General features: G+C 65.9%; 126 protein-coding genes and 2 tRNA genes (2 of these 128 cut by a window edge). 77 read left to right on the top strand and 51 right to left on the bottom strand.

Annotated features, from left to right (window positions below; all coding sequences use genetic code 11):
• Nucleotides 1-1,587, bottom strand: partial view of an acyl-CoA dehydrogenase gene (locus ACTIFP_RS13075; RefSeq protein WP_439569141.1) — the 5' portion only. It extends 156 nt beyond the left edge of the window; only the first 1,587 of its 1,743 coding nucleotides appear in the window; the start codon lies at nt 1,585-1,587; the stop codon falls past the left edge of the window.
• A gap of 51 nt (nt 1,588-1,638) precedes the next feature.
• Between ACTIFP_RS13075 and ACTIFP_RS13070 the strand changes: the two genes are divergently transcribed.
• Entirely contained in the window at nt 1,639-2,586 is a 948-nt protein-coding gene (locus tag ACTIFP_RS13070; protein ID WP_439569140.1) for an L-threonylcarbamoyladenylate synthase, read from the top strand.
• A 104-nt stretch (nt 2,587-2,690) separates the two neighbouring features.
• Here ACTIFP_RS13070 and ACTIFP_RS13065 read toward each other — a convergent pair whose 3' ends face one another.
• Nucleotides 2,691-3,593: a DMT family transporter gene (locus ACTIFP_RS13065; protein WP_439569139.1), complete on the bottom strand. Its 903-nt coding sequence runs from the start codon at nt 3,591-3,593 to the stop codon at nt 2,691-2,693.
• An 80-nt stretch (nt 3,594-3,673) separates the two neighbouring features.
• Between ACTIFP_RS13065 and ACTIFP_RS13060 the strand changes: the two genes are divergently transcribed.
• Nucleotides 3,674-4,180, top strand: coding sequence for a hypothetical protein (locus ACTIFP_RS13060; RefSeq protein ID WP_439569138.1), 507 nt, complete (start codon nt 3,674-3,676; stop codon nt 4,178-4,180).
• On the opposite strand, the gene ACTIFP_RS13055 is transcribed toward ACTIFP_RS13060, so the two are convergent.
• On the bottom strand, nt 4,177-4,956 hold the full coding sequence (locus tag ACTIFP_RS13055) for an SDR family NAD(P)-dependent oxidoreductase (RefSeq protein WP_439569137.1): 780 nt from the start codon (nt 4,954-4,956) through the stop codon (nt 4,177-4,179). The two genes, ACTIFP_RS13060 and ACTIFP_RS13055, sit on opposite strands and share 4 nt — an antisense overlap.
• Before the next feature lie 10 nt (nt 4,957-4,966).
• The gene (locus ACTIFP_RS13050) at nt 4,967-5,467 is read right to left on the bottom strand and encodes a thioredoxin family protein (protein ID WP_439569136.1); all 501 of its coding nucleotides are present in this window, start codon (nt 5,465-5,467) and stop codon (nt 4,967-4,969) included.
• Nucleotides 5,468-5,545: 78 nt separating this feature from the next.
• Between ACTIFP_RS13050 and ACTIFP_RS13045 the strand changes: the two genes are divergently transcribed.
• From ACTIFP_RS13045 to ACTIFP_RS13030, 4 genes are all read left to right on the top strand, one after another.
• Nucleotides 5,546-7,063 (top strand): acyl-CoA carboxylase subunit beta, encoded by a 1,518-nt coding sequence (locus ACTIFP_RS13045; protein ID WP_439569135.1) that lies wholly within the window; start codon nt 5,546-5,548, stop codon nt 7,061-7,063.
• A gap of 134 nt (nt 7,064-7,197) precedes the next feature.
• Nucleotides 7,198-8,346: an acyltransferase family protein gene (locus tag ACTIFP_RS13040; protein WP_439569134.1), complete on the top strand. Its 1,149-nt coding sequence runs from the start codon at nt 7,198-7,200 to the stop codon at nt 8,344-8,346.
• A 12-nt stretch (nt 8,347-8,358) separates the two neighbouring features.
• The gene (locus ACTIFP_RS13035) at nt 8,359-8,556 is read left to right on the top strand and encodes a hypothetical protein (protein ID WP_439569133.1); all 198 of its coding nucleotides are present in this window, start codon (nt 8,359-8,361) and stop codon (nt 8,554-8,556) included.
• A gap of 80 nt (nt 8,557-8,636) precedes the next feature.
• On the top strand, nt 8,637-9,749 hold the full coding sequence (locus ACTIFP_RS13030; protein ID WP_439569132.1) for a S41 family peptidase: 1,113 nt from the start codon (nt 8,637-8,639) through the stop codon (nt 9,747-9,749).
• A 7-nt stretch (nt 9,750-9,756) separates the two neighbouring features.
• Here the strand turns inward: ACTIFP_RS13030 and ACTIFP_RS13025 are convergent, their stop codons facing one another.
• The 4 genes from ACTIFP_RS13025 to fsa all read right to left on the bottom strand — a co-directional run bounded on the left by ACTIFP_RS13025 (nt 9,757) and on the right by fsa (nt 15,244).
• Complete coding sequence (locus ACTIFP_RS13025) at nt 9,757-11,886, bottom strand: beta-propeller domain-containing protein (RefSeq protein WP_439569131.1); 2,130 nt, start codon at nt 11,884-11,886, stop codon at nt 9,757-9,759.
• A 79-nt stretch (nt 11,887-11,965) separates the two neighbouring features.
• A complete protein-coding gene (locus tag ACTIFP_RS13020; RefSeq protein WP_439569130.1) occupies nt 11,966-13,462 on the bottom strand; it encodes an acetyl-CoA acetyltransferase in 1,497 nt (498 codons plus the stop codon).
• 167 nt (nt 13,463-13,629) lie between these two features.
• Nucleotides 13,630-14,424 carry a crotonase/enoyl-CoA hydratase family protein gene (locus ACTIFP_RS13015; protein WP_439569129.1) on the bottom strand — a complete coding sequence of 265 codons (795 nt, stop codon included), beginning with the start codon at nt 14,422-14,424 and terminating at the stop codon, nt 13,630-13,632.
• A gap of 169 nt (nt 14,425-14,593) precedes the next feature.
• Nucleotides 14,594-15,244: a fructose-6-phosphate aldolase gene (gene fsa / locus ACTIFP_RS13010; RefSeq protein ID WP_439569128.1), complete on the bottom strand. Its 651-nt coding sequence runs from the start codon at nt 15,242-15,244 to the stop codon at nt 14,594-14,596.
• 210 nt (nt 15,245-15,454) lie between these two features.
• On the opposite strand from fsa, the gene radA reads away from it, so the two are divergent.
• From radA to ACTIFP_RS12990, 4 genes are read left to right on the top strand one after another with little or no spacing between them, the layout of a single operon-like run.
• Nucleotides 15,455-16,816 carry a DNA repair protein RadA gene (radA, locus tag ACTIFP_RS13005; protein WP_439569127.1) on the top strand — a complete coding sequence of 454 codons (1,362 nt, stop codon included), beginning with the start codon at nt 15,455-15,457 and terminating at the stop codon, nt 16,814-16,816.
• A gap of 10 nt (nt 16,817-16,826) precedes the next feature.
• Nucleotides 16,827-17,363, top strand: coding sequence for a CvpA family protein (locus ACTIFP_RS13000; RefSeq protein ID WP_439569126.1), 537 nt, complete (start codon nt 16,827-16,829; stop codon nt 17,361-17,363).
• Nucleotides 17,360-17,788: an iron-sulfur cluster assembly scaffold protein gene (locus ACTIFP_RS12995; RefSeq protein ID WP_439569125.1), complete on the top strand. Its 429-nt coding sequence runs from the start codon at nt 17,360-17,362 to the stop codon at nt 17,786-17,788. The genes ACTIFP_RS13000 and ACTIFP_RS12995 overlap by 4 nt, the downstream gene beginning before the upstream one ends.
• Nucleotides 17,785-19,659: a cation:proton antiporter domain-containing protein gene (locus ACTIFP_RS12990; protein WP_439569124.1), complete on the top strand. Its 1,875-nt coding sequence runs from the start codon at nt 17,785-17,787 to the stop codon at nt 19,657-19,659. The genes ACTIFP_RS12995 and ACTIFP_RS12990 overlap by 4 nt, the downstream gene beginning before the upstream one ends.
• A 130-nt stretch (nt 19,660-19,789) precedes the next feature.
• Here ACTIFP_RS12990 and aroB read toward each other — a convergent pair whose 3' ends face one another.
• Nucleotides 19,790-20,893 (bottom strand): 3-dehydroquinate synthase, encoded by a 1,104-nt coding sequence (gene aroB, locus ACTIFP_RS12985; RefSeq protein WP_439569123.1) that lies wholly within the window; start codon nt 20,891-20,893, stop codon nt 19,790-19,792.
• Nucleotides 20,881-21,471: a shikimate kinase gene (locus tag ACTIFP_RS12980; RefSeq protein ID WP_439569122.1), complete on the bottom strand. Its 591-nt coding sequence runs from the start codon at nt 21,469-21,471 to the stop codon at nt 20,881-20,883. Before ACTIFP_RS12980 ends, aroB begins: the two co-directional genes overlap by 13 nt.
• Before the next feature lie 127 nt (nt 21,472-21,598).
• On the opposite strand from ACTIFP_RS12980, the gene ACTIFP_RS12975 reads away from it, so the two are divergent.
• From ACTIFP_RS12975 to ACTIFP_RS12960, 4 genes are all read left to right on the top strand, one after another.
• Entirely contained in the window at nt 21,599-23,416 is a 1,818-nt protein-coding gene (locus ACTIFP_RS12975) for a hypothetical protein (RefSeq protein WP_439569121.1), read from the top strand.
• A 57-nt stretch (nt 23,417-23,473) separates the two neighbouring features.
• Nucleotides 23,474-24,385: a tyrosine recombinase gene (locus ACTIFP_RS12970; RefSeq protein ID WP_439569120.1), complete on the top strand. Its 912-nt coding sequence runs from the start codon at nt 23,474-23,476 to the stop codon at nt 24,383-24,385.
• A gap of 11 nt (nt 24,386-24,396) precedes the next feature.
• Entirely contained in the window at nt 24,397-25,344 is a 948-nt protein-coding gene (locus ACTIFP_RS12965; RefSeq protein WP_439569119.1) for an acetyl-CoA carboxylase carboxyltransferase subunit alpha, read from the top strand.
• Nucleotides 25,345-25,484: 140 nt separating this feature from the next.
• Nucleotides 25,485-26,996, top strand: a complete 1,512-nt coding sequence (locus ACTIFP_RS12960; protein WP_439569118.1) for a M48 family metalloprotease — start codon at nt 25,485-25,487, stop codon at nt 26,994-26,996.
• Nucleotides 26,997-27,074: 78 nt separating this feature from the next.
• Here ACTIFP_RS12960 and ACTIFP_RS12955 read toward each other — a convergent pair whose 3' ends face one another.
• A complete protein-coding gene (locus ACTIFP_RS12955; RefSeq protein ID WP_439569117.1) occupies nt 27,075-27,239 on the bottom strand; it encodes a Flp family type IVb pilin in 165 nt (54 codons plus the stop codon).
• An 89-nt stretch (nt 27,240-27,328) separates the two neighbouring features.
• Between ACTIFP_RS12955 and ACTIFP_RS12950 the strand changes: the two genes are divergently transcribed.
• Both ACTIFP_RS12950 and ACTIFP_RS12945 read left to right on the top strand, forming a co-directional pair.
• Entirely contained in the window at nt 27,329-27,538 is a 210-nt protein-coding gene (locus ACTIFP_RS12950; RefSeq protein ID WP_439569116.1) for a hypothetical protein, read from the top strand.
• A 94-nt stretch (nt 27,539-27,632) separates the two neighbouring features.
• The gene (locus tag ACTIFP_RS12945) at nt 27,633-28,043 is read left to right on the top strand and encodes a (deoxy)nucleoside triphosphate pyrophosphohydrolase (protein ID WP_439569115.1); all 411 of its coding nucleotides are present in this window, start codon (nt 27,633-27,635) and stop codon (nt 28,041-28,043) included.
• Here the strand turns inward: ACTIFP_RS12945 and ACTIFP_RS12940 are convergent.
• Nucleotides 28,040-28,891, bottom strand: coding sequence for a methyltransferase domain-containing protein (locus ACTIFP_RS12940; protein WP_439569114.1), 852 nt, complete (start codon nt 28,889-28,891; stop codon nt 28,040-28,042). The genes ACTIFP_RS12945 and ACTIFP_RS12940 overlap by 4 nt on opposite strands.
• Before the next feature lie 42 nt (nt 28,892-28,933).
• Between ACTIFP_RS12940 and ACTIFP_RS12935 the strand changes: the two genes are divergently transcribed.
• The 4 genes from ACTIFP_RS12935 to ACTIFP_RS12920 all read left to right on the top strand — a co-directional run bounded on the left by ACTIFP_RS12935 (nt 28,934) and on the right by ACTIFP_RS12920 (nt 30,662).
• Nucleotides 28,934-29,788, top strand: coding sequence for a double zinc ribbon domain-containing protein (locus ACTIFP_RS12935; RefSeq protein ID WP_439569113.1), 855 nt, complete (start codon nt 28,934-28,936; stop codon nt 29,786-29,788).
• A gap of 12 nt (nt 29,789-29,800) precedes the next feature.
• Nucleotides 29,801-30,061: a glutaredoxin 3 gene (gene grxC / locus ACTIFP_RS12930; protein WP_439569112.1), complete on the top strand. Its 261-nt coding sequence runs from the start codon at nt 29,801-29,803 to the stop codon at nt 30,059-30,061.
• Nucleotides 30,062-30,063: 2 nt separating this feature from the next.
• Nucleotides 30,064-30,537, top strand: coding sequence for a DUF1178 family protein (locus ACTIFP_RS12925; RefSeq protein ID WP_439569111.1), 474 nt, complete (start codon nt 30,064-30,066; stop codon nt 30,535-30,537).
• Nucleotides 30,538-30,585: 48 nt separating this feature from the next.
• A tRNA-Arg gene (locus tag ACTIFP_RS12920) sits at nt 30,586-30,662 on the top strand.
• A gap of 100 nt (nt 30,663-30,762) precedes the next feature.
• Here ACTIFP_RS12920 and ACTIFP_RS12915 read toward each other — a convergent pair.
• From ACTIFP_RS12915 to ACTIFP_RS12905, 3 genes are read right to left on the bottom strand one after another with little or no spacing between them, the layout of a single operon-like run.
• Nucleotides 30,763-31,755: a tetratricopeptide repeat protein gene (locus ACTIFP_RS12915; protein ID WP_439569110.1), complete on the bottom strand. Its 993-nt coding sequence runs from the start codon at nt 31,753-31,755 to the stop codon at nt 30,763-30,765.
• Nucleotides 31,756-31,794: 39 nt separating this feature from the next.
• Entirely contained in the window at nt 31,795-33,369 is a 1,575-nt protein-coding gene (amaB, locus tag ACTIFP_RS12910) for an L-piperidine-6-carboxylate dehydrogenase (RefSeq protein ID WP_439569109.1), read from the bottom strand.
• Between the two features lie 46 nt (nt 33,370-33,415).
• A complete protein-coding gene (locus tag ACTIFP_RS12905; RefSeq protein ID WP_439569108.1) occupies nt 33,416-34,768 on the bottom strand; it encodes an amidohydrolase family protein in 1,353 nt (450 codons plus the stop codon).
• Between the two features lie 176 nt (nt 34,769-34,944).
• On the opposite strand from ACTIFP_RS12905, the gene ACTIFP_RS12900 reads away from it, so the two are divergent.
• The 5 genes from ACTIFP_RS12900 (at nt 34,945) to ACTIFP_RS12880 (ending at nt 41,415) form a co-directional block, all read left to right on the top strand.
• Nucleotides 34,945-37,386 carry a TonB-dependent receptor plug domain-containing protein gene (locus ACTIFP_RS12900; RefSeq protein WP_439569107.1) on the top strand — a complete coding sequence of 814 codons (2,442 nt, stop codon included), beginning with the start codon at nt 34,945-34,947 and terminating at the stop codon, nt 37,384-37,386.
• A 194-nt stretch (nt 37,387-37,580) separates the two neighbouring features.
• On the top strand, nt 37,581-38,204 hold the full coding sequence (locus ACTIFP_RS12895) for a helix-turn-helix domain-containing protein (RefSeq protein ID WP_439569106.1): 624 nt from the start codon (nt 37,581-37,583) through the stop codon (nt 38,202-38,204).
• A gap of 100 nt (nt 38,205-38,304) precedes the next feature.
• Entirely contained in the window at nt 38,305-39,369 is a 1,065-nt protein-coding gene (locus tag ACTIFP_RS12890) for a dipeptidase (protein ID WP_439569105.1), read from the top strand.
• On the top strand, nt 39,366-40,307 hold the full coding sequence (locus ACTIFP_RS12885; RefSeq protein WP_439569104.1) for a tetratricopeptide repeat protein: 942 nt from the start codon (nt 39,366-39,368) through the stop codon (nt 40,305-40,307). Before ACTIFP_RS12890 ends, ACTIFP_RS12885 begins: the two co-directional genes overlap by 4 nt.
• Nucleotides 40,308-40,377: 70 nt before the next feature.
• On the top strand, nt 40,378-41,415 hold the full coding sequence (locus ACTIFP_RS12880; RefSeq protein WP_439569103.1) for an acyl-CoA dehydrogenase family protein: 1,038 nt from the start codon (nt 40,378-40,380) through the stop codon (nt 41,413-41,415).
• On the opposite strand, the gene ACTIFP_RS12875 is transcribed toward ACTIFP_RS12880, so the two are convergent.
• From ACTIFP_RS12875 to ACTIFP_RS12860, 4 genes are read right to left on the bottom strand one after another with little or no spacing between them, the layout of a single operon-like run.
• Complete coding sequence (locus ACTIFP_RS12875; RefSeq protein ID WP_439569102.1) at nt 41,412-42,542, bottom strand: acyl-CoA dehydrogenase family protein; 1,131 nt, start codon at nt 42,540-42,542, stop codon at nt 41,412-41,414. The genes ACTIFP_RS12880 and ACTIFP_RS12875 overlap by 4 nt on opposite strands.
• 49 nt (nt 42,543-42,591) lie before the next feature.
• Nucleotides 42,592-43,341: a helix-turn-helix transcriptional regulator gene (locus ACTIFP_RS12870; protein WP_439569101.1), complete on the bottom strand. Its 750-nt coding sequence runs from the start codon at nt 43,339-43,341 to the stop codon at nt 42,592-42,594.
• A gap of 44 nt (nt 43,342-43,385) precedes the next feature.
• On the bottom strand, nt 43,386-44,219 hold the full coding sequence (locus tag ACTIFP_RS12865; protein ID WP_439569100.1) for an FAS1-like dehydratase domain-containing protein: 834 nt from the start codon (nt 44,217-44,219) through the stop codon (nt 43,386-43,388).
• 7 nt (nt 44,220-44,226) lie between these two features.
• Complete coding sequence (locus ACTIFP_RS12860; protein WP_439569099.1) at nt 44,227-45,390, bottom strand: acyl-CoA dehydrogenase family protein; 1,164 nt, start codon at nt 45,388-45,390, stop codon at nt 44,227-44,229.
• A 138-nt stretch (nt 45,391-45,528) separates the two neighbouring features.
• Here ACTIFP_RS12860 and ACTIFP_RS12855 point away from each other — a divergent pair, with 138 nt between their 5' ends.
• The 4 genes from ACTIFP_RS12855 to ACTIFP_RS12840 all read left to right on the top strand — a co-directional run bounded on the left by ACTIFP_RS12855 (nt 45,529) and on the right by ACTIFP_RS12840 (nt 48,748).
• A complete protein-coding gene (locus ACTIFP_RS12855; RefSeq protein ID WP_439569098.1) occupies nt 45,529-46,326 on the top strand; it encodes an autoinducer binding domain-containing protein in 798 nt (265 codons plus the stop codon).
• A gap of 55 nt (nt 46,327-46,381) precedes the next feature.
• Nucleotides 46,382-47,293 (top strand): alpha/beta fold hydrolase, encoded by a 912-nt coding sequence (locus ACTIFP_RS12850; protein ID WP_439569097.1) that lies wholly within the window; start codon nt 46,382-46,384, stop codon nt 47,291-47,293.
• 151 nt (nt 47,294-47,444) lie between these two features.
• Nucleotides 47,445-47,810 (top strand): YciI family protein, encoded by a 366-nt coding sequence (locus ACTIFP_RS12845; RefSeq protein ID WP_439569096.1) that lies wholly within the window; start codon nt 47,445-47,447, stop codon nt 47,808-47,810.
• Between the two features lie 65 nt (nt 47,811-47,875).
• Nucleotides 47,876-48,748: a DUF2268 domain-containing putative Zn-dependent protease gene (locus tag ACTIFP_RS12840; protein ID WP_439569095.1), complete on the top strand. Its 873-nt coding sequence runs from the start codon at nt 47,876-47,878 to the stop codon at nt 48,746-48,748.
• A 189-nt stretch (nt 48,749-48,937) separates the two neighbouring features.
• Here ACTIFP_RS12840 and ACTIFP_RS12835 read toward each other — a convergent pair whose 3' ends face one another.
• From ACTIFP_RS12835 to ACTIFP_RS12755, 17 genes are all read right to left on the bottom strand, one after another.
• The gene (locus ACTIFP_RS12835) at nt 48,938-49,162 is read right to left on the bottom strand and encodes a helix-turn-helix transcriptional regulator (protein WP_439569094.1); all 225 of its coding nucleotides are present in this window, start codon (nt 49,160-49,162) and stop codon (nt 48,938-48,940) included.
• Nucleotides 49,163-49,209: 47 nt separating this feature from the next.
• Nucleotides 49,210-49,794, bottom strand: coding sequence for a hypothetical protein (locus ACTIFP_RS12830; protein WP_439569093.1), 585 nt, complete (start codon nt 49,792-49,794; stop codon nt 49,210-49,212).
• Between the two features lie 4 nt (nt 49,795-49,798).
• The gene (locus ACTIFP_RS12825; RefSeq protein WP_439569092.1) at nt 49,799-50,287 is read right to left on the bottom strand and encodes a DUF4326 domain-containing protein; all 489 of its coding nucleotides are present in this window, start codon (nt 50,285-50,287) and stop codon (nt 49,799-49,801) included.
• On the bottom strand, nt 50,284-51,018 hold the full coding sequence (locus ACTIFP_RS12820; protein WP_439569091.1) for a hypothetical protein: 735 nt from the start codon (nt 51,016-51,018) through the stop codon (nt 50,284-50,286). The genes ACTIFP_RS12825 and ACTIFP_RS12820 overlap by 4 nt, the downstream gene beginning before the upstream one ends.
• Before the next feature lie 2 nt (nt 51,019-51,020).
• Complete coding sequence (locus ACTIFP_RS12815; RefSeq protein ID WP_439569090.1) at nt 51,021-51,551, bottom strand: hypothetical protein; 531 nt, start codon at nt 51,549-51,551, stop codon at nt 51,021-51,023.
• A 4-nt stretch (nt 51,552-51,555) separates the two neighbouring features.
• Complete coding sequence (locus tag ACTIFP_RS12810) at nt 51,556-52,488, bottom strand: DUF6551 family protein (RefSeq protein ID WP_439569089.1); 933 nt, start codon at nt 52,486-52,488, stop codon at nt 51,556-51,558.
• Complete coding sequence (locus ACTIFP_RS12805) at nt 52,488-52,649, bottom strand: hypothetical protein (RefSeq protein WP_439569088.1); 162 nt, start codon at nt 52,647-52,649, stop codon at nt 52,488-52,490. Before ACTIFP_RS12805 ends, ACTIFP_RS12810 begins: the two co-directional genes overlap by 1 nt.
• On the bottom strand, nt 52,646-52,900 hold the full coding sequence (locus tag ACTIFP_RS12800) for a hypothetical protein (RefSeq protein ID WP_439569087.1): 255 nt from the start codon (nt 52,898-52,900) through the stop codon (nt 52,646-52,648). The genes ACTIFP_RS12805 and ACTIFP_RS12800 overlap by 4 nt, the downstream gene beginning before the upstream one ends.
• Complete coding sequence (locus ACTIFP_RS12795) at nt 52,900-53,151, bottom strand: hypothetical protein (RefSeq protein ID WP_439569086.1); 252 nt, start codon at nt 53,149-53,151, stop codon at nt 52,900-52,902. Before ACTIFP_RS12795 ends, ACTIFP_RS12800 begins: the two co-directional genes overlap by 1 nt.
• A gap of 219 nt (nt 53,152-53,370) precedes the next feature.
• The gene (locus tag ACTIFP_RS12790) at nt 53,371-55,377 is read right to left on the bottom strand and encodes a ParB/RepB/Spo0J family partition protein (RefSeq protein ID WP_439569085.1); all 2,007 of its coding nucleotides are present in this window, start codon (nt 55,375-55,377) and stop codon (nt 53,371-53,373) included.
• Nucleotides 55,374-55,787, bottom strand: a complete 414-nt coding sequence (locus tag ACTIFP_RS12785) for a hypothetical protein (protein ID WP_439569084.1) — start codon at nt 55,785-55,787, stop codon at nt 55,374-55,376. The genes ACTIFP_RS12790 and ACTIFP_RS12785 overlap by 4 nt, the downstream gene beginning before the upstream one ends.
• The gene (locus ACTIFP_RS12780; RefSeq protein WP_439569083.1) at nt 55,787-56,029 is read right to left on the bottom strand and encodes a DUF2312 domain-containing protein; all 243 of its coding nucleotides are present in this window, start codon (nt 56,027-56,029) and stop codon (nt 55,787-55,789) included. The genes ACTIFP_RS12785 and ACTIFP_RS12780 overlap by 1 nt, the downstream gene beginning before the upstream one ends.
• Entirely contained in the window at nt 56,026-56,331 is a 306-nt protein-coding gene (locus tag ACTIFP_RS12775; RefSeq protein WP_439569082.1) for a hypothetical protein, read from the bottom strand. Before ACTIFP_RS12775 ends, ACTIFP_RS12780 begins: the two co-directional genes overlap by 4 nt.
• Nucleotides 56,328-56,792, bottom strand: coding sequence for a hypothetical protein (locus tag ACTIFP_RS12770; RefSeq protein ID WP_439569081.1), 465 nt, complete (start codon nt 56,790-56,792; stop codon nt 56,328-56,330). Before ACTIFP_RS12770 ends, ACTIFP_RS12775 begins: the two co-directional genes overlap by 4 nt.
• Before the next feature lie 151 nt (nt 56,793-56,943).
• A complete protein-coding gene (locus ACTIFP_RS12765) occupies nt 56,944-57,411 on the bottom strand; it encodes a hypothetical protein (RefSeq protein WP_439569080.1) in 468 nt (155 codons plus the stop codon).
• The gene (locus ACTIFP_RS12760; protein WP_439569079.1) at nt 57,408-57,548 is read right to left on the bottom strand and encodes a hypothetical protein; all 141 of its coding nucleotides are present in this window, start codon (nt 57,546-57,548) and stop codon (nt 57,408-57,410) included. Before ACTIFP_RS12760 ends, ACTIFP_RS12765 begins: the two co-directional genes overlap by 4 nt.
• Nucleotides 57,549-57,663: 115 nt before the next feature.
• On the bottom strand, nt 57,664-57,984 hold the full coding sequence (locus ACTIFP_RS12755) for a transcriptional regulator (protein WP_439569157.1): 321 nt from the start codon (nt 57,982-57,984) through the stop codon (nt 57,664-57,666).
• An 86-nt stretch (nt 57,985-58,070) separates the two neighbouring features.
• On the opposite strand from ACTIFP_RS12755, the gene ACTIFP_RS12750 reads away from it, so the two are divergent.
• The 4 genes from ACTIFP_RS12750 to ACTIFP_RS12735 all read left to right on the top strand — a co-directional run bounded on the left by ACTIFP_RS12750 (nt 58,071) and on the right by ACTIFP_RS12735 (nt 59,886).
• On the top strand, nt 58,071-58,475 hold the full coding sequence (locus ACTIFP_RS12750; RefSeq protein ID WP_439569078.1) for a helix-turn-helix domain-containing protein: 405 nt from the start codon (nt 58,071-58,073) through the stop codon (nt 58,473-58,475).
• A gap of 110 nt (nt 58,476-58,585) precedes the next feature.
• The gene (locus tag ACTIFP_RS12745) at nt 58,586-59,131 is read left to right on the top strand and encodes a hypothetical protein (RefSeq protein WP_439569077.1); all 546 of its coding nucleotides are present in this window, start codon (nt 58,586-58,588) and stop codon (nt 59,129-59,131) included.
• 57 nt (nt 59,132-59,188) lie between these two features.
• Nucleotides 59,189-59,554: a thermonuclease family protein gene (locus ACTIFP_RS12740; protein ID WP_439569076.1), complete on the top strand. Its 366-nt coding sequence runs from the start codon at nt 59,189-59,191 to the stop codon at nt 59,552-59,554.
• Nucleotides 59,512-59,886 (top strand): HIRAN domain-containing protein, encoded by a 375-nt coding sequence (locus ACTIFP_RS12735; protein WP_439569075.1) that lies wholly within the window; start codon nt 59,512-59,514, stop codon nt 59,884-59,886. The genes ACTIFP_RS12740 and ACTIFP_RS12735 overlap by 43 nt, the downstream gene beginning before the upstream one ends.
• A 49-nt stretch (nt 59,887-59,935) precedes the next feature.
• On the opposite strand, the gene ACTIFP_RS12730 is transcribed toward ACTIFP_RS12735, so the two are convergent.
• Nucleotides 59,936-60,166, bottom strand: coding sequence for a hypothetical protein (locus ACTIFP_RS12730; RefSeq protein ID WP_439569074.1), 231 nt, complete (start codon nt 60,164-60,166; stop codon nt 59,936-59,938).
• 89 nt (nt 60,167-60,255) lie between these two features.
• Here ACTIFP_RS12730 and ACTIFP_RS12725 point away from each other — a divergent pair, with 89 nt between their 5' ends.
• The 37 genes from ACTIFP_RS12725 to ACTIFP_RS12545 all read left to right on the top strand — a co-directional run bounded on the left by ACTIFP_RS12725 (nt 60,256) and on the right by ACTIFP_RS12545 (nt 85,208).
• The gene (locus tag ACTIFP_RS12725) at nt 60,256-60,672 is read left to right on the top strand and encodes a LexA family protein (protein WP_439569073.1); all 417 of its coding nucleotides are present in this window, start codon (nt 60,256-60,258) and stop codon (nt 60,670-60,672) included.
• Nucleotides 60,635-61,270 (top strand): hypothetical protein, encoded by a 636-nt coding sequence (locus ACTIFP_RS12720; protein WP_439569072.1) that lies wholly within the window; start codon nt 60,635-60,637, stop codon nt 61,268-61,270. The genes ACTIFP_RS12725 and ACTIFP_RS12720 overlap by 38 nt, the downstream gene beginning before the upstream one ends.
• A gap of 361 nt (nt 61,271-61,631) precedes the next feature.
• Nucleotides 61,632-61,853, top strand: a complete 222-nt coding sequence (locus tag ACTIFP_RS12715) for a hypothetical protein (protein WP_439569071.1) — start codon at nt 61,632-61,634, stop codon at nt 61,851-61,853.
• A 4-nt stretch (nt 61,854-61,857) separates the two neighbouring features.
• On the top strand, nt 61,858-62,019 hold the full coding sequence (locus tag ACTIFP_RS12710; protein WP_439569070.1) for a hypothetical protein: 162 nt from the start codon (nt 61,858-61,860) through the stop codon (nt 62,017-62,019).
• 4 nt (nt 62,020-62,023) lie between these two features.
• Entirely contained in the window at nt 62,024-62,344 is a 321-nt protein-coding gene (locus ACTIFP_RS12705; protein ID WP_439569069.1) for a hypothetical protein, read from the top strand.
• Between the two features lie 2 nt (nt 62,345-62,346).
• Nucleotides 62,347-62,871 carry a host-nuclease inhibitor Gam family protein gene (locus ACTIFP_RS12700; RefSeq protein WP_439569068.1) on the top strand — a complete coding sequence of 175 codons (525 nt, stop codon included), beginning with the start codon at nt 62,347-62,349 and terminating at the stop codon, nt 62,869-62,871.
• On the top strand, nt 62,871-63,188 hold the full coding sequence (locus ACTIFP_RS12695) for an HNH endonuclease signature motif containing protein (RefSeq protein WP_439569067.1): 318 nt from the start codon (nt 62,871-62,873) through the stop codon (nt 63,186-63,188). The genes ACTIFP_RS12700 and ACTIFP_RS12695 overlap by 1 nt, the downstream gene beginning before the upstream one ends.
• Before the next feature lie 77 nt (nt 63,189-63,265).
• A complete protein-coding gene (locus tag ACTIFP_RS12690) occupies nt 63,266-63,454 on the top strand; it encodes a hypothetical protein (protein WP_439569066.1) in 189 nt (62 codons plus the stop codon).
• A gap of 136 nt (nt 63,455-63,590) precedes the next feature.
• On the top strand, nt 63,591-63,950 hold the full coding sequence (locus tag ACTIFP_RS12685; RefSeq protein ID WP_439569065.1) for a P27 family phage terminase small subunit: 360 nt from the start codon (nt 63,591-63,593) through the stop codon (nt 63,948-63,950).
• Nucleotides 63,910-65,718 carry a terminase large subunit gene (locus tag ACTIFP_RS12680; RefSeq protein ID WP_439569064.1) on the top strand — a complete coding sequence of 603 codons (1,809 nt, stop codon included), beginning with the start codon at nt 63,910-63,912 and terminating at the stop codon, nt 65,716-65,718. Before ACTIFP_RS12685 ends, ACTIFP_RS12680 begins: the two co-directional genes overlap by 41 nt.
• Before the next feature lie 140 nt (nt 65,719-65,858).
• Nucleotides 65,859-67,010 carry a phage portal protein gene (locus ACTIFP_RS12675; RefSeq protein WP_439569063.1) on the top strand — a complete coding sequence of 384 codons (1,152 nt, stop codon included), beginning with the start codon at nt 65,859-65,861 and terminating at the stop codon, nt 67,008-67,010.
• A complete protein-coding gene (locus ACTIFP_RS12670) occupies nt 66,988-67,605 on the top strand; it encodes an HK97 family phage prohead protease (protein ID WP_439569062.1) in 618 nt (205 codons plus the stop codon). Before ACTIFP_RS12675 ends, ACTIFP_RS12670 begins: the two co-directional genes overlap by 23 nt.
• A 100-nt stretch (nt 67,606-67,705) precedes the next feature.
• On the top strand, nt 67,706-68,995 hold the full coding sequence (locus tag ACTIFP_RS12665; RefSeq protein WP_439569061.1) for a phage major capsid protein: 1,290 nt from the start codon (nt 67,706-67,708) through the stop codon (nt 68,993-68,995).
• Nucleotides 68,996-69,077: 82 nt separating this feature from the next.
• The gene (locus ACTIFP_RS12660; RefSeq protein ID WP_439569060.1) at nt 69,078-69,470 is read left to right on the top strand and encodes a hypothetical protein; all 393 of its coding nucleotides are present in this window, start codon (nt 69,078-69,080) and stop codon (nt 69,468-69,470) included.
• A gap of 5 nt (nt 69,471-69,475) precedes the next feature.
• Nucleotides 69,476-69,937 carry a hypothetical protein gene (locus ACTIFP_RS12655; RefSeq protein ID WP_439569059.1) on the top strand — a complete coding sequence of 154 codons (462 nt, stop codon included), beginning with the start codon at nt 69,476-69,478 and terminating at the stop codon, nt 69,935-69,937.
• A gap of 26 nt (nt 69,938-69,963) precedes the next feature.
• Complete coding sequence (locus ACTIFP_RS12650; RefSeq protein ID WP_439569058.1) at nt 69,964-71,841, top strand: hypothetical protein; 1,878 nt, start codon at nt 69,964-69,966, stop codon at nt 71,839-71,841.
• On the top strand, nt 71,838-72,404 hold the full coding sequence (locus ACTIFP_RS12645) for a head-tail connector protein (protein ID WP_439569057.1): 567 nt from the start codon (nt 71,838-71,840) through the stop codon (nt 72,402-72,404). The genes ACTIFP_RS12650 and ACTIFP_RS12645 overlap by 4 nt, the downstream gene beginning before the upstream one ends.
• Entirely contained in the window at nt 72,404-72,748 is a 345-nt protein-coding gene (locus tag ACTIFP_RS12640; RefSeq protein WP_439569056.1) for a phage head completion protein, read from the top strand. Before ACTIFP_RS12645 ends, ACTIFP_RS12640 begins: the two co-directional genes overlap by 1 nt.
• Nucleotides 72,745-73,227 (top strand): hypothetical protein, encoded by a 483-nt coding sequence (locus ACTIFP_RS12635; protein ID WP_439569055.1) that lies wholly within the window; start codon nt 72,745-72,747, stop codon nt 73,225-73,227. Before ACTIFP_RS12640 ends, ACTIFP_RS12635 begins: the two co-directional genes overlap by 4 nt.
• Nucleotides 73,228-73,230: 3 nt before the next feature.
• The gene (gp17, locus tag ACTIFP_RS12630; RefSeq protein WP_439569054.1) at nt 73,231-73,629 is read left to right on the top strand and encodes a tail completion protein gp17; all 399 of its coding nucleotides are present in this window, start codon (nt 73,231-73,233) and stop codon (nt 73,627-73,629) included.
• Nucleotides 73,630-73,644: 15 nt separating this feature from the next.
• On the top strand, nt 73,645-74,091 hold the full coding sequence (locus ACTIFP_RS12625) for a hypothetical protein (RefSeq protein WP_439569053.1): 447 nt from the start codon (nt 73,645-73,647) through the stop codon (nt 74,089-74,091).
• Between the two features lies 1 nt (nt 74,092).
• On the top strand, nt 74,093-74,587 hold the full coding sequence (locus tag ACTIFP_RS12620; RefSeq protein WP_439569052.1) for a hypothetical protein: 495 nt from the start codon (nt 74,093-74,095) through the stop codon (nt 74,585-74,587).
• Between the two features lie 65 nt (nt 74,588-74,652).
• Nucleotides 74,653-74,847 (top strand): hypothetical protein, encoded by a 195-nt coding sequence (locus ACTIFP_RS12615; protein ID WP_439569051.1) that lies wholly within the window; start codon nt 74,653-74,655, stop codon nt 74,845-74,847.
• Nucleotides 74,837-76,930: a hypothetical protein gene (locus tag ACTIFP_RS12610; protein ID WP_439569050.1), complete on the top strand. Its 2,094-nt coding sequence runs from the start codon at nt 74,837-74,839 to the stop codon at nt 76,928-76,930. Before ACTIFP_RS12615 ends, ACTIFP_RS12610 begins: the two co-directional genes overlap by 11 nt.
• A 7-nt stretch (nt 76,931-76,937) precedes the next feature.
• Nucleotides 76,938-77,531: a hypothetical protein gene (locus tag ACTIFP_RS12605; protein WP_439569049.1), complete on the top strand. Its 594-nt coding sequence runs from the start codon at nt 76,938-76,940 to the stop codon at nt 77,529-77,531.
• A 3-nt stretch (nt 77,532-77,534) separates the two neighbouring features.
• Nucleotides 77,535-78,167: a hypothetical protein gene (locus ACTIFP_RS12600; protein WP_439569048.1), complete on the top strand. Its 633-nt coding sequence runs from the start codon at nt 77,535-77,537 to the stop codon at nt 78,165-78,167.
• A complete protein-coding gene (locus ACTIFP_RS12595) occupies nt 78,164-78,598 on the top strand; it encodes a DUF6950 family protein (RefSeq protein WP_439569047.1) in 435 nt (144 codons plus the stop codon). The genes ACTIFP_RS12600 and ACTIFP_RS12595 overlap by 4 nt, the downstream gene beginning before the upstream one ends.
• Nucleotides 78,595-80,511: a hypothetical protein gene (locus ACTIFP_RS12590; protein ID WP_439569046.1), complete on the top strand. Its 1,917-nt coding sequence runs from the start codon at nt 78,595-78,597 to the stop codon at nt 80,509-80,511. The genes ACTIFP_RS12595 and ACTIFP_RS12590 overlap by 4 nt, the downstream gene beginning before the upstream one ends.
• A gap of 18 nt (nt 80,512-80,529) precedes the next feature.
• Nucleotides 80,530-80,919, top strand: coding sequence for a hypothetical protein (locus tag ACTIFP_RS12585; RefSeq protein WP_439569045.1), 390 nt, complete (start codon nt 80,530-80,532; stop codon nt 80,917-80,919).
• Nucleotides 80,916-81,950 carry a tail fiber domain-containing protein gene (locus tag ACTIFP_RS12580; protein ID WP_439569044.1) on the top strand — a complete coding sequence of 345 codons (1,035 nt, stop codon included), beginning with the start codon at nt 80,916-80,918 and terminating at the stop codon, nt 81,948-81,950. The genes ACTIFP_RS12585 and ACTIFP_RS12580 overlap by 4 nt, the downstream gene beginning before the upstream one ends.
• Entirely contained in the window at nt 81,947-82,090 is a 144-nt protein-coding gene (locus ACTIFP_RS12575) for a hypothetical protein (RefSeq protein ID WP_439569043.1), read from the top strand. The genes ACTIFP_RS12580 and ACTIFP_RS12575 overlap by 4 nt, the downstream gene beginning before the upstream one ends.
• A 22-nt stretch (nt 82,091-82,112) precedes the next feature.
• The gene (locus tag ACTIFP_RS12570; protein WP_439569042.1) at nt 82,113-82,277 is read left to right on the top strand and encodes a hypothetical protein; all 165 of its coding nucleotides are present in this window, start codon (nt 82,113-82,115) and stop codon (nt 82,275-82,277) included.
• A complete protein-coding gene (locus tag ACTIFP_RS12565; protein ID WP_439569041.1) occupies nt 82,277-82,483 on the top strand; it encodes a hypothetical protein in 207 nt (68 codons plus the stop codon). Before ACTIFP_RS12570 ends, ACTIFP_RS12565 begins: the two co-directional genes overlap by 1 nt.
• Entirely contained in the window at nt 82,467-83,042 is a 576-nt protein-coding gene (locus tag ACTIFP_RS12560; protein ID WP_439569040.1) for a lysozyme, read from the top strand. Before ACTIFP_RS12565 ends, ACTIFP_RS12560 begins: the two co-directional genes overlap by 17 nt.
• A 2-nt stretch (nt 83,043-83,044) precedes the next feature.
• A complete protein-coding gene (locus ACTIFP_RS12555) occupies nt 83,045-83,518 on the top strand; it encodes a hypothetical protein (protein WP_439569039.1) in 474 nt (157 codons plus the stop codon).
• The gene (locus ACTIFP_RS12550) at nt 83,518-83,784 is read left to right on the top strand and encodes a hypothetical protein (RefSeq protein WP_439569038.1); all 267 of its coding nucleotides are present in this window, start codon (nt 83,518-83,520) and stop codon (nt 83,782-83,784) included. The genes ACTIFP_RS12555 and ACTIFP_RS12550 overlap by 1 nt, the downstream gene beginning before the upstream one ends.
• A 224-nt stretch (nt 83,785-84,008) precedes the next feature.
• Complete coding sequence (locus ACTIFP_RS12545; RefSeq protein WP_439569037.1) at nt 84,009-85,208, top strand: tyrosine-type recombinase/integrase; 1,200 nt, start codon at nt 84,009-84,011, stop codon at nt 85,206-85,208.
• Nucleotides 85,209-85,601: 393 nt separating this feature from the next.
• Here ACTIFP_RS12545 and ACTIFP_RS12540 read toward each other — a convergent pair whose 3' ends face one another.
• From ACTIFP_RS12540 to moaA, 5 genes are all read right to left on the bottom strand, one after another.
• Complete coding sequence (locus tag ACTIFP_RS12540) at nt 85,602-86,360, bottom strand: replication protein A (protein ID WP_439569036.1); 759 nt, start codon at nt 86,358-86,360, stop codon at nt 85,602-85,604.
• A 25-nt stretch (nt 86,361-86,385) separates the two neighbouring features.
• On the bottom strand, nt 86,386-87,597 hold the full coding sequence (locus ACTIFP_RS12535; protein ID WP_439569035.1) for a tyrosine-type recombinase/integrase: 1,212 nt from the start codon (nt 87,595-87,597) through the stop codon (nt 86,386-86,388).
• 164 nt (nt 87,598-87,761) lie between these two features.
• Nucleotides 87,762-87,836 (bottom strand) — tRNA-Asn (locus ACTIFP_RS12530).
• Nucleotides 87,837-87,897: 61 nt separating this feature from the next.
• Nucleotides 87,898-88,668 (bottom strand): NAD kinase, encoded by a 771-nt coding sequence (locus tag ACTIFP_RS12525; protein WP_310085367.1) that lies wholly within the window; start codon nt 88,666-88,668, stop codon nt 87,898-87,900.
• 30 nt (nt 88,669-88,698) lie between these two features.
• A complete protein-coding gene (gene moaA, locus ACTIFP_RS12520; protein ID WP_439569034.1) occupies nt 88,699-89,715 on the bottom strand; it encodes a GTP 3',8-cyclase MoaA in 1,017 nt (338 codons plus the stop codon).
• Nucleotides 89,716-89,774: 59 nt separating this feature from the next.
• Between moaA and ACTIFP_RS12515 the strand changes: the two genes are divergently transcribed.
• A complete protein-coding gene (locus tag ACTIFP_RS12515; protein WP_439569033.1) occupies nt 89,775-90,974 on the top strand; it encodes a GGDEF domain-containing phosphodiesterase in 1,200 nt (399 codons plus the stop codon).
• Nucleotides 90,975-91,094: 120 nt separating this feature from the next.
• Here ACTIFP_RS12515 and mfd read toward each other — a convergent pair whose 3' ends face one another.
• Together mfd and ACTIFP_RS12505 are read right to left on the bottom strand one after the other, a co-directional pair.
• Complete coding sequence (gene mfd / locus ACTIFP_RS12510; protein WP_439569032.1) at nt 91,095-94,673, bottom strand: transcription-repair coupling factor; 3,579 nt, start codon at nt 94,671-94,673, stop codon at nt 91,095-91,097.
• Complete coding sequence (locus ACTIFP_RS12505; protein WP_439569031.1) at nt 94,670-94,930, bottom strand: succinate dehydrogenase assembly factor 2; 261 nt, start codon at nt 94,928-94,930, stop codon at nt 94,670-94,672. Before ACTIFP_RS12505 ends, mfd begins: the two co-directional genes overlap by 4 nt.
• Nucleotides 94,931-95,165: 235 nt before the next feature.
• On the opposite strand from ACTIFP_RS12505, the gene recG reads away from it, so the two are divergent.
• A complete protein-coding gene (recG, locus tag ACTIFP_RS12500; RefSeq protein WP_439569030.1) occupies nt 95,166-97,232 on the top strand; it encodes an ATP-dependent DNA helicase RecG in 2,067 nt (688 codons plus the stop codon).
• Here recG and ACTIFP_RS12495 read toward each other — a convergent pair.
• Nucleotides 97,229-97,570 carry a PilZ domain-containing protein gene (locus ACTIFP_RS12495; RefSeq protein WP_439569029.1) on the bottom strand — a complete coding sequence of 114 codons (342 nt, stop codon included), beginning with the start codon at nt 97,568-97,570 and terminating at the stop codon, nt 97,229-97,231. The genes recG and ACTIFP_RS12495 overlap by 4 nt on opposite strands.
• A 75-nt stretch (nt 97,571-97,645) precedes the next feature.
• Nucleotides 97,646-98,872, bottom strand: a complete 1,227-nt coding sequence (tyrS, locus tag ACTIFP_RS12490) for a tyrosine--tRNA ligase (protein ID WP_439569028.1) — start codon at nt 98,870-98,872, stop codon at nt 97,646-97,648.
• Between the two features lie 112 nt (nt 98,873-98,984).
• On the opposite strand from tyrS, the gene ACTIFP_RS12485 reads away from it, so the two are divergent.
• From ACTIFP_RS12485 to ACTIFP_RS12470, 4 genes are all read left to right on the top strand, one after another.
• Nucleotides 98,985-99,299, top strand: a complete 315-nt coding sequence (locus ACTIFP_RS12485; protein WP_439569027.1) for a GIY-YIG nuclease family protein — start codon at nt 98,985-98,987, stop codon at nt 99,297-99,299.
• A complete protein-coding gene (locus ACTIFP_RS12480; RefSeq protein WP_439569026.1) occupies nt 99,300-99,869 on the top strand; it encodes a DOMON-like domain-containing protein in 570 nt (189 codons plus the stop codon).
• 2 nt (nt 99,870-99,871) lie between these two features.
• The gene (locus tag ACTIFP_RS12475) at nt 99,872-101,074 is read left to right on the top strand and encodes an exo-beta-N-acetylmuramidase NamZ family protein (protein ID WP_439569156.1); all 1,203 of its coding nucleotides are present in this window, start codon (nt 99,872-99,874) and stop codon (nt 101,072-101,074) included.
• Nucleotides 101,075-101,197: 123 nt separating this feature from the next.
• A complete protein-coding gene (locus tag ACTIFP_RS12470) occupies nt 101,198-102,445 on the top strand; it encodes a M24 family metallopeptidase (RefSeq protein WP_439569025.1) in 1,248 nt (415 codons plus the stop codon).
• A gap of 111 nt (nt 102,446-102,556) precedes the next feature.
• Here the strand turns inward: ACTIFP_RS12470 and ACTIFP_RS12465 are convergent, their stop codons facing one another.
• The 3 genes from ACTIFP_RS12465 to ACTIFP_RS12455 all read right to left on the bottom strand — a co-directional run bounded on the left by ACTIFP_RS12465 (nt 102,557) and on the right by ACTIFP_RS12455 (nt 105,547).
• On the bottom strand, nt 102,557-103,414 hold the full coding sequence (locus ACTIFP_RS12465; protein ID WP_439569024.1) for a DUF817 domain-containing protein: 858 nt from the start codon (nt 103,412-103,414) through the stop codon (nt 102,557-102,559).
• A complete protein-coding gene (locus ACTIFP_RS12460; protein ID WP_439569023.1) occupies nt 103,407-104,213 on the bottom strand; it encodes a lipid II flippase Amj family protein in 807 nt (268 codons plus the stop codon). Before ACTIFP_RS12460 ends, ACTIFP_RS12465 begins: the two co-directional genes overlap by 8 nt.
• 155 nt (nt 104,214-104,368) lie before the next feature.
• Nucleotides 104,369-105,547: a vWA domain-containing protein gene (locus ACTIFP_RS12455; protein ID WP_137752165.1), complete on the bottom strand. Its 1,179-nt coding sequence runs from the start codon at nt 105,545-105,547 to the stop codon at nt 104,369-104,371.
• A gap of 908 nt (nt 105,548-106,455) precedes the next feature.
• Here ACTIFP_RS12455 and ACTIFP_RS12450 point away from each other — a divergent pair.
• Nucleotides 106,456-107,853, top strand: coding sequence for a methyl-accepting chemotaxis protein (locus ACTIFP_RS12450; RefSeq protein ID WP_439569022.1), 1,398 nt, complete (start codon nt 106,456-106,458; stop codon nt 107,851-107,853).
• Here the strand turns inward: ACTIFP_RS12450 and ACTIFP_RS12445 are convergent.
• The gene (locus ACTIFP_RS12445) at nt 107,844-108,257 is read right to left on the bottom strand and encodes a nuclear transport factor 2 family protein (RefSeq protein WP_439569021.1); all 414 of its coding nucleotides are present in this window, start codon (nt 108,255-108,257) and stop codon (nt 107,844-107,846) included. The genes ACTIFP_RS12450 and ACTIFP_RS12445 overlap by 10 nt on opposite strands.
• Nucleotides 108,258-108,260: 3 nt before the next feature.
• On the bottom strand, nt 108,261-109,031 hold the 3' portion of the coding sequence (locus tag ACTIFP_RS12440) for an AAA family ATPase (protein ID WP_137752167.1). The gene runs 75 nt beyond the window's last position; the window shows 771 of its 846 coding nt (coding positions 76-846); its start codon lies off the right edge, out of view; its stop codon occupies nt 108,261-108,263.

The following is a 109,031-nucleotide window of genomic DNA, read 5'->3' as shown; positions in this document are numbered from 1 at the left end:
AGCGCGTGCCGCCTGGTGCTGGATCGCCATCAGCCAGCCGCAGGTCGCGGTGGCGAGCATGGTGAGATAGGGGTAGCTGCCCGCGAGGCGGTCGGCAGTGTTCGCGCCGACCATCCAGTCGGTGACCGCGCGGCAGGCGTCGGCGAGTTGCTGGAGTTCGGGGAAACCCGCGGCGCCGCGCGCGATGTCGTCGATCAGGCCGCGGACCAGATCGCCCCCCGCCATGCCAAGCTTGCGCCCGACAAGGTCGGCGGCCTGAATGCCGTTGGTGCCTTCATAGATCGGCGCGATGCGCGCGTCGCGATAATGCTGCGCGGCGCCGGTTTCCTCGATGAACCCCATGCCGCCGTGGACCTGGACGCCAAGGCTGGCGACCTCGCAGCCGATGTCGGTCGCGTGCGCCTTGACCAGCGGGATGAGGATGTCGGCACGCATCGCGGCGGCTTCGTCGCCTAATTTACCGAAATCGATCTGCGCCGCGGCGTAATAAGTGAGCGCGCGCGCAGCCTCGGTCTGCGCGCGCATCCGCCACAGCATGCGGCGGACGTCGGGGTGCTGGTCGATCGTCACCGGGGCGCGGTCGGTGCCGCCCGCGAGCGCCGACTGGACGCGCTCGGCGGCGAAGCGCTGCGCCTGCTGCGTCGCGCGCTCGCCGATCTGGATGCCTTGGCAGCCGATCATCAGCCGCGCATTGTTCATCATCACGAACATCGCGCGCATCCCGCCCATTTCGGCGCCGACGATCTCGCCGAGGCAATCCTCGCCCTCGCCATAGACCATCACCGCGGTCGGCGAGCCATGGATGCCGAGCTTGTGCTCGATCGAGGCGCAATGGACGCCGTTCGAGTGCGCGGGCTTGCCGCCCGCATCGAGGCGATATTTGGGGACGAGAAAGAGCGAAATGCCGCGCGTTCCTTCGGGCGCCCCGGGTGTGCGCGCGAGGACGAGGTGGACGATATTGTCGGTGAGGTCGTGCTCGCCGAAGGTGATGAAGATTTTCTGGCCCTTGATCTTGTAGAGCCCGGCATGTTCGCCTTCGGTGATCTTTTCAGCGGTCGAGCGGAGCGCGCCGACGTCGCTGCCCGCGGCGGGCTCGGTCAGGTTCATCGTGCCGTTCCACTCGCCGGTGATCAGCTTGGGCAGCCAGGTCCGGCGCTGGTCCTCGGTGCCATAGGCCATCAGCGCGTGGATCGCGCCGGGGGTGAGGATGCTGCACAGCGAGAAGCCCATGTTCGCGCTGCCGAGCGCCTCGATCACCACCGTCGCGAGGGTGAAGGGCAGATCCTGCCCGCCATAGTCGCCGGGGCCGTCGATGCTGCCCCAGCCGGCGTCGACGAACTGTTTATAGGCTTCCTTGAAACCGGGCGGCATGGTGACCTTGCCGTCGTCCCATTTGGGATTGACCGTGTCGCCGACGCGATTGAGCGGGGCGTACACATCGGCGGCAAACTCGCCGATACCGGTGACGATCGCCTCGACCATGTCGGGGGTCGCGGCGGCGAATTTGTCATGGCTCGCCATCGCGTCGATGCGCGCGATATGGTCGAGGACGAAGAGCTGTTCGGTGGTGGGCGGCGTGTAGATCATGGGCTGGGCACTTTGCTGGTGAATATCGTTGCGCGGGCGCTATAGCGCGGCATGGCCGATGCCTCAAAGTCCACAATTGTTCGCCCGTTCGATAGCCAGACTATCACGGATGCGAAGACGTTGATCGCGGCGGGCGAGCCGGTCGCGGTGCCGACCGAGACGGTTTATGGGCTCGCCGCCGATGCGCGCAATGGCGCGGCGGTCGCGCGCATCTATGCCGCGAAGGGCCGACCCGATTTCAATCCGTTGATCGTGCATGTGCCTGACCTTGCGGCGGCTGAGCGGCTGGGCGTTTTTGGTGTGGTCGAGCGGGCGCTCGCGGCGCACTTCTGGCCGGGGCCGCTGACTCTGGTCGTACCGCGCGCGGTGGATTGTCCGGTAGCGAGCATCGCGACGGCGGGGCTCGATACGATCGCGCTGCGCGTGCCGGGCCACCGCGCGATGCAGGCTTTGCTGGCGGAAACGGGCGCGCCGCTCGCGGCGCCGAGCGCCAATGCGAGCGGGGGGGTGAGCCCGACGAAGGCGGCACATGTGCTGGCGACGCTGGACGGGCGGATCGCGCTGGTGATCGACGACGGGCCGACGACGGCAGGCGTGGAGTCGACGATCGCGCGGGTGACGGACGGCGCGGTCGAGGTGATGCGGCCGGGGCCGGTTACGGCGGATATGCTGGCAGCGGCCTGCGGGCTTGCAGTGTCGGGCGTCACGGGATCACAGATCGTCGCGCCGGGGATGCTGGCGAGCCATTATGCGCCGGGCAAGCCGGTGCGGCTGGGCGCGGCGGATTTCGCGGACGACGAATATGGGATCGGGTTCGGGGTGGTCGCAGGCGACTATAGCCTGAGCGTGGCGGGCGATCTGACCGAGGCAGCGGCACGATTGTTCGATGCGCTGCATGCCGGGGCGGCGAGCGCGAAGGCGCGGATTGCGGTGGCGGCGGTTCCAAGCAATGGGCTGGGTGCGGCGATCAATGATCGGTTGGCGAGGGCGGCGGTCTAATAAAGTCCGTTCGCATCGAGCGAAGTCGAGATGCCGCCCAGTTATGCACTGACGATGGGTGTCTCGACTTCGCTCGACACGAACGGAGATAGGAGGCCGCTAGGCTAAGCCGCCGCCGGCTCGATGGGATCAAGCTGCGGCGTTTTGCGTGCCACGATCAAACAGCCGACGACGATCAGCACCGCGCCGGCGATCGTCGGCCAGGTCACGGCCTCGTCGAAGAACATCCAGCCGAACAGCATCGCCCACAGAAAGCCGGTATATTCGGTGGTCGCCAGAATCTGTGCCTCGGCGCGGGCATAGGCCCAGCTGAGCAGCAGCAGCGAGGTGACCGCGAGGATTGCGGCGCCAAGGATGTGCGGGGCGTGCTCGCCGCCGGGGACGGCGAGGAACCATGGAGCGCCGAGCGCCAGGATCAGCGCGACGAAGCCGTTCTGGAAAAAGGCGATCTCCATCGGCTCGGCCATCTTTGCCTGCCGCCGCGCGAGGATGAGGTTATAGGCATAGAGCAGCGCCGAGCCGACGACCGCCGCGACCGCCCACAGCGCATCGGGCGCATAGTCGCCGCGCCCCAGCTTGCCGGCGACGATGACGATCACCCCGGCGATGCCGAGCAGCGAGGCGATGATCGAGCGCGGGCCGATGCGTTCGCCGAGGAAAATCGCCGCCATATAGAGCGTCGCCAGCGGCGCGATGAAGGCGATCGCGATCGCCTCGGCCATCGGCAGCCGCGCCAGCGCCCAGAAAAAGCTGACCGCCATCCCCGCCACGAACAGCGAGCGGACGGCGTGGATACGCAGCGTGGCGCGGTCGGGCATCGCAGGGCGCGACGCCAAATAGAGCGCACCGCTGAGGATCGTTCCGGCCCCGGTGCGCCACAGGACCGCGTTATACGCGCCGATGTCGATCGACAGCCCCTTCATCAGCACGTCCATCGCCGAAAAGGTCGCGATGCCCGCGCAGGCGATCAGGAACGGGATGACGGGAGAGGGCGAATCGGGGCGCATGGATGGCGCTGTAGCGGAGATTGTCCGATCCGGTAACGCATCCGCTTGCATGGCCCCAGCAGCGCATGTAACATCGTATCATGGGTTGGCGGGGCTTTCTTCATATCACGCTGTTGACGTTGGTTGTCGGCGGAGCTTTTCTTTTCTGGCTGGCGCCGAAGGATCCATTCAGTCCGGCGGAGACGGCGCTGTTCGACGGGCTGGACCAGCTCGTTTCCAAACGTAACCCGGCACCCGCTGACTTCGTTGATGCCTTTGGCCTGCCCGCTGAATGTCGATCCGGCGACTGCTACATTGAAAGATGGTCCAAGCCTGCCTTGGGCAATCCCCGTGTCCGACTGAGTCAGGAAGTGGGAGGCAGTATCTTCGAGATCGCACTCGACCGGGTTTGTGTCCGCACCGATCGGGTCACCGTGAAATATCGCGGTGGAAAGATCGAAAGCCTCTGCGACCATGGACCCTGCCCCAAATATGCCGTTTGGAGCGACTGGGGCATTATGGCGTTTGACTGGCCCCGAAAGCCGTCGAATTGCGTTGGGGATGTCGTCATCAACACCGGCCGATTGTTTCGCGATCGTGCACCCTAACGAAACGTCGCCTGTCCCGCGCCGTCGATGTTGAGTTTCTGGCCCGAGCAATAGCTGTTCGCGTCGCTGACAAACCACACCACCGCCGCCGCGACGTCGGCGGGGACAGCGACGCGGCCGAAGGGCATTTTGGCGGCGAGATGCTGGATGTCATCCTGGCCGGTGATCGCGCGCGACAGTTTTTCGCCCATGTCGCTGACGGTCAGCGCGGGGGCGACGATGTTGACGCGGACGCCGTTCGCCAGCTCTTCCTTGGCCAAGGCATAGGCCAGCGCTTCGCCCGCCGCCTTGGCCATCGTGTAGGGCGCGCCGTTGGGTGAGTGGGTGTAGGTCGCGATGCTGGAAATGACGATGATGTCGCTGCGGGCGTGGCTGCGGAGCTGGGGCAGCGCGAGGCGGCTGAGGCGGTGCGGGCCGGCGGCGTGGACCGCGAACAATTTGTCGACCTCTTCGGGGCTGGTGTCGGCGACCGATTGGCCGCGGCTCGCGATGCCGGCGTTGTTGACGAGGATCGACATCGGCCCGAAGTCGGCTTCGACCGCGGCGACCATCGCGGCGCAGGCGGCTTCGTCGGTGACCGACGCCTGATAGGCCTTTGCCTTGCGACCCAAGGCGGTGATCGCGGCGACGGTTTCGGCGGCTTCCTGCGCGCCGCGGGTGTAGTTGACCGCGACGTCGGCGCCCGCTTCGGCCAGCCCGATCGCGATCCCGCGCCCGATCCCGCGCGAGGCGCCGGTGACGAGCGCGACGCGGCCCGCAAGATTCATGTCGGCCATGCGTCTCTCCCTATTGCATCAGTTCGTTGTAAATCTCGTCGTCGCTGCGGCTGGCGGCGTTGCGCCACTTGGGCGCTGCCTTGCGGTTCAGGACGGTGCCGTCGGCGGTCAGGATCGCGACGGTCGGGGTGCCCTTGATCTTTTTGAACCCGAAGCGTTTCGGCACCGCGGGATTGCGGCCAAGCCCGCGCACATGCGGCATGCCGATGTCGGCATAAACGATCGCGTAGCGATCGCGGACGGGCGCGAAGCGGTCGGTGGCGATCAGGTTGGCGAGCCAGGCGCTGTCGTGGCAGCCGCCGGTGCCCATGACCAGCAGGACGCGCTTGTCCGCCCCTTTTGCTTCGGCAAGCGCGGCGTCGATGGTGGCCATCGGATCGGCAATGAAAGCGTCGGTCTTATACGCGTCTTCGATGCCGGGGAGGGTGCGCGGGGCGATGCCGTCCGCGGCCAGCGCGGGCGTCATCAGAAGCAGCGAAGCGGTGAGGGCGGCGAAGAATTTGCGGATCATCGCATGAGGATAGCAGCGGGATAGAGGTGGGCAAGGTTTTGCATGACGTTTCCGTCAACGTCAGTTAGCCTTTGCCCCATGAGCTGGAAAAAAGAAGTGGGCGAACTGGGCCAACGCCGCGCGATGGCCGAGAAGATGGGCGGCGAGGAAAAGGTCGCGCGGCAGCACAGCCGCGGCAAGATGGACGCGCGGGCGCGGCTCGCGGGGATCGTCGATGCGGGGAGCTTTCGCGAGATCGGCAAGATTGCGGGGCGCGGGCGCTATGGGGCCGATGGCGAACTCGAAGACCTCGCCGCGAGCAATTTCATCTTTGGCCGCGCCAATATCGACGGGCGCCCCGTGGTTGCCAGCGCCGACGATTTTACCGTGCGCGGCGGCGCGGCCGATGCCGCGCTGCACAGGAAGTTCGTCCAGTGCGAGGCGATGGCGCATGAATATCGCCTGCCGCTGATCCGCATGATCGACGGGACCGGCGGCGGCGGGTCGGTCAAGACGCTGGAGGATATGGGGTACACCTATATCCCGCACGTGCCCGGCTGGGACGAGATCATCGCGAACCTCGATACGGTGCCGGTGGTGGCATTGGCGCTGGGGCCGACCGCGGGGCTGGGCGCGGCGCGGGTGGTGGCGAGCCATTACAGCATCATGGTGCGCGGGCTGTCGCAGCTGTTCGCGGCGGGGCCCGCGGTTGCGGCGGCGATCGGCGATACGCTCGACCGCGAGGAGCTGGGCGGCAGCGACGTGCATACGCGCAACGGCGTCGTCGACGACGAGGTCGCGAGCGAGGCCGAGGCGTTCGCGGCGGCGCGGCGGTTCCTGTCCTATCTGCCGTCATCGATCCACGACCGCGCGCTGCGGACCGAATGCAATGATCCGGTCGACCGGCGCGACGAGAGCTTGCTGTCGGTCGTGCCGCGCGAGGCGAAGCAGGTCTATGCGATGCGGCGGATTTGCGACGCGGTGTTCGACCGCGGCAGCTTCTTCGAAATGGGTGCGCGCTGGGGGCGGGCGGTGATTACCGCGTTCGCGCGGCTCGACGGTTATCCGGTCGCGGTGCTGGCGAGCGACCCCTCCTACCTCGGCGGATCGTGGGATGCGAAGACGAGCGAGAAGGCCGAACGCTTCGTCAAGCTGGCCGACCAGTTCCGGCTGCCGATCGTGCATCTGGTCGACAACCCCGGCTTCATGATCGGCGGCGAGGCCGAGCGGACGGGGACGATCCGTTATGGGGTGCAGGCGATGAACGCGATCTACCGCGCGACGGTGCCGCTGGCGTCGGTGGTGGTGCGCCGCGCTTACGGAATCGCGGGCAGCGCGATGTCGAACGCCGAGCGTTTCCAGTATCGCTTTGCCTGGCCGTCGGGCGACTGGGGCAGCCTGCCGATCGAGGGCGGGGTCGAGGTGGCGTACAAGAGCGAGCTGGAGGCGGCGGCGGACCCGGCGGCGCATCTGGAGGCGATCCGCGAGCGGCTGAACAGGGTGCGCAGCCCGTTCCGCACCGCCGAGAAATTCGGGGTCGAGGATATTATCGATCCGCGCGATACACGCCCCTTGCTGTGCGAATTCGCTGATCTGGCGTGGCGGGCGCTGAAATAGGCGGAAGGTGACGCGGGACGTAGTTGCGGGGTGCCATAGGAGCGCTGAGACACTCCCCTGTTTCGTCATCCCGGCCTTCGCCGAGATAACGGATGGCGGGGTGGCAGAGAAATGACGACGAGAGGGGGCGGTTGGTGACCACGCAACGCCATTACGGCATGGACTGGCTGCGGATCGCAGCGTTTGCGCTGCTGATCCTCTATCATATCGGCATGTATTTCGTGCCGTGGGGTTGGCATGTGAAGATCGCGCAGCCGATCGACTGGGTGCAGATCCCGATGCTGGCGACCAACAGCTGGCGGCTCGCCCTGCTGTTCCTGGTGTCGGGCTATGCCAGCGCGGCGCTGTTCGCCAAGCTGGGCGGCAGCGCCAGTTTCGCGCGGTCGCGCAGCGCGCGGCTGCTGATCCCGCTGGTCTTTGGCATCATCATCATCATCCCGCCGCAGCCGTGGATCGAACTGGTGAGCCAGCATGGCTATGCCCGCGGCCTCGGCCATTTCTGGCTCCACGATTATTTCCGCTTTGGCGCGCTGGACGGGATCATCCTGCCGACGTGGCAGCATCTGTGGTTCGTCGTGTATCTGTGGGTCTATACGATGCTGGCCGCGGCCGTGCTGGCGTTGGTGCCCGGCGCGGTGCGCGCGCGGGTTGCCGATGCGGCGGCGCGGCTGCTTGGCGGATGGGGTCTGGGCGGATGGGGCCTGCTGATCTGGCCGCTGGCGGTGTGGTTGCTGATCTATGCCCTGTTTCCGGGCCATGACGAGACCCACGCGCTGTTCGACGACGGGCCGTCGCATCTTCATTATCTGACCCCCTTTTGCGTCGGCTGGCTGCTGCGCGTGCGCAGCGGGCTGTTCGATGCGGTCGCGCGCTGCTGGCGCGTCGCGCTGGGCATCGCGGCGGCGGCGCTGGCGGTCGTCACGGTCATCCTGTCGCTGTGGCTGAGCGGGGCGCAGCCGCCCGAATGGGGGCGGTCGGCGTTCGAGATTGCGCATCTGGTCCAGGGCTGGGCGGCGATCGTCGCGCTGCTGGGGATCGCCGATCGCTGGTGGAACCGCGACCATCCGCGGCGCGCGATGCTCGCCGAGGCGGTGTTCCCCTTTTACATCATCCACCAGACGATCATCGTCGTCGTCGGCTGGTATCTGCTCCGGGCACAGGTTACCGCGCTGCCGTCTTTCCTGGTCCTGCTCGCGGCGACGACGACGGGGTGCTGGCTTTTCTATTGGATCGCGCGCAGCATCGGCTGGCTGCGGCCGCTGATCGGATTGCAGCGCCAATAGGGGGAGATCATCATGGGTGCATTGAAGGGCGTTCTCGCGATCGTCGGGGTCGCGATGATTTTGGTCGGCGGGCTGTGGGCGTTGCAGGGGCTCGACATCATACGCTGGCCGGCGAGCAGCTTCATGCTGGGCGACACGGCCTGGACGCGCAATGGTGTCGTGCTCGCGGTGGTCGGCATCTTTCTGGTCTGGTTCGCGCGCAAGCGCTGAGTGTCAACGACTACAAACGTAGTTGATCTGTGTTGCCAATGCGATACACTCCCGGTCGGTCCAGGTTGAACGGGAGAGCGATGATGATTCGGACGACGCATATTGTGGCTGCCTTGCTGTTGGCGACCGGAACCGCGATGGCGCCGACGATGCTGTCGTCGCCGGCGCGGGCAGCCGACGAGGCGAGCGCCAATGCGATCGCCGAAAAATATGCCGCGCTGCTCGAACGCGATTATGTCTATCCCGAAACGGGCAAGCGTTATGCGGCGGCGATCCGCGCCGCGATCGCCTCGGGCCGCTATGCGCCGCTGGCGGGCGATGCGCTGGCGAGGGCGCTCGACGCCGCGGTGAATGGCGTGTCGCCCGACGGCCATCTGCGCGTCCGCCCGCCCGAAGGCAGCACGCCCGCCACGCCGCCCGCGGGGAGCAGTCCGCCGCGCGCCGCGCCGGTGACCCTGCCGCCGGTCGAGCAGCCCGGTTGGATCGCGCCGGGGATCGCCTATGTCCGTTTCAACCTGTTCCCGATGGACGCGGCGGTGACCGCGCAGGCGGCGAAGTTCATGGCCGATCATGCCGATGCCAAAGCAATCATCTTTGACATCCGCACCCATCGCGGCGGCGGGCTCGATCAGATGGACGTCATTTTTCCCTGGCTGTTCGCCAAGCCGACGCGGCTGGTGACGATGGCGACGCGCGCCTCGGTCGAAGCGGCGGGCGGCTCGCCGATCGACGGGCTGGCGTCGATGCGCAAGGTGGCGGGCGATGCCGCGATGGTGGCGCGCGAACATTGGGCGGCGCCCAACGGCGACACGCGGCTGCGCGATGCAAAAATCTATGTTCTGACATCGGGTGCAACCGGTTCGGCGGCCGAACATTTCGCGTTGGCGATGAAGCATACGGGTCGCGGCACGTTGGTCGGCAGCGCCACCGGGGGCGCCAATCATTTCGGGCGCGGCGAGGATCTGGGGGGCGGGTTCCAGGCGTTCATCCCGGTCGGGCGAACCTATGATCCCGTCACCGGCAAGGATTGGGAAAGCGACGGCGTCGCGCCCGACATCGCGGTGGCGCCCGCCGACGCGCTGGTGCGCGTGCTCACCGACCTTGGCGTCGCGGCGGGCGAGGCGAAGCGATTGTCCGACCTGCATCTGCCGAAAGCGCCGATGGAGCGGCGGCGCCCGCGCGCCGCGCGCTGATCGGCCTCTAACGCGGCGGCAGCGGCGTCGTCAGGTCGATGCGCGCGACTTCGCTGATCCGGCCCGCGTCGATGCGCGCCTCGACCAAGCTGGTGCCCATCAGGCCGAAGATGCGGCCCGCCAGGAACACCGGGCGCGAATTGCCGTACCAGTCGATGCACGACACCTCGCAATCATAATCGGGGTGCGTTTCGACATCGTCGGCAGGCACCGCGATCAATGCCCCGGCATCGGCGAGTTGGCCGGCGGGCGATTTGGTCAGGAAACTGAGGTCGGAGGTGTCCGACCGCCACCACCAGCGCCCCGATTCTTCGGTCCCCTTGACCGTCGGCACCCCGATGATGCCGTTGCCACCGGCGTCGACGACGCTGTTGAAGGCGTGGCTGCGGCCTTCGCTTTCGTAGCGGCGCGCGAGGAAGGTGGACGAGAGGATGCGCGCATCCTTGCCAAGCCCGATGAGGGTGAGGTTGAGCCCCTTGTCGTCGCGATAGCCGTTGACGATGATGTCGCCTCCGACGCGTTCGGTGCGCACGACATTGTGCGGGATGTCGATGACCACGGCGTTGCGGGGGCGTTTGACCGGAACTGCGACCGCTTTGCTCGACTGCGGACCGGCGTCGGCGTCGGGCGGATAACCGCGCCAGCTGTCACGGCCGCCGAACACCAGCCAGTCGTCCGCGAAACGGTTTTCGACGATCCGTTTGCCGGTCGAGGGAAGCGGGGTGAAATCATGGTCGGGAACAGGTTCGAAGATGGTGCCGAAGGCGCTCGTACGGATTTTCAGGAAGCTGTTTTCGGCCGGCGCGCGATAGGCGCCCTCGCAGCGAAAGGTGCGCCAGTCGACCAGCGCGCGAAACTCGCCGTCGCGCTCGTCCATCGACAGATGGTCATAGGGGACGCCCGATACTCCGGCGACGCTGGCGTCGCGCGCGCCGATCGGCAGGCGATAGAGCGCGCCGGGCGCGACGTCGCGCCGTGCCGCGCGCGGCAGCGCCGGATAGGGCTGGTCATAGCTCCAGTCCTTCACACATTCGGCAAGATCCCACATATCGATGTCGCTCGCCGACGAATTCCACAAATAGATGGTTTCGGGCGACACGAACATTTCGGCGGCGCGCGGGCCGACAAAGCCGGTGGTGCGGCAGTCGAGGCTGCGCTTGCGGTCGAAATCGCCCAGCGGGCACACTGAAATCGCGTGGATCGTCGGTTCGGCGGTACGCAGCACGGGTTTGTAGATCGACCGGACGTCGAGCAGCGGGCGGCCTTCGGCCTGCCGCTGCTTGCGTTCGGCCTCGGGCAGCCAGCGGCGGAGGACGGGGCGGTCGTCCAGATCTTCGAATTGTTCGAGCGAATAGGGGGTATAGACGACCAGCCGGTCGCCGACGATGCGCGTCGCATAATTGTCGACGTCGTAATAATCGTCGGAGGTAATCAGGAAGACGCCTTCGCTCGTCACCCGCCCGCTCGCCTGGTCGAGCTTGAAGATCGACATTTCGGTCGCATCGTCTTCATAACTATAGGCGGTGATGATGACATGGTCGCCCTGGACCAGCATTTCGTCATACCAGTCGGCGCCTTCGAAATCATCTTCCCACTTATATTTCTTGACCCGGTCGGCGGGCAGGCGGCGATAGACGTCGGCGCGATCGGTCAGCTGCATCGTCTTGATATTGATCGCAAAGATGCGGCCGTCCTGCAGCACCAGCAGATAGTCGCCGATCTGTTTGACGATGTCGCCCTCATCGACCCCCGCGGTCTGGACATTGGTGATCGAGGTCGGCGCCGCAACGCTCGTCCCGGTCACGACGACGCTGTCGGCGTTGCTCTCGTCGGGGCACATTTCGGGATCTTCGCAGACCGGTACCTCGTCCTGCGTGAACGCCGCGACGATGATCTGCCCCGTCGCACTGGTCCCCGCGTCGGCGCGCTTGGCGCGGTCCTGAATGCGGTCGAGACTTTTGAGGTAGCGGCGAAACTCGCCTTCGCCGGTATAGCGGACGAGCTCCTTTTCGGTAACGGCGTCGAACGCCCGGTTTTCGAAAGCCGGAACCTGCCCCGCGCTGGTCGCGACGTCGGTCGATGTCGCGGCGCAGCCCGCAAGCGACACCATGATCCCTGCCAGCCAGAATCCGCGCATCGATTCGCCTCCCCCAAATATGGGGCAGGAATATCATCAATCAATCGCGCTGGTTAGCCTTGGGTAGCACGGGTACATGTTAGGCCGCGCGCCAGCCGAACCCATCGCCCAGCGCCACCACCTCGCCCGCCATGCCGATCGGCTCGGCGGTGCCGTCGGTCAGCAAGGTCAGCATCGCCGTGTCGGTCACATCGACATGCGCCAGCGTGCGGGCGCCGCCCGGGGTGCGCGCGACGACGACGCCGGCCTTGGGGGTGCCGTCGCGGCCGTAGAATATCGTGTAACTTTCGATCGTCGCCGACCCGGCATAATCCTCGATCAGATCGGGCACCGCGCCGCGCTGCGCTTCGGCCTCGGCCTGATAATCGAAATCCTGCGGGAAGCTGGCTGCCGCGATCGGCTCGCGCCCCAGCACGATGCAGTGATTGTCGGTGGCGAACCCGCCGTTGGCGAACAGAAAGCCATAGCGGCCCTCGGCGCGCAGCCGATCGACCATCGAGACGATCGCATGGCTCATATAATTGGCGATCGGGCCACCGCCAAAGGTCAGGCCGCCGAACACGGTGGCGGGACGATCGACCGGCCAGCCGAGAATACGCCGCGCCATCTTGGGCACGCAAGGAAAGCAGCTGTAGAGTTCGACATGGTCGAAATCCGCCGCGGTCATGCCATTGAGCGCGAGGGTGCGGGTGATCGACGTTGCCATGCTGACGCTGCCGTCATAGCGATCGCGGTGGAGGATGCTGGGCGGTTCCTTGGCCGCGGCGCCCATGCCGACATAAATCAGGCGGTCCTCGGGGATGCCGCGCCGCCACGCTTCGGCAAGGCTGGCAACGATAAAGCCCGCGCCCTGATTGACCGACGAATTGGCGACCATCAGCTTCGAATAGGGAAAGGCGATCGGCCGGTTGCGTTCATCGACGGTCAGGATGTCGGTGGGGGAAGCGGGCTTGCGGATCCAGGCGCCGTCGTTCGCGGCGGCGACCTCGGAAAAGCGCGACCAGATTTCAGCGCTTTCGGCCTGCGCGTCGGCCAGGCTCTGTCCCCACGCGGCGCGGGTCGCATTTTCATAAAGCGGATAGACATCGACGGGCGCCGACAGGCCGTGCTTCTGCGCATAATTGGGCTCGCGCCGCGTCGCGACCTGACGGATCGCATTATAGCTTTTGTCCTCGCCGCTCGCCGCTTTCGCGGCGCGGCCCGCGGCGGTGCGCAGCGCTTCGCCGCCGACGATGGCGGCGAGTTTGACTTCGCCCGCGCCGATGCGGTTCGCCGCCTCGTTGAGCAGGCGCACCGGGGTGTCGCCGTGCGGCGCGGCGGACTGGTAGTTGATCGCGGGGGTCGCGCCGATTGCGGCGGCCAGCGGTTCGCACAGCTTGCCAAGATGGTGGAAGCTGATCTGATCGACGATCGCCAGGCTGTCGAGGTCGGCCAGCGAGATGCCTGCATCTTCCGCTGCGAGCTTCAGCGCCGCGACCATTAGCCCAAGCGAATCGAGTCCGTCGTCGGGATCGGCGGGGCGGTCGTTGATCTGCCCGACGCCGATGATGACAGGGATGCGTTCGGGATCAGTCATCCAAATTCTCCGTTCGTGTCGAGCGAAGTCGAGACACCCCGAGGGAAGGCGCCAAGCCGATGGGCATCTCGACTTCCGGCATTCGCCGGAAGTTTATCGTGAGCGCCCGCAGGGCAGTCGAAGGGCTCGATGCGAACGGAAAAGGGAGGGCGTCAAAGGTCATCATATCAGCGCGCCTTCCATTCGGGCTTGCGCTTTTCGGCAAAGGCGCGCGGACCTTCGCGCGCGTCTTCGCTGCGCATCAGCGCGGTGCGTTCGAGCGTGTTGGCTTCCCAAAAGGGCGCGTCGGCGGCGATGCGGCCGTCGTGGATACCGAGCGCGACGCGTTTCGACGCCTGCACCGACAGCGGCGCGTTGGCGGCGATCTTTTCGGCGAGCGAAATCGCGGTGGGCAGCAGGTCGGCAAGCGGCACGACATGATTGACGAGGCCGAACTCGGCGGCGCGCGCGGCGGGGATCGGGTCGCCGGTCAGCATATATTCCATCGCCAGCTTCTTCGGCAGTTGCTGCGCGAGGCGAAAGGCGCCGCCCGCTGCGGCGAAAAGCCCGACCTTGACCTCGGGCAGGCCGAATTGCGCATGATCGGCGGCGACAATGATGTCGCTCATCAGCGCGATCTCGCAGCCGCCGCCAAAGGCGAAGCCATTGACCGCGGCGATGATCGGCTTCGAGATCGGATGCAACACCATGCCCGCAAAGCCCCACGCCTGCTGCACCGGATCGTCGGGATAGAGGCTTTCGCCGCGGGATAGGGCGACCAGATCGGCGCCCGCGCAGAAGCTCTTGTCGCCCGCGCCGGTGATGACGACGGCGCGGATTTCGGGATCGGTTTCGGCGGTTTCGAGCGCAGTGCCGATGCCGATATGGACCGCGGCGTTGACCGCGTTGCGCGCCTCGGGCCGGTTGATCGTGACGATCAGCACATGCCCGCGGCGTTCGGTGAGAATGGTGGTGTCGGTCATCGCGAATCTCTCCCTTTCGGGGGAGTATCGCGGTTGGTTGACGTTTACGTCAACTGGAAAGGGCGGAGGAACAATCGTCGCCCCGCGACGGCGGCGGCCGCTAGCGGTTTATGCGGCTATGTAGGACTAAACCGACAGCGGCCCCCGCCTTCGCGGGGGTGACGGCTTTTTAGATCGACTGGCCGGTCTTCGCCCAGTCGGCGAGGAAGCCTTCGATGCCCTTTTCGGTCAGGATATGCTTGAACAACCCCTTGATGACCGACGGCGGCGCGGTCATCACGTCGGCGCCGATCTTCGCGGCCTCGAGGACATGGATGCCGTGGCGGACGCTGGCGACGAGGATTTGGGTCTCATAGCCGTAATTGTCGTAGATCAGCCGGATGTCGGAGATCAGCTGCATCCCGTCGAAGCCATTGTCGTCGTGACGGCCGACGAAGGGCGAGACGAAGGTCGCGCCAGCCTTTGCCGCAAGCAGCGCCTGCGCCGCCGAGAAGCAGAGCGTGACATTGACCATCGTGCCGTCGCCGGTCAGCGCCTTGCACGTTTTCAGCCCGTCGATTGTCAGCGGCACCTTGATGCAGACATTGGGGGCGATCTTGCGGAGGATTTCGGCCTCTTTCATCATCGTTGCATGGTCGAGCGCGACGACTTCCGCCGACACGGGGCCAGTGGTCAGCGCGCAGATTTCGCGGGTCACTTCCTTGAAATCGCGCCCCGACTTGGCGATCAGCGACGGGTTGGTGGTGACCCCGTCGAGCAGGCCGGTCGCGGCGAGTTCCTGGATGTCGGCGATTTCGGCGGTGTCGGCGAAGAATTTCATGGGACGGGCTTTCTGTCGGAAGGGCGATTCGGATTGGTGATCGCCCTAGAGCAACGACGGAGAAAACTGAACCGTCCTGTCCATCAATCGTCATGCCGGGCTTGATCCGGCATCCATTGCAGCGGCGCCGCATGGACCCCGGATCAAGTCCGGGGTGACGACGGTTTGAAACTGCTGGCGTTCCATCTTTGTTCCGATTATGCGCCAGTCATGGTCAAAGCAAAACGTCAATATGTCTGTCAGAATTGCGGCTCCGCCACCTATCGCTGGCAGGGGCAGTGCGCCGATTGCGGCGAGTGGAACACATTGGTCGAAGAGGCGGGCGAGACCGTCTTTTCGGCCAAGCATGACCTGAGCAAAGGCGGGCGGACGATTGCGCTCGAAACGCTGAATGCCGAGAGCAAGATGCCCGAGCGGATGCTGTGCGGGATCGCCGAATTCGACCGCGCGCTGGGCGGCGGCTTCGTCGCGGGGTCGGCGACGCTGATCGGCGGCGATCCGGGGATCGGCAAATCGACCTTGCTGCTCCAGGCGGCGGGACGGCTCGCGCAGGCGGGCAAGTCGGTGGTCTATATCAGCGGCGAGGAAGCGGCGGCGCAGGTGCGGCTGCGCGCCCAGCGGCTGGGGCTGGGCAATGCGCCGGTGGCGCTGGCGAGCGCGACGTCGGTGCGCGATATTTTGGCGACGCTCGATCGGCAGACCGCCGATTTTGTCGTGATCGATTCGATCCAGACGATGCACAGCGACCTGATCGACAGCGCGCCGGGGACGGTCAGCCAGGTCCGCGCGAGCGCGCAGGAATTGATCCGCTATGCCAAGGACAGCGACGCCGCGATCGTGCTGGTCGGCCATGTCACCAAGGACGGGACGATCGCGGGGCCGCGCGTGCTGGAGCATATGGTCGACACCGTGCTGGCGTTCGAGGGCGAGCGCAGTCATCAATATCGTATCCTGCGCGCGGTGAAGAACCGCTTTGGCGGCACCGACGAGATCGGGGTGTTCGCGATGGGCGAGGAGGGGCTGGGCGAGGTGGCGAACCCGTCGAGCCTGTTCCTGACCGACCGCAGCCGCGATGTTCCGGGATCGGTGGTGTTTCCGGCACTCGAAGGTACCCGCCCGGTGCTGGTCGAGGTGCAGGCGCTGACCGTGCGGCTGGCGAGCGGGGCGACGCCGCGAAGGGCGGTGGTCGGCTGGGACAGCGGGCGGCTGGCGATGGTGCTGGCGGTCTTGGAGGCGCGCTGCGGGCTGCAAATGGGCGCCGCCGAAGTCTATCTGAACATTGCGGGCGGCTACCGGCTCACCGACCCCGCCGCCGATCTGGCGGTCGCCGCGGCGCTGATTTCGGCGTTCAGCGAGCGGCCGGTGCCCGCCGACGCGATCGTGTTCGGCGAATTGTCGCTGTCGGGTGAGGTGCGGCAGGTGTCGCACGACGGCCTCAGGCTGCGCGAAGCGGCAAAGCTGGGTTTTTCGCGCGGCTGGGGGCCGCAGGGGATGAAGCCGGTCGGCGGAATAGCGGTGACCGGTTTCGAACGGCTCGGCGAACTCGTTGACCTGATGCTCGGTCGCGACTAGCCACCCCTGAATGGGAAGTCTGACAGCTCTGGATATCCTCGTACTGACGCTCGTCGGCGGCAGCGCGGTGCTCGGTTTTTCGCGCGGCCTGGTGCAGGAAGTGACGACGTTGCTCGCCTGGATCCTGGCGATCGCGGCGGTGCGCTTCTTTCATCCGGCTGTCACCGACCTGCTCACCGGTTGGGTCGGCAGCGGCGGCGGGGCGGCGATGCTGGCGTTCGTGCTGCTGTTCGGCGGCGTCTTTGCTTTTGCCAAATGGGGATCGCGCGCGATGGGCCAGCGCAGCCGCGCCTCGCTCGTCGGCGGTTTTGACCGCGGGCTGGGGGCGGGGTTCGGCGCGGTGAAGGGGCTGATGATCGCGGCGCTCGGCTTCATGGTGCTGACGCTGCTCTACGACATCGGATACGGCAACGCGCAGCGCCCGGCGTGGATGACCGACAGCCGCACCTATCCGGCGCTCAATGCGACGAGCCAGGCGCTGAGCAAGGTGATCGCCGAGCGCCGCGCCGAAGCGCGCGAGGCCGAGGCCGAAGCGGCAACACCATGAGCGCGCCGCTGTACAATCGCGACATTTTGGCGCTGGCGGTGGCGACCGCTGACCATCTGCCCAATCCCGATGCGCGCTTTCACGCGACGGCGCGGGCGCCGCTGTGCGGCAGCCGCATCCTGCTCGACCTCGACGCCGATGACGCGGGGCGGGTGACCGGAATCGGCATGCACGTCGAAGCCTGCGCCTTGGGACAGGCGGCGGCGACGCTGCTGGCGCGTCACGTCAAAGGACGCAGCCGCGACGAGATCCGCGAGGCGCGCGAGGCGATCGCGGGCTGGTTCGGCGGCACGGGCGAGGTTCCCGACTGGCCGGGCTTTGACCTGCTCGCCCCCGCGCGCGACTATCCGGCGCGGCAGGGGGCGATCCTCCTGCCGTTCGACGCCGCGATCCTGGCGCTCGAAAAACAGGGCGCGCGGGTGTGAACCTGCTGGCGCTGACCGCGGCGGCAACCGACGTGGCGGCCGAAAAGGTCACCGATACCGCGCTGATCGAAGGCGCGATCCTGCTGGGGGTCGCGACCTTGTTCGTGCTGCTGTTCCGCCGTCTCGGCCTTGGCGCGGTGCTCGGCTATCTGATCGCGGGGTCGCTGGTCGGTCCCTATGGACTGGGGCTGGTCGGCGGCGGCGAATCGAAGCTCGCCTTTGCCGAAATCGGTATCGCTTTCCTGCTCTTCCTCGTCGGCCTCGAACTCCATCCGCGGCGGCTGTGGGACATGCGCCGCGCGATCTTTGGGCTGGGGCTGGCGCAGGTCGTGGTGACCGGGCTGGTGCTCAGCGGGCTGATTTTCCTGACCTTGGGTTTCAGCTGGCAGGCGGCGCTGGCGCTCGGGCTGCCGCTGGCGCTGTCGTCGACCGCGCAGGTGCTGCCCAGCCTGAAAAGCTCGGGGCGGATCAATTCGCCCTTCGGCGAAAAGGCGTTTTCGATCCTGTTGTTCCAAGATCTGGCGATCGTGCCGATGATTACGATCGTCGCGGCGTTATCGCGCGCGCCCGCCAACCCTGACGCCCCGCCGGGTTGGGAAACCGCGTTCTTTACGGTGTGGGCGATCATCGTCCTCGTCCTTGCCGGGCGCTTTGTCGTCAACCCGTTGCTGCGGATCATCGGCCGCTATGGCGAGCGCGAGCTGTTCGTCGTCGTCGGATTGCTCGTCGTCCTCGCCAGCGCGGCGTTCATGCACAGCCTGCACCTGTCGACCGCGCTCGGCGCGTTTATCGCCGGCGTGATGCTCGCAGATTCGCCATACCGGCACGAGATCGAGGCCGACGTCGAACCCTTTCGCCTCGTGCTGCTCGGGTTGTTCTTCCTCGCGGTCGGCATGGTGCTCGACCTTAATGTCATTCGCGACGATCCGCTGCGCGTCGTCGCGCTTGCCGCGGGGCTGGTCGCGGTGAAGGTCGCGGTGCTGACCGTCATCGTCCGCCTGTTCGGCAAGCCGTGGAGCGTCGCGCTGGGGCTTGGCCTGCTGCTCAGCCAGGGCGGCGAATTCGGCTTTCTGCTGTTCACCCAGGCGACCGAGGCGCAACTGATCGCGCCCGAAGCCGCCAGCCTGTTCAGCGCCGTCGTGACGCTGTCGATGGTGTCGACGCCGTTCCTGATGCTGTTCGCGCGCAACCTGGAATTCGCCCCCGAAAGCGTCGAAGCCGAACTCGACGATCCCGAACATGCGCCGCGCGGGTCGGCGATCGTCGTCGGGTACGGGCGCTTCGGGCAGATCGTGACGCAGATGCTGAACGCGGTCGATTGTTCGGTGACGCTGATCGACAAGAAGGCCAGCCAGATCGAGACGTCGGGGCGCTACAATACCAAAGTCTATTATGGCGACGGGCTGCGCGTCGACGTGCTGCGCCGCGCCGATGCCGAACAGGCGCGGCTGATCATCTTTTGCACCGACGATCGCAGCATCGACGCCGCGGTGCTGGCGCCGATCGTCAAGGCGTTTCCGAACGCGAAAATCCTGACCCGGGTTTTCGACCGCCGTCAGCTGATGGCGATCGACGGCGCCGGGGTCGATGGCGCGGTGCGCGAGACCTTTGAAAGCTCGATCGCGTTGGGGCTACTGGCGCTCAAGCAGATCGACGTCAGCGAAGCGGAGATCGCCGATGTCGAACAGGCGCTGCGTCACCTCGATGCCGAGCGGCTGCATGTGCAGATCAGCGAAGGCGATCTGACCGCGGGGATGGACCATCGTTTCATCGCGGGCGGCGGACGGCAGGCGGCGAGTGTGCTGGAAACGCTGCGCGAACGGCGGCATGCGGCGAAGCTGGCGCGGGAAGAGGGCGAGGCGGCGGGGTAAAGCGCTGCGCTCCCCAATATTCCGTTTGTGCTGAGCTTGTCGAAGCACCGTTCTTCTTTTGCGGCGTCGCGAAGAAAGAACGGCCCTTCGACAAGCTCAGGGCAAACGGACTTGGGACTGTTTGCCTTCTCTAGCGGTTTTCCTGGTCCAGAAACGCCGCCACCGCATCCAGCCCGAATTCATCGGTAACGAAGCTCTGCCCGATCCCGCGGGTCAGGATCAGCGGCAGCTTGCCGCCGCGCACCTTCTTGTCATGCGCCATATGCGCCGCGAGGGTCGCGCCGTCGGCATCGACCCCGGCGCTCGCCAGATCGTGCGGCAGGCCGACCGCGGCGAGATGTGCGGCGACGCGGTCGGCGTCCGCCGCCGAACACAGGCCTTGCGCCGCCGAGAAACGATGCGCCAGCGCCATGCCCGCGGCGACGGCTTCGCCGTGGAGCAGCTTGTCCGAATAGCCGGTTTCGGCCTCGAGCGCGTGGCCGAAGCTGTGACCGAGGTTGAGCAGCGCGCGGATGTCCTGCGTCTCGCGCTCGTCGGCGGCGACGATGCGGGCTTTGGCGGCGACGCTGTGCGCGATTGCGTGCGCACGCGCCGCGCTGTCGCCCGCGAGCAGCGCCGCGCCTTCTGCCTCGCACCAGGCAAAGAAATCAGCGTCGTCGATCAGGCCATATTTGACCACCTCGGCATAGCCCGCGGCCAGATCGCGGCGCGGCAAGGTGGCGAGTGTTGCCGGGTCGATGACGACCAGCGCGGGCTGGTGAAAGGCGCCGATCATATTCTTGCCCGCCGCGACGTTGATCGCGGTCTTGCCGCCGACGCTGCTGTCAACCTGCGCGAGGAGGGTGGTCGGCACCTGGATGAAATGGCAGCCACGTTTGACGATGCTGCACGCGAACCCGACGAGATCGCCGATGACGCCGCCGCCGAGCGCGATGACATGGTCGCTGCGTTCGACGCCTTCGCCGATCAACCAGTCGGTCAGCCGCGCCAGCCCGGCCCAGCTTTTGGTTGCTTCGCCGGGGTCGAGGACGAAGGAGGAGAAGGAGATATTCTCCATCGCCAGCGCGGTGCCGAGCGGCACCAGATAATGGTCGGCGACATGCGCGTCGGTAACGATCATCGTGCGCGGGCGTTTGAGCAGCGGCGCGACATGCTCGCCGATGCTGCGGATCAGCCCGTCCCCGATCAGGATCGGATAGCTGCGGGCGCCAAGGTCAACGGTCAGCTGTTCCATTGCGGATCTTCCCATTTTGACAGGGCTTCCAATATCGCGCGCACCGTGTGGTCGTGCGGGGTGCTCGCCGAACTAACGCGCAGATGCGCCTCGGCATAGATCGGGTTGCGGACCGCCGCCAGTTCGCGCAGCACCTCGCCGGGGTCGCGGTTCTTGAGCAGCGGGCGGTGGCTGCGCCGCCCGACGCGTTCGACCAGCGTCGGGATGTCGGCGTCGAGCCAGATGCAGAGGCTGTCGCGGAGGATCAGCGCCCGCGTTTCGGCGTTGATAAAGGCGCCGCCGCCGGTGGCGAGCACCATTGGTTTACCCGCGAGCAGCCGCGCGATCACGCGGCGTTCGCCGTCGCGGAAATGCGCTTCGCCAAAGCGTTCGAAAATGTCGGAGATCGTCATGTCGGCGGCGCGTTCGATTTCGTCGTCGGCGTCGGCGAAGCGCATCCCCAGCCGACCCGCGAGGCGGCGGCCGACGGTCGATTTTCCCGACCCCATCAGTCCCACAAGCACGACCGACCGGTCGCGGATCGCGGCGGGCATCGCGTTGGAGCTGTTCGGCGCCGGGCTTTTCGGGTTTCGCGACATGGTGCGCGCGGCTATACCGCCCGGGACGCGCGGAACAACGGTTTTCGCCGACAAACGACGGCCCGGCCTGCCGGGTGCGAAGGATTGTAGTGGACGTGGCCGACAAGATTGCCGAAAGCGCGGGGCGATGACGAAAAAACTGCTGACGCTGACCCTGGGCCTGTCGGGCACCGCGCTGGCCGCCGCGCTGGTGTTGCCCGCGATCGCGCAGGAATCGCTGCTGCCCGAAGGTTTCGGCAATTCGCCCGAAACGCCGGCGCCGCGCCCGACGCCGACCCCGTCGCCCGGCACCGCACCGACTTCGACCCCCAAAAACGGCACGATCCCGCCGCCGGTCACCTCGACCATCGGCGCCACCGATACCGCCGGGACGCCTTCTGAAGCCGCCGATGAAGAGGGCGAGGACGGCGAGGAGGTCGAGCCCGGGACGCTGAAATACGACCTGCCGCCCGGCGCGCGGCGCCTGCTCACCCGCATCGGGCCGCTGACCCCTGAGACCGGCGGACTCGGACCCGATGCTTTTGGCGTGCGCGGCCAATATGCCGCCGCGATCATGCGGCGGACCAATGGCCAGTTCGCATCGCGCTGGGGCCAGATCCTGCTCCGCCGCTCGCTCGTGTCGGCGATCGACACCCCCGACACGATCAACGGCGCTGATCTCGCCGCCGAACGCGCGTCGCTGCTGCTGCGGATGGGCGAATCGATTGCAGCGCGCTGGATCGTTCAGGCGGTCGATTATGACCGTGCCAGCCCGCGGCTGGTTGCCGCGGCGCAGCAAACCTATCTCGCCAATGCCGATCCGGCGGGCATGTGCGCTTATGTGCCCGCGGGGCTGGCGCATGGCGACGAGCAGGCGTGGCGGCTGGCGTCGGCGATCTGTTCGGGGCTGTCAGGCGAAGCCGGACCAGCGGGTTGGGCGATCGGCCGGGTGCGGTCGAGCGGCAGGATTTCGAATTTCGATATCCTGCTCGCCGAACGCGTGCTGGGCGCGACGGGCAGTGGCCGCCGCTCGACGACGATCGAATGGGACAATATCGACCGGCTGACCAGCTGGCGGTTCGGCATGGCGACCGCGACCGCAGTCCCGGTTCCCGAGACGCTGCGCACCGCCGCGCCCGCCAATATCAAGGGCTGGACGGTCCTCGCGCCGATGACCGATATGGCGAGCCGGGTCGCCGCGGCGCCCGAAGCGGCGGCGCGCGGGGTGCTGTCGAGCGAAGCCTATGTGTCGTTGCTGAGCGCTGCGGCGGGCGAAGAAGAACCTGCCGAAGCGCTGGCGGCACAAACCGACCAGCTCCGCGCCGCCTTTGGCTCGGCGCGAGGCGCCGACCGTTATGCCGCGATGGAGGGCATCTGGGCCGCGGGCACGACCCCGGTGCAGCGCTATGCCGCGATGGTATCGACCGCGCGCGCTGCCGCCGCGCTGCCGGTCAGCACCGAGGTCGGCGACGATCCATGGCAACTGCTGGGATCGATGCTGGCTGGCGGATACGACGACAATGCGATTGCGTGGGTGCCGACGGTGACGGTGGGCAGCCGCGCATGGGGCGTGCTGGCGGTCGGGTCGCCGCGGCCGCTGAACGGCACGACGGCGGGCACCGTCGGGCAGTTTTCGGGCAATGACGACAGCGCCGACGCGCTACGTTCGAAATTCCTGCTCGCGGGGCTGGCCGGGCTCGGGCGGATCGAAGCCGGTGCCGCGGCGTCGGCGGCGAGCGACCTTGAGGTCGATCTGGGCAAGCAGACGCGCTGGTCGCGCGCGATCATGGCCGCCGCCGAACGGCGCGAACCCGGGATGGTCGCCTTGCTCGCCGCGGCGGGCATGCAGGGCGAATGGTCGAAAGTGCCGCCCTATCACCTCTATTACATCGTCCGCGCGCTACGCGAGGTCGGGCTGGCGTCCGAAGCGCGGATGATCGCCGCCGAAGCGCTGGTGCGTGTCTGAACCGGGCAAAGCGTCGGGCATCGACCATGTCTGAGCGGCCGACGCTGCGGTCAGACGATGTCTGACGGGGCGGCGATCGATCGTTTTCTGGAGATGATGGCGGCCGAGCGCGGCGCCTCGCGCAACACGCTGGCGGCCTATCGCCGCGATCTGGAGCAGGCGGCCGAATGGGTCAAAGGGCCGCTCGCCGCCGCCGATGTAGCGGCGCTGCGCCAATTGATGGCCGATTATCAGTCGCTTGCGGCGAGCAGCGCGGCGCGCAAACTGTCGGCGCTGCGTCAGTTTTTCGCCTTTCTGCTCGACGAGGGCGACCGCGCCGACAATCCCGCCCTCGATATTGCGCGGCCCACCACCCGCCGCCCGTTACCGCGCATTCTGACCCATGACCATGTCGAGCGGCTGTTCGCACAGGCCGAGGAGGAAGCGGCGGGCGAAGCTCCCCCCGCGGCGGCGGTGCGGATGCTGCTGCTGCTCGAACTTCTCTATGGATCGGGGCTGCGTGCGAGCGAGCTGGTGGCGCTGCCGCGCCGCGCGATCGCCGGCGAGCGCGAATATCTGATCGTGCGAGGCAAGGGCGACAAGGAGCGGCTGGCGCCGTTGTCCGATCGCGCCCGCGGCGCGCTCGACCGCTGGTTGCCGTTGCTGACCGACGGCGCGCCCTGGCTGTTTCCGTCGGGCAAGAGCCATGTGTCGCGCGTCCGGCTGTTCCAGATGCTGCGCGACCTGGCGGGCCGCGCCGGGATCGATCCGACCGCGGTCAGCCCGCATGTGCTGCGCCACGCCTTTGCTACCCATCTGCTCGAAGGCGGCGCCGATCTGCGTGCTTTGCAACTGATGCTGGGGCACGCCGACATCGCGACGACCGAAATCTATACACATGTCGATAGCCGCCGGCTGGTCGAGCTGGTCAACCGGCGTCATCCGCTGGCGCAAATGGATGGCGTTGACCTCAAGGCGCCTTCGTCCTAGCGCTCTCCGCCATGACAGCCTTTCTGGACTTCGAAAAACAGGTCGCCGCGCTCGATCGGCAAATTGCCGAACTGCGCGAAATGGGGGACGACCCCACGCTCAACATCGACAATGACATCGCGCGGCTGGAGGACAAGTCCTCGAAATTGTTGCGCGATATTTATGCGAAGCTGACGCCCTGGCAAAAGACGCAGGTCGCGCGTCACCCCGACCGCCCGCATTTCAAACATTATGTCGCCGAGCTGTTCGACGACTGGATGCCGCTGGCCGGTGACCGCAATTTCGGCGACGATCAGGCGATTTTGGGCGGGTTGGCGCGCTTTCGCGGCCGCCGCGTGATGGTCATCGGCCATGAAAAGGGCGACGATATTCCGTCGCGGATGAAGCATAATTTCGGCATGGCCAAGCCCGAAGGCTATCGCAAGGCGATCCGGTTGATGCAGCTGGCCGACCGTTTCGGCCTGCCGGTGATCACGCTGGTCGATACCTCGGGTGCCTTTCCGGGCATCCAGGCCGAAGAACGCGGCCAGGCCGAAGCGATCGCGCGCTCGACCGAACAATGTCTGGCGCTGGGCGTCCCGATGGTCGCGGCGATCGTCGGTGAGGGCGGGTCGGGCGGCGCGATTGCGCTCGCTGCGGCGAACCGCGTGCTGATGTTCGAACATGCCGTCTATTCGGTGATTTCGCCCGAAGGCTGTGCGTCGATCCTGTGGCGTACGTCGGACAAGGCGGCCGATGCCGCGGCGGCGATGAAGATGTCAGCGCAGGATCTGCTGGGGCTGAAGATCATCGACGGCATCGTCCCCGAACCCGTTGGCGGCGCCCACCGCGACCCCGACGCCGCGATTGCGGCGCTGGGCGATGCGATCGCGCAGGAGCTCGACGCGCTGTCGGGTCTGCCGCGCGATACGATCCTGGCCGCGCGCGAGGATAAATTTCTCGCCATGGGCCGCGCCTGATCCGCCGCAACCGCGGAACCCGATCGCGGCGATTTGCGTTCACCGTCAAGATGCTGGCCAGCCATCGTTCAGGCGCGGCTTGCTTAGCCGCGAAGAAGGGATATTCCCGGAACGACGCGCAGCATGGGAGAGGTGAACCGATGATCCGAACGAAGAAACAAGGCCTGGCGATCAGGCTGGCGGCAACCGCGGCGCTCGCCAGCCTCGCCTTTACCGGTACCGCCGACGCGCAGCTGAAGGCGATCAAGACCGCAACCAACATCACGCCGTCCGAACGCAAGCAGGGCGACGAGGCGCATCCGCAGCTGATGGCCGAGTTCGGCGGCGCGTACAGCGGCCCGCAGGCGGCCTATGTCGGCCGCGTCGGTCAGAATATCGCGCTGCAATCGGGGCTGTCGAACGCGCGCAGCGACTTTACCGTCACCCTGCTCAATTCGCCGGTGAACAACGCCTTCGCGATTCCCGGCGGCTATGTCTATGTCACCCGCCAGCTGATGGCGCTGATGAACGACGAGGCCGAACTCGCCGGGGTGCTGGGCCACGAGGTCGGCCATGTTGCGGCGCAGCACAGCAAGAAACGCCAGTCGGCGGCGACGCGCAACCAGATCCTCGGCGTCCTCGGCGCGGTGCTCGGCGGCGCGATCGGCGACAGCGGCGGTGTGCTCGGCGGGCTCGGCGGACTGCTCCAGAACAATGCGATGCAGGTCGCGCAGCTCGCGACTTTGGGCTTTTCGCGCAGCCAGGAGTTGCAGGCCGACCAGCTGGGCGTTCAGTATCTGCGCAGCGCGGGTTATGATCCGCTCGCGCTGTCGACGATGCTGGCGAGCCTCGCCAACCAGACCAACCTCGACGCGCGGCTGTCGGGCGGCGATGCGCGCTCGCTGCCCGCATGGGCGAGCACCCACCCCGATCCCGCCTCGCGCGTCCGCAACGCCCAGACACTGGCAAGCCGCGTCGGCGGCACCGGCGGCACGCGCGGCGCCGATGCGTTTCTGGCTGCGGTCGACAACGTCCTGTACGGCGACGATCCGGCGCAGGGCGTCGTCGAGGGCAATGAGTTCCTCCACCCCGACCTCAGGCTGCGCTTTGCGGTGCCGGGCGGTTACGGAATGCAGAACGGCACCAGTGCGGTGACGGTCAGCGGCAATGGCGGGCAGGCGCAGTTTACGACCGGGCCGTACAGCGGCGACATGAACGCTTATATGGCCGCCGCGTTCAAATCGGTCGCGGGCAATACCGCGATCAGCCCGAGTGCGGTGCAGCGCACCACGGTGAACGGCATCCCAGCCTCTTACTCGACCGCGCGCGTCGCCAGCCAGTCGGGGCAGGTCGATGTTACCATCTTTGCCTATGAATTTTCACGTAGCAGCGCGTTCCACTTTGTGACGCTGACCAAGGCCGGCGGGACGGGCGTGTTCAATTCGATGTTCAACAGCGTCCGGCGCCTGAGCGCGGCCGAAGCGGCGGCGATCAAACCGCGGCGGATCGATGTGGTGACGGTGGGGCGCGGCGATACGATGGCCAGCCTGGCGCGGCGCATGGCGTACAGCAATTACCAGGCCGAGCGGTTCCAGGTGCTCAACCGCCTGACCGCGTCGAGCCGGTTGACGCCGGGGCAAAAGGTCAAGATTGTCGTCTATGCCAGCCGATAGTTCGGCAAAAAAAGGGCGGTGACCAAGTCACCGCCCTTTCTTTTGTTGTACCGGCGAACCGGGCCGACCGTTAGAAGCTTACTTCTTCAGTTCGGTGTCAACGGTGGTGAAGGTGTTGCTGACGCTGTTACCAACGGCGCCCATCGCGGTGATGCCGGCGACGGCGATCAGAGCGGCGATCAGGCCGTATTCGATGGCGGTCGCGGCCTTGGTGTCGCGAACGAACTTTTTGATGAACTTCATGACTGGTCTCCTGATTTCACTTACCCTGTTGACGGTCTGGTCTGGGTCAACATCGGTGGTTTTATGACGAATAGGTTTTGAAAATCTTAATGGCATGGCGCGAACAATTTGAATGTCGCGTCCCGAAATCGAACAATCGTTACATCACGCTGGTGGCGGCTGATGACACGTCGTTCCACATCGTTGATGTCGAATTGCCGACGTCGGTGATCGTGCTGACGGCGGCGAGAAAGATCAGGGCTAATATCAGCCCATATTCGACGGCTGTGGCGGCCCTGGTCGACCGCATCAGCCTGTAAATGTTGCGCATTGTTCCACCCCTGACTGACATAGAGTTCCCGAGGGTGCCGATCTTTGCATAGGAAGGTTAACAATTTGTCCGTGTCCAACCCTGTGAAACCGCCAAAAAGCGGTTTGGTTGTGGTCGCCGCGACGCTCGTCGATCGCGACGGTCGCCTGCTGGTGCAGCAGCGCCCCGAAGGGCTGTCGATGGCGGGGCTGTGGGAGTTTCCGGGCGGCAAGATCGAGCCCGGCGAAACCCCCGAACAGGCGCTGATCCGCGAACTGGCCGAGGAGCTGGGCATCGACGTCGAGCAGGCGTGCCTGGCCCCCGCCTGTTTCGCCAGCGACATGCTGGGTGACCGGCATTTGCTGCTGCTGCTCTATGTCTGTCGCAAATGGCGCGGCACCCCGGTCGCGCGGCACGCCAGCGCGCTCCGCTGGGTGCGCCCAGTCGAGCTGCATGCGCTGGCCATGCCCCCCGCCGACAAGCCGTTGATCGGCCTGCTGGAGGCGCTGATCTAGGTTTTCGCCTTTAATGCGGCGGCAAGCGACGCGGTGCCGCTGCCGCGCCGTGCCGGTTGCGGCTGGTCCGGATGCGGCGCCCAGCCGCTGAAATGAACGAGGCGGAGGCTTTCGGCGATGCGGCCGTCGGGATCGGCCTGTGCGGCAAAGGCGGCGGCGATCCGCGCCGCCTCCGCGCGCGTCAGCGGCGGCGGGGCAGGGGTCAGACGGCTTGATAGACCCGCGGCACGCAGGTCGCGGACCAGCGCAAACCAGTCGCCATAGCGCACCGTCAGCGTCTCGACATCGACCACCGGCAGCGCGAACCCGACGCGCTGAAGCAGATTGCCCATCGCCGCGAGATCGATCTGTGGGTGCAGCCGCGCGATCGGGCGCACCCCGTCGGTCATCACCGCCCGGCGCAGGCGCGGCAGGCTGCCGTCGCCGACGAACGCGCCGAGGAGCAGGCCGTCGGGCGCAAGCAGCGCGCGCAGGCGGAGCAATGCTCCGGGCACGTCGTTCACGCTGTCGAGCCCGCCGGGCCAGACGATCAGGTCGAAACTGGCGAAGGGCAGGTCGAGCGCGTCAGCCTCGACGACCTGCGCGCCGCTGGCCGCGGCCAGCCGGGGACCGGCCTCGATGATCGTCAGGGCGCCGTCGGTGCCGCGCAAATGATCGACGAGCGCCCGGTCATGCGCGCCGATGAGCAGTGTGCGCGGAAAATCGCGCGTCACCATCGCCAGCCGGTCGCGCAAGGTTTCGGCAATGATCGGCGCAAGGAAATTGGCTGATACGGGCAGGCGTGCCAGCCGGTCGCGCTGGGCGCGGTGGCGGGCGGGCGAAAAAAGCGGGCGGGGTGGCTGCGACATGCGCCGCTTGTGCCGCCCACGGCGATGCTTCACAAGCGGCGGATGGCAACGGCAACCGGGGATGTCGAAGAAAAGCAGGCGCCGCCCGGGGCATTGCCCCGCGGTTTGCGGGCCGCGGCGCGCGCGATCGTCGATTATGCGCTGCCGCCGCGCTGCCCCGGGTGCGGGGTGATCGTCGGCGAAGACCGGCAATTCTGCCTGACCTGCTGGTCGTCGCTCGATTTCCTCGATGGGCCCGCCTGCTCGCATTGCTCGATCCCGTTGCCGACCGCGCTGCCCGGCGCGCCGATCGCCTGCGGGGCCTGCCTGGCCAGCCCGCCGCCCTTTGACGGCGCGCCCGCCGCGGTCGCTTATGGACCAGTTGCACGCACCGTCGCGCTGCGGCTGAAATATGGGCGGCGCACCGGCCATGCGCGATTGATGGCGCAGCTGATGGCGCGGCCACTGGCGGCGCTCGGCGATACGAGCGACATCTTGCTGGTGCCGGTGCCGCTGCACCGCTGGCGGCTGTGGTCGCGCGGCTTCAACCAGGCGGCGCTGGTCGCCGACGCGCTGGCGCGCCGGTCGGGCGCGGCGCGCGACCATCATCTGTTGTTGCGGGTCAAGCTCACCGCATCGCTGCGCGGCAAGGGACGGCGCGAGCGCGAGCGGATCGTCGCCGGGGCATTTGCGCTGGCGGATGACGCCAGGGCGCGCGCGGCGGGGCGCCATATCGTGTTGGTCGACGATGTCCATGCCAGCGGCGCGACGCTGCGCGCGGCGGCAAAAGTGCTGCGGCGCAGCGGCGCGGCGCGGGTGTCGGCGCTCACCTGGGCGCGCGTCGTTCCGGACGCGCTGATGACGAGCAACATATTTGACTTTGCTTCGTTGGATTCCGATATATCGGACCCGTTGTGACAGGATAGCCGCATGGCCAAGATCGAAGTGTTTACCAAATTCCTCTGCCCCTATTGCTCGCGCGCCAAGGCGCTGCTCGATCGCAAGGGCGCCGAATATCAGGAAATCGACGTGACGATGGACCGCGCGGGGTTCGACGCGATGGTCGAACGCGCCGGCGGCGCGCGGACGGTGCCGCAAATCTTTATCGACGGGCAGCATATCGGCGGCAGCGACGATATGGCGGCGCTCGATGCGCGCGGCGGGCTCGACCCGCTGCTGGGGCGCGGCTGACCTTGATCGTCTTCGACCTTTGCTGCGCCGCTGGAGACCATCGTTTCGAAGCCTGGTTCGCGAGCAGCGACAGCTTTGCCGACCAGCAGGCGCGCGGGCTGATCGGCTGCCCGGTGTGCGGTGACCATGCGGTCAAAAAGGCGGTCATGGCGCCGCGCGTCGGCGCCAAGTCGAACCAGCTGACTGTAAAGGCGCCGACCAAGCCCGACGATGTTGCGACCGTGGATGCGCCTTCGCCCGAACTGGTCCGCAAGGTGATGGGCGCGATCGCGGCGAAGCAGGCCGAAATGCTGCCGCAATCGCGCTGGGTCGGGCGCGATTTCGCCGCCGCGGCGCGCGCGATGCACGAAGGCCGCGCGGCCGAGGATCTGATCCACGGCCAGGCCTCGCCGCAGGAGGCGCAGGCGCTGCGCGACGACGGCATCGCCGCGATGCCGCTGCTGGTGCCGATCGTCCCGCCCGACGCGGTTAATTGATCCGGCCAATTGACGCTGTGCGGCCAGCGCCGCTACACGAGCCGCGGCGCACCCGTAGCTCAGCAGGATAGAGCATCAGATTCCTAATCTGGGGGCCACTGGTTCGAATCCAGTCGGGTGCACCACCCCAAACCTGCGCGATTCTGCGAGCTATCGCCGCGATCGCGGCCACTCCCACGCGTCAGGGACAACGCGCAGGAACGACTGCTTTCGGGGCTTTTCAGTTCAGGGCTGCTGGCCGGGAAACAGCAGCAACCAGTCAGCCTCGGCCTGAACCCGGGCGAAATAGCTCCAGCTGTCGACGTTGATCGAGCGTTGCAGCCAGGGCTTGGCCTTTTCGGCTTCGCCCATCAGGATGTAATAATTGGCGAGGCTGTAGGCGGTCGATGCGGCGACACCGTCGGCGGTGGCAAAGGCGCGGCCGGTGTCTTCGGCGCTGAAAAAGGATTTGGGCGACCGATGGCCCTTGAACAGCTGGAGGCCGTCGAAATAGGTGTCGGGGCTGCCGTCGGGCTGAACCTCGAACAGCGTCAGGTCGTAGTCGTCGAGCACCTTCTGCGCCGCGCGCAGATTGCCGCCGCGCGCGAGCGACAGATATTCCCAATAGCTGTTCGCGGTGCGCGCTTCGACGTCGTGATTGAACGCGGCGGATTCGGCCGACTTGGCGAACCATTTTGCGGCGTTGTCGAAATCATGCTTGGCGAAATAGGCCTGACCGAGGTGGTAATAGAGATAATATTGCACGACGTCGGGCGTGCCGGGGAAATAGTCGGGGCCAGGCTTTTCGCGTTCGAGCGGCTGGCCCTCATAGATCTTCGCGGCCTTCAGCCCGACCTCGACCGACTTGTCGAACTGGCGGAGCGAGAAATGGCGGTGCGCGAGGTGGCGCATCAGCTTGCCCGAATTGGGAAAGCGTTTGAGCGCGGTTTCATAGACCGCCGCCGATTCCCTGACATAGCCCTGATAGAACAGGATACGGCCGTACCAGGTCGCGGTGTCGACGGTCATGTTGCTTTCGAACGCCGCCTTCGCATCCTTGGCCGCGCGTTCGAGCGTGGCGACGGCGGCGACGCCGACGTTGCGATCGGGGTTGGTCACCATTCGCTGACCGAGCAGCGAGGTGCCCTGGAAGCTGCCTTCCTGGGCGATGGCGAGCGACGGCGTCGTCAGCATCAGCAGGCTGGCCGAAGCCAATAGTTTCAGGGTGCGGGGGATCATATTCACTCTCCTTGGATTTTTGTTTCTTGTGGTTCTGTTTCACGGATCGATGTCGAGGTCGAACTTCACGCCCTGCGCCAGCGGCAGCGACGCCGAATAATTCACCGTTGCGGTGGCGCGGCGCATGTAATTTTTCCAGCTGTCGGAGCCCGACACACGCCCGCCGCCGGTGACCTTCTCGCCGCCGAACGCGCCGCCGATTTCGGCCCCGCTGGTGCCGATGTTGACGTTGACGATGCCGCAATCGCTGCCCTGCGCCGACTGGAAGCGCTCGGCCTCGCGGACGTCGCTCGTAAAGATGCTCGACGACAGGCCTTGCGAGACGCCGTTTTGCAGCGCGATCGCTTCGTCGAGCGTGTCATAGCCCATCACATAGAGGATCGGGGCGAAGGTTTCTTCGCACACGATCGCGCTTTGCTGCGGCATTTCGACGATCGCCGGGCGAACATAATAGCCGTCGGCGGCGCCAGCGAGATCGAGGCGCTCGCCGCCATGGACGGTACCGCCCTCGCGCCGCGCCTGTTCGAGCGCGCGCTGCATGCCGTCAAAGGCCATCTGGTCGATCAGCGGCCCGACGTGCGTGGCGTCGTCGAGCGGCGATCCGATACGCAGGGTGGCGAAGGTTGCGATCAGGCGCCGGACAAAGGCGTCGCGGATGCTGTGGTGGACGATGAGGCGGCGCAGCGTGGTGCAGCGCTGGCCGCAGGTGCCCGTCGCCGCGAACACCGCGCCGCGCAAGGCGAGGTCAAGGTCCGCGCTCGGCGCGATAATCGCGGCATTGTTGCCGCCGAGTTCGAGGATCGGGCGGCCGAAGCGTTTGGCGACGCGCACCGCGACGTCCTGTCCCATCCGCACGCTGCCCGTCGCGCTGACGATCGCGACGTCTGGGTGGTCGGCGATCGCGGTGCCGCAGCGCGCGTCGCCGATCGCGACCTGCACCAGGTGGTCGGGCGCCAGCTCATAATCGTCCGCCGCTTTCGCCAGCAGCCCGGCAAAGGCGAGCGCGGTGAGCGGGGTTTTTTCCGACGGTTTCCAGATCGCGCTGTCGCCGCAGACCAGCGCGACGGTCGTCCCCCACGCCCACACCGCGGCAGGAAAATTGAACGCCGAGATCAACCCGAGCACGCCCATCGGGTGCCAATATTCGGTCAGGCGATGCTCGGGCCGTTCGGAGGCGATGGTCAGCCCGAACAGCTGGCGCGACAGGCCGACGGCATATTCGCAGATGTCGATCACTTCCTGCACTTCGCCGCGCGCTTCGGTCAGGATCTTGCCATTCTCGATCGACAGCAGCAGCGACAGCGCCTCCTTGTGCTCACGCACCAGCGCGCCATAGCGGCGGACCAGCTCGCCGCGATGCGGCGCGGGAACCAGCTTCCATTCGGCAAAGGCGGTGCGGGCGTTTGCAACCATCGTGTCGACGTCGGCGGGGGTATCGGTGCGCAGCGCCGCGAGCTGCGTCCCGTCGATCGGCGAAAATACCGGCAGGTCGGCGCCCTGATGATGGCGGAGCGAAAGGCCGAGCTGGTCAAAGACCGATGCGGCCTGTTCGGCAAGCGTCACGGCGGTGAGCGGGGTCGATAGCGATTTTGCGATGGTTTCGGGAGCGTTCATATGTCTTGTCTGCCAGTTCTTCGGTGGTTTGTTGGATATTTGTCGGTCAGTCGGCGCGGCGCGCGACGAGGCGGCCGTCCTTGATCACTGCGGTGACGGTTTCGAGCACGGTGATGTCGCGATAGGGATCGCCCGCCACCGCAATCATGTCGGCATATTTGCCCGGTTCGATCGTGCCGAGATTGTCGGACTGGCCGAGCAAGGTCGCGGCGTCGATGGTGGCCGAGCGCAGCGCCGCCATCGGGGTCATCGGCCCCTGTTCGACCATCTTGCGAAATTGCCGCGCGTTTTCGCCGTGCGGCGACACCCCGGCGTCGGTACCAAAGGCGATGTTCACCCGGTACTGCATCGCAAGGCGGATATTGTCGCCCGACACCTTGCGCGCCTCGGCCATCTTGGCCTGCACCGCGGGGGTGAGGCGCGCGGTGTCGGCGGCGTCGTGCGAATCGAGCAGGCCGAGCGTCGGCACCAGCCACGTCCCCCGTGCCGCCATCATCTTTGCGGTGCCGGCGTCGAGATACGTGCCATGCTCGATCGAATCGACCCCGGCGCGCACCGATGCGGTGACGCCTTGCGCGCCATGCGCATGCGCCGCGACCTTGAGGCCGAGGCTGTGCGCGGTGGTGACGATTGCGGTCAGTTCTTCGTCGCTGAGGTGCTGACCCAGCCCGCGCGCCTGCTGTGACATGATGCCGCCGGTCGAGGTGATCTTGATCAGGTCGGCGCCATATTTCGCCGCTTCGCGCACGCGCAGCGCGCATTCGACCGCGCCGGTGCAGGCGCCGGTATAGTCATAGGGGAACAGCGCCTCGGTCGTCTTGCGGTTGAGCCCCGACATGTCGCCATGGCCGCCGACGATCGAGAGCGAGGTGCCCGACAGGAAGATGCGCGGCCCGATGACGATGCCGTCGTTGACCGCGTCGCGCAGCGCGTGGATCGCATAGCCGTCCGATCCAACGTCGCGAACCGTCGTGAAGCCCGCCTCCAGCGTCTTTTTCGCATTGGAAAAGGCGGCGAGCGCGACATCCTCGGGGGTGTCGATCGCCGCCGACCAATAGCGCGTGGCGGGCGAAAAGCTGAAATGGACATGGGTGTCGATCAGCCCCGGCAGCAGGGTCTGGTCCTTCAGATCGATGACCGGCAGATTGGCGACAGTGACATGGCCCGGCTGGATTTCGGCGATTTTCCTGCCGTGCACGATGATCGTCGTCGGGCCGAGCGCGGGCTTTCCTGGAATCGTTATGACCGCGCCAGCGTGGATAACGGCGCCTTCGCCGGGTGTCGGGGCGAGCGCCGCGGCGCTCGTCGCTGCCAGCCCCAGGACGAACGACGACAGCGCGAGGGCGGTGATGCAGTGCGTCGATCGTTCGCGCGCGGGCGATTTGGCGATGGCGATCACGGTAAAACTCCACTCGACCGGGGCGACGACGATCGGCCTCGGCTCGTGATGCGGTGCATAGGAATATTTTGCTAGTTGAGCAATAAATTTTATGATAGGAAAATTATGAACAATAAGATCAACCACGGAAATCCGCGCGTTTCCGGGTGGGGAATGGGTTACCAAGGAGGGAAAAAATGTCGAAGTTCGTTTCACGCCTGCTGTTGTCGTCGGCTCTTGCGTTCGCGATCGCGCCCGTCGCTCAGGCGCAGACGCCGCCGCCTGAAACCGACGGCGCCGCCGCCGATGAGGGCGGCAGCGACATCGTCGTCATCGGGACGCGCCGCAAGGACCGCTCGATCACCGACAGCTCGGTCGCGATCGACGTCATTGCACCCGAAAGCATCACCGCAACCGGCTATTCGGACGTCAACGACGCGCTGCGCACGCTGGTCCCCGCGTTCAACGCCCAGCGCCTGCAGGGCAACGACGGGTCGTCGTTCGTGCGCCCGGTCACGTTGCGCGGCTCGCCCGCCGACCATGTCCTGCTGCTGATGAACGGCAAGCGCCGCCACCGCGCCTCGATCGTCCAGATCGGTACCGGCCACGCCTCGACCTCGGGCTCGCAAGGACAGGATTTCAACGTGATTCCGCCGATCGCCCTGTCGAGCGTCGAAGTGCTGCGCGACGGCGCATCGGCCCAATATGGCTCGGACGCGATCGCTGGCGTGATCAACATGGAGCTGAAAAAGGCGCGCAGCGGCGGCTCGATCATGGGGCAGGTCGGCGAATATTTCCAATCGGGGGGCCGCACCTATGACATTCAGGGGCATATCGCGGTGCCGGTCGGCGACAATGCCTATTTCAACCTGGCCGCCCAATATACCGATCAGGCCAAAGCCTATGCCCGTAAAGCCAGCCACGCAGGCGCGGCAGCGCTGCGCGCGGCGGGCATCCCGGGCGTACCCGAGCATCCTGAGGGCAATCTCGACCCGCGCTATATGGCGTTCAAATCGGTGTGGAACGCGGGCATCGAGCTGAGCGACGCGCTCGAGCTCTATAGCTTTGGCAACTATATGACCGGCAAAAGCTCGGTCACCTTTGGCCTGCGCCAGCCGATCACCGCGGGCGGGCTGAACCGCCATGGCACCTATGCCAATTCGGCCTTTGACCTCACCCCGGCGCATCCGCAGCTGTTCGATCTGACGCGCGTCTATCCCGGCGGGTTCACCCCGGAATTCCGCGGCCACCTGGAAGATTTCAGCGCCCTGGTTGGCCTGCGCGATCAGGACGGCCCGCTGACTTGGGATCTGTCGGCGCGTTACGGCACCAACACCGTCGATTATTCGATTACCGGGACGATCAACGCGTCGATGGGGGTCAATTCGCCGACCTCGTTCAAACCCGGTTCGCTGACCCAGCGCGAAATCCAGTTTGACGGCGAAATTTCCTATGAGCTGAACGACCAGATTCTGCTGTTTGCGGGCGCCAGCCATCGCAAGGAAACTTATGTCATCGGCGAGGGCGACCGGGCCAGCTATCTGACCGGGCCGCTGCGCGATCTGCCCGCCGGGTCGAACGGTTTTCAGGGATTTTCGCCGGAGTTTGCCGGAGCCTTTGACTCGAACAGCTATGCGGTGTTCGCCGAAGTCGATGCCGACATCACCCCCTGGTGGAACCTGTCGGTCGCGGGTCGCTATGAAGATTATGATCAGTTCGGCACGAACTTCAGCTACAAAGCGGCGACGCGTTTTGAACTGAGCGACGCCTTTGCGCTGCGCGGTTCGGTCAGCACCGGTTTCCGCGCTCCGGCCGCCGGTCAGGTGTTCGGGACCAGCTTGACCTCGCAGCTCGACGGGGTTGGCGGTTTCATCCTCGATGCGGTGCTAGTGCCGGGTTCGCCCGCGGCGCAGGTGTTCGGTTCGGAGGCTTTGACGCCCGAAACGTCGTTCAATATGTCGGCGGGCGTCGTCTTCACCGGGCTGGACGGCTTCCTGACCACGCTCGATTTCTATCAGATCGACGTCGATGACCGCCTGTTGCTGACCCCGTCGCGGAACACGACCGCGGCTGAACGCGCGGCGCTGGCGGCGATCAACTTCCCCAATGGCGCCGACATTCAGCAGGTGCGTTATTTCCAGAACGAAATGGACACCCGCGTGCGCGGTTTCGACCTGGTCAGCACCTATCGCCACAGCTGGTCGGACAACGCCTCGACCGATTTCAGCCTGGCGCTGAACTATAATGAACAGCATCTGCGCGGCGCCCCGCCGCCGGGGTTCAGCCCGGCGATCGTGACCGAATTCGAACGCGGTACGCCCCGCTGGCGTGGCAATTTCTCGGCGACGACCAAGGTAGGCGATTTTGCACTGATGGGCCGCGCGATCCATTATGGCGCGTGGCGCCGCCTGGATGGCGCGACTTTCCTGCCGCGCAAGGCGGTAACGCTGTTCGACGCCGAACTGTCCTATACGGGGATCCAGGATGTCGAACTGAGCGTTGGCGCACGCAACATCTTCAACATCTTCCCGCCGGGTCGCGGTCCGGCACGCGCGCGTGCCGGCCTGATCTACGACAACCACAGCGTGTTCGGGGTTGCGGGCGGGTTCTATTATCTGAACGCCAAATATAAATTCTGATCCGCGCCCGGCGCGCGGCGTAGAATATTTCCGGTGGGCCCAAACGGCGCTGACATGGGCGAATGTCAGCGCCGTAGCCTATCGGAAATTTGTGCATTATAAGATCGTGACGCGGACTGGCAGGCTCGTCCCCCAAGCCCATCCCGACTCCGTCGACCTTGCACGATTTGGCCAGAGTAAAGGACCGGAGATATATGCCACCCAGAACAGCAGATGAGCCGGAGATTCTGGGCGCTGTCCGTCAGGCGAAGCGACCCCGGATCGAAGGTTTCCATCTGGGGCGGCGCCTGCACCAGCTGCGCCGCGAACGCGGGATGACGCTGGAGGATGCGGGGCGATTGACCTCGCTGGCCGCGTCGACGCTGTCGAAGATCGAAAATGACCAGATGTCGCCGACTTTTGACGTGGTCCAGAAGCTGGCGCTGGGGTTCGACATCGACATCACCGAGCTGTTTGCCAGCAATACGGGACAGGATGCCGCCGGACGGCGCAGCATCACGCTCGCGGGCGCCGGGCGGCCGATGGAGACCCCGGTGTACAACCATCGCCTGATCGCGGTCGAACTGAAGCACAAGAAGATCCTGCCGTTCGTCACGACGATCAAGGCGCGCAGTCTCGACGATTTCAAGGCCTGGTCGCAGCACAGCGGCGAGGAGTTTCTCTACGTGCTTGAGGGCGAGATCTGCTTCCAGACCGAACATTATGAGCCCGCAATCCTGGGGGTTGGCGATAGCGTCTATATCGACAGCAGCATGCAGCACGCGGCCTATTCGACGAGCGAGCAGGACGCGGTCGTATTGTGGGTCAACACCGGCTGATCGCGCCATATTGCGCACCCGGATCGCAATTCCCGCTTCACTTGCAATAATTTTCTTATCGGCTATAAATTTCCAATAGAAAATATTGGGAGTCGATGCGATGGATAGACGGCAATTTGTGCTCTCGGGGGCGGCGATGTCCGCCGCGGTGGCGATGTCCCCCTCGCTGGCGGCGAAGCAGACGGCGCGGCCGCTGACCTTCGACGCGATGGGCGAGGTGCGCTTCGAATATGACGCGGCATTGATCGGGCAGATGCGCGAAAGCGGACTCGACGCGATCACGGTGACATTGTGCGACCCCAAAACCTATGAAGCCCATGCCTATGACGACGCGATCCAGGCGGTGCTCGACCATGATGCGCATATTGCGGCACATCCGGCGCTGTTCCTGAAGGCGACGCGGACCAGCGACATCGACATTGCGCGCCAGAACGGCCAGATCGCGATCTATTATCTGTTCCAGAACAGCACCCAGTTCGGCCGCGACCTCGACAATATCGACCTGTTTTACAAGCTGGGCGTCCGATCGTCGCAGATCACCTACAACGACCAGAATTGGGCGGGCGCGGGATGCAAGGAATTGGGCGCCAACGGGTTGACGCATTTCGGGCGTGAGGTCGTGGCGCGGATGAACAAGGTCGGGATGCTGATCGACCTGTCGCATGCGAATATGCAGACGATGACCGACACGATCAACGCGTCGACCGACCCGGTGATCATCTCGCACACCGCCTGCATGGCGATGCACAAAAATGTCCGTAACACCACCGACGCCAATCTGCGGCTGCTCGCCCAGAGGGGCGGGGTCGTGGGGATTTGCCAGATGCGGCCGTTCCTGACGACGAAGCGTCAAGGCGCGCTCGCCGACTATTTCCGTCATATCGATCATGCGGTGAAGGTTGCGGGCGCCGACCATGTCGCGATCGGCAGCGACCGCGATCACCGCGTCGTAGAAATGACCGACGCATATATTGCCGAGCTGAAGCGCGAAGAGGGCGCCAATTTCAACGCCGACGACTGGCCGTTGTTCATCGACGAACTCAACGGCCCGCGCCGCATGGAAGTGGTGTGGGACGGGGTGCGCAAGCTGGGCTATCCGACCAGCGTCGTCGAAAAGATCATGGGAACCAACGTCCGCCGCATCTATCAGGATGTGGTCGGATGAGCGTGCGGGCGATGATCGGCGCCGGGATTGCGCTGGCGCTGGTGCTCGCAGCGGGTCCGGCGGCGGCGCAGCCGACCGCTGCCAATGCCGGGCAATGCACCACCAGCCTGATCGGTACCCCGCTGACGCTGCCGAAATTTTCAGAGGCGACGCAAAGGCGGCTCGACCAGGATATCGAGATCGCGCGCGCCGCGCTGCGCATCGCGCCCGACCGCGAGGATTCGCACATCTGGCTGGGCCGCCGCCTCGACTATGCGGGACGGATTTGCGATGCGGTCGATGCGTTCACCGACGGGCTGAAGGTCTTTCCCGGCAGCTACAAACTCTACCGCTTTCGCGCCCGCGACCTGACCCGCGCGCGGCAGTTCGACGCGGCGCTCGCCGATTACAGCGAGGCGCTGGCGCTGATGGGCGACACGCCCGACAGCTTCGAACCCGACGGGCTGCCCAATCCGATCGGGCTGACGATCAGCACCTATCGCGGCAACATCGTCTATTATCATGCTCAGACCAGCTTCGCGACGGGCGACTATCAGACCGTCGTCGACGGGATGGCGAAATCGCTGGCGCTGTCGGCCGACTTTGCGCGCGACGATATGCGGGTGCCGACCGCTTACTGGACCTATATCGCCTATCGCAAGATGGGCGAGCACGCCAAGGCGCGCGCCGCGATCGACGCGATCGAACCGGGGCTGAAACTGATCGAGAACGACGTTTATTATCAGGCAGTCCAGATCATGCAGGGCCGGCTGAAGCCCGCCGACGTCGGTACGACCAAGGACAGCACGATCAAGTTCGCCATCGCGATGGAGCGCCGCTTTGCGGGCGACGAAGCAGGCGCCCGGGCGTTGCTGGCCGAGATCATCGCCGAAAACGCGCAGGGTCACTGGCCGGCTGAAGCCGAGCTGTCGGCGCCCGATCGCGCGCCGCGGCGATAGCGCGCCCTGCCACGCCAATCAGCTAGACCCTGTCGGTTGGATGCCGCAAGAAGTTTGCGGGAGATCTGACGTGACATATGACATCGCCGCCCTCGACCTGCCGCTGCGCGACGAGCAACAGATGCTGCGCGACAGCGTGCAGCGTTTCCTGGCCGACAATGCGCGTCCCGGCTGGCGCGATCTGGTGGAATCGCTCGGGCTGGCAGGGGTCGCGGTCCCCGAGGCGTGCGGCGGCTTTGGCGGCGGCGCGATCGACATCGCGCTGGTGATGGCCGAGCTTGGACCGGCGCTCGCCGGGGCCGACTGGCTGTCACATGCCGCCGCGACGGCGCTGCTCGGCCGCGCAGCCCCCGATCATCTGGCGCTGCCTGACCTGGCGGCGGGCGAACGGCGCGCGGCAATCCTTTGCCGGGCATCAACCGCGACGATGCCGATCGTCGATGCGGGCGGCGCGGTTCGCGGCACTGCAACGCTGGTCGCGGGCGGTGCCGAGGCCGATCTGTTCATACTCGCCGACGATGACGCTGCGCTGTTGTTCGCCGCCGATCGCGACAAGGTCGAGCAGCGCCACCGCATCATGCACGACGGCAGCGTGACCGCCGACCTTTGCCTGACGCTAAAGGCGGGCGAGGGGGAGGTGCTGGCGACGGGAGCGGCAGCGCGCGCGCTGGCCGAATTGGCCAACGACGTCATCCTCGTCGGCCGCTGTGCCGAGGCGGTCGGGCTGATCCGCCACATGATCGCCGCCAGCGCCGACTATCTGGGTCAGCGCCAGCAGTTCGGCCGCACAATTGGCACCTTCCAGGCGCTCCGCCACCGCGCCGCCGACATGCAGCTCGCCGCGATGAAGGCCGCGGCGCTGACCGAAGCGGCGATTATGGCGGTCGATCAGGATCGCGCCGACCGCGCGGCGGCGGTGAGCGCTGCTTGCGTCGAGGTCGCCGACGCGGCTCGCGTTGTCGGCGAGGGGGCGGTCCAGATTCACGGTGCGATGGGCCTGACCGAAGAACTTAGCCTTGGCGCGCATTTTAAACGGGCGCTGGCGATCGCAGCGGCGATGGGGCCGCGCGCCGAGCATCTTGCGCGATTTGCCGAAGTGGCAGCTTAGCCGAGCATCAGCCGCGCGATCAGGTCGCGCTGGATCTCGTTCGATCCCGCATAGATGCTCGCCGCGCGGTCGTTGAGGTAGCGCGGTACCGCGACCGCCAACTCGGCGGGAACCTGTCCGTCGGCATCGGCCCAGGCTGCTTGGCCCGCGATGTCGCACGCCAGCGTATCGATGCGTTGCGCGCTCTCGGTGCCGAGAATCTTGAGCGTCGAGGCGTAGAGCGCCGGGCTGCCGCCGACGCCGCGCATCGCCTTGAGTTCGAGCGCCTGCAACGCCTGTAACCCGATCGCCTCGCGCTCGAGCTGCGCGCGCAGCACCGGATCGGCGATCGATTGCGCGCGCAAACGGGTCAGGCGCGCCATCAGACCGGGGGCATATTTGCCGCCGCGTTCGAAGGTCAGCAGATGCTTGGCGACCGACCAGCCTTCGTTTTCGCCGCCCAGCCGGTTTGCCTGCGGCACCCGCACGTCATCGAAGAAGACCTGATTGAACTCATGGTCGCCGGCGAGGGTGCGGATCGGTTCGACGGTGATCCCCGGGGTCGCCATATCGAGCAGCAGGAAGCTGATCCCCGCCTGCGGTTTGCCCTCGCCCGACGTGCGGACGAGCGCGAACATGCGGTTGGCGAAATGCGCGTGGGTGGTCCAGATTTTCGATCCGTTGAGGACATAGTCGCTATCGTCGGGAGTTGCGCGCAATTGCAACGCGGCGAGGTCCGACCCGGCGCCGGGCTCCGAAAAACCCTGGCACCAATAATCCTCGCCCGACAGGATGCGCGGCAGATAATGGGCGCGCTGCTCGGCGCTGCCATAGTGCATGATCACCGGAGCGACCATTTTCAGCCCCATCGGCGCGAGGCTCGGCGTCCCGGCGCGCGCGCATTCGGCGGCGAAGATATAGCGTTCGATCTCGCTCCATCCCGGCCCGCCGAACTCGGCCGGCCAGTCGGGCGCCGCCCAGCCCTGCGCGTGCAAGATGCGTTGCCAGGGCAGCGAGACGGCGGGGTCGTGAAAGACGCTGGTGGCGCGGCTGGCGGCGCGGCGCAGGTCGTCGGGCAAGGCGGCGGCCAGAAAGGCGCGAACCTCGTCGCGAAAGGATTGGAGGTCGGGATCGTTCAACATGTCCATGACCTCGCCTTGTACGCCGCGGGATTGGCGGGCCTAGCTGGCATCTGCATCAGGCGGCCCGCGCGCCGACGAAGCCGAGGCCCGCGGCGATCTGGATCGATTGCGCGCGGCCCGTCGCGCCAAGTTTCGCCGCGGCGTTGCGTAGATGAAAGCGCACCGTCGACACCGACAAAGTCAGGATGATGCCGATCTCGCCGTCGGTCTTGCCCGCCGCCGCCCAGCGCAGGCACTGGACCTCGCGTCGCGTCAGCGTCTGCGGCACCGTGGCGTTGCGCGGCCGCCCGCGCGCTTCATTGTGCGTCGCGACCAGCTTGAGCGCCAGATTGTGCAGCTCGCCGGCGTGGCGGTCGAACAGCGCCGCGACACCGATCGGTTCGCGCGAGCACCAGAAGACCGCGCCCACCAGCCCGCGCGGCAGATGCACCGGCGCGATGATCGCTTCGCCGAAATTCGGCGTATTCTTGGCCTGTTCGCAATCGACCGCTTCGAGCAACCCGGTGTCGCGCCAGGTCCGCAGGCGGCCGTCGCTGTAGAAAAAGGGTTCGGCGGTCAGCCGCGCCGCGGTCAGGAACGCGATATGCAGCGCCAGCTTGCGATCGCGCCAATAAGCATGGTCGGGGTCGATCCAGCGAAAGCTGGTTTCGGCATAGGGGCGCCCAGCGTCATCGGCCATCGGTTCGGGATCGCCCAGATCGGCCTGCGCCGCGATATAGGGCAGGCCGCTCGCATCGCCCGCTGCTTGCACCGCGGCGACCAGGGCGGGCATCGCGGCCCAGCTTCGTGCTTGCAGATCGGTCACGCGGCCCCCTTCTGCTTGATCCTGCCCCAGATGCGCGCTGGCCGCTAGCCCTGCACGTCGGCGCGCATCGTCGGGCGGCCGGTGCCGTCGCGCGCCCATAGTCGCGCGCCGCTGCCCTCGCGCGCCAGGCAGAGGTCGAACAGCGCGCCGTCGATCAGCGGCGCCTCGGCGCGGAAGCTGAAGCGCGCGGGCGTCAGGCCGGGCATCTCGCGCCGGGCATGATCGAGGAGCAGGGTCGCGATCAGCGGACCCTGCACGACCAGCCCGGCATAACCCTCGACATCGCGGGCGTAATCGCGGTCGTAATGGATGCGGTGGGCGTTGAAGGTGAGCGCCGAATAGCGGAACAGCAGCACGGGATCGGGCGCCACGCGGCGCACCGCGTCGGCGGGTTCGGGCTCGACCGGCGGCTGGACCGTGGCTGCCGCTGGTGCGGCAGCGGGCGCGCGATAGACCAGATCCTGCTCCTCGCGGATCGCCGGATCGCCGCCCGCGGCAATATCGTGCTGAAGGGTGACGAACAGCAGGTCGCCGCTGGCGCCGCGTTTGGCGCGGATCGCCGCTATCGTCGTGACGCGGGTCAGCGCCGCGCCGACCGCGATCGGGGCGAGGAATTCGAGGCGCCCGCCCGCCCACATCCGGCGGGGGAGCGGCACGGGGGGCAGCAAGCCGCCCTCGTCGCGGCGCGGGTGGCCGTCCTCGCCGATCACCGACTGGCGCGCGTCGGGCAGGAAATAGAGCCAATGGCCGAGCGGTGGCACGGCCGCGGGCGGCGCCGAGTCCTGATCGAGCAGCGCGGCGAGGCCGACGAGCGGCGCTGCGGTTGCAATGTCGTGCCGCGTTTCGCTGCGCCCGATCAAGGCGGAAAAATCCTCCATGCTGGCCTCAGAAACTCTTGGGCAGGCCAAGCGCGTGGGTCGCGACATGGCTCAGGATCAAATTGGTGCTGATCGGCGCGACTTGATAGAGGCGCGTTTCGCGGAATTTGCGTTCGATGTCATATTCCTCGGCAAAGCCGAAGCCGCCGTGGGTCTGGACGCACATATCGGCGGCGTACCAGCTCGCTTCCGACGCCAGCATCTTGGCCATATTCGCCTCGGTCCCGCCATCCTGTCCGGCGTCGAACAGCCGCGCCGCCTTGTCGACCATCTCGGCGGCGGCGGCGAGCTGGACATAGGCGCGCGCGATCGGGAACTGGACGCCCTGATTTTCGCCGATCGCCCGCCCGAAGACTTCGCGCTCCCTGGCATAACCGGCGGCGCGGTCGATGAAGAAGCGCCCGTCGCCGATACATTCGGACGCGATCAGGATACGTTCGGCGTTCATTCCCGACAGGATATAGCGGAAGCCCTTGCCCTCCTCGCCGATCAGATTGGCGGCGGGGACTTTCAGGTCGTCGAAGAACAGCTCGGTCGTCGCGTGGTTGAGCATGGTGCGGACGGGGCGGATGGTCAGCCCATTGCCCGCCGCCGCGCGCATGTCGACCAGCAGCACGCTCATCCCGTCCGACGCTTTGGCACATTCCTCCCGCGGGGTAGTGCGGCACAGCAGGATCATCAGGTCCGAATGTTCGGCGCGGCTGATCCAGATCTTTTGCCCGTTGACGATATAATCGTCGCCGACCCGCCGCGCGAAGGTGCGGATGCGGGTGGTGTCGGTGCCTGCCGTCGGCTCGGTCACCCCGAACGCCTGGAGGCGCAGCGCGCCGCTCGCGATCGCGGGCAGATAGGCGGCTTTCTGCGCTGCCGATCCATGTTTCAGCAGCGTCCCCATTGTGTACATCTGCGCATGGCACGCGCCGCCGTTGCACCCCGAGCGGTGGATTTCTTCGAGCACCGCGGTCGCCGCGCCCAGCCCCAGTCCCGACCCGCCATATTCCTCGGGGATCAGCACCGACAAGAAGCCGGCTTCGGTCAGGGTGCGGACAAATTCGGTGGGATAGATGCGGTCGCGGTCGAGCCGTTGCCAATATTCGCCCGGAAAGCCCGCGCACAGGCGGCGCACCGCTTCGCGGATTTCGGGATAGCTTTGCGGCTGGGCTTCGGACATCGGCACTCGCTCTCCCTGATCGTTCGCCGAGTCTTAGGACGACCGGACGCGGCGCGCCAAGATGAATCGATAACGACGCGGCTCTTTCAACCCGCTGTCTAATCGGGCTATGACACCGCCGCCGATCGAGGAGTCGCCATGTCCGAAGTCCAACCTTTTTTGTCCGATCGCCGCGGTGCCTTCGGGCGGCATCTGGTGGCGCATCGCAAGCGCGATGGCCGATCGCAACTGGTGCTGGCGCTCGATGCCGGGGTATCCTGCCGTCATCTGGGATTTCTGGAGACCGGCCGCGCCAAACCCAGCGCCGACATGGTGGCGCGGCTGGCCGGGGCGCTCCGCCTTTCGGGCATGGAGCAGGACCGGTTGTTGCTGGCTGCGGGGCTGGCGCCGCGCTTTGCCGACCGGATTCGCGACGCCGGAACGCTAGGGACGCGCGCCTTCGACGCGGCGCTCGCGCTCACGGCATCGACATCGGTGGTGCGTTCGACGGCGATTGCGGCCGAGTTTTTCGGCGAGATCGGGATCGACCATTTCATCACCGGCACGCTGCGCGGCTCGCCCGTGGGCTGGGACATAAGGCGCGATGCGGGCGGGCGCCCGGCGGTCGGGTGGCTCCAGCATAATTACACCAACCGCTATCGCAACACCGATTATCTGGTCCGCGCGACCGCGGCGCGCGACCGCGGATTTTTCTGGAGCGACATTCCGTCCGCGGTGATGAACGACGCCCAGCGCCGCATCCTGGCCGAAGCGCGCGATTTCCGGATCAGCGACGGCTTTGTCCTGCCGATCCCGGTCGGCGACGGTTCGGTTCGCGCCTTTTCGTCGTGGGGCGAACGCGTCGACGCCGATGCCGAGACGCGCACCGCGGCGTCGCTGGTGGCGCGGGCGCTGGTGGAAAATCTGGACGACCTCAGCCGCCTACCTGCGGGGTAGTAGCGCGGCGCGCGAACCGCTGACATCATGGGGCTCCACCGTGGGGGAGCAGCCGATGAACAGACGCGACGTTTTTGCGGGGACGCTGGCCGGTGGCGCCGCGCTGGCGCTGGCGGCGACACCGGCCCGAGCCGCCCCGCGTGTGGCGGCGGCCAGTCCCGCGTGGGTCACGGCGGGCGACGGGACGCGGCTGTACGTGCGCAGTTGGGGGACGGGCGCGCCGATCCTGTTCCTGTCGGGCTGGGCGCTGTCGTCGGATATGTGGGCGTATCAGATGGCGGCGCTGTCGGAACGCGGGTTCCGCTGCATCGCTTTTGACCGGCGCGGCCATGGCCGCTCGGACGATCCGGGGCGCGGCTATGATTATGCGACGCTGGCGGGCGATGTCGACGCGGTGCTGACCGCGCTCGATGTCAGGGGTGCGACGGTCGTCGCCCATTCGATGAGCGGCGGCGAGATATTGAGTTATCTTGGCGGCAAAGCATCGGCAGGCCGGGTCGCGCGCGTCCTGTTCCTTGCGACGACGCTGCCGTGCTTGGCGGCAAAGCCCGACAATCCGGCCGGCGTTCCCGCCGCCGCCTTCGACCAGATGCGCCAGCAGTTTTATCGCGACTTTCCGCAATGGATCGACGGCAACAGCGACCCGTTCGTGGTTCCCGAAACCAGCCCGCTGATGCGCCAGTGGATCAAGAATATCATGCTCGGCACGTCGCTGCGCGCGGTGATCGACCTCAACCGGGCAATGACCGCGGCGGATTTCCGCGCCGACCTTCGCGCTATCACCGTGCCGGCGCTGTTCATCCATGGCGACAAGGATGCTTCGGCGCCGCTCGCGCTCACCGGGCTGCCCGCGTCGCAGCTGGTAAAATCGGCCAAGCTGGTCGTGTACGAAGGCGCCCCGCACGGGCTGTTCGTGACGCATATCGACCGGCTCAACCGCGACATCGAGGCTTTTGCGAAAACATGATTTGTGCCCGCGGGGGTCGCCGCGGGCCGGGCTTTCCCCCGGAAATGGGCATGCGTGGTATCGGGCCCGGATGTCCGTTTCTGGGGGAAAGCCAGCCTGGTCCTGCGATAGCCGGCGGCGTCCCGCACCATGACAACCAACAGGAGTGACCATGCACTATCTTTGCCTTTGCCATTTTGATGCCGCGGCCTTTGCGAACCTCACCGCGCAGGATTTCGAGGAAATCGGTGCGCTCTGCGCCCCGCATGATGCGCGGCTGAAAGCCAGCGGCAAGGTAGCCATGGTCGGCTCGCTGGCGATGAACAGCCAGGTCATCCGCTCGACCGGCAGCGGCAGCCGGGTAGAACCCGGGCCGTTCGAGGTGTCGGCGCAGCCGGTCGGGGCATTTTTCGTCGTCGAAGCGGCCGACGACGCCGAAGCGCTCGAAATTGCGCAAATGCACCCCGGCGCGCATCTGGGCGACCGCTTTGGCGGCGGCATCGAGATTATTCCGATCGATCATCTCGACCAGCTGTGACCAGCGGCGGCGGGCGGTCGTGGCGCTTGCCGGCAGTTGGCGCAAGCACGCTGCGAACCGGGATATTGGCGCTGACCTTGTCGGGCGCCTCGCCGCCTTCGGTGCCGCAGATCGAAACCCGCGACGTCGAGCGCTTTTTCGCGCTTTATGACGCGTGGGACGGCAAGCCCCCGGCCGACCTCCTGCAGCGCGATTATCTCGACCGCGGCACGCCCGGTCTTCACGATGTCGCGATCGCGCGCAACATCAGCGGCGCGGCGATCGCGGCGCGCATCGCTGCGGAGCCTGCGCTCTATGCCAATGCACGCCGATGCGCCGCGGTGCTGCCTCGCGTGAAGCTGCGGCTGGCCGATGCGCTGGCGCGGCTGCGCGGGCTCTACCCCGAAGCGAAGATGCCGGTGCTGACCATCGCGATCGGCCGCGGCAAACCCGTCGGTTTCGCCAATTCGCGCGGCGCCTATGTCGGCGTCGAAGCGCTCTGCGGCTGGCGTCAGCCCGAACCCGACGTCGAAACGCGGTTCGTCCATGTCATCGCGCACGAATATATCCATGTGCAGCAACAGCCGCGGCCCGACGGGGGCAGTACGACGGTCCTTGAAGCCGCGCTGATGGAGGGCGGCGCGGAGTTTCTGGGCGAATTGATCTCGGGCTCGGTCGCGTACCGGCATCTGGCGAAGGCGGCGGGCGGCAGGGAGTTGGAGATCGAAAGCGATTTTGCGGCCGACATGGATGCGCGCGCGAACGGATCGCGCTGGGTTTACAACGGAACGGGGAACACCGATCGACCGGGTGATCTTGGCTATTGGGTCGGTTACCGGATCGTGCGATCCTATTATCGGCGGGCGCCCGACAAGGCCGCTGCTATCCGCGATATTCTGGCGATTGGCGATGCCAGGGCGTTCCTCGCCAAAAGCGGCTGGCAACCCGGCGCGGCGTAACGGCGTCGCAGAGCTATGGTGTCATACGCCTGGAACGGCGCGACATGTCATTGTCGGAGATGTCGAAAAATGGCTCCCCGGGTAGGATAAAGAAAACACGTTTGTCCTCCTGATAATGCTGTGTTTTTCGATTTTCGATTGGTTATGATGCCCCATTCCGTGACCCGTTGGCCGCAGGAAACGGGGCAATTATTTGGGCTGCCACGGCCCGCGATCACGCTCGGCTTTCCAGCTCTCGACGTCGCGCTCGGGCCAGCCCTTGCGGATCCCGCCAAGCGGAACCGGGGGCGGGAAAGTGCGGTCCTTGACCCGGCGCCAAAGCGTCGTGCGGCTCAAGCTGGTTTCGCGGAGGACATCGGCGATCGATAGAAGACGGCCGGTCGGCTGCGGCGATGGGCTGGCGATGTTACTCATGCTCAATCCCTTGCTTGTCAGAGGTTGTGGGTAACGGCGATCGGAGGTCATGCCGTTGCCTTTCGATCGCCCTGCGCGTCGACGTTGAAGCCAATGAATTCGGCCTTGCCCAGCGTCGCGAGCACCGCGCCGCTTTCGCGGACGACGTCTTCAAGCGCGAGGCGCCAGATCGCCGCGCCCAGATCTGCGCCATCGTTGATGCGCGTCTGGCAATGCTGCGCCTGTTCGCGGATATGGTCCTGGAGAGCACGGACCTGGCCGAGCCGTTCGGTCAGCATGTTTCTGTCGGCCTTGATGTCGAAGACCATGTCGGTGACGACGTCGACCAGCGGCCGGGGCTCGTGATCGAGGGTGTCGTACCAGTGGCGGATCGGCTCGATCGACTTTTCAATATCGCCGATCAGCATGTCGGCCGCGCCGCCGCAATCGGCTGCGCGAAGGATTTGCCGCCACCAGAAGCGCCCGCGCTCGTCAGGATGATCTTCGCCGAAATGCACGCCGTCCAGCGCATCAGCGCCCATCAGGAAGTCGAACAGCTGGCGCGAGATCGTCACCGGCCCGTCGGGTTCGGTCGCAGCCTGGGCCGGAGGGGTAGGCGGCTCGGCCGCGGTGGCGGGCGATCGATGGAGCATGGGATCAGTCCTTTGCTGGGTGCGGCGCGGCGTTGGCGAGATCGATCAAGACATCGGCGTGGCACCATTCCGAAGTGGTTGGGCACCAGCATTGCAGATCCTTGCCGGCGAGCGAGGTCAGGCGGGCGAGCGCGCGTCGGCGCCAACGGTCGAGTTCCTCGATCTCGGCGCGGCTGAAGCCTGCAGCCGTCAGGACGCGCGGCGTGCATTCGCCGCGCAGCCAGGCGCCGTACAGGATGACGCTTCGCTTGTGGCCGACCTTGGCGCGGCCAGCGAAAGGGTTGCACCAGATCGTCGGTCGGCCGACATAGACGGCGCCCGCGGGGGTGCGATTATTCTTGCGGCGGGTGCGATGAAGGCGCCGAGGCCGAGAGGAAAGCCTCGGCGCCCGCATTGCATCCGCCGCGCAGCGGCGCTTGATCGGCGGGGCAAAGCCCCGCCGATCCGATTTTGCCGAGCTGGTGTCGGCCGACCAGGTGAACAGGTCGGTCAAGCGTCGACCAGTTCGCGCAGCGCCTGGTGCCGGGCGTTGAGATCGATCATCACATCGAACCCCTCGTGCGGCCCAATCAGGATCGCCTGGCGCAGTCCCTCGACCATCAGCTCGAGGATCTGACCACGGGCCAGAGCGGCCAGATCGGCCAGAGCGGCCAGAGCGGCCAGATCGGCCAGAGCGGCCAGATCGGCCAGATCGGCCAGATCGGCCAGATCGGCCAGATCGGCCAGATCGGCCAGATCGGCCAGAGCGGCCAGATCGCGACGTTCAATCTCCCGCAACTCGGTAGCGCTCTGCGCCACCTCGCATTGCGATGCCAAGGCATCGAGCGCGCCCCGATGGGGCGCGGGCAGGAATTCGGCGAGGGTGCGCAAATAGATCGGCGCGATCTTGTTCACGTGCCACATCGCCAAAAACTGCGCGCGGGCGCCCTGATCTTGCCAGGTGCCGCGCGTACCGGCGATCATCGGGACGAGTGGCTTCAACGCGCGGTCGCGAAAGTCCGGCGGCGCCTGATCGTTGATCGCGATGCCGTACTGGCCGAGCACAGGGCAGGCGCATTCGGGCTTGTCGCTGTGCTTTTCGCCAGCGAACCATGCGACCATTTCCATGAAGCACAGCCCTTCCTCGGCGGATTTGTGGGAGCCGTGGGCGAGTTGCACCTCGCTGATCGCACTGAAATCGAAACCATCCCCGGGTGCGCCGGGGGTCTTTGCTTGCACGCTCATCGTCAGTCTCCTTCTTGGGGCAGCGGGGCGGGAATGCGCTCGAACTCGATGCGCAGGACGGGCGGGTTGGCCGCCCAGAAATTGGATTGGTTGATGCGCGCGCCGAAAAAGCGGGCGTCCTCGTCCCAGCGCTCACGATACGCTTTGGCGCTATCCCATCCGGCGATCGCCAGATTGCTCAGATCGACATCGTGCAGGTGCAGCCGGTCGATCGCGACGACGCGCAGATGCTGGCGATGCCAGACCTTGGGCATTTCGCGGGCGTTGCGGCGGTCGCCTAGCTCGGCCGAGCGGATCGCGAGCTGCGCCGGGGTGCGATCGGCGACGAAGATCGGTGCGGCGCCGAGGCGCGCGGCGTGCGTCGGCGCGTGCCCGGCGAAGCGCTGGGCCAGATGGAAGGGCTCGCGCACCCAGAGCAGATCGCCGGGGTCGAGTACGGCCAAGCGGCCAACCGGTCGGATCAGCACCGACATGGTACCGCCGACGAGCGCGCGTATCTCCGGCTCGCGGATCCAGATCGGCTGGATCAGCATCCGCTCAAGGCTCCGCGCTCGCCAGTTCGCCGAGCGCGCCGCGCCGGGCCCGATCGAACGCCTGCGCCTCGCTGTCGCTCTCGTCCTCGCCATTGAGCGCCGCCTGCAGCTCGGCCCACGCTTCGGCGATCACCTTTTCCGCGGCGGTCGGAACGGTGAGCGACGGGTTCGCGACAATCTCGGTGAGAATGGTTTCGCGCCACTCCTCTTGCGGCGTCGATTCGAGCATTTCGGCGAAAGTAATCGCCTGCTCGCCGTCCATCCAGTCGAGGGGATCGCAGCGCGCCGTCAAGGTCGCGACAAGCGGCGTCACCCCGGGCCATATTGTGCCGGCATAACGAAGCAGCTGGCCGCCGAAGCCGCCAGCGAAGACGTGCAGCGCAGCGCGGAGATTGGCGGCGCCGTGACGACGATAGGCGGCCTTCAAGCCGCCGACGTTCACCAGCTGCCCGGGTTTCCACGAATTGGGATTGCTCGACTGCGCGATCGCCAGCCCGGCATCGCCGAGCGCCGCGGCAATCTCCCGCGCTTCGGTCTCGCCGCTGGCGAGCGCCGCCTTGAACAGGTTCAGGTTGGTGAGCGGCCGCCGGCGCTGGTTGAGCTTGACGAACTTCGCCGCCTCGTCGGTCGTGTCGGGAAGCCCGAGGATCACGCAGGGGAGGTGCGGAATGTCTTTGCGCAGGCGCGCCGCGGCGAGGCGGTGCTGCCCGTCGATGACAAAGAGCTCGCCACTCACCCCCCCCCCGGCGCGCCGGTTGACGACGAGCGGCAGGCACAGGCCCCAATTCCAGTTGGCGGCGATGTCCTTGATCAGCCGCTGCGACGCGGTGTTATCGATCGAGCGCTGATAGGACATATCGATCGCGAGCTGCGACGGCGCGGCCCATTGCAGGACAGGCGGGACGCCGAGCTGGGGATTGAAGCCGGGTTTGGGCATCAGCGATTCCTTTCGAGAGGTCGGCCGTCGTGACGCATGGCGGCATCGATGCCGCCGATCGCGAGGCCGAGCAGCGCCGCGGCGAGCAGGATCGCGGCGGCGCGCAGGACGCCGAGCGGGCCGTCGAGCCAGCCGTCGGGGGGTTCGGGAGGCTGGATCATGTCGTTCGCTCCGGGACGAGGGTTCGCGACAGCCAGACTTCGCGGTGCGCGGGGCACAGATCCTTGCCGGGGGCAGGCTCGTGGCTGCAGGCGCGGCAGATCGGCGTGTCGCAGGTACCCGAGCGGCGCGTCTTGACCTTCCAGTCGCACAGGCGGTCGGCGCGCTTGCCGCAGGCGCAGCGTTTGGTGCGCCCGGGCGAACAGACGATCGCGCGGGCGCCGTTGTCCAGTTGGACCGTCTCGCATCCCATCAGCTTTGCGCCCTGCGGCGGCGATTGCGCAGGACATCGCCAAGCGGATAGAGGCCGCCGCCCGATATTTGGATCTTGCGGGTACCGAAGTTCAGACCCTGCTCGCCGTTCTTTCGGCGACGATCCGGATCGCCGTCCTGGACGGGCGGTTTATAGCCGGCGTCGGCGGCGCGGTGTTCGCAGGCGACGTCGGGGCGGACGCCGCAGTGGCGGCAGGGCGCGCCGTGCGGGGGGAAGCAGTCGCGCATCATGGCAACAGCACCCAATCGACGCCGACCTGCCAGGCGCCGAGCAGGATCAGCGCGGCGGTGCAGCGACGGAGCAGGCGGACCATCGGGATCCAGAGATCGTCGGTCATGGCAGGCGCCTGCGCAGGCGGCGGCGGATGCGGTAGAGGAAGCGCATCTGAACAAGGTTGAGGAAGACGATGGCGAGCAGCAGCGCGCCGATGACCTGGGACTGAAGTTCGCTCATTCGACCGGCTCCGATGGTTGGCGCTCGCGCAGCTGGGCGGCCTTGATGCGCAGGCTTTTCTTCACCTTGACGCGGGCCTCGTCGGCGGGCGGATCGATCACGGCATCGTCAATTGGGTGCCCTTGGGGCTCGACAGGGTCGTCAGGGCCGAAGGCGACGAGATCGGGCAGCCAGCGGGCGGCGCGGGCGCGGACGGCGGGGTCGTTGTGGTTGCCGGGGTCGAGCGCGATCGCGGCCGCGGTGGTGACGTCGCTGTCCCTCAGCCGGACAAAGCCCGCGTGGGTCGCCGCATCGACAAAGGCCTGGGTGATGCCGAGGCGGAACATGCGGCCGAACAGGCCAAGCCATTTCGCCGACGGGGTCCACCAGCTGCGCAGCTTCAGCGCGTCGACGCCGCAGGCGCGGGCGAGCACGTCGTGCGCGGCGCAGCGCCAGCCCGGGGTGTCGGCCGAGCGGATCAGCGCGGTACCGGCGACGATCGCCGCGGTGCGATCCTTCGACGCCTGGTCGAGCTCGAGATAGGCCGACAGGCTCTTGCCCGGATCCCCCTCGGTCATGAAGGTCTGCGCCTTGAGCATGTCGACCCAGGCATGCCAGTCGCCCGCGGCGGCAACGTCGCCCTGGAAACCCTCGAACAGGCCGGGCGGGGCGCGATCGGCGCCGTCGTGCCATTCGCCGACGATGGCGCGGGCGCCGGTCTGGGCCGGCAGCGCGTGCGAGAGCAGCGCGCGCGCCTGTGACCACACCAAATAGTCGTTGGCAACGCTGCCGCCCTGTTCGATCAGCAAGCGGCGCAGCAGCGTGCGGCGGAGCGAACGGATCAGCTGCAGCCCGTCGGCGGTCAGGCCATATTGGTCGCGGGCGATCGCGCGGCCGTTGGCGGCATAGGCGCTGTCGGGCATCGCGAAGGCTTCACCCGCACGCGGCGCGTTGACCGCGGTGTTCACGGGGTCGGCAGCGCTGCGCGTACCCGGTTTCTCGGCGGCGCCCTTGGCGGCGCGGCTTGCCCACCAGAAGCGGGTGAACGGCGCGCCGTGATCGTCGACGTCGATCGTCGCGACGATCGCGTCGGCGGGGTAGCGATGCGCGGCGAGCTTGCCGCCGTTCGGGATGATCTCCAGCGCCTCGTCGGTGCGCCCGGAGAATTGCGGCGGCTGCGCGGTGAAACGCAGATCGGGGATTTTGACGTCGGCGCGGATGCGCTCGCGCTCGACCGCGAAGCGTTCCTCGGCCAGGCGGCGGAGCAGCTGCTCGTCGGTGATGCGGACGCGGGTGTCGCGCCCGTCGACGAACAGGTCGGGTTCGATCATGCCGCCGGCGCCGACATAAATCGCCTCACCCACGAACAGCAGCAGGCGCGATGCCTCGCGATCGCCGACCTTGAGCGCGGCGCGGATCCGCGCGCCGTTATGGTGATAGCTGTGCTCGTGGCGCAGCGCCTCCCACACCGACAGCTGCAGCACCGAATCCTCGGTCGCGGCATAGGCCGACGCCTGTTCGAACGACAGGTCGCCCGCGGCATAAGCGGCGAAGATCGGCGCGGCGAGTTTGCCGAGGCGGAGCTGGCGCCGCACCCAATCCTTTTCCTGGCCGAGATTTTCGGCGATCGTTTCGACGCTGTCGCCCTGGGCCACGGCATGAGCGATCGCCGCGTGCACCTCGTAAGGGCGCAGATCGCGGCGCAGCAGGTTTTCGCCCAGCGACATTTCGGTGATTTCGGCGTTGGGCAGGCCGTCGACGACGGTCGCGGCGATCGGCCAGTCGGCGGGCAGGCGCCCGGCATCGATCAGCCGCCCGATCGCGCGCAGCCGCCGCCCGCCGGCGAGCACCCCCCACGGGGTGGGCGCGTCGGGCGCGGCGGGGTGGACGAGCAGCGGCAGCATCAACCCGACGCGCGCGATCGATGCCTCGAGCGCGCCGGTCGCCTCGGCATCCTCGGCATTGGTGCGGACGTTCAGGTCGGACTTGTGCAGTTCGGCATGGGTGAAGGTGCGGCTGCTCATGGCAGGATCCTTTCGACACGATGGGCCAGGCGCGCGGCGATCCGATCGAGGAGCGATGGGCCGACGAGGCGACGATGGCGAAGCCCGTTGATGAAGGAAGCGTCAGCGGCGCGGGCAGCGTCGGCCCGAGGGGTCAGCTTGCGGAAGCCGCGCGCTTCGAAGATGACGCCCGGCCAGCGCGCGAAGCCGAGAAACTGGCCATGGCGGCCGAGCAGGTTGCGCGCGATCACGACTTCGCGCACGATCACCACATGCCCGCGCTGCAAGCCTTCGAATAGCTGGCCGCGAGCATCTGCCCACGGGCCGTCGGCAATGCACTCCGCCATGTCGTCGGCGTGCCAGGTGTCCGCGGCTGGCGCGGGGCGGGGGCGGCGCGTGAAGAACGTGCCGATTTTCTGCAGCGCGCCCATCAGTCGATCCCCAGCGCGGCTTTGTACACGTCAAGGATCGCTTCCATTTCCTTGCGGTCGTTGACCGGCAATTTGCGGAGGCGGACGATCTGGCGCATGATCTTTGGGTCGTAACCCTGTGATTTCGCTTCGCTATAGGTATCCCGAATGTCGTCCGCGACGCCCTTTTTCTCTTCCTCCATGCGCTCGATGCGTTCGATGAACAGGCGCAGCTGGTCGTCGCTGACGGCGCCGGCGCTCATGTCTGCGCTCCCGAGGCGCGGGGGCGGAAGAGCCGTTCTACGATCGCGCCCATGAGGGCCGTCTCCATCTCCTTAAAAACGGTTCCCGCCACCCCGATTGAAATCGTCACGACCGGCAAGGCGAGTTCGGGCGGCGAGGCCTCGGTAACTCGCCCCAAGGCTTTGACGGCCTCGCCGATCGCGTGAAAGGCAATGTCGGCGCATTCGTCGGCGCGCGAGCCCACGGGTTCAGGTGCTCGTGCGAATTTCTTACGCAAATCCGTGCGCAAGCTTTCTGGCACCATCGATCCGATGTCACTCATAGCGCCGACTCCAGTTCGGCGGGCGCGGGCACAGCCGCGTCAACAGATACGCAGGCGGTGCAGCGCTGCGGATCGGGGGAAGACCAGGCGCAGCCGCCGTCGGCGGTGTGGCAGGGGTCGTGCCAGCTGCAGCCGCAGCCGCTGCAAACCTGCGGCACCGGCAGGCCGCAACCGGCGCCGGCGGCGTCGATGTCGATCAGCGCCAGATAGACATAGACGTCGAAGGGAAAGATCTGGCGCAGGAGCGCCGCCTGGGGCGCGGTGAAATGCTGCCCTTCGAGCTCGGCAGCGGCGAGGCGGTCGGTCAGGCGCGCGATCGCGTCGGGCGAGGCCGGGGCGATCGCCCAGGGCAGGGCGGCAAGACGGTCGGCGACCTGCGCGCGGGTCAGGCCCGCGGCGGCGCGGCGGCGATCGAGATAGGCGCCGGGGGTCGGGATGGTGGGAAGCGGAGGCTGGATCATCGCGTCACCTTTCGAACGGCAGCAGAAAACCGCTGCCGAAAGCGGAGCGATCGGCGGAGCGGTGGGAAGAAAAAGGGGCGGGCCAGAAATGTCGAAACCAACCCGCCCCAGGGGAACGCGCAGCTGGGTACCTGCGCGCGCGGGTTCGGGATCAGGGTGGCTGGTCGACCTCGGCGGCGAGCAGGGGAATGACCTGGTTGAGTGCTTCGCGCGCCTCGGTTGCCTCGGCCAGCGCGCGGGCGCGGTCGGTTTTGGTGGCGGCGGGGTGGGCGGCGCCGATGATCGCGGCATTGGCTTCGCCAGTTTCGCGGGCGACGTCCTGCGCATGGCGGAGCAGCTGGTGGCGATCGCCGAACTTGGCGGCATCGGCCAGCTCGAGTTTCAGCGCGTAGGCTTCGAAGATCGGGGCGCCCGAACCGCCGGCGGCGATATAGGCGAGGTCGAGCGCGATCGCGCAGTCGACGGGTACCTGTTCGGCAGTGTCGGGATCGCTCCAGTTGCGCACGGTGCGGACCTGGCGCCCGGCGACGCGCGCCATGTCGTCGAAGCCGTTGGTCAGCTGGCCCGCGATGCGCGCCAGCGCGGCGTCGATGGAGAGCGGGGCGCGCGCCTTGGTCATGAGAACGCCCAGCGGACGGCCCCGGCGATGCCCCAGATCACGCCGACCAGGGCCAGCGCGGCGAACAGGCAGCCGCCGCCGACGAACAGCAGGACGTAGCGGACCTCGGGATCCATGTCGTCGCGTTCGGGGGTCATGACGGGCGGCCCGATGCGAAGGCGGGGCTGGCCGAAAGAGCGGGGGACGGCAAGCGACGAAGGTTGCGAGCGCGATTAAACCCGCCGCCGAGGAGGGGGAGGATGCACCAGGGGGTCATGCCGTCAGGCCTGACAGCGAATCGGGGACAGCTTCGGCGCGGGCGGGGGTGGACGCCCCGCCCGCGCCGCCGCTCGCGGTGCCGCCAGGGACCGCAGCGGCATCGCGAGGGTAAATGTCGGGGCGGAGATCGTGGCAGGCAATGCCGGTTGCGGCTTCCACTTTTAGCACGTGCAGCGGCGGGATTGGCTTTCCTTTGAGACACCACTCGGACACAGATTGTTGCGTCACACCGACGAGCTTCGCCAGCGCGACCTGGGAACCGAGCCGCAGTACGACATCGCGAGCGAGCACAGGAAAGGCTGATTCGGTATCCACAGCCAAAAGTGTTACAAGATTGCCTGTTGGCGAGTCAACAGGGTCACGGAAATATATTCTCGACAACCCCTGTTGTACCAAAAATCATGCTTATCGCTGATCGCCTGAAGGCCCGAATGGAGGCGTGCGAGCTATCTCAGGCCGCGCTGGCGCGTGAGGTGGGTGTTTCGCAGCAGTCGATTGGCCGACTTGTTTCCGGCGAAGCGATCGGATCGCGTTATCTTCACAAGATCGCCGCTGCGCTCCGGACGACGCCATCCTATCTGACGGGCGAAACCGACGATCCGGAAAGCGACACGCCCGATGAAGCCCTTACCGCTGATGAACGCGAGGTACTTGAATATTTCCGGCGGCTAACGTCGAAAGACCAAGCCGCTGCGCGTCAGATTATTAGATCACTGGCCGCGCGGGAACCAACCGTCTCGGCGACGGTCCATGCACCATCCCGTACTTTTAGCACGCCAAATCAAGCAAAAGGCCGGGCAGCATGACGTACACGCGAGCAGCTGTCGATTGTCGCGGGATTGGTGCCATTGTGGATCAATCTGATCAGTAACGGTGCCAGAATTGCAGCATATCGGCTTGCGGGGAAGGTAATAAGTTGACCGAAGCTGGCGAAAAGAAATGTCCGCACTGCGCCGAGGATGTGAAGGCGGAGGCCATCGGTTGCCGCTTTTGCGGTTTCGATTTTCGAACCGGGCGAATGCCGAACGCTGCATTGCCCGGGAAACGCGAGCCGGTCGGCTGCGGCGCGTCGGCCTTTACCGCGATAGGCGCGATCATATTGGTGATTTTGTTGATCGCAATGATCGGCGGCGCTGGCAGTAAAAGCGAGGCGACGAAGCAGTTCGTACCACTCGGCAAAGACGCCATCGCTCAATGCAATGAAGTGCTTCAGAATGGCGAGGATTTAGACGTAATCCGCAAGGTCGATCGAGCGGCAACACGAATTTACGTCGACGATCGCGCTTGGGCGGAGATAGGACCGGACGCGCGCAAGGGTGTCGCTGGGGCCGCAGTATGCAGCTGGTTTGGCCGCAAGATTGCTGATTCAACGTTCGAGGAGAGCGTGATGGTGGTAAGCTGGCAGTCGGGCAAGCAGCTGTCGATGGTGGCTGGCGGATATTACTCCGACACAATGGATTGATCCGCCGTCGACCGATCGACCCTAGCCACCGCGATCCATCCGCCCTAATCCCTCTCCATGCCCCTCTTTTCCTTCCTCTGCCTCGCGGCCGTCGCGGTCGATGGCGACACGCTACGCTGTTCAAACATCACCGATGCTGGCGGGCGGGTGCGGATCGCGCGGATCGATGCGCCGGAAATGCGCGGGGGCGATGGCGCCGCGGCGAAAACGGCGATGGCGCGGCTGATCGCGGGGCGGAAGGTCCACTGCGCGGCAGTGGACGCGGATCCGCGGGTCAAGGGCGACCAGTCACGCGACGGGTTCGGGCGGATCGTGGCGCGCTGCCGCGTTGGCGGGCAGGATTTGGGTGCCGCGATGCTGGTCGCTGGGCTGGCCGACATATGGCCGAAAATGAAGGCGCCGGTAGCGAGCAGTCGCCGTTGATGCCCAAGCCCGTGAAACCCTACCCCATCCGCCTCGTCGGTACGCGCGGCTATCTCGCCGCGATCGCGGCGATCGGTGAGGGCGACGTTGTCCAGGTGCGCCGCGAGAATGGCAATCCCCATGATCCGGACGCGCTGGTCGTCCTGGACAGCGACGGCGCGAGGCTGGGCTATATCCAGCGCGACAGCTGGCTGAAGCGGGCGCTGATCGACGAGGAAAAGGGCTGTCACGCCAAGGTCGAGATGATCGAAGCCGGGGCGGGCGTGACGATCGCGGTCCTGCTCACCGCCGACGGCCCGATCGGCGATTGGGAGTGGGTCGCCGAAAACTAGGCCAGAAAGCCGGAAAGCCAGAAATCTGGCCTGCGATCGGCGCGCGGGATTACCTGGCCGCCCAATAGGCCAACGCCAACGCAGCGGCATTGACCGCGATACATGCCCAAATCCAGAAGATGATTCCCATCCATTGCGGCGTCTGCATCCGCGACAGCATGGCCGCCCAGCGTGGATGCCTGTCGAAGGTCGCCTGCAGCCGGTCAAGCAGCCAAAACACGCCGAGCGCGCGGGCAACCGCGTGCTTCAGCTCTGCCAAGGCTCGATCCAATTCCGACATGCCGCCTTATGCGAAAAGCACTGGCGCTTAGCAATTGGTTTTGCCGCCTATTCACCCTATGTTCCAGCCATAAGGGGTAGGGCGTGCGCATGGATCAGCGTCCCGCAGATTTTCAGCCGTCGCGGCTGTCCGCGACGATGGCGAGCCAGCGGTTGCTGGTGCTGGATTTCGTGCGCGCTTACATCGCCCGGTGGGGCGGATCGCCCAGCCTGGGCGAGATCGGCAATGCGTTGCAGATCGACCGCAAGAAGGTGCAGCGCGCGATCCGCAGCCTGGCGGCGGACGGGATGGTGCGCCGCACGCCGGGGCCGCGCGGACTGTCGATGCCCGACAGCGAGGCCGAGGCGATCCGCCAGTTGCAAGCGCTGGGGTGGGTCGTCGATACCGATTGCGCCTTTGCCACAAAAGCGGGCCTGCTGCCGCGCGCGGCGCTCGACTATCCCCATACACCTCGGGAGGGCCAGGTGCATGATCAGTCGGCGGACGCGCGAACGCAAGAACCGTGAAAAGCAGGCCGAGGCGCACCGCCACAAGATCAACCAGGATTATGGCCGCCGCCACCCCGAGCGGATGCGCGAAGAGCGCCGGTTGCGGCAGCAGCACAAGGCGATGGGCCCCGATTGGAGCCACAAGCGCGAAGGCACCCCCGAAACGCACGCACAGGCGTCGCGCACCGTCCAGGGTGCGCTGGCCCGCCTGTATATGTCCGGCGCGATTGACGCCGACCAGCTGGCTTCGGCCGAGCAGATCGTGCGCGTGCATGCGCAGATCGTCCGCGACGTCGTGGTGGCGACCACCAGCCTGGAGACGCGGATCGACGCGGGCCGCGGCGGCGACGGCATATTCTACGAAGCGCTGGGGCGGGTGCGCGCCGAGATCGCCTACTCCGCCTGGCGCGCTTCGCTAGCGAAGCCCGGGGTCGTATTGGCGATGATCACCGAAGATGTCGCGGTGACGACGGCGGCGCAGCGGTTCGGCATGCGGACGGCGACGGCGAAGCAGCTGCTGGTCGATGCGCTCGATCGCTGGCCGGGGGCGATGGACGATGCGCGGCGATCGGTCGATGCGGCCGACCTGGCGGCGGCGCAGGCGGGGTTGATGTGATGCCACAGGAAGAATTCGAACTTTTGGCGCTTTTGGCGATTTGGACGCTGGCAGTCTTATGTCCGGTGCTTGGGATTGTGCTGATGGTCATATTGGCGTTGGCTTGCCTGATTGAAGCCAGTGACCGGCTGAACCGATAAACGTGTCAAGAAAAGGCGATTTTCTGCACATATTTTGACGCGCCACAAAAACGACCCTGCCATTTGGTCACGATGAAGGCCAAAAACGACCCCGGGACAGCTGCGTCCGTCCTCGTTGCGTCGGTCTGGTCCCCACCTGCCGCAGCAAAATTGGATGCACAACACGGGGCTTGATTTGGGAAACCGGATCGAGCCCCGTGGCCTGTCGGGAGCAAAGCGAAATGGCAAATAGCCCGCTTCCCCGCAAAACTCTTCGTCCGCCGCCGGCGCCGACGATCGCCGAGCTGCTGGACGACCAGCTGTCCGAATTCGACAATCTGATGCACGAGGTCCGCGGCGGCATTCGCTCGGCCGAGCATTTCGACCGGCTCGAGGAAAAGGCGAGCGCGATCGCGGGCAACATCCGCGATGCGTTTCGGCGCGGCCGTGTGGCGCAGGGGTAAGCCAGTGGGCATCGATCTGGACGCACTGCGCGCCGAAGCACAGCGCGACGGCGAAACATGCGTGGTGACGCGCCGGTGGCTGCGCCAGGTGCTCTCCCAGCTTGAGGCGCCGAAACCCGCGCCCGCGGCGATCGCGCTGGATCACAAGACGCTCGAGAGGCGCTGACATTGTGATTGGCGACGTCGATCCGAAGAACGACGTTGCCGAGGCGCTGATGCGCATGGCGGGCGGTTACGGCCGCCTGCTGTGGCACAAGAGCAAGCAATGGGCGTCGGCAAGCCTCGAGGGCACGCGCGACGAGGTGGCGTTCGAATATCTCGGGCCCGATGCGTCGGCCGCGGGCGAGCAGCTGCTCGTCGATTTGAATGACGCCAACTTCGCCCTTCCCGGGCGGACGGTGACAGACACCCAGATCGGGTATCATACCCGACTTAATCGACCGCAGCCGCGGACGGTCGCGGTGCTCGAGCTGCTGATCGTGAAGGATTGATCATGGCGACAGTGCGCGCACCGAAGACCGTCGCCGCGGCGACCAAGCTGCTCGAGCGCTTTGCCGAACTGGACGCCGAGATCGCGGTGATCGAAGAGCAGCGCAAGGTCGAGATCGGCGAGGCCAATGCCGAAGCCGACCGCTTGATTGCGCCCTTCTTGCCCGAACGGGACGCGATCCTTGTCAAGCTGCAGGCCTGGTGGATCGATGCCGGCCCCGGGTTGACCGATGGCAAGCGCAAGTCGATCGCGCTCGGCGGATGCGAGATTGGCAGTCGGTCCAGCCCTGCTCGACTTGGCCTGGCAGGCGACGAGGCGATCGTCGCAAAGGCGCTGGCGAAGATCCGCTGGGCGCGCGAGATGATCCGCGTGACGGTCAGCATTGATCGTGCTGCCATATTGAAATCCATCGACGGCGCGCATGCCAGGGATCTCGCCGAGCTGGGCTTTACCAGGGTCGAAGGAACGGACACCGTGTTCGTGAAGCGGGTACGGCAGGACGGCACGATCGGCGCTGGCGCCAGCTGATGCCGCAGGCACCGCCGACGTTCCGTCCGCCCGGGTGGAAGCCTAAGGCAGCGTGGGAGCGGCAGGCAACGATCTTCCCCGACCGACGCAAGCGTGGCCGCGCCGGCCAGCGCGATCGCGCCGTCGTTCTCGCTGAAGAACCGTTCTGTCGAAAGTGCCTCGAAGGCGGGAAGTATGTGAAGACCGACGTGGTCGACCACATCATCCCGTTGGCCTGGGGCGGCAGCGACAGCCGCGGCAACAAGCAAGGGCTGTGCGACCCCTGCCACGACAAGAAATCGCTCGAGGAACGAACGCGCGGGGGGAGGGGAGGGTAAATCTCTCCGGCCCTTCGCCTCTGGACACCGCCTCCCCGCATAATTTTCACGCGGGCGAATTCAAAGGGTAAAAAGTTATGAGCAGCATGACCAGGCGGATGCAGATCCGCGGGCTGAAGCGTCTTGGCTTTAGCCGGGGCAATTTTCGCATTGTGACGAACGCGGCGGGCGATGAGCTGCGGGTTGCGGTCTCGCGCGGCGGGCTCATCACCGAAGCCGACGGTCAGCGCGTCGGGTACCGGTGGCCGCGGGTAGCCGTTGCCTAAAGGCGGCGCTCGGCCTGGTGCCGGGCGGCGGCGGAAGGATCCGGAGCTGAAGGCGCTGGCGGGAACGACCCGCAAGGATCGCGAGGTCGCGATTGGCGCGGCGCCGAGTGAGGCGCCGATGATCGCGCCGTTGCATTTGTCCGACCTGGCGCAGCTCCATTTTGGATCGATCGCGCAGATCCTGGCCGAGCAGCAGCGCGCTAGCGCGCACTATGCCGAGCATGTCGCGTTGCTCGCGCAGCGGCTGGAGCAGATCCAGCGGTACCAATCCGTGATTGAAGTCGAAGGCGATACGTTCGTTTCCGAATCGGTGAAGATGGTCGCGAAGCGCCCGGTGATCACCCGCATGGTCCGGGCCAGGCCCGAGGTCGTGATGCTTTCGGAAGCGATGCGCCACGCGCAGTCGCTGCTTTCCGAGCTGATGCTCAATCCCGCGGCGGCGCTGCGGATCGCCAGTGGGCACAAGCCCGAGGCTGGCGCCTTCGACGATTTCTGAGGCGGCCGATGTGGAAGCACGAGATTACGCGGCGATCGCGAAGGGATATGCGCGCGACGTCATAAGCGGGAAGATCCCGGCAGGGAAATCGATCCGGCTGCAATGCCAGCGCTTCATCGACGAGCTGAAGCTCGAGAAGTCGAAGGCGTTCCCTTATCGGTTCGACGTCGACAAGGCGGCGCGGATCTGTCGGTTCATCGAGCGACTGCCTCACTCCAAAGGCGAATGGGCGCGCAAGAAGGAAACGCTGCGGCTGGAGCCGTGGCAGATATGGATCTTCGCCTGCTCGTTCGGGTGGCTGCGCAAGCGCGACGGGCTGCGCCGATTCCGCGTGCTGTTCGTCGTCGTGCCGCGCAAGAATGGAAAATCGGCGGTCGCGGCGGGCACGGGCCTATACATGTTTTGCGCCGACGGCGAGTTCGGCGCCGAGGTCTATTCGGGCGCAACCAACGAGAAGCAGGCATGGGAGGTCTTCGGTCCTGCGCGCCTGATGGCGCAGCGAACACCGGCGCTGCTGTCGCGGTTTGGGATCGAGGTCAACGCAAAGTCCCTCATCCGCGTCGACGACTTCAGCAAGTTCGAAACCATCATCGGTAACCCCGGCGACGGGCAGAGCCCCAGCTGCGCGATCCATGATGAGTATCATGAGCATGCCGACGACAGCCAGATCGATACGATGCGCACCGGGATGGGCGCGCGCGCGCAGCCCCTGCAGCTGCTGATCACGACCGCCGGCGACAATCTGGCAGGCCCCTGTTACGCGATGGTCCAGGAGCAGCGCGAGAAGCTCGCGGGCGTAGGCCAGACCGGAGGCGGCCCGCCGATCGACGACGAGACTTTCTTCGTCGAATACACGATCGACGATGGCGACGACTGGAAATCGGAAACCGCCCTTCGCAAGGCGAATCCGAATTACGGCGTATCGGTCTCGGCGGACTTTCTGCTCGCGGAGCAGCGGGCGGCGATTGCCACGCCTAGAAAAGCTGGCATTTTCAAGACCAAGCACCTCAACCTTTGGGTTGCTGCTAAAGCCGCATATTTTGACATCGAGGCTTGGCGCCGCTGCGTCGACCCCAATCTGCCCGTCGTCGGCATCGAGCTTCTGAAGCTCGAGCGACTGAAAGGCCGCCGCTGCGTCGCCAGTCTCGACCTCGCGTCGAAGACCGACATCGCGGCGCTTGAGCTGCTGTTTCCGCCGATCGGCGCCAAGGCGACAATCGACGACCCCTATATTCGCGCCGGTTTCTACTTCTTGCCGAAGGACACGGTGACCGACGTTGCCGCTTATCAGGGCTGGCATGCACAGGATTTGCTGTCGGTCACCGATGGCAACATCGTCGATTACGACGAGATACTGGAACAACTGCGCGAGATTCGCTCGACGTTCCAGCTCGAGCAGGTCGCATATGACCCGCACCAGGCGACGTTCCTGGCGACGACGATGATGAAAGAGGGCTTTCCCGTCCTCGAATATCGCCCCGTCGTGCTGAACATGAGCGAGCCGATGAAAGAGCTCGACGCGCTGATGAAGTCGCAGCGCATCACGCACGGCGGCTGCCCTGTCATGGAATGGCAGATCAATAACGTCGTCGCCCAGCTCGACGCCAAGGACAATGTCTACCCGCGCAAGCCGCGCATCGAGGCGAAGATCGACAACCCGGTGGCGCTGATCGCGGCGCTGGGGGTGGCGATGACCACCGAAGAAACGGTGGCGCCGAGCTCGCCCTGGGATGATCCGGAGTTTTCCATGCATGATGTCGCCGACTGATGAGCTGGTGGGGTAACCTTATCGGCCGCCGCGACGCGTCCGCAGAGACGCGCTCGGCCGAAAGCGCGCTGATCAGCCTCGATAATCCCCAGGCGCTGATGCAGCTGTTCGGGATGATGGATGGCAACGGCACCTTGCCCGTGGTGTCGATCGACGCCGCAATGCAGGTGCCGGCGGTTCTGGCCGCAGTCGCATTCCTGTCGCGGACACTAGCCGCTCTCCCGCTTCCATCCTTTCATGAAGGGCAGAACGGCGAACGGATTGACGATGAGCAGGCACAGCTGCTGAACCAGGCGCCGAATCCGGAATGGTCGTCGTTCGCCTGGCGCTGCTATCATTGGCAGCAGGTGTTCACCGGCGGCCGCGGGATGAGCTGGATCGAGCGCGTTGGCGATCGCGTCATAGGGATCTGGCCGATGGATCCCACGAAGACAATCATCGGCCGCCGCAATGGCCGAAAATTCTACCGGTGCGAGGGCATAGAATATCCCGCGGCGGACGTGATCGACACGCCCTTCATGTTGAAGCCCGATCAGCTCGGATCGCGCAGCCCGATCGTTACCTGCAACAAGGCGATCTCGCTGTCGATCGCGATGGCGGATTTCGCCGGCGGTTTCTTTCTGGGGGGCGGGATGCCGCCGCTGGCACTCGAAGGCCCGCTGCCTAGCGGACCCGATGCGTTCAAACGCGCCGCGGCCGACATCAAGCGGGCCGTCGACCTGGCGAAGAAATCGGGCACGCCATTCTTTCCAATGCCGCCGGGCCACTTGCTGAAACCGGTCGGTACTGATCCTGACAAGGGGCAGATGACGCAAGCGCGTCTGTTCCAGATCCAGGAGATCGCCCGGGCCTATCAGCTACCGCCGGTGTTTCTGCAGGATCTGTCGACAGGAACGCTCGCCAATACCGAGCAGCAGGATCTCCACCTGTCGAAACACAATATCGGCCAGTGGGCGAAGGCGTTCGAAGACGAGCTCAACCTGAAGCTGTTCGGCTGGCGAAATCGCAAGCGCAAGGTGAAGCACAACTTGGACGGGTTGCAGCGCGGCGACTTCAAGAGCCGCGTCGAGGCCTTGGCGCGATCGATCCAGACCGGGCAGCTGATGCCCGACGAGGCCCGCGCGCTGGAGGATCGGCCGCCCGATCCGAATGGCCAGGGTGGCAAGCTTTATATTCAGGGCGCGACGGTGCCGCTCGGCACCGTGCTCGCCTCGCCGATCGGCCCCAATGGCGGCCCGCCCATGAACGACAATGACAAGGATCCTGCAGATGCCGGCAACGACCCCGCCTGACGGGCGCGAAAAGCGCGCGCTGACCGAAGGCCTCGAGCTGCGCGCCGTCGTCAGCGATGGCGAAGCGCGGACCGCGCACGGCTACGCGGTGCTGTTCAATTCGCCGACCAACATTCTCGACCTGTGGGTTGAAGAGTTTGCCCCAGGCGCATTTGCCAAATCGCTCCAGGAACGTGACGTGATTGCGGTGCACAGCCACGATGTCGGCCGCGTTATGGGGCGCAAGGGCGCCGGTACGCTTTCCCTGCGCGAGGACGGCAAGGGGCTGGCGTTCGAAAACCAGCTGCCCGACACGACCGATGGGCGCGATCTGGCCGTGTCGATCGACCGCGGCGACATTCCCGGCATGTCGTTCGGCTTTCGCGCTGTGAAACAGCTTTGGGATGACACTTTCGATCCGCCGAAGCGCCGGATCGAAGAGGCCGAGCTTTACGAGATCACCTATTCCGCGCTGCCGCAGTACGACGACAGCGAAGTCGCGCTGCGCTCGCTCGAGGCTGCGCGCGCGGAAAAGCGCACTCACAATAAAGCCGGCGCGTTGAGCCGGATCGCGGCGCGGCGCGCGCGCCTGTCCCTCGCCGAGCGGAAAATCTGACCACCAACCTTTCCCGGGCCTGCGCCCGAGGTGGCGGCAGCATCGCTGACCGCCCTTCCAGCCCTGCTCCGCGGGGCTTTTTTATCCCCAGGAGAAACTCATGACCTTGCAGGAAATGTATGAAAAGCGCGGCCAGCTGGTCGCCCAGGCCCGCGCCGCTACCGATGAAATCACCAAGAACACCGATGATTCGCGCGTGGCCGAACTCGAGGCGCGCAGCGACAAGATCTTTGCCGAGCTTGACGATTTCGACAAAAAAATTGCTCGTGAAGAGCGCGTCGCGACCGCCGAGCGTTCGCTCGAGGAACGCGCCGCTCGCAACCGCCCGAATCGCGGCAACCGCGAAGTTGAAGGCCTCGATGGCGGCGAAGGGGGCGAGGGAGAGCAGCGCTCGGCCGATCAGATCCAGACCGAATATCGCGATGCGTTCTTCGCGTTGATGCGCGAAGGCGGCGACATCGGGGCGATGACGCCGGAACAGCGCGCCCTGCTCCGCCAGGGATATGTCGAAAACCGCACCCAGACCGTCGGTACGAGCGCTGGCGGTGGCTACACCGTCCCGACCGAGCTGGCGAAAGCGATCGTCGAGGTCATGAAGGACTGGGGTCCGATGTATGATCCCGGCATCACCGACGAAATGGTGACCAGCTCGGGCAACCCGTTCGACATCCCGACCAACGACGACACCGCCAACTCGGCGGCGGCGCTGGCCGAGGCGGCCGACCTGACCGACGATAACAGCGGCGACCTGGCGTTCGGCGAAGTTTCGCTCGCCGCCTTCGTCTATGCCACGCCGTGGCTGAAGCTGTCGTTCGAGCTGCTGCAGGACTCGGCCTTCAACCTCGAAGCCTTCGTCGCGAAAAAGCTGGGCGAGCGGCTTGGCCGGATTGCCAACCGGCAGCTGACGATCGGCGACAATGTCGGCGATCCGAACGGCATCGTCACCGCATCGACGCTTGGCAAGACGGCGGCGGCCGTCGCCGCCATCACCGGTGACGAAGTCATCGACCTGCAGCATTCGGTCAACGCGGCCTACCGCCGTAGCCCGTTCTGTCGCTGGATGTTCGCCGATACGACCCTGGCGGTGCTGCGCAAGCTGAAGGACGGCCAGGGCAACTATCTGTGGACGATGGGCGACATCCGCGTCGGCGCCGAGGATCTGCTCCACGGCAAGCCCTATTCGGTCAACGACGATGTACCCGCGATCGCGACGGGCAACCGCGCCGTGCTGTTCGGCGACATGAGCCGTTACACGGTGCGCAAGGTCGGTTCGCCGCTGATCGGTACGGTGCGCGAACGCTTCTGGCCGAAGGTCGGCATGGCGGGCCTGATCCGTTTCGACGGCGATCTGGTCGATACGTCGGCGGTCAAGCACCTCCGCCTCGCCTGATGATGGAGCGGGCGGGGCTTCGGCTCCGCCCGCCCTTTTCGTGACGGACGCCGCGGCGCCCGTCTCGCAAAGGAGAATGGCGATGTTTCTGAAGATGCTGACCAGTATGGGCGGGCCGACCATCTCGCTGACTTATGGCGATGAAATCCCGTTCGATGACGAGTTTCCGTTCGGCGATGCGGAAACCCGCCGCTTTATCGATGCCGGCACTGCCGAGCTCATCGGGTCGGCCGACCAGGTCGCGGCCTGGCTCGAAGCCAATCCGTCGGCAGTGCCGGTTGACGCTGACAGCACACAGGCCGCGGTCGAGGCGCAACTACCCGTCGAAGCGGTGTCCGCTGCCGACGCTCTGCTCGCTCCTGATACTCCGCCAGCGCCTGCGCCTAACGAGATCCCCGCCGCTGCCGCTGCCGCAGCGACTGCGTCGGCAGCGGCGCCGAAAGCCGCGGCAAAGACTGCTGCGAAGAAGGGCTGATCGGCATGGCGGACATAATCTGCAACATTTCGAAGGGCCGTTTTGTCGAATTCTATTGGCGGGTGAAGAATAACGACCCGGCCAACAGCGCGTTCGTGATCGTCCCGCTCGAAACCTCGGGCCTCGAGAGCGACGCCGTGCTGCGCGACAAAGATTCGCTGGCCGATCTGCTGTCGGGTACGACCAACGAGCAGACCACGATGGGTCGCAAGGTTCTGACTGATGCTGAACTGGCCGCGTTTCCCGCGGCTGACGATACCAATGACCGTTACGACGTGGCGCTACCCGATGTCGATTGGACCGGCGCGACGGGGAATGCGATCAGCAAAGTCGCATTGTGCCTGGACAAGGACACGACGAGCGGCACCGACAGCGACATCCTTCCGATCGGGGTTTTCGATTTCGCCCAGACGCCGAGCGGCGCGACGATCCGGCTGTCGTCGAGCATCTTCGGCCGCGCATCGTAATTTTCTGCGCCGACGGGAGATAGCCCGTGGGGACATTAACCGCAGCAACCGACGGCACCGCGACGGGCTACAGCGACGGTTCGATAGGCGGGCCTGTCTTCGGCAGCTTCACCGGGACGATCGGCGGACTAACCCCCCTCATCGTTGCCACTGATACTGCCACTCCTGACCAGATAGAAATCTGGACAGCCGACGGCACCTTTGCGACGATGAATGGCAAGCCGCTCGACGTCGGCGGCACCCTATACGTCCAAGCGTCCTGCACCCCTTTTACAGGGCTTGCCTTGCGGTCAATTTACACCGCCACCGGCTTTTCCTTCGTCAACGCTAGCGTCTATGCCATTGACCTCGCTACCTATTCTGGCCCGACAGTTGTCGGAGTTACGATCGGGGTTGGCGGGGCGGGGTCGGTCCCGATCAGTTTCTCCTCGTCGGGACGCGCTTCGGGCGATCGCCTGTTCATGCTCGTTGCCACGGCGAATCAAGCTGTTCCCTCGCTCAGCGGATGGCCGGTGGTCACGCCTGACAGCGGCGATCCGTTTCGAGGGACGGCGGGCGCAGCAGGCGGCATCCGCGCCACATTGCTAAGCAAAGTCAGCGACGGCACCGAGGGCACGGTTACCGTTGGAGACAGCGGCGATATTCAGTTTGTCGTCGGAATTGTCATCCGTGGGAACGGCGGCGCAGCGGTCGATCTTGACGTCAGCATTGCCGGGAATGCCGCGGCGACGACCAGCGGCAGCTTTACCGGGCTAACCACGCCGGGAAATCAGCGGCTGGCGCTGACCTTCGTCGCGACCGATCGCGACGCCTCGGGCGGAAGCTGGTCGGGCGAGGCCAATTCCAGCCTTGGCAACCTGACCGAGCGGTACGACAACGGCACCGCGACCAACACTGGCGCCGGGGCGGCGATCTACAGCGGCGAGAAGATCGTCGCCGGGGCAACGGGAACGACGACGGCGACGCAGGCGGCCAGTGCAGCCTATGCGTTCATCACGCTGGCGGTGAAGAATGCGGCGGGTGGTGGAACCACTATTGGTACCGCGAACGAAACCGACGCTGCGCTCCCCCTTGCACGCCTGCAAATTCGAGGAGTCGGCCGCGCGGATGTCGCCGATGCTGCGCTCCCCCTTGCACGCCTGCAAATCCGGGGCGTCGGCCGCGCGGATGTCGACGATGCCGCGCTCCCCTTATCGAGACTACAGCACCGCCCGATAGGCAGGGCGGACGAAATAAATACGGCGCTGCCGCAACCAAGCGGCGGCACAGCGATCGGCGCGGCGGCAGAAACTGATCTCGCGCTCGGCCTGGCGGCGATGGCGTTCTCCCAGATCGGGACGGCGAATGAAATCGGTGCTGCAGCAGGCCTGGCAGCGGTGCAGATCAGCCCGATCGGCACCGGAGGCGAAACGGACGGCGCCCAGTCGCTGGCCTCGCGCCAGTCGCTGGAGATCGGCCCCGCTATTGGCACCAACACCGGTTCGCCGATCGCATCGATGCAGATCGGCGCGGTGGGAGCGGCCGCAACAGCTGACAGCGCATTGACCCAAGCGGTGATCGCGCTGGTAGCGCTGGGCCGGGCAGCTGAAGGTGATGCCGCGCTCGCGCTTGGATCGCGGGTGTCGATCGGAATCGGCGCTGGCGCCGAAATCGATGGTGCCGGGCAGTTGCTCGGCGCAGTCGTTGTCGCGATCGGCGCGATTGCCGAGCTCGACGGCGCTCTGCCGTTCACCAGCGAAGAGCTTGAATTCACTCCGCATCGCACGGTTCGGCACCGGCAGCAAATGCGCGGTTCCCGCCCGGTGGCATCAGCCGCGGATCTGCGACTGACGCAGATCCCGGAGCGACCGCGGCGCCGGTTCGCGGCGGCGCGGTCGCTGAATGTTTCGAGAGGAAGACGATGAGCCTGCGACTGGTGACGCCGCCGGAAGACCTTCCGGTGACGATCGAGGAAGCGCGCACGGTGTGCCGCGTCATCGGTGCGGACGAGGATGCGATGCTGACCATGCTGATCGCCGCGGCGACCGCGCATGTCGAGCAGTATATCGGGCGATCGATCCAGCCGCAGACGTGGGAGCTGGTGCTCGACGATTTCGACGACAGCATATTGATCCCGCGCGGCCCGGTGACCGCGATCGAGAGCGTCAAATATTATGACGCCGACGAGCAGCTGCAGACCGTGCCCGATTCATCCTATGCGCTGGACGCCGTGTCGGATCCGCAGTGGCTGGTGCGCGCGACATCAGCGAGCTGGCCGACGGTGGCGAGCGGGGTCAACAATGTGATCATCCGCTTTGCCGCGGGCTATGCCGAAACGGCGCCGCAGCGGGCGGCGATCAGGCAGGCGATCCTGTTGCTGATCGTCCAGTGGTTCGACAATCCGAGCGCGGTCGTGGTGGGCACGATCGTCACGTCGATGCCGAACGCGGTCGACGCGCTGCTCTGTAACATCCGAAGCTTTTCCTGATGCAGGCGACGGCGAAGTACAACCGGCGCGCGAAGTTCTTCAGCATCGCCGTGGCGCGCGATGCCGCTGGGATCGAAGTTTCGACACCGACCGAGATCTGCGAAACATACTGCAGCGTTCAATATGGATCGAGCGCCGATCGGCGCGTCGCCGCCGGTACCGAGGCGGGGCAGGCGGTCACAGTGCGGGTTCGGACGTCGGCGCTGTTGCGGACGGTCAAGATAACCGACCGGATGGAGATCCGCGGCGACAGCGCGATCTATGCCATCGAGGGCGCCGTGCCGATCGGCCGCGGCGAAGAGATCGAGTTTACCGGGATCGCCGCGAAAGGCGCGGGGGCGTGACCGGCTCGCTGAAGCTGGAGGGCTTTGCCGAGCTCGAGCAGATATTTGCCCAGTTCGAGGATCCGCGGGTTGCCGAGCGCATCGGCAGCAGGGCCGGTAACGGCGCGATGAAATACATGTTGTCGGCGATCGTCGCCGATCTGCCGGTCGGGACGCGGCCGACGCTGCGCAAGCGCAAGCGCAAAGACGGCAGCGTCGCCGAAGCGGATTATGGCCGCGTGACGACAAATGTCGCGATCAAGAAGATCCGCAAGTCGTTCGGCAGCACGGCGCAGGTCTGGACGGTGAGCACCAACGCCGCCTTTTGGTGGTGGATGAACGAGTTCGGGACGGTCAATCAGCCCGCCAACCCGGTGGTCCGCAAGGCATGGGAGCGCGAGGCGCCCAGCCTGCCCGACCGGATCGGCAAGGATTTGTGGGCGGGCGTCCAGCGCGCGGCGAAATCGCGCGGCGTCAACGTCACGGGGCGGAGCACCTAAGCCATGGACCTGGAGCTATTGGCGCGGTTGTCGGCGACGCCGGCGATCGCGGCGATCGTCGGCGCCGCGATCAGCTGGCACGAACGGCCCGCGACGCTGGGCTTTCCGTCGATCGTGCTGACCAGGGTGACGGCGGGCCGCGACTATACGCATGATGGCGACGACGGCCTGGACGAACCACGGGTCCAGTTCGACCTGTTCGGCCTCGATGCCGTCGAGCTGGTCGCGCTGAAGAACGCGGTCGTCGCCGAGATGGAACAGGCGCGCGATGCCGCGCCGATCCATTTTCACAAGGCCATGCTGGAAAGCGAATTTACCCCGCCGGCGGAAGCGCTGCCCGACGGGAGGCGTGTCTATCGCGTCACGCAGGAATGGGAATTTTTCTTTGAAACCATCAGCTAAAGAAAGGAATTGCCGATGACTGGCAACGCCAAAAGTACGTTCGGCACCAAGATCTTTATCGTCCCCGACGGCGGAGTAATCACCGGCGGCCTGGTCGCCGACGTTCTGAAGATCGGCAAACCCAAATTGTCGCGCGGGATGCAGGATGTGACGACGCACGACAGCGCCGGCGGCGCCGAGGAGGTGATTGCCGAGGGCACCTATAAGGTCGAGCCGTTCAGCATGACCGTCCACTACATCGCCAACAGCGCGTTCGACACGTCGATGATCACCGCGATGACCGGCGGCGGGCTGCAGGATATCGAAATCCACGAGAAGGGCGCGGCTGGCCTGATCAAGACGCCGCTGTCGGGCTATATCAGCGAATATGGGCCGGACGACGCCGAGGTGCGCGGCAAGCAGACCGCGACGTTCAACATCACCCCGACCGGTGCGCTGGGCGCCAAGGCCGCGGCGGTCTGATATGCGTGAAACACAGGCGCCGCCGATCGGCGAGGTCGAGTTCCAGTTCGAAGGCCTGGCCTATGTCATGCTCTTCGACTGGGGCGCGCTCGCCCAATATGAGCGCGCGATGCAGGAATCGATCTTCGCCATCTTCGCGGAGCTCGAGCGGTACCAGGTCGCGGCCGAGGCCAAGGTGCCGAACCTCATGCGCTATGCGCCGCGGATGTCGGCGGTCGGCGCGCTGGTGAAAGCCGGGCTGGCCCGGCATCATCCCGAGGTCGATTATGACCTGGCGATGCGCATGTTCGCCGATCCGGCGGTCCAGGCGGCGCTGGGCGCGGCCAGTGAAGCATCGATGGGTGGTGGCGACGCCGACGCGGGGGAGCCGGCGCCCGCGCCGAATATGAAGGCGCGGGTTCCGGCGAAACCAGCTTCGACTGGGACGAAGTCATCGCGGGCTGGATCGAAGCCGGCGGCACGATCGAAAGCTTCTGGCGCGCGACGCCGCGGCTGACGCTGATCGCGTCGCGCGGCGCGGCGCGGCGGCGGGACATACTGGCGTGGCAGATCGGCCGCGCGGTGCGCGACACATCGATCACCAGCTTTGCCGGCTTTGTCGGCGAGGATGACGACGCGACGGCCGCGGGCGCGGCGCGCCGGGACAGCGCCCAGTCACCGGTCGAGATGGCCCACAATCTGGCCGTGTGGCGCAGCATCCACAAAATCGAAGCGATCCACGAACCGGCGGACGAGGAGATGAGCGATGGCAGGTAAAAGCCTGATCGGCGCGCTGCGCGTCACGCTGGGCCTCGACAGCGCCGAATTCACCAAGGGCGGCAGCAAGTCGCGCAAGGAACTGTCGGCGATCGAAAAGGGGGCGCGGGCGCTGAAGGGTGCGCTGGTCGGCATGATCGGCTTTGAGGTGATCAACCAGTTCCGCCAGCTCGGCCGCGCGGCGCTCGACAACGTCGGCGGGCTCGGCGAGCAAGCGGCAGCGATCGGCGTGAATACCGACGCGCTGCAGCAATATCGTTTCATCGCGCTGCAAACTGGCGTCGAGCAGGCGAGCCTCGACAAAGGCCTTCAACAGCTGACCCGCCGCCTCGGCGAGGCGGCAATGGGAGCGAAAGCGCCGAACAAGGCGCTCGACCAGCTGGGCGTCAAGCTGAAGGACAGCGAGGGCAAGGTGCGCGACACAGACGCGGTGCTGCTCGACATCATCAGCGGCCTCGAGGGCGTCGACGGGGCGGCGCGCAAGGCCGCGATCGCCAAGGGGTTGTTCGGGAAATCAGCGCAGGATCTTATGCCTCTGCTCAGCGAGGGCAAGTCGAAGATCAAGGAATATATCGCCGAGGCGAATAAGCTGAGGGTCGTGGTCGACGAAGCGACGATCGCCAACGCCGACAAGATCGCCGATGATCTGGCGAAACAAGACAAAGTGCTGGAAATGCGCATGAATGGCCTTCTCGCGCAGCGTGGCGAAAGCATCGCCAAGCTTGAGGGGTTCTGGCAGGATATCAAGATCGGATCGATCGATGCGGGGGCCGCGGTCATACAGTTCTTTCAAGACTGGACCGACTGGGCAGCGCGCGCGCAGGCCGTCATCGATGGCGTCGATGCGAAGATTCTCGGCTTCCTGAACAACATGTGGAAAGGTTTCGAGGGCTGGTGGAACCGGACGCAGGCGAACGCCAATGCGTTTGTTGCGACGATGCAGGCGCTGCCCGGCAAGGTCATCGCGTCGGTGAAGGCGATGGTGCTGGGCGTCGGCCAGTGGCTGGGCACCCAGCTGAATGCGGTGTTCGATGGTGTGAAAAAGCGCGTCGATGCGGTCGGCTCCTGGTTCTATGAGCTGTACGACAAGGTGGTCGGGCACAGCTACATCCCCGACATGGTCGACGAAATCGGCGTCCATATGGCGCGGCTCGAGGGCGAGATGGTGAAGCCGACCGAAAAGGCCACCACGAAAGCCGCCGAGGCGTTCCGGGCGCTGCAGCAGGAAGTGTCCGGCATCCTGTCGCGCCTGTTTCCCGAGCAAGCCGAGGCCAACCAGTTCGCGGCCGAAACGAAAACGCTCAACGCCTATTATGACGCGCTGAAGCGGCAGGGCGGCGACGCGCTGCAGATCGAGCGCCAGCGTGAGGCGGCGGTCGAGGCGTTGCGCCGCGCCTATCTGGGCCTGCACCGCGATCTCGCCGGGGTCGAGGCCGGGGGCAGCGCGACGCTGATCGAATCGGTCAACGGCGGCAAGTCGATCGAAGAGATGAACGACGAGATCACCGACCGCTTCGCCGACACGATGGGTAAGCTCAAAAAACAGGGCGACGTCACGAAGGTGCAGGTCGTCGAGAGCTTTGCGCAGATGGTCGACGGCGGGCTGCGCCAGCTAGACCGGTTCCTGAAGGGCATCAAATCGGGCAATTTCCTCGACATCGTCGGCGGATTGTTCGGCGCGATCAACGGCATCGCCGGGGCATTGACCGGCGGCGCCGGTTTCAACCTTGGCCCGTTCACCTTTGGCAGCGGGGCGTCGCAGGTTCCCGGCTTTGCCAACGGCGGATCGATGGTCCTGGGCGGGTTCCGCGGCATCGACCGCAACATGCTGTCGCTCAACGGCCAGCCGTTGGCGCGCGTTTCGGAAAGCGAGCGGTTGTCGATCACGCCCGCGAACGATCGCGGCGGCGGCGGCGCAATGATTTTCGACATGCGCGGCGCGGTCGTGACCGAAGATCTGTTGCGCCAGATGAACAGCCTGACCGACGAGCGGGTGCGGGTGATGGCGCCGGGCATCGCGCGCGCCGGCGCCAGCATGGCGATCGGCCAGCTGCGCCGTTCGGCCAGTCGCCAGCTCGGATAACCGGACAATGGCTGTGATCGACTTGCCGGCGTCGCCGGGCCCGGCGTCGTGCCGGTTCATCCCGGTGCGTTTTGGCATGCTGCTGTCGCCGCCGAACGGCGGCGAGGAGCAGCAGCTGAACAAGCTGGGCGATCGGTGGGCGGTCGAGGTGCGCTTGCCGCGGCTGACGCTGGCGCAGGCGGCCGACTGGTCGACGTCGATCGACCTGGCGCGGCGCAACGGCGCACGGTGGAAGCTCCGCCAGCTGGGCGTCGTCATCGGCGCGCCGGGCGTCGTTCGCGTCGCCGGCGCTGGGCAGGGCGGGATGGCGCTGGCGGTCGACGGGATGACGCCATGGTCGGGGTGGAGCAAGGGGCAGTTTGTCAGCCAGATCACCGGCGGCCGCGGATTCCTGCACCGGCTGGCGGCGGCGGGCCATTCGACCGACGGCACCGCAACGCTGGCGTTCACGACGCCGATCCGGCGATCGCCCGCCGACAACGACCTGATCGACTTCGCGCCGCAGATCGAGGGCGCGCTGACCGGCGCCGAGGGCGACTGGGACGTCGACGACAAACGCCTGGTCACCGTGCCGCCCTTCATCATTCGCGAGAAAGTCTGACCCGTGGCCCTGACCGACCCTGCGTTCACGATGGTGTCGCTGCTGAAGATCGAATTTCCGTCGCACACGGTACGGCTTTGCGACGGCGGCCGCGCGGTGATGGGCGGCGAGGAATATCTGTCGGGCCACGACGTCTGGGGCACGATCGCCGCGGCCGAGGAGATCGAGGATGCGATGGGTGACAGCGCGCCGGGCGGCGGCTTTTCGCTGATGCTGGCGCCCGACACGCCGCTGTCGACGATCATCGACCCGGCGCTGCAAACCTGCCGGGTGCGATTCTGGCAGGGCGAGCTGGACGCCGACATGGAAACGGTGATCGATCCCGAACTGCTGGCCGACAAGTTGATCGACGTGCCGCGCTGGAATCCCGACGAGTGGGTGCTCGACCTGGACCTGATGGACCGAACCGAGGTTTTTTTTCTGCGCAGCGAGGGCAATGTCTGTTCGGCCTCGTGGCACCAGAGCGTCTGGCCAGGCGAGCGCGGTTTCGATAATTGCACCGACACCCCGGGCCAGGTCGCCTGGGGCGTCGAGGGCGCGCCGTCGGGCACGGTCTATCGCGGCAATGGTGGCAACGGCGGTGGCGGGGGTGGCGGTGGCGGCCGCGGCATCCAGAACGACGCGCCGCTGCAATGACCGTGCTATCGCTGGCCGAGCGGGCCGCCCGCACCGAAACGGTGCTGGCGCGGTACCGCGCGCGTGCCTTTGCCTGGGACGGCGCCAGTTGCATCCACCTGGCGCGCGCGCAGGCGGTGGCGATGGGGCACCGGGTGCCGCGGCTGGGGTCGATCCGATCGGCGCTGGGCGCGCGCCGAGCGTTGCGGCGCCAGGGCCATGAGCGGGTCGAGGATTTGCTCGACAGCCTGTTCCCGCGCATCGGGGCCTTGTCGATGCTGCTCGGCGATATTTGCGCGGTACCGGGCGAGGATGACGACGGGCAGGGCTTTCCGGCGCTGTTCATCGCCGACGGCGCCGGCAATCTGATGGGCTGGCACGCCGCCGATCCGTCGCGGATCGTGCCGGTGAAGCACGCATTGGGCGCCGTGTCCGGGGCTTGGCGGTTGTGAGCAAGGCGTTTCGGGTCATCGGCAAGGTTGCCGGGATCGTTGCCACGGTCGGCATGTTCATTCCTGGACCGTGGACGCCGATCGCGGCGACAGTCGCCGGGGTAGCAAACACGCTGGCGGCGGTCACCGCGAAGTCGCCGCCGGCCAAGGGGCAGATCAACGAAAGCATCATCGGCGCGAACAACCCGCTGCCGTACCTGATTGGGCGGTCCTATTCGGGCGGTGTCCAGGTGTGGGACACCGGCTATGGCCCGACGACCGACAAGGTCGCCAATCCCTATCGCTTTACCCCGGTGATCTATTCGTGCGCGGGGCCGGTGCAGGGGCTGGAGGCGGCGCAGCTCGAGTTCGAAACGGTGTCGTTCAGCGGCGCCGCCGCGCTCGGATATTATGCGGGCTTCCTTTACCGATCGACGCAGCTGGGGCAGTCGCCCGAAGGCGCAGCGCTGGCGCCGCAATGGTCGGGCGCGCCGGGGTGGGGCAGCGCGTACAAGCTGTCGGGCTTTGCCGCGATCGGCTGGTCGTTCAAGTTCGACAAGAAGGGCAAGATCTTTGCCCAGGGCGTGCCGCAGAAGGGCGCGATCTGGCTGGGCGTGCGCGTCTATGACCCGCGCCTCGACAGCACCCGGCCCGGGGGGTCGGGATCGCATCGCATCGATAACGAAGCGACCTGGGCCTATTCGACCAATCCGGCGCTGCACGCGCTGACCTATGCCTATGGCCGGTATCAGAACGGGGTCCGGATATTCGGGGTGAACCTGGGCGATGCCGGCATCGACCTGGCCGGCGCCGCCGCCTGGGCCAATGTTTGCGACGCCAACGGCTGGACGCTGGGCGGGACGATCTACGAGCCCGGGAACAAATGGGATAATCTGAAGCGGATCTGCGAAGCGGGCGCCTGCGTGCCGATGCTGACCGGCGGCATGCTGCGCTGGCATTATCAGGCGCCGCGCGTCGCGCTCGACACGATCACTCGCGACGACCTCAATGGCCCGGGCCGTTCGGTCCAGATCGTCCAGCCGTGGGCGAGCCGGGTCAACGCCATGGTCGCGCGCTATCGCAGCGAAGCGCATCAATGGGGCTATCCGCAGATTGACGCGGTATCGGTCAGCGCGTTCGTCACCGCCGACGGCGAGGTGAAGCGCGAAGAACGCCAGTTCGACCTGGTGCTGAATGCCGACCAGGCCAGCGAGCTGCTGCTTTATGACCTTTACGGTCGCCGCGAGAGCGGGCCGTTCGTCATTCCGTGCAAGCCGCGGCTGGCGCGCTATCGCCCTGGCGACGCGCTGACCATCGCGGCCGATTGCGAGCTGTGGCCGACCAACCGGCTGGCGATCGTGACCAAGCGCGGGGTTGATCCGTTGACCAATTGCCCGACGATCGAGCTGATCAGCGAAACGACCGCGAAGCATGCCGCGATCCTGGGCACGGCGGGCGCGGTGATCGACGGGCCGACCTTGCCGACGCTTGACGAGCGGGCCGCGGTCTATGCGCAGAATATCGATCCGGCTGGGTACGGGCTGGCGATGATCCAGACGAGCTATATTTCCGGGGTCGCCGGTGCGACGCTGTCGTCGCAGGATGATGGCGGCAGCGCGTCGATTTCCGTCCTGTCGCACAATCGCGTTTATCCCGACCGCACAGTCGCCGTGACGGGGGCTGCGCCAGCGTTCAGCGGGCGAACCAACGACGCCGATCACTTCATCTTCTATGACGATCCCGATCGGGCAGGCGGCGCGGTGACGTTCCAGGTCACGACCAGCGCCGCGACCGCGGCGGCGAGCGATGCCAATCCCGACCGCCATTATGTCGGTTACATTCGCACCGCGGCGGTCGGCGGCGCCGATACCGGCGGCGGCGGCGGGTCGCCCCCGGGCTGGGGCGGCGGCGGCAACGACGCGCCGATCCCCTAAATATCTGAAGGAACCAGGATGGCTGTCAGCAGCAATTACGCCGCGTGGGTCCGCGCGGCGGGCGCAATTTACTGGCCGATCGCCACGCGCAATTTCGCGCCGCTCAGCAAGACCGCGATCTTTCGCGGGGTCGATCTGTCGGGCGCCACCTTTGCCGCGCAGGTGCGAACGCTGCCCGACGCGGGGGGCTCTGCGCTGCTGACGCTGACCTGCATACCAGTGCTCATCGCGGGCGACACATGGCTGACCGTGAGCTCAATCGAGACGGCGATCGAGAGCCTGCCCGCGGCGGCGGAGCTCGGCCGCAACAGCGAATTCTATTGGGACTGCGACATGACGCCGGTCGGCGGCGTGAAGCGGATGATTTTCGGCGGCGAGTTCGTCCGCATTGCAGGGGTTAGCCAGTGAGTGAAAGTCTTGCCGTCGCGGGGTCGATCATCGAAGTCGTGCTGCCGCCGGACAATGTGTATGCGAAGGCGATGGCCGACGCCGCCGCGGCGTCGGCCGCGCTGGCGCAATTCTATTCCGGCGTCACCGCTGCCGCCAGCCGGCCAATCTATCCCGATTATGCGACCGGGAATGCGGCGACCTCGGCGGGCCAGTTCTTCTTTGTCGCAGCCAGCGGATCCTACGCGCTTTACGTTCACGGCACCGCGACGGCGCTCGCCCCGTTTCCGATCCTCGACCCGGCCACGGGGCGGTTGATCGTCGCTGCCGATGCCTCATTCGGCGGCGCGACGGCGCCTTCGAATACTGCGGGTTATCTGGGGCAGGCGCAGGTCAACGGACTTTACCCGTGCATTAGCCTGAACGGGACGGTCGCTGGCCGCAAATGGAGCATGGGGGTCAGCGCGACCGGCATCTGGGAACTGTGGGACAACAACGCCGCGGCGACGAGGCTTACGGTCGACACGTCGGGCAACATCCTGTTCGGCGGGGATGGCACCCAGGATCTGGGCGGACCAAGTCGCCGCGGCGACACCGCCTTTTTCCAGGTGGGAGCGATCAATACTTGCGACGGTCGGGAGAAAACTCCGCGGCGGCCGCTGACCGCGGGAGAAGTGCGGGCCGCAAAGCGGATCGCGGGCATCATCGGCATTTTCCAGTATCTGCGCGAGGTCGAGCTGAAGGGAGACGCAGCGCGGCACCATTGCGGGCCGATCGCGCAGGAAATCTGGGCGATCATGGCGGATGAAGGGCTGATCGATCCGCTTCAAGAGACGGTGGACCCTGACTGCTGCTACGGGCTGTTGGGCTGGGACCGGTGGGACGCGCAGCCCGCCGTCGAGGAAGTCCGCGACGAAGAAGGCAACCTGATCGTCGCCGCGCGACCGGCGCGCGAAGCCGGCGAGCGTTTCAACATCCGCGAAGGGCAGTTGGCGTTTTTCATGATTGCCGGTCAGGAGGCGCGCCTGGCGGCCCTGGAAGCCGGACTGTGAGCGCGATGTTGCGCGCGATCGGTGGCGCCGGCCTCTTCCTGATCCTGTTCTATGTGAAGGGGGTGTTGATCCCGTTCATCCTCGTGGCGGCGCTTTGCGGCTCGCTTCTTCGTACCCGGTCGGTGACGCCGGCGCACTGACCATTCAACCAGGAGAAAGACAATGTCAGCTCCCAAGAGCGCGGCGGCGCTGAAGCCGCCGTCGCAGAAAGCCTATGATGCCTATCGCAACGGAAAAGGCAAGCCGCGCCGCCCGGTCGACCAGATCGGATCCGCCGAACTCGCCGAGCTCGGCGTCGCGATCGCGCTGGACGCGACGGCCAAATAATGTCCGCGCTCGAAACGCACGGCGGCGAGATCGCCGCGGCCGCAGGCAAGGCGTCACCGTCGCTGATGGTCAGTGGCCTGGTCGTCGCCGGCGTCTCGCTTCAGGATTGGGTGCTGATCGCGACGCTGCTGTTCACCGTGCTGCAGATCGCGCTGCTCGTGCGAAAATTTTTCAAGGAGCGGGCGGCCGATGACGACGCCGAATAAGCCGGCGCCGCGCGCGGGCAAGCTCACGCTCGCGGCCGTTGTCGGCCCGCTCGCGGCCATCGCGCTACTGACCCTTACGCCGGCGGAAGAAAGCGGCCGCAAGGTCAACGTCCAGCTTGCGCCGGACGGTACCGCCACGGTACGCCATGTATCGGGCAAGCAATATCTGCGCGTCTATCTCGATGCCGTTGGCGTGCCAACGGCCTGCGACGGGCTGACCGATCGGCAGAAGATCAAGCTCGGGATGGCGTTCACCGAGGCGCAGTGCGTCGATATGCTCGAAGCGGCGCTGGTCGAGTATGCTGTCCAGGTAAAGCGGTGCACGCCCGCGATCTTCGCGCCTGGTACCGAGAACCAGAGAATCGCCGCGGTGCTGCTCACCTATAACATCGGCTGGCCGCGCTGGTGCAATTCGACCGCCGACCGGCTGTTCGACGCGGGCAAGTTCCGCCAGGCGTGCGATTGGTTCCTGCCCTGGAACAAGGCGGGCGGCCGCGTGCTGCGCGGCCTGGTCGCGCGGCGCGATCGCGAGCGGGCAATCTGCCTGAAGGGGCTTTGACGATGCCATTCGACGTTCTTCGCGCGATCGGGATCCGCGGCGGGATCATCCTGGCGCTGGCGCTGTTCGCCGCGCTCTGCTGGTACAAATGGGGCGTCTGGAAAGACAAGTTCGGTGACCTGAGCGATGAAGCCGGCGCGGTCCTGGTCGCGGTGCGCGACGCCACCGGCAATCCGAAGCTGATCTGGCGCGACGTGCCGAGACAGATCGATCTGCTCGACGCCTCGCTGACAGAAGCACAGACCGCGCTCGACACCCAGTCCGAGCGCATTGACCAGCTCGGCGCCGAATCGACCCGCCTGCGCGCGGAGAATGAAGCGCTGGCCGCGAAGGTCGCCAAGCTCAACCGGAAGCGCGACGCGCTGATCGCGCAGCTCGAGGATGATGCGCTCGAGCCGGGCGATCGCGCCGACTGCTGGGCGCAGATCCGCGAGACGGACGAAGCGTTGAACCAACTTTATCGCGAGGGCTTCTAATGCGCGTGGTCATCATTGCCGCCCTGATGCTGTCCGGCTGCGCCGATCGCGCGATCGTGCGCGACAGGATTCAGACCGTATCGGTGCCGGTCATTCAGAAATGTGCGAGCGATAGGCCGGCCGACGCGACGTCGCTGCGCGATCGCATCGATGCTGCCGCGTGGGAAGCGCTGTCGTTGAAGCAGAAGGCCGAGACGATCGCCGCGCAGGGGCTGCGCCGGATGAACCATAAGGCGTCGCTCGAGGCGGCGACCTCCACCTGCTGATCTGACTCAATCTGAGTCATCGCCCGCCGCGCCAGGGATATAGAAGCCGCGGATCTATCGACGCCAAAGCCGCGTCTATTTTGGGGGTATCGGTGGGGGTATCACCTCGCCGGCTACCGTTCGTTCTCCGCAGAAATGCGCACTTTTCCTGACTGACCATCGCGGAGGGATTATCCGCGACACTCGCGCCGGCCGATCGGCTGATTTGCGCCATTTCTGGAGATATGAGGATGTTGACGATCGGCGCGGTGAAAGCCGCGGCGCCGCAGGCGCGCGCCTATAAATTGACCGACGGCGGCGGGATGTTCCTGTTCGTGACGCCGGCGGGCTGCAAAAGCTGGCGGCTCAAATATCGCTGGCGCGGCCGCGAGAAGCTGCTCGTCCTGGGCAGGTTTCCCGACATGCAACTTCCCGCGGCGCGCGGCGCGCGCGAGGTGGCGCGGGGCCAGCTCGCCGCCGGTGTTGATCCCGCGCTGAAGCGCGATGAGGGTGATCGGTTCGACGCGATCGCGCGCGCCTGGCACCAGCATCAGATCCCGCGCTGGTCGGCAACGCACGCGGCCGATGTGATCGAGTGCCTGGTGCGCGACGTCTTTCCCGCGATCGGCGAACGCACGATCGGGTCGATCGAGCCGCACGAGCTGCTCGGCCTGGTGCGCGCGGTCGAAGATCGCGGTTGCCTCGAGAGCGCCGGTCGTCTGCGCCAGCGGCTCTCCGCGATCTTTGGCTTCGCGATCGCCGAAGGCCATGTCGACACCGATCCGGCGGACAAACTTGGGCGCGCGATGAAGGGCGGCAAGCTGACCGATCCGCACCCGGCGTTCGTATCGATCGACGATTGTCGCCAGCTGCTGGCCGACGTCGCGGCGCTGACGCCGTCGGCCGCAGTGCTCGGCGCGTCGCAGCTACTCGCGTTGACCGCGGTGCGCCTGGACGCGGTGCGCGGCATGCGGTGGGAGGAGATCTCCGACCTCGATGGCGACGCGCCGATCTGGCGGGTACCGCCGGAGCGCATGAAGCTGTCGCGCGCGAAGAAGGCCGAGGCCCGATTCGCACACCTCGTGCCGCTGTCCCCGGCCGCGGTCGCCGTCCTGCGCGCGGCGAAAAAAAGGGGGTCAGGATCCAGAGGCACTTTTTCGGGGCTTGTTTTTCCCGGTCGCGATCGCGCGCGGCCGATTGGCGCGGCGACGCTGCGCGATCTCTATGTCCGCGCCGGGGCCGCGGGCCGTCACGTTCCGCACGGCTGGCGCGCCAGCTTCTCGACGATCTTGAACGAAGAGCTGGGCGAGGCCTGGTCGGCCGCGATCGACGCGGCGCTGGCGCACAGCGCGAAGGACAAGGTCGAGGCGGCGTATAATCGGGCGGAGCGGCTGCAGCGTCGGCGTGAGCTCATGAACCGATGGGGCGAACTGCTCGCGGGATGATGTTGGCGGGACGGCCGGGTCGCAGCGGCCGTCCCGAGCAGACTGGATGACGAAGCACCCCGGCCTACCTAGCGCGATCTTGGTACATTATCTTGAGTGACAATCAAAGGGGATAGGCTCTCACCGATCGAGCGAAATGAGATGCTGCCGTGTCAGGCTGCCGATTGTCCGAAACTTACCGCATTCTGCGGACAAGGCGCGCCGCCTGTGCCCGCCGGAGCAGCACCGCAGACTGGCACAGACCTTGCTCTCGGCCCCTGCCGAGCCCCGCGACGGCGTAGCCGGCGCGCACGACGGTGCGGCCGGCGGTAACGCTGGAGGAAGGTTTTTCGCTTAGGGGTGGGGCCGATCAATAAGGCGCGTGCCGAAGGCACTCCTTTCATGGGATATGATCTATATCCCCCGGGTTTCAACGTCGCTCGACGATTCGCGCCTCTGGTCCACCAGGGCCGCGATCCGGGCGAGGGTTTCCCCTGCCAGCTCGTCGCCATTCCACGTCGCCGCGTGAAACTCCGAGGCGCTGAGGCTGTCCAGCATGGCTTTCCAGTCCTGGGCGTGCTGCTGGCGGGCCCAGTCGGCGTCGTCGGGAGCGGGCGCACCACCCAGCAGCTGCGCCACCATGCGCTCGAGCGGCTTGGGCAGTAGCAGCGCATAGGCGTTCGAGATCTGTTTCACCTGGGGACCGGCGCCATCGGCGTCCTCGATGGGCTCGCTTCGTCGCACCCAGTGCAGGAAGCCGGCCTGGCGCAGTCGGCGGAGTGCAGCATGCACCGCGGCGTAGCTATGGCCGACCGCTTCGGCGATCGTCGCGACGGCAGGATCGAGGCGGCCGGTGCGGAAATCGAGATAGCGATTGTACATCACCTCGAGCACGGCGAGGCCGATATGGCCGATCATGCCGTTGCGGATACCGGAGTGATCGCGTTGGCGCTCGCGTCGGGTTCGCTGCTCGAGCTCGCGCGCCGCCTTCAGGATCGCTCCGATCCGGCGCTTCGCACCGCGGACGTTGCCGCCCATGAAGGGCCGCCAGATGCGATCCTCGATCTGGCCTTTATAATAGCTGTTGCGCCATACCGGCTGACCAGTGCGGCGGCCCTTTGCGGCAGGAAGATTGCCGAGGATTTCGCCCAGGCTGCGGGTCGGGGCGTTCATGCGGTACCGCCCGCGGCGCGCGCCGCTATTCGGGTGGCATCAGCATATCGGCCCACGCCTGCGCCAGCTCGCGCCGGCGCGGCATGTACAGCGCGCGATTGTACGCCGCTTCGACCCCTTCCTTGATATGGGCGAGCATCAGGTCGATGACTTCGCGATCGTCTTTGCGGCCTTGCTCGCCGGCGATCTCGTTCATGATGGTTGAAAAGGTGGCGCGCCAGCCGTGCGGGACGTGGCGCCCGGTATAGCCCAAGTCGCGATACTGCTTGCTGAGCGTCGAATCGCTGATCGGTTTCTTCCACCCCTGCGCGCCGGGGAACAGCCAATTTCCGCCGGCGTTCGTATTCATCGCGGCTTTCACGATCGCGACTGCCTGCCGCGACAACGGAATGACGAACTCGAAGGTCAAATCCTCCTTGCGCTCGCGGGTAAGCTTCATCTTGCTGGCCGGGATGCGCCATATCGGCTTGGGGCCGTCGAGATCTTCGAACTCGTGCCGCTCGGCGAGCCGCACCACTCCCGGCCTCGCGGCCGTCAGCGCGAGCAGCTGTGAAGCAATCCGCGTCGATCGCCACGTTGTCGTCGACGCCATGATCGCGTCGAGCAGCGCGCGCGCGTCTTTGATCCGGGTCAACGCCGGGCGCAGTTTGCCGTTGGTCGGGACCAGCGCCTTGCGGATGATCGCCGCCGGGTCGTTCTCCGCCAGCCCCGACGCGATCGCCCAGACGAAGATGTCCGAAACATGCATGCGGACGCGGTGCGCCATTTCCAAAGCGCCGCGTTCCTCGATCTTGCGAATCGCCGCCAGCACGATCGGCGGCGTCACCTCGCCGATCGGCAAGCGCCCGAACCTTGGGAAGACGTCCGCCTCGAGGCGATCCATCACCTGTCCCGCGTAGCGACCGGTCAGCGTCGATGCTTTGCCGACGTGCCAGGCGCGCGCGATCGCCTCGAAGCTGTCCAGCGCGGCCGTGCTGGCGCGCGCCTTGGCTTGCTGGCGCACCACCCCTGGGTCGATGCCCTCGCGCAGCTGCTGCCGCGCCGTGTCGCGCGCGCGGCGCGCCTGCGTCACCGACACTGCCGGATAGAGGCCGAGCGTCAGCTGCTTTTCTTTCTGGCCGAAGCGATATTTCCAGCGCCAGGACTTTGTGCCCGACGTTTTGATCAGCAGATACAGGCTGCCGCCGTCCGCGAGCTTCCAGTCGCGATCCCGCGGGACTGCACGCTTGCAAGCCAAGTCGGTCAGCAAATTTGCATGCCCCGTTCGATGCCCCCGCCGGTGCCCCCACTTGTGGGGGGATTTGATGAAACAGGTTGAAACAACCTGAAACATTATCTCCAGCCAAAGCCGCAGAAACGCAAGCGTTTTGGGCTTCTATGGAACTAGCTGAAACAGTGAATTGGCTCCCCGGGTAGGATTCGAACCTACGACCGATCGATTAACAGTCGATTGCTCTACCGCTGAGCTACCGAGGAACACGCCGCCGAAGCGGACAAGGCGGCCCCTTTGCCGTCGCTTGCGCCATTTTGCAAGGCCTCAAACGATAAATTGTTCCATCGCGATGCGTTCGTCGAGTCCCTGGTCGGGATCGAACAGCAAAGTCAGCGGCCGGCTGCGGTCGGTGGTGACCAGCACGGTTTTTACATCGCGGATTTCGCGCTGGTCGGCGACCGCGCTGACCGGGCGTTTCGCTGCCTCGCGGACGTTGAAGCGGATGCTCGTCGATTCGGGGACCAGCGCGCCGCGCCAACGGCGCGGGCGGAACGGGCTGATCGGGGTCAGCGCCAGCATTTCCGATTCGAGCGGCAGGATCGGGCCATTGGCGCTGAGGTTGTACGCGGTCGAGCCGGCGGGGGTCGACACGAGGACGCCGTCGCAGGCAAGCTCCTCTAGCATCGTTTTTTCGTTGATGATCACTTCCAGCTTTGCCGCCTGGCGCGTTTCGCGGAGCAGCGAAATTTCGTTGATCGCGGGCAGGATATGGCGCTCACCGCTGATCGTCGTGATGTCGCCGCTCAGCGGATGGATCAAAAAGGGCCGCGCTGCCGCCAGCCGGTCGATCAGCCCTTCGATGCGAAACTCGTTCATCAGAAAGCCTATGGTGCCGCGGTTCATCCCGAACACCGGCATGCTGCGGCGCTGGTCGAGCAGCTGGTGCAGCATGTGGAGCAGGAACCCGTCGCCGCCGAGCGCGATCAGCAGATCGGCTTCGTTCAGGTCGACGAAGTCATAGAGCGGGCGTAGTTCGGCCTCGGCTTCCATGGCGGCGGGCGCGTTCGATGCGACAAGCGCGATCTTGCGATGCATATTGGTCCGGTTCCCCTCGCGGGCGGCCGGTCAGCCGCCCGTTGCACTCATATGACGCGCGACCGCCGGTGTGGACTTTCGTTCGATATGAAAGTCATGCGCGCGGGGTTTGCCAGCCAATGCCCGATCAATCAAGCCATCGACATCGCCGCCGTCGCGCAACGCCGCGCGCAGGTCGACATGGTCGTCTTGCCCCAAGCACATATAGACGCGGCCCTCGACGGTCAGGCGGATGCGGTTGCACGTCGCGCAGAAATTGTCCGACAGCGGGGTGATCAGGCCGAGCGTCACCGGGCTGTCCTCGATCGCGAAATAACGCGCCGGGCCGCCGGTGCGCTTGTCGACCGGGTACAGCGCGCTGACGTCGCGCAGCGGCGCGATGAAATGGTGGAGCGGGATATAATGGTCGCTGCGGTCGGCCTCGACCTCGCCGAGTGGCATCGTTTCGATCAGCGTGAGGTCGCAGCCGGATGCGGCGCAATAGTCGAGCATCGGCAGCAGCTGGTCTTCGTTGAGCCCCGCGAGCGCGACCATGTTGATCTTGACCGCAATCCCGACCGCACGCGCGGCGGCGATCCCGGCGAGCGCGACGTCGACGTCGCCGACCCGGGTGATGTGGCGGAAAGCGGCGGGATCGAGCGTGTCGAGGCTGACATTGATGCGCCGCACCCCCGCTGCCGCCAGCATTGGGGCATATTCGGCGAGGCGCATGCCGTTGGTGGTCAGGGTCAGTTCGTCGAGGCCATGCCCGATCATCGCGCCCAGCCGCATCGCCAGCGTATCGATGCCGCGCCGCACCAGCGGCTCGCCGCCGGTGAGGCGGATACGGCGAATCCCGCGCGCGACGAATCGCGCGGCGAGGTCACCCATTTCTTCGATGCTCAGCACCGCCGATTTGGGGAGGAAGACCATGTCTTCGGCCATGCAATACCGGCAGCGCAGGTCGCAGCGATCGGTCACCGACAGGCGTAAGTAACTGATCTGGCGGCCATGACCGTCGATCAAAGGCGCCGTCGAGGCGGCAGGTTGGGAAAATGTGGCAGCCACGCCGCCCTTGTGATGCAAAAGGCAGGAACTTGGCAAGCAAAGCCTGCTAGGGGGACGCCATGAATCGCTTATCCGAAACCCTGTCGGCGTGTGTCCGCAAACTCGAAGCCCTCCATACGCGCCACGACGCCGATGCCGGGGTCATTTTGGTCCAGATCGATCAAATGGCGCGGATCAACAGCAGTGCCGGAACCGCGACCGGCGACGCGGTGCTCGACGAAATCGGGCGGCGGCTGGAAAATTTCGCCAGCGACGAATTCGGACAGGGGGCGTGCGTTGACCGGCTCGACGGGCCACGCTTCCTGATCGTGCCGTCGAGCCCGATGTCGCTGGGGGCGTTGCGCGCGCAGGAACGCGCGCTGCACGTTGCTTTGGCCGAGCCGATCGTCGGCGATCCGAACGGGCGGCTGTCGATCCGTATCGCCGCGGCGCTGATCACCCGTGACGAATCGGTGGCCGAGCAATTGCGCAATGCGGGCGACCAGCTGTCGCGTCCGGCGTCGGCGCGCGACGGGGTGATGGTGCATGCCGCGCTGTCGGGCGACGAGGTGCTGATCCATTACCAGCCGCAATATGACGTCGGCACCGGCGAAATGGTCGGGGTCGAGGCGCTGCTGCGCTGGCAGCATCCTGAATTGGGCCTGCTCGGCGCCGGGCCGCTGGTCACCGCGGCGCGCGCGGCGCGGCTCGAATGCGAGCTGACCGAACATGCCCACCGTGTGGCGCTCGCCGAAATGGCCGGGTGGCCGCGGGCGCTGGCGAAGCTGCGCGTGTCGCTCAACATTACCGCTGCCGATCTGGGCGACCCCGAGTTTGCGGGGCGGTTTGCTGCGATGGCGAAAGCGGCGAAGGTCGATCCCGACCGGCTGACCCTCGAACTGACCGAACAGGCGATGCTCAGCGATCCGGCGAGCGCCGCCGAGCAGCTGGCGCAGATCCGTGCGCTGGGCTGCGCCATCGCGATCGACGATTTCGGGACCGGCTATTCCAGCCTGTCGCTGCTGGCGCGGCTCCCGATCGATTATCTCAAGATCGACAGCGGCTTCACCCGTACCATCGACGGCAGCGACCGCGACCGTATCGTCGTGCGCGCGATCGTCGATTTGGCGCGCGCGCTGGGGCTGCTGGTCGTGGCCGAGGGGATCGAGAATGAACGCCAGCTGGCGCGCCTGTCCGAGCTGGGGGTGGCGACCTGGCAGGGGTTTTTGAAGTCGGGTCCGGTGCCGGCGGAGCAGTTGCTGGATCTATTGAATACCTAAATCCCGTTCGCCCTGAGCTTGTCGAAGGGCCGCTTTTTCTTTCGCCCGCGGTCTCGGCAAGAAGAAGGACGGTGCTTCGACAAGCTCAGCACGAACGGACGAAAGGTGGATCGAAGGAGGCTAGACCACCTGCTTCGCCAGCTTCGCCAAACCCTTTGACAATTGCAGCGCGCCATTGAGCCGCGCCCCGGTGCTCACCCAGTCGCCGCTGACCGACAGCTTGTTGTCGGGGCGGATGCGCGCGCGGCCCTTCAGTCGTTCGACATAGGCGATCAGCCCGGGGACGTTGGCGAACTGGTCGCTGTGGAACGACACCAGCGCGCCTTTGGTGCCGACATCTAGCTTGGCGATGCCCGCCAGCTTTGCATTCGCCTTGATCTCCATCAGCTGGACCAGATTCGCGGTTTCGGGCGGCAGCGGGCCGAAACGGTCGATCATCTCGGCGGCAAAGGCGTCGAGGGCCGGCCGGTCGGCAGCGTCGTTGAGGCGGCGATAGAGCGCCATGCGCAGCGGCAGGTCGGGGACATAATCCTCGGGGATCAGGATCGGTGCATCGACGGTGATCGTCGGTGACAAGGCTTCGCGCGGCGGCAGTTTGCCGGCGCCTTCGGCCTTGGCCATCAGGATCGCCTCTTCGAGCATCGACTGATACAGTTCGAAGCCGACCTCGCGGATATGCCCCGACTGTTCGTCGCCGACGAGGTTGCCGGCGCCGCGAATGTCGAGATCGTGGCTCGCGAGCTGGAACCCCGCGCCCAATGTATCGAGATCGCCGAGCAGCTTGAGCCGCTTCTCGGCGGTGTCGGTGATCGCGCCATGCTCGGGCGTCGTCAGATAGGCGTAGGCACGCGTCTTTGCGCGGCCGACCCGTCCGCGCAGCTGGTACAGCTGGGCTAGGCCGAAGCGGTCGGCGCGGTGGATGATCAGCGTGTTGGCGCTCGGAATGTCGAGGCCCGATTCGACGATCGTGGTCGACAGCAACACATCATATTTGCGGTCGTAAAAGGCGCTCATCCGGTCCTCGACCTCGGTCGGGGTCATCTGGCCATGCGCGACGACATATTTGATTTCGGGGACGCGGTTGCGCAAAAATTCCTCGATGTCGGGCAGATCCTTGATCCGCGGGACGACGAAAAAGCTTTGGCCGCCGCGGTCATGCTCGCGCAGCAAGGCTTCGCGCAGCACCACGGCGTCCCATGGCGCCACATAAGTGCGCACCGCGAGGCGATCGACCGGCGGGGTCTGGATGACGCTGAGCTCGCGCAGCCCCGACATCGCCATTTGCAGCGTGCGCGGGATCGGCGTTGCGGTCAGGGTCAGGACATGGACGTCGGCTTTGAGCTGTTTCAGCCGTTCCTTATGGACGACGCCGAAGCGCTGCTCCTCGTCGACGATGACGAGGCCGAGGTTTTTGAACTCGACCGATTTCGCGATCACCGCATGGGTGCCGACGACGATGTCGATCTGGCCGTTCGCCAGCCCGTCGCGGGTCTTCTGCGCTTCGCCCGCCGGGACGAGCCGCGACAGGCGGCCGATGTTGACCGGGAAGCCTTTGAAACGCTCGACGAAATTGGTGAAATGCTGGCGCGCGAGCAAGGTGGTCGGGCAGACCAGCGCGACCTGCACCCCCGCCATCGCGGCGACAAAGGCGGCGCGGAGCGCAACCTCGGTCTTGCCGAACCCGACGTCGCCGCACACCAGCCGGTCCATCGGCTTGCCCGACGCCATGTCGGCGAGCACATCGCCGATCGCGCGGTCCTGATCGTCGGTTTCCTGATAGGGGAAGCGGTCGGCAAAGGCGGGGTAGGCGGCGTCCTGCGCCAGCAATTCGCCCGAGCGCAGCGCGCGCTGCGCCGCGGTCGCGAGCAGTTCGCCCGCGATCTCGCGGATGCGCTCCTTCATCCGCGCCTTGCGGCGCTGCCACGCTTCGCCGCCGAGCCGATCGAGCGCGACGCCCTCGCTCTCGCCGCCATAGCGCGAGAGGACGTCGAGATTTTCGACCGGGACATAGAGCTTGTCGCCGCCCGCATAGGTCAGCGCGACGCAGTCGTGCGGGCTGCTCCCAACCGGGATCGACGTCAGCCCCTCGTAACGCCCGATGCCATGGTCGAGATGGACGACCAGGTCGCCGACGCTGAGCGTCGCGAGTTCCGCCAGGAACGCGTCGGCGCTCTTGCGGCGCTTTTGCCGCCGGACAAGCCGTTCGCCGAGGATGTCCTGTTCGGTGAGCAGGCTGATCGCGTCGGACGCGAAGCCATGGTCGAGGGGGAGGACGACCATCGCGACACTTGTTCCCCTCCCGCTTACGGGAGGGGCTAGGGGAGGGCCTGTTTCGTCGGCGCGCTTCGTAACAGGCCCTCCCCCGACCCCCCCCGCAAGCGGGAAGGGAGAAGATGCGCCCAGCGCGTCCTGCCAGCTGTCGGCCGGTGCGAGCGAAGTCACGCCATGATCGCGGAGCAAACCCGACAAACGCTCGCGCGCGCCGCCCGAATAGCTGGCGATGATGGTCCGGCGTCCCTTGCGGCGCTCGTCGCTCAGATGATCGGCGACCTTCTGATAGACATTGGCGTCGGCGGCGCGTTCGGGGGTGAAATCGCGGGCGGCGAAGGTTTCGAGGTCGACGACCTGCGACGACGGCGGGACATCGAACGGGGTGACGATATGGACCGGGCGGCTGCGCGCGGCGCCCGCCCATTCGGCCTCGGTCAGATACAGCGTTTCAGGTGCTAGCGGGCGGTAGCTGCCGGTCGACTCCTGCTCCGCCGCGACGCGGTTCGCATGATAATCGGCGATCGCGGCAAAGCGCGTCTCGGCGGTCGCTTCGCTGCGGTGCCCGCGCAGCACCGGGGTCGCGGGATCGATATGGTCGAACAGCGTCGCCAACCGCTCCTCGAACAGCGGCAGCCAATGGTCCATGCCCGCCTGCCGCCGCCCGTCGCTGACCGCCTGATACAGCGGATCGCCGGTCGCCTGCGCCCCGAACAGGTCGCGATAGGTCGAACGGAAACGCTTGATCGTGTCTTGATCGAGCAAGGTTTCGGCAGCGGGGAGCAGTTGCAGCGCCTTGGCGGGACCAAGGCTGCGCTGGTCGGCGGGGTCGAAGCGGCGGATGCTTTCGATCTCGTCGCCGAAAAAATCGACCCGCAGCCCCGTCTCTTCGCCCGCGGGGAAGAGGTCGAGGATACCGCCGCGCACCGCGAACTCGCCCTGATCGGCGACCGTATCGACGCGGCTGAAACCGTTCGAGACGAGCAGCTCGGCGAGCGCGTCGCGGTCGATCCGCTGCCCGGCGGCGAGGGTCGTCGCAAGCTGGCGGATGCGGAACGGCGTCAGCGTGCGCTGGGTGACCGCGGCGACGGTGGTCAGGATCAGCTCGCCGCGCTTCGCGGGCTGTTGCAACGCCGACAGCGTCGCCAGCCGGTCGGCGCTGACGCGCATCGACGGCCCCGCGCGGTCATAGGGCAGGCAGTCCCACGCCGGAAAGCGGTGGACGATCAGGTCGGGGGCAAAGAAGGGCGCGGCATCGGCGATCGCCTGCATCGCCGTGTCATCGGTCGCGACATAGACCAGCCGCTTGTCGCTGGCACGCGCCAGATCGGCGAGCAGCAGCGGCAGGAAACCGTCGGCAGCGCGCGCCAGCGTCAGCGGCGCCGCTGCCGATCCGATCGCGGCAAAAATGTCGGCGGCGGGCATCGTCATGGCAGCGGGATATAGTCCAGCCGGCGCATCGCGGCGATCATGTCTGGGCGGTCGAGGTGCGTGGGCGGCTCTCCGGTGCCCAGCGCCCATGCCATGATGTCGACATCGTCCTCCTCGACGACAATCTCGTACCAGGCGATCTCGTCGTCGCTCCACGACGCAGCATAGCGGTCGAAAAAGCCGCCGATCATATAATCGGCCTCGCGCGTGCCGCGGTGCCAGGCGCGGAATTTCAGGCGTTTGAGGCGGTCGGTCATCTGTTTCTCTTTCCCTTCTCCCTGGACGGGAGAAGGATACGGAGCCTTGCCGATTTGCGGCTAGGCGAAGTTGGATGAGGGTGAGCGCTCGCATGGCGAGCGCGCGCTTGCTTTGCAAGCGCATACCCCTCACCCGCTGCGACTAACGAGCAAGCTCGTAAGTCTCGCCGCCCTCTCCCGCAAGGGGAGAGGGGAGGTGCAAGTTGGCAAAGCCCGCGCTAAACAGCGATCATCCATGCGACCCGAAATCCTCAATCCGCTCTTTGCCGCACTCACCGACCTGAAAGGCGTCGGGCCGCAGCTCGCCAAGCCGCTGACGCGGCTGGGGCTGGAGCGCGTTGTCGATGTGCTGTTCCATTTGCCGACCGGGCTGATCTCGCGCTTTCCGGTCGATCGGCTCGATCAGGCGCAGGCGGGCCAGACGATCATCGTCGACCTGACCGCGCAGGACTATCGCTCGGGCCGCTCGCCCCGCGCGCCTTTCGGGGTCGAGGCGTTCGACAGTGCGGGCGACCACGTCCGGCTCGTCTATTTCGGGCGCACCTCGGGGTTGGCGCGCAAGCTGTTCCCGCTGGGTGAGACGCGCCGCGTATCGGGGCGGCTCGACCTCTATGGCGAGATGCGCCAGATCGTCCATCCCGATCAGGTCGTCGAACCCGGCGACGCGGCAGGCATCGCGATCCACGAACCCGTCTATCCCTTGACCGAAGGGCTGACCAACGCGCGGCTGTCGCAGCTGGTCGAGATTGCGCTCGAACGGCGCCCCGAGCTTGCCGAATGGATCGACGGCCCGCTGCTGACCAGCCGCGGCTGGCCCGCCTGGCGCGAGGCGCTGGCGCGCGCGCACGCCAGCCCGCAGGACGCGGCGGCGCACGACCGGCTGGCCTATGACGAGATTTTTGCCAGCCAGGTCGCGCTGATGCTGATCCGCGAGGGGCTGCGCAAGCGCAAGGGCCGCGCGGTGGTCGGCGATGGGCAGCTGATCGATACGCTGCGGCTGCCGTTCGGACTGACCGGCGCGCAGGAGCGCGTGGGGCGCGAGATCGCCGCCGATATGGGCCGCGACACCCCGATGCTGCGGATGCTGCAGGGCGATGTCGGGTCGGGCAAGACGCTGGTGGCGCTGCGCGCGATGTTGGCAGCGGTCGAGGCGGGGACACAGGCGGCGCTGCTCGCCCCGACTGAGATATTGGCGCGCCAGCATTTCGCGACGCTACAGGCGATGCTGGCGGGGCTGCCGGTCACCATCGCGATCCTGACCGGGCGCGACAAGGGTCGCGTGCGCGAATCGACGCTGATGGGGCTCGCCGACGGCAGCATCGACATCCTCGTCGGCACCCATGCGATTTTTCAGGATGCCGTGACGTACCGCGATCTGGCGCTGGTGGTGGTCGATGAACAGCATCGCTTTGGCGTCGCGCAGCGGCTGATGCTGACCCAAAAGGCGGCGCGGCCGCCGCATCTGCTGGTGATGACCGCGACCCCGATCCCGCGCACCCTGCAACTCGCCAACCATGGCGAGATGGACGTGTCGCGGATCGACGAGATGCCGCCCGGGCGCACGCCGGTCGATACGCGCGTCGTGTCGGTCGACCGCGTCGACGAGGTGGTCGGCGGACTCGAACGCCATCTGGCGACCGGGGCGCAGGCCTATTGGGTCTGTCCGCTGGTTGCCGAGAGCGAGGTGAGCGAACTCGCCGCCGCCGAGGAGCGCGCCGCGCTGCTGCGCGAGCGGCTGGGCGCCGACCGCGTCGGGCTGGTGCATGGCCGGATGAAGGGGCCCGACAAGGATGACGTCATGGCGCGGTTTCAGGCGGGCGAAATCGGGGTGCTGGTCGCGACCACGGTGATCGAGGTCGGGGTCGACGTTCCCGCCGCCAGCCTGATGATTGTCGAACATGCCGAGAATTTCGGGCTGGCGCAGCTCCACCAGCTGCGTGGCCGCGTCGGGCGCGGCGCGGCGAAATCGGTGTGCCTGTTGCTGCGCTCGCAGAACCTGTCCGAAACCGCGCGCGAGCGGCTGGCGCTGATGCGCGAGACCAATGACGGGTTCGTGATTGCCGAAAAGGATCTGGAACTACGCGGCGGCGGCGAACTGCTCGGACTCAAACAGTCGGGCGACGCCGATTATGGCCTGGCGAGCGCCGAGCAGCTGGTGCGGTTGCTGCCGGTGGCGCACGACGATGCGCGGCTGTTTGTCGAGCGCGACGGCGGGATGGACGGCGCGCGCGGCGATGCGGTGCGGCACTGCCTCTATCTGTTCGAGCGCGATGCGGCGGTGCCGCTGCTCAGAAGCGGTTAGTTGACGTCGGCCCGGGCGCCCATGGCGCGGATCATCGGCAGATAATCTTCGACCGCGATCGACTTGTCGAACTGGACACCGGTCTTGCCGCCCAATGACCACACGACCTTGGCCGCGGTGCGGCCGATGATCGGCATGCGGAACACGACGAGGTCGCCGATCTCGAGCCCGCGCTCGAACCGCATCAGCATACCGTCGGCGCTGATGTTGACGCAGGTGCACATTTCCTGTCGCCCGTCGGGCATGACGAAGGGCAGGCGGCAATAAACGTCGCTACGCGGAGCAATTCGCTGGTCGAGCCCGACATAATGGGCCTTGCTGGTATCGATCTTGCGCATTTTTGTGGACCTTGTTGGTTTGGCCATGGACGATCCACCCGAATGCTGAAGAAGTCGTAAACGCTTTACCGCGCTTTACCGCGATACCAGCCCATGTTTTTTGGACCCGAGGCTGAGCGGGACGGGCGCGTCGCCGGGCATGATCAGATGGTGCGGATCGCGGATGACGATGCCGTCGACCTTGACCGCGCCCTCGTCGAGCTTGCGCCGCGCCTCCTTGTTCGACGCCGCAAAGCCCAGCTCGCGCAGCGCATCGACGACGCTGATCCCTGCGGCGGGCGCCGTCGCTTGCGGCAGGTCGCCACCAATCTGTCCTTTTTCAAAGGTTTGAGCGGCGGTGTCGGCGGCAGTTTGCGCGGCTTCCATTCCGCGGCACAGCGCGGTAGCCTCGTTCGCCAGAATCTTCTTCGCCTCGTTGATCTCGGCGCCGCCCAGCGCTTCCAGCCGCGCGATCTCGTCGAGCGGCAGGTCGGTGAACAGCTTCAGGAAGCGGCTGACGTCGCGGTCGTCGCAATTGCGCCAGAACTGCCAATAGTCAAAATGGGACAGTTGAGCGCGATTAAGCCACACTGCGCCAGCCGCGGTTTTGCCCATTTTTGCGCCCGCCGCGGTGGTGAGCAGCGGAGTCGTCAGCCCGTAAAGGTCGGCGCCGTCCATCCGGCGGCCCAGCTCCATGCCGTTGACGATATTGCCCCACTGGTCCGATCCGCCCATCTGGAGCCGGACCCCCATGTCCTTCGACAAATGGCGGAAATCATAGCCCTGGAGGATCATGTAATTGAATTCGAGGAAGGTCATCGGCTGTTCGCGTTCGAGCCGCAATTTGACCGAATCGAACGTCATCATGCGGTTGATCGTGAAATGGGTGCCGACTTCCTGCAGCAGTTCGATGTAGCCTAGCTGCCCCAGCCAGTCGTGGTTGTTCACCATCACCGCGTCGGTCGGGCCGTCGCCAAAGGTCAGGAATTGCTGAAAGATGCTGAAGATCGACGCGATATTGTCGGCAATCGTCTGATCCGACAGCATCTTGCGGCTTTCGTCGCGGCCGGTGGGGTCGCCGATCCGCGTCGTCCCGCCGCCCATCAGTACGATGGGCTTGTGCCCCGTCTGTTGCAGGCGGCGCAGCATCATGATCTGGACCAGGCTGCCGACGTGCAGGCTAGGCGCGGTTGCGTCGAAACCGATATATCCGGGGACGACCTGTTTGGCGGCGAGCGCATCGAGCCCTTCCGCGTCGGTCATCTGGTGGATATAGCCTCGCTGATCGAGGATGCGCAGCAGGTCGGATTGATGGTTCGTCATAGCGGGCGGGCGCTTAGCATGACGTCCGCGCAAACCCAACACTGTTCGCCTTTACCAAAAGCCGTTCGCCCTGAGCTTGTCGAAGGGCCGTTCTTCCCTTTACACCGTGCCGATGAGCTTTTGGGCCTATATGCTGCACTGCCGGGGAGGGGCGTTTTCGGGGCATACGGACAATCTTTCGTATCGCATCGCACAGCATGCGTCGGGTACCATTCCGGGTTTTACGGCGGATAAGCTGCCCGTAACTCTGGTGTGGAGTCAGGAATTTTCGACCCGCATCGAAGCGTTGGAAGCCGAGCGTCGGATTAAGGGCTGGAGTCGGGCCAAAAAGCTGGCATTGATCCGCGGCGATTGGAATAGAATTTCCAGCTTGGCAAAAGGAAAGAACAGTCCTTCGACAAGCTCAGGACGAACGGAGGAAGACTGAGTGTCCGACCAAACGGACTGCCGACGGCACTCCCTCATCTGCCACCCCGACACCCCGGCCAGGACCGTCCGGTCGGTGGCGGTCGAGGTCACGCTGTCGTTCGATGACGGCTTTGCGCTGCGCTATGTCGTCGAGGGTGCGGTGGGCGACATCGTGCTGCCGCCGGGCGACGGCCAGCTTGTCATCGCCGACAGCGCGACCGATGGATTGTGGCAAGGCACTTGTTTCGAGGCGTTCCTGACCGAAGAAGGGCAGCCCGACTATACCGAATTCAACTATGCTCCCGACGGCCGCTGGGCCTGTTACCAGTTCGACGATTATCGCTCGCTGCTCCGTCCCGATGAGCTGGCACCGTGGGACATGGTCGCCGAACGCAGCGACGCGCAGTACGCGCTGCGCGTCGAACCGGGGATTTTCCCCGATACAGGGTCGAAACTTGCGCTGTCGGCGGTGATCGAGGAGGTCGACGGCACCAAAAGCTATTGGGCGCTCGCGCACCCGCCGGGCAAACCCGATTTCCATCATCCCGATTGCTTTGCGCTCACGCTTGCGGCACCGGGCGCGGCATGACGATGACATTCGGTATCGATCGCCTGCTCGCCGACCCCACGCTGCGCGCCCCGCTGGCGGGGCAACGCGTCGCGCTGCTCGCGCATCCCGCCTCGGTCACCGCCGACCTGACTCACAGCCTCGATGCGCTCGTCGCGGCGGGGGTGAACGTCACCGCAGTGTTCGGGCCGCAGCACGGGGTGCGCGGCGACTTGCAGGACAATATGATGGAGTCGCCCGACTTCACCGATCCGGTTCATGGTGTCCCATGTTTTAGCCTGTATGGCGAAGTGCGGCGTCCCACGGGCCAGTCGATGCACACCTTCGACGTTGTGCTGATCGACCTTCAGGATCTCGGTTGCCGCATCTATACCTATGTCACGACCCTGCTCTACATGCTCGAGGCCGCGGCGCAGCATGGCAAGGCGGTGTGGGTACTCGACCGCCCGAACCCCGCGGGGCGACCCGTTGAGGGCACGCTGCTCCGTCCCGGCTGGGAAAGCTTTGTCGGCGCGGCGCCGATGGTCATGCGCCACGGGCTGACGATGGGCGAAATGGGGCATTGGTTCATTCGCCACTTCGCCCTCGACGTTGAATATCGCGTGATCGCAATGGAGGGGTGGAGCCCGCTGGTTGGCCCGGGCTATGGTTGGCCGGAGGGCCGCGTGTGGATCAACCCCAGCCCGAACGCCGCGAACGTCAACATGGCGCGCGCTTACGCCGGCACCGTGATGGTCGAGGGAGCGACCCTGAGCGAGGGCCGCGGCACGACGCGCACGCTCGAGCTGTTCGGCGCCCCCGACATCGACGCCAAGGCGGTGATCGCCGAGATGCACCGCCTCGCGCCGCACTGGCTGGCGGGGTGCAAGCTGCGCGACATCTGGTTCCAGCCGACCTTTCACAAACATGTGGGGCAGCTGTGTAGCGGCGTCCATATCCATGCCGAAGGGCCGTGGTACGACGATGCCGCGTTCCAGCCGTGGCGGGTGCAGGCGCTGGGGTTCAAGGCGATCCGCTCGCTCTATCCCGACTATCCGATCTGGCGCGGCACCGATTTCAAATATGAATATACCGACGATGTGCTGGCGATCGACGTGATCAACGGTGGCCCCGATCTGCGGCTGTGGGTCGACGATGCGGGCGCCGCGGCGGGCGATCTTGATGCACTCGCGCGGCCCGACGAGGCGACGTGGCGCGACGAGATTGCGGATTTGTTGCTGTATTGATGAGGTAGTAGGCCATCATCTAATCCGTTCGTGCTGAGCTTGTCGAAGCACTGTCCTTTCTTCGCGTCGAAGGAAGAACGGCCCTTCGACAAGCTCAGGGCGAACGGAAAAAGGGGTATCGAGATGATCCAACGACGGCAATTTTTGGGCACGGCTGCGATCGGCGGGCTGGCGGCAACCTTTCCTTTGCCGCTGCTAGCGGCAGACACGGCCGCTCTGCCCAATCTCGCCGCCAAGGCGGTCCCGATCAGCAAGGCCGAGCGCGTCGCGCGGATTGGCAAGGCGAAGGAGCTGATGCGCGCGAATGACATCGGCGCGCTGCTGATCGAGCCGGGATCGAGCCTCATCTATTTCACCGGGGTGCGCTGGTCGCGCAGCGAGCGGCTGACCGCCGCGGTGCTGACGCGCGAGGGCGAGATCGCGGTCGTCACGCCGTTCTTTGAAGAACCTTCGGTGCGTGAAAGCCTGGGCGTTGCGGCCGAGGTGCTGACGTGGAACGAGGATGATAATCCGCTCGCCGCGGTTGCCGGCTGGCTCGGCAAGCGCGGGCTGGCCAAGGGCCGCATCGGCGTCGAGGAGACGGTGCGCTATTTCGCCGTCGATGGCCTCGAAAAGGCGATGCCCGGCGCCACCGTCGTCAACGGCGCGCCGGTCGTGCGCGGGTGCCGGATGCACAAATCGCCCGCCGAAATCGCGCTGATGCAGATCGCCGCCGACATCACCATCGCCGCCTATCGCCACACCGCGCCGCGGGTGGAGGCGGGGATGACCCCCGCCGAGATTGGCGCGATCATGGCGGCGGCGACGACCGCGCTGGGCGGGCGCAGCGAGTTCGAGCTGATCCTGCTCGGCGAGGCGAGCGCCTATCCGCACGGGTCGGGCAAGCCGCAGGCGGTGAAGGATGGCGAGGTCGTGCTGATGGACTGCGGCGCCACCGTTCATGGCTATCAATCCGACATCTCGCGGACGTTTGTTTACGGCAAGGCAACCCCGCGGCAGCGGCAGGTGTGGGACCAGATGCGCAAGGGGCAGGACGTCGCCTTTGCCGCCGCGAAACTCGGCACCCCGGCGGGCAAGGTCGATGACGCGGTGCGCGCTTATTATGCCGGCCTTGGCTGGGGACCGGATTACAAGCTGCCCGGAACGCCGCACCGCACCGGCCACGGCATCGGTCTCGACGGGCATGAGCCGGTCAATCTGGTGCGCGGCGAGACGACGAAGCTGGCGCCCGGTATGTGCTTTTCGAACGAGCCGGGCATCTATATTCCGGGCGAATTCGGCATCAGGCTCGAGGATTGTTTCTACATGACCGACAGCGGTCCGAAATGGTTCAGCGAGCCGCCGCCGTCGATTGACCAGCCGTTTGGGTAACCAGCAACGGACCCTTCAAAACCCGTTCGTGCTGAGCTTGTCGAAGCACCGTCCTTTTCTTGGCGACGTGGCAAGGAAGATCGGCCCTTCGACAAGCTCAGGGCGAACGGACTAGGGGGAGGCGTCGGGCCTCTTCGGCCGCTGCACCAAACTCACCAGCACGAACGAAATGATCATCAGCAGATACCAGCTGCCGAGCTTTTCCAGCCCGACCATATGCCAGCCATCATCCTGGCTCGGATAGGTCCATGCGCGCGCAAACGTCCCGATATTCTCCGCAAACCAGATGAACAGCGCGACCAGTCCCCAGCCGACGAGCAAGGGCATGCGGCGGTGGACGTGCAGGGGGCGGAACCACACCTGACAGCGCCAGAACAGCAACGCGGTCGCCGCAAACAGGAACCAGCGGATATCGTATAGCCAGTGGTGCGCGAAGAAATTGACGTAGATCGCCGCCGCGAGCGCATAGCTGGCCCATACCGGCGGATAGCCCGTGTAGCGGAAGTCGAAGATACGCCAGACGCGCGCGATATAGCTGCCGACCGCGGCATACATGAAGCCAGAGAACAGCGGCACCGCGCCGATGTGGAGCAGGCTCGCCTCGGGATATTGCCACGACCCCGCCGCGGTCTTGAACAGCTCCATCACCGTGCCGACGATGTGAAAGATCAGGATGACGAGTGCCTCTTTCGGCGTTTCCAGTCGAAAGGCGAGCATGCCGAGCTGGATCAGCACCGCGCCGATCGTGATCGCGTCATAGCGGTGGAGCGGTGCGTCGGCGGGCCAGAACAGATGCGTGCCAAGCAGCAGCGCGAGCATCAGCGCGCCGAACAGGCACGCCCAACCCTGTTTGAACCCGAACACCAGAAATTCGAGGAACCAGCCGCGCGGCCCCGGGGTGATCGCCATCGCCTCCAGCTGGGCGCGGACGGCGTGAAAGCGGCTGTGACCGCGTTCGCGGTCAGACATAGACGGCGACCCACGCGATCAGCATCGCGGCGGGCAAGAGCAGCGCCTGCGCGAGAATCGTCCCGGCCAGGCGGCTCAGCGAGATGAAGGTGATCGCGCGGCGGAAATCGGCCTCGTCGACTTTGCCCTCGACCGCATCGTCGGTCATTACCGACAATTGCGGGTCGATGAAGGCGAACAGCAGGATCGTCGCAAAGCCGTTGATCAGCGCCGACAGCTGCGATGCGGTGACGCGGAATTCGGGCGCCAGATAACCGGCGTAGAGCGATGCGACGACGCCGACCGCGAGCAGCGATTGCGCCAGGCAATTGGCGATCAGCACGCCCCAGCTGATCCCTTTCGGCATCCGCCAACCCTTGAGGTGCGCGAGGCTTGGGAAGGTCAGCGACCGGCGCAGCGTGCGCAGTCCGCTGGGGCTCACCGCCTTCACCGCCAGCTTCGTCGTCGACCGGTTGGTCTGGTACCAGCCGATCGCGGCGGCGAACATCCGCTGGCCGGTGGGGACGAGCAGGATACCGATCAACGTCGCGACGCTCGCCGCGGCGAGCACCAGTTGCATGTCGATAAACAGCGATGCGCCGCTGCCGTCATGCAGCCGCGTCTCGATCCGTTTGGCGAGGAAGGGGCCGAGGAAGCTGTTCGAGGTGCGCGAAAACAGCACGAGGATGTTGAACAGCGCGAACGACATCGCGATCCGCCGCGTCCGCACCCCCGCGATCCGCGCCGCATAAGCAAGCGCCCCGATCAGGTTGATGAACCCGGTGAGCAGCAGGATGGTGACGAGGGGGAGGTCGATCATGGCGGGCCTAGCGGAACTTCTGAAATCCGTTCGTGTCGAGCGAAGTCGAGACACCCATCGGTCGCGCACGCGCTCGGGGTGTCTCGACTTCGCTCGACACGAACGGGATTAGGGGATCGGCGTGACATCGTCACGGCCTAATCAGGCCGCCGCGCTCAATGCTTTCGCGTCAGCTCGCGCATCGCATCGTCCAGCCCCGACAGGCTCAGCGGATACATGCGGTCGTTCATCAGCTGTTTGATCAGCTTGACCGACTGGGTGTAGCCCCAATGCGCCTCGGGCACCGGGTTCAGCCACACCGCGGCAGGATAGACTTTGGTGATCCGGCCGAGCCACACCGCGCCCGATTCCTCGTTGAAATGTTCGACGCTGCCGCCCGGATGGGTGATTTCATAGGCGCTCATCGACGCGTCGCCGACGAAGATCACTTTATAATCATGGCCATATTTGTGGAGGATGTCCCACATCTGGTGGCGTTCGGACCAGCGGCGCTTGTTGTCCTTCCACACGCCCTCATACGGGCAATTGTGGAAGTAGAAGAATTCGAGATTCTTGAACTCGGTCGTCGCGGCGCTGAACAATTCTTCGCAGAGCTTGATGAACGGGTCCATCGACCCGCCGACGTCGAGGAACAGCAGCAGCTTGACCGCGTTGCGCCGTTCGGGGCGCATCTTGATGTCGAGCCAGCCCTGCCGCGCGGTGCCGTCGATCGTGCCCGGAATGTCGAGCTCGTCGGCCGCGCCCTCGCGCGCAAATTTGCGCAGGCGGCGGAGCGCGATCTTGATGTTGCGGGTGCCGAGTTCCTTGGTGTTGTCGAGATTGGCGAACTCGCGCTTTTCCCAGACCTTCAGCGCGCGTTTGTGCTTGCTCTCGCCGCCGATCCGCACGCCTTCGGGATTATAGCCCGAATTGCCGAAGGGCGAGGTGCCACCGGTGCCGATCCACTTGCTGCCGCCTTCATGGCGCTTTTGCTGTTCCTCGAGCCGCTCTTTTAGCGTCTCCATGATCTTGTCCCAGTCGCCGAGCGATTCGATCGCGGCCATTTCCTCAGGGGTCAGGAATTTCTCGGCGACGGCTTTCAGCCAGTCGGCGGGGACGTCGACCGGGTTCTGGCCGTAATCGGAGATGATACCCTTGAAGACCTTGTTGAACACCTGGTCGAAGCGGTCGAGCAGGCCTTCGTCCTTCACGTAGATCGCACGCGACAGATAATAGAATTGCTCGGGGCTGCGATCGATTACCTCGCGGTCGAGCGCCTCCAGCAGCATCAGATGCTCTTTCAGGCTGGCGGGAATGCCCGCGGCGCGCAGCTCGTCGAGAAAGCCGAAAAACATGGGCGAGGGTTATCGTGTTGGCGCGTGGGGTGCAATCCCTTTACGTAAACGGAAAGTCGTGCGTGCTGGCGTCTGGACGCGATGGCGGGTTTGCGACCAATAGCAGCCGTCCGAAAATATGATAAGCGATGCCGATGGCATGGAAACATATCCGGTTAGGCGTGGCACTAGGATGTGCACTTGGGCTTGCATCTTGTGAATCAAAGCCCCCCGAGATTAAGCTCGCAACGGACGCTGGCAAGGCATGTGGGCTTCCCTCCGAGCGTGTCTGCGTATCAGCAATAAAGACGCCGGGTGATTACATCATAGGGCTACATGGCGATACGGAGCCCCGATCGCCGAAAGACCTCAAATGCCTAGAAGCATGGGCAAAAAAGCAAAGATTTGGTTTTCAGAATGCTTTGGTGGGCCGATGCCGGACGGTCCGAGAGGTCAATATCTCGCGCCTCGCGGAGAAGACCTGCGGACTTGAACACGGAAGCGTCGTAGCCGACACGATGCAGTCTTGGATCAACGTCTATAGTGTCGACCGAAACATTTCTGCCCAAAAGCTCAATTGTTTGGCCGGATGGACGAAGGATAAAGGGCTTACTTTTGTTCGACGCCCATTTTCACGCTGACTGAGAATCCGCTTTCCACCCCAAAGCCGACATCGCCTCCACATTTCTCTTTCCTACACTTTTTGGCGGTGCCACCCTTCATCTGGCGCTTTCATACAAGGGACAAGCCGGTCGACTGCTGGCGGCGAAAGCAACGCCGCCAGCACAGCACGGGTGCCAAATCGCGCCGCGCATAAGGCTGAACTTTCCTGAACTTTGAATCGCCACGCGGTCCGGCAAACAAGCCATTGACCCCCCGTTAACCATTATCCGTCATGACCCGTCGATGTTCTTTGGGTGGGTGCGCGCATGAAGTATGATCCGATCAATCCGGCGGGACCGGTGCTCGACCAGTCGGTCGCCAGCGACTGCGGCGAACTGGCCGTTGGGTGTAGCGAGGCGGCGGGGCGCATCAAGCGGTCGACCGACCAGATGGACCGCCAGATCGACGAGCTCGGGCGCCTCGAAGAATTTGTCGTCAGCCTGGAGGCCGACCAGCGCCAGATCGCCGATTCGACCGACGAGGCGAAATTGCTGTCGGCGCGCGCCTGCGAACAGCTCGATACCGGCGCCGAACGCGTCAACGCCGCGGTCACCGAATTTCGGTCGGTCATCGACCTCGTCGCGCGGCTCGGCACCCATGTCACCAATTTCGCCGCGGTGATGGAACAGGTGCAGCAGGTCAGCCAGTCGATCGAGCAGATCGCCAAGACCACCAATATGCTGGCGCTCAACGCGGCCATCGAGGCCGAGCGTGCCGGCGATGCCGGGCGCACTTTCGCGGTCGTCGCCGCGGAGGTCAAAAAACTGGCGCAGAACACCCGCGGCGCGACCGATGAAATCCGCCGCAGCATCGGCAGCCTGGCGGCCGAGGCCGGCGGGCTGGTCACCGAAATCCAGGCCGGGGTCGAACAGTCGAGCCGCGCCGAGGCGCAGTTCGAAACGATCACCGACGCGCTGCACGATGCGACGCATCTGGTGGCGTTGCTCGACGATCAGAGCGACCGCATCGCGCAATCGAGCGCGATGGTTCACGCCAATGGTGCGAAGGTCCGCGAGGCGGTCGACCGCGTCGTCGGATCGGTGCGCGACAACCGCGCGACGCTGGAAGGCACGCGCACGTCGATCCTGTCGATGGAGCATGTGTCGAACCGCATGTTCAACGCGGTGATTTCGGCAGGGGTCAGCCCGAGCGATTCGGCGGTGGTCGAGCTGGCGGCGAACGTCCGCGACAAATTCGTCGCGCTGGCCGAACGCGCGATCGCGAATGGCGAACTGACGATGGAGCAATTGTTCGACACCAATTATGTCCGCGTTCCGGGGTCGAACCCCGAACGCTATCGCACCACCCTCTGCGACTGGGCCGACGCCCATTGGCGGCCGCTGTTCGACCATATCGTCGCCAATCATCCCGAGGTGAAGATGTCTTCGGCGGGCGACATGAACGGCTTTCTGCCGACCCACATCACCGAATGTTCGCGCGCCCCGACCGGCGACGTCGCGCACGACACCGCCTATTGCCGCAACGGCCGCATATTGTTCGACGACACCGACAAGGCCGCCAAGCGCAGCAACGCGCCGTTCTTCATGGCGGTCTATCGCCAGGAAGGCGACGGCACCAATTATGTCACGGTGCGCAACGTCTATACGCCGGTGGTGATCAACGGCCGCCGCTGGGGCGACGTCGAGGTCGCGTATCAGCTTTGATCGGGTAGCGGATCGAGCAGCCGGGCGATTAAATCGGTGTCGGCATATTCCATGATGTCGGCCACCTTTCCGTCGACAAAGCGGAACGTCCAGCTGTAGCGATTGGTATAAGCCTCACCCCGCTTGGTCCGGCTCAGATTGCGCGCCTCGACCACCACCAGGTCATCCTCCGCGACGAAGCGTTCGGCCACCACGATATTGGGTCCGTCGAAATTTGCCGCCAGCGGCGTCAACAGGTCGCGGACGACCAACGCTTTTCCCGTGTAGGTCCGCGACCAGCTGGTTGTGCCGATAATCGTCCAAGCGACATCGTCGGCCATCATATCGACAAAGGGGCGCCCATTGCCTTTGGCCGTTTCAGCAAAGGCGTGCGCGAGCACCGCCTTGTTTTCCGCGGCGCTCACCGCCTAGCTCCCCTGGCGCCGCGCCATGAACGCCAGCTTTTCGAACAGCATCACATCCTGCTCATTTTTGAGTAAGGCGCCATGGAGCGGCGGGATCGCCTTGCCGACGTCGCGGTTCTGCAGAACTTCGAGCGGCATATCCTCGTTGAGCAGCAGCTTCAGCCAGTCGATCAACTCGCTGGTCGACGGCTTTTTCTTGAGGCCCGGCACGTCGCGGACTTCGTAGAAGATGTCCATCGCGCGGCTGACCAGCGTCTTCTGAATGCCGGGGAAATGCACGTCGACGATCGCGTGCATCGTGTCGCGATCGGGGAATTTGATGTAATGAAAGAAACAGCGGCGCAGGAAGGCGTCGGGCAGTTCCTTTTCATTGTTCGAGGTGATGACGACGATCGGGCGTTCCTTCGCAGTCACCGTCTCGTCGGTTTCGTAAACATGGAACGCCATGCGATCGAGTTCCTGGAGCAGGTCGTTCGGGAATTCGATGTCGGCCTTGTCGATCTCGTCGATCAGCAGCACCGGCAGCTTGGGCGAGGTGAACGCCTCCCACAATTTGCCCTTGCGGATGTAATTGCGGATGTCGTGGACGCGCTCTTCGCCCAGCTGGCCGTCGCGCAGCCGCGCCACCGCGTCATATTCGTACAGGCCTTGCTGGGCTTTCGTCGTCGATTTGATGTTCCAGGTGATCAGCGGCGCGTCGAAGGCTTTCGCGATTTCCTCGGCCAGCACGGTCTTGCCGGTGCCGGGTTCGCCCTTCACGAGCAGCGGGCGGCG

Origin of the sequence: Sphingopyxis sp. (assembly GCF_051861155.1) — a bacterium.
GTDB lineage: Bacteria > Pseudomonadota > Alphaproteobacteria > Sphingomonadales > Sphingomonadaceae > Sphingopyxis.
Note: the sequence above shows the minus strand (reverse complement) of the source record. Positions and strands in the feature narration are given on the sequence as shown.

Coding starts and splice junctions, on each gene's coding strand:
- ACTIFP_RS12660 (WP_439569060.1), top strand. CDS start 69,078: ATGTTTCTGAAGATGCTGACCAGTATGGGCGGGCCGACCATCTCGCTG.
- grxC (WP_439569112.1), top strand. CDS start 29,801: ATGGCCAAGATCGAAGTGTTTACCAAATTCCTCTGCCCCTATTGCTCG.
- ACTIFP_RS12585 (WP_439569045.1), top strand. CDS start 80,530: ATGGCTGTCAGCAGCAATTACGCCGCGTGGGTCCGCGCGGCGGGCGCA.
- ACTIFP_RS12915 (WP_439569110.1), bottom strand. CDS start 31,755: ATGATCCCCCGCACCCTGAAACTATTGGCTTCGGCCAGCCTGCTGATG.
- ACTIFP_RS12940 (WP_439569114.1), bottom strand. CDS start 28,891: ATGTCGCAGCCACCCCGCCCGCTTTTTTCGCCCGCCCGCCACCGCGCC.
- ACTIFP_RS12980 (WP_439569122.1), bottom strand. CDS start 21,471: ATGTCGCGAAACCCGAAAAGCCCGGCGCCGAACAGCTCCAACGCGATG.
- ACTIFP_RS13000 (WP_439569126.1), top strand. CDS start 16,827: ATGGGAAGTCTGACAGCTCTGGATATCCTCGTACTGACGCTCGTCGGC.
- ACTIFP_RS12460 (WP_439569023.1), bottom strand. CDS start 104,213: ATGATCGACCTCCCCCTCGTCACCATCCTGCTGCTCACCGGGTTCATC.
- ACTIFP_RS12670 (WP_439569062.1), top strand. CDS start 66,988: ATGCCGGCAACGACCCCGCCTGACGGGCGCGAAAAGCGCGCGCTGACC.
- ACTIFP_RS12475 (WP_439569156.1), top strand. CDS start 99,872: ATGACATTCGGTATCGATCGCCTGCTCGCCGACCCCACGCTGCGCGCC.
- amaB (WP_439569109.1), bottom strand. CDS start 33,369: ATGAACGCTCCCGAAACCATCGCAAAATCGCTATCGACCCCGCTCACC.
- ACTIFP_RS12645 (WP_439569057.1), top strand. CDS start 71,838: ATGAGCCTGCGACTGGTGACGCCGCCGGAAGACCTTCCGGTGACGATC.
- ACTIFP_RS12875 (WP_439569102.1), bottom strand. CDS start 42,542: ATGGACATGTTGAACGATCCCGACCTCCAATCCTTTCGCGACGAGGTT.
- ACTIFP_RS12610 (WP_439569050.1), top strand. CDS start 74,837: ATGGCAGGTAAAAGCCTGATCGGCGCGCTGCGCGTCACGCTGGGCCTC.
- ACTIFP_RS13060 (WP_439569138.1), top strand. CDS start 3,674: ATGGGTTGGCGGGGCTTTCTTCATATCACGCTGTTGACGTTGGTTGTC.
- ACTIFP_RS12750 (WP_439569078.1), top strand. CDS start 58,071: ATGCTTATCGCTGATCGCCTGAAGGCCCGAATGGAGGCGTGCGAGCTA.
- ACTIFP_RS12810 (WP_439569089.1), bottom strand. CDS start 52,488: ATGCCCAAACCCGGCTTCAATCCCCAGCTCGGCGTCCCGCCTGTCCTG.
- ACTIFP_RS12715 (WP_439569071.1), top strand. CDS start 61,632: ATGGCAAATAGCCCGCTTCCCCGCAAAACTCTTCGTCCGCCGCCGGCG.
- ACTIFP_RS12965 (WP_439569119.1), top strand. CDS start 24,397: ATGACAGCCTTTCTGGACTTCGAAAAACAGGTCGCCGCGCTCGATCGG.
- ACTIFP_RS12795 (WP_439569086.1), bottom strand. CDS start 53,151: ATGATGCGCGACTGCTTCCCCCCGCACGGCGCGCCCTGCCGCCACTGC.
- ACTIFP_RS12900 (WP_439569107.1), top strand. CDS start 34,945: ATGTCGAAGTTCGTTTCACGCCTGCTGTTGTCGTCGGCTCTTGCGTTC.
- ACTIFP_RS12805 (WP_439569088.1), bottom strand. CDS start 52,649: ATGATCCAGCCTCCCGAACCCCCCGACGGCTGGCTCGACGGCCCGCTC.
- ACTIFP_RS12950 (WP_439569116.1), top strand. CDS start 27,329: ATGGCATGGCGCGAACAATTTGAATGTCGCGTCCCGAAATCGAACAAT.
- fsa (WP_439569128.1), bottom strand. CDS start 15,244: ATGAAATTCTTCGCCGACACCGCCGAAATCGCCGACATCCAGGAACTC.
- ACTIFP_RS12555 (WP_439569039.1), top strand. CDS start 83,045: ATGCCATTCGACGTTCTTCGCGCGATCGGGATCCGCGGCGGGATCATC.
- ACTIFP_RS12860 (WP_439569099.1), bottom strand. CDS start 45,390: ATGTCCGAAGCCCAGCCGCAAAGCTATCCCGAAATCCGCGAAGCGGTG.
- ACTIFP_RS12780 (WP_439569083.1), bottom strand. CDS start 56,029: ATGAGCGCCGGCGCCGTCAGCGACGACCAGCTGCGCCTGTTCATCGAA.
- ACTIFP_RS12830 (WP_439569093.1), bottom strand. CDS start 49,794: ATGCTCCATCGATCGCCCGCCACCGCGGCCGAGCCGCCTACCCCTCCG.
- ACTIFP_RS12815 (WP_439569090.1), bottom strand. CDS start 51,551: ATGCTGATCCAGCCGATCTGGATCCGCGAGCCGGAGATACGCGCGCTC.
- ACTIFP_RS12895 (WP_439569106.1), top strand. CDS start 37,581: ATGCCACCCAGAACAGCAGATGAGCCGGAGATTCTGGGCGCTGTCCGT.
- aroB (WP_439569123.1), bottom strand. CDS start 20,893: ATGGAACAGCTGACCGTTGACCTTGGCGCCCGCAGCTATCCGATCCTG.
- ACTIFP_RS12570 (WP_439569042.1), top strand. CDS start 82,113: ATGTCAGCTCCCAAGAGCGCGGCGGCGCTGAAGCCGCCGTCGCAGAAA.
- ACTIFP_RS12835 (WP_439569094.1), bottom strand. CDS start 49,162: ATGAGTAACATCGCCAGCCCATCGCCGCAGCCGACCGGCCGTCTTCTA.
- ACTIFP_RS12505 (WP_439569031.1), bottom strand. CDS start 94,930: ATGACCGACCGCCTCAAACGCCTGAAATTCCGCGCCTGGCACCGCGGC.
- ACTIFP_RS13025 (WP_439569131.1), bottom strand. CDS start 11,886: ATGCGCGGATTCTGGCTGGCAGGGATCATGGTGTCGCTTGCGGGCTGC.
- ACTIFP_RS12540 (WP_439569036.1), bottom strand. CDS start 86,360: ATGAACGCCCCGACCCGCAGCCTGGGCGAAATCCTCGGCAATCTTCCT.
- ACTIFP_RS12620 (WP_439569052.1), top strand. CDS start 74,093: ATGCGTGAAACACAGGCGCCGCCGATCGGCGAGGTCGAGTTCCAGTTC.
- ACTIFP_RS12560 (WP_439569040.1), top strand. CDS start 82,467: ATGACGACGCCGAATAAGCCGGCGCCGCGCGCGGGCAAGCTCACGCTC.
- radA (WP_439569127.1), top strand. CDS start 15,455: ATGGTCAAAGCAAAACGTCAATATGTCTGTCAGAATTGCGGCTCCGCC.
- ACTIFP_RS12820 (WP_439569091.1), bottom strand. CDS start 51,018: ATGAGCGTGCAAGCAAAGACCCCCGGCGCACCCGGGGATGGTTTCGAT.
- ACTIFP_RS12700 (WP_439569068.1), top strand. CDS start 62,347: ATGGCGACAGTGCGCGCACCGAAGACCGTCGCCGCGGCGACCAAGCTG.
- ACTIFP_RS12960 (WP_439569118.1), top strand. CDS start 25,485: ATGATCCGAACGAAGAAACAAGGCCTGGCGATCAGGCTGGCGGCAACC.
- ACTIFP_RS12790 (WP_439569085.1), bottom strand. CDS start 55,377: ATGAGCAGCCGCACCTTCACCCATGCCGAACTGCACAAGTCCGACCTG.
- ACTIFP_RS12665 (WP_439569061.1), top strand. CDS start 67,706: ATGACCTTGCAGGAAATGTATGAAAAGCGCGGCCAGCTGGTCGCCCAG.
- tyrS (WP_439569028.1), bottom strand. CDS start 98,872: ATGACGAACCATCAATCCGACCTGCTGCGCATCCTCGATCAGCGAGGC.
- recG (WP_439569030.1), top strand. CDS start 95,166: ATGCGACCCGAAATCCTCAATCCGCTCTTTGCCGCACTCACCGACCTG.
- ACTIFP_RS12550 (WP_439569038.1), top strand. CDS start 83,518: ATGCGCGTGGTCATCATTGCCGCCCTGATGCTGTCCGGCTGCGCCGAT.
- ACTIFP_RS12740 (WP_439569076.1), top strand. CDS start 59,189: ATGCCCCTCTTTTCCTTCCTCTGCCTCGCGGCCGTCGCGGTCGATGGC.
- ACTIFP_RS12465 (WP_439569024.1), bottom strand. CDS start 103,414: ATGTCTGACCGCGAACGCGGTCACAGCCGCTTTCACGCCGTCCGCGCC.
- ACTIFP_RS12730 (WP_439569074.1), bottom strand. CDS start 60,166: ATGTCGGAATTGGATCGAGCCTTGGCAGAGCTGAAGCACGCGGTTGCC.
- ACTIFP_RS12935 (WP_439569113.1), top strand. CDS start 28,934: ATGGCAACGGCAACCGGGGATGTCGAAGAAAAGCAGGCGCCGCCCGGG.
- ACTIFP_RS12975 (WP_439569121.1), top strand. CDS start 21,599: ATGACGAAAAAACTGCTGACGCTGACCCTGGGCCTGTCGGGCACCGCG.
- ACTIFP_RS12800 (WP_439569087.1), bottom strand. CDS start 52,900: ATGGGATGCGAGACGGTCCAACTGGACAACGGCGCCCGCGCGATCGTC.
- ACTIFP_RS12970 (WP_439569120.1), top strand. CDS start 23,474: ATGTCTGACGGGGCGGCGATCGATCGTTTTCTGGAGATGATGGCGGCC.
- ACTIFP_RS13065 (WP_439569139.1), bottom strand. CDS start 3,593: ATGCGCCCCGATTCGCCCTCTCCCGTCATCCCGTTCCTGATCGCCTGC.
- ACTIFP_RS12605 (WP_439569049.1), top strand. CDS start 76,938: ATGGCTGTGATCGACTTGCCGGCGTCGCCGGGCCCGGCGTCGTGCCGG.
- ACTIFP_RS13030 (WP_439569132.1), top strand. CDS start 8,637: ATGATGATTCGGACGACGCATATTGTGGCTGCCTTGCTGTTGGCGACC.
- ACTIFP_RS12865 (WP_439569100.1), bottom strand. CDS start 44,219: ATGGAGGATTTTTCCGCCTTGATCGGGCGCAGCGAAACGCGGCACGAC.
- ACTIFP_RS12770 (WP_439569081.1), bottom strand. CDS start 56,792: ATGATCCAGCCTCCGCTTCCCACCATCCCGACCCCCGGCGCCTATCTC.
- ACTIFP_RS12850 (WP_439569097.1), top strand. CDS start 46,382: ATGAACAGACGCGACGTTTTTGCGGGGACGCTGGCCGGTGGCGCCGCG.
- ACTIFP_RS12565 (WP_439569041.1), top strand. CDS start 82,277: ATGTCCGCGCTCGAAACGCACGGCGGCGAGATCGCCGCGGCCGCAGGC.
- ACTIFP_RS12470 (WP_439569025.1), top strand. CDS start 101,198: ATGATCCAACGACGGCAATTTTTGGGCACGGCTGCGATCGGCGGGCTG.
- ACTIFP_RS12845 (WP_439569096.1), top strand. CDS start 47,445: ATGCACTATCTTTGCCTTTGCCATTTTGATGCCGCGGCCTTTGCGAAC.
- ACTIFP_RS12450 (WP_439569022.1), top strand. CDS start 106,456: ATGAAGTATGATCCGATCAATCCGGCGGGACCGGTGCTCGACCAGTCG.
- ACTIFP_RS12955 (WP_439569117.1), bottom strand. CDS start 27,239: ATGAAGTTCATCAAAAAGTTCGTTCGCGACACCAAGGCCGCGACCGCC.
- ACTIFP_RS12765 (WP_439569080.1), bottom strand. CDS start 57,411: ATGACCAAGGCGCGCGCCCCGCTCTCCATCGACGCCGCGCTGGCGCGC.
- ACTIFP_RS12775 (WP_439569082.1), bottom strand. CDS start 56,331: ATGAGTGACATCGGATCGATGGTGCCAGAAAGCTTGCGCACGGATTTG.
- ACTIFP_RS13070 (WP_439569140.1), top strand. CDS start 1,639: ATGGCCGATGCCTCAAAGTCCACAATTGTTCGCCCGTTCGATAGCCAG.
- ACTIFP_RS13045 (WP_439569135.1), top strand. CDS start 5,546: ATGAGCTGGAAAAAAGAAGTGGGCGAACTGGGCCAACGCCGCGCGATG.
- ACTIFP_RS12455 (WP_137752165.1), bottom strand. CDS start 105,547: ATGTTTTTCGGCTTTCTCGACGAGCTGCGCGCCGCGGGCATTCCCGCC.
- ACTIFP_RS13055 (WP_439569137.1), bottom strand. CDS start 4,956: ATGGCCGACATGAATCTTGCGGGCCGCGTCGCGCTCGTCACCGGCGCC.
- ACTIFP_RS12525 (WP_310085367.1), bottom strand. CDS start 88,668: ATGCATCGCAAGATCGCGCTTGTCGCATCGAACGCGCCCGCCGCCATG.
- ACTIFP_RS12640 (WP_439569056.1), top strand. CDS start 72,404: ATGCAGGCGACGGCGAAGTACAACCGGCGCGCGAAGTTCTTCAGCATC.
- ACTIFP_RS12485 (WP_439569027.1), top strand. CDS start 98,985: ATGAGCTTTTGGGCCTATATGCTGCACTGCCGGGGAGGGGCGTTTTCG.
- ACTIFP_RS12690 (WP_439569066.1), top strand. CDS start 63,266: ATGAGCAGCATGACCAGGCGGATGCAGATCCGCGGGCTGAAGCGTCTT.
- ACTIFP_RS13015 (WP_439569129.1), bottom strand. CDS start 14,424: ATGACCGACACCACCATTCTCACCGAACGCCGCGGGCATGTGCTGATC.
- ACTIFP_RS12885 (WP_439569104.1), top strand. CDS start 39,366: ATGAGCGTGCGGGCGATGATCGGCGCCGGGATTGCGCTGGCGCTGGTG.
- ACTIFP_RS13035 (WP_439569133.1), top strand. CDS start 8,359: ATGGGTGCATTGAAGGGCGTTCTCGCGATCGTCGGGGTCGCGATGATT.
- ACTIFP_RS12625 (WP_439569053.1), top strand. CDS start 73,645: ATGACTGGCAACGCCAAAAGTACGTTCGGCACCAAGATCTTTATCGTC.
- ACTIFP_RS12515 (WP_439569033.1), top strand. CDS start 89,775: ATGAATCGCTTATCCGAAACCCTGTCGGCGTGTGTCCGCAAACTCGAA.
- ACTIFP_RS12735 (WP_439569075.1), top strand. CDS start 59,512: ATGGCCGAAAATGAAGGCGCCGGTAGCGAGCAGTCGCCGTTGATGCCC.
- ACTIFP_RS12855 (WP_439569098.1), top strand. CDS start 45,529: ATGTCCGAAGTCCAACCTTTTTTGTCCGATCGCCGCGGTGCCTTCGGG.
- ACTIFP_RS12725 (WP_439569073.1), top strand. CDS start 60,256: ATGGATCAGCGTCCCGCAGATTTTCAGCCGTCGCGGCTGTCCGCGACG.
- ACTIFP_RS12595 (WP_439569047.1), top strand. CDS start 78,164: ATGACCGTGCTATCGCTGGCCGAGCGGGCCGCCCGCACCGAAACGGTG.
- gp17 (WP_439569054.1), top strand. CDS start 73,231: ATGGACCTGGAGCTATTGGCGCGGTTGTCGGCGACGCCGGCGATCGCG.
- ACTIFP_RS12545 (WP_439569037.1), top strand. CDS start 84,009: ATGAGGATGTTGACGATCGGCGCGGTGAAAGCCGCGGCGCCGCAGGCG.
- ACTIFP_RS12760 (WP_439569079.1), bottom strand. CDS start 57,548: ATGACCCCCGAACGCGACGACATGGATCCCGAGGTCCGCTACGTCCTG.
- ACTIFP_RS12655 (WP_439569059.1), top strand. CDS start 69,476: ATGGCGGACATAATCTGCAACATTTCGAAGGGCCGTTTTGTCGAATTC.
- ACTIFP_RS12785 (WP_439569084.1), bottom strand. CDS start 55,787: ATGGGCGCGCTGCAGAAAATCGGCACGTTCTTCACGCGCCGCCCCCGC.
- ACTIFP_RS13050 (WP_439569136.1), bottom strand. CDS start 5,467: ATGATCCGCAAATTCTTCGCCGCCCTCACCGCTTCGCTGCTTCTGATG.
- ACTIFP_RS12695 (WP_439569067.1), top strand. CDS start 62,871: ATGCCGCAGGCACCGCCGACGTTCCGTCCGCCCGGGTGGAAGCCTAAG.
- mfd (WP_439569032.1), bottom strand. CDS start 94,673: ATGACGATGCCCGCCGCCGACATTTTTGCCGCGATCGGATCGGCAGCG.
- ACTIFP_RS12720 (WP_439569072.1), top strand. CDS start 60,635: ATGATCAGTCGGCGGACGCGCGAACGCAAGAACCGTGAAAAGCAGGCC.
- ACTIFP_RS12890 (WP_439569105.1), top strand. CDS start 38,305: ATGGATAGACGGCAATTTGTGCTCTCGGGGGCGGCGATGTCCGCCGCG.
- ACTIFP_RS12495 (WP_439569029.1), bottom strand. CDS start 97,570: ATGCGCAAGATCGATACCAGCAAGGCCCATTATGTCGGGCTCGACCAG.
- ACTIFP_RS13020 (WP_439569130.1), bottom strand. CDS start 13,462: ATGACTGATCCCGAACGCATCCCTGTCATCATCGGCGTCGGGCAGATC.
- ACTIFP_RS12995 (WP_439569125.1), top strand. CDS start 17,360: ATGAGCGCGCCGCTGTACAATCGCGACATTTTGGCGCTGGCGGTGGCG.